This window comes from Diaphorobacter aerolatus (assembly GCF_014489535.1).
In the GTDB taxonomy this organism is placed as follows: Bacteria; Pseudomonadota; Gammaproteobacteria; order Burkholderiales; family Burkholderiaceae_C; genus Diaphorobacter_A; species Diaphorobacter_A aerolatus.
In genome coordinates, this window is sequence record NZ_CP060783.1 from 865,072 (window position 1) to 979,868 (window position 114,797).

Annotated in this window: 97 protein-coding genes, 9 tRNA genes, 1 other RNA gene and 21 pseudogenes (2 of these 128 only partly in view); 59 read left to right on the plus strand and 69 right to left on the minus strand. The window is 61.9% G+C overall.

Annotation, left to right across the window (positions count from 1 at the left end; translation table 11 throughout):
- From H9K75_RS03980 to H9K75_RS03990, 5 genes are all read left to right on the plus strand, one after another.
- On the plus strand, nt 1–106 hold the final stretch of the coding sequence (locus tag H9K75_RS03980) for a DEAD/DEAH box helicase (protein ID WP_187725898.1). Its footprint begins 1,661 nt before the window's first position; the window shows 106 of its 1,767 coding nt (coding positions 1,662–1,767); its start codon lies beyond the left edge, outside the window; the stop codon is at nt 104–106.
- Nucleotides 107–458: 352 nt separating this feature from the next.
- Nucleotides 459–2,048 carry an ATP-binding protein gene (locus H9K75_RS03985; RefSeq protein WP_226858512.1) on the plus strand — a complete coding sequence of 530 codons (1,590 nt, stop codon included), beginning with the start codon at nt 459–461 and terminating at the stop codon, nt 2,046–2,048.
- A 4-nt stretch (nt 2,049–2,052) separates the two neighbouring features.
- A complete protein-coding gene (locus tag H9K75_RS23450; protein WP_226858513.1) occupies nt 2,053–2,346 on the plus strand; it encodes an ATP-dependent endonuclease in 294 nt (97 codons plus the stop codon).
- The gene (locus H9K75_RS23455) at nt 2,346–2,795 is read left to right on the plus strand and encodes a hypothetical protein (protein ID WP_226858514.1); all 450 of its coding nucleotides are present in this window, start codon (nt 2,346–2,348) and stop codon (nt 2,793–2,795) included. Before H9K75_RS23450 ends, H9K75_RS23455 begins: the two co-directional genes overlap by 1 nt.
- Entirely contained in the window at nt 2,792–4,708 is a 1,917-nt protein-coding gene (locus H9K75_RS03990) for a UvrD-helicase domain-containing protein (protein WP_187724852.1), read from the plus strand. The genes H9K75_RS23455 and H9K75_RS03990 overlap by 4 nt, the downstream gene beginning before the upstream one ends.
- A gap of 326 nt (nt 4,709–5,034) precedes the next feature.
- On the opposite strand, the gene H9K75_RS03995 is transcribed toward H9K75_RS03990, so the two are convergent.
- The 5 genes and pseudogenes from H9K75_RS03995 to ompA form a co-directional block, all read right to left on the minus strand.
- A complete protein-coding gene (locus H9K75_RS03995) occupies nt 5,035–5,946 on the minus strand; it encodes a tyrosine-type recombinase/integrase (RefSeq protein WP_404826406.1) in 912 nt (303 codons plus the stop codon).
- 79 nt (nt 5,947–6,025) lie between these two features.
- Nucleotides 6,026–6,404: a transfer-messenger RNA gene (gene ssrA / locus H9K75_RS04000) on the minus strand.
- Between the two features lie 18 nt (nt 6,405–6,422).
- Nucleotides 6,423–7,090 (minus strand): annotated as a pseudogene (locus H9K75_RS04005) (HAD family hydrolase).
- Between the two features lie 9 nt (nt 7,091–7,099).
- Nucleotides 7,100–7,814, minus strand: a pseudogene (gene ubiG, locus H9K75_RS04010) (bifunctional 2-polyprenyl-6-hydroxyphenol methylase/3-demethylubiquinol 3-O-methyltransferase UbiG).
- Between the two features lie 111 nt (nt 7,815–7,925).
- A complete protein-coding gene (ompA, locus tag H9K75_RS04015) occupies nt 7,926–8,597 on the minus strand; it encodes an outer membrane protein OmpA (protein ID WP_187724853.1) in 672 nt (223 codons plus the stop codon).
- 225 nt (nt 8,598–8,822) lie between these two features.
- On the opposite strand from ompA, the gene gyrA reads away from it, so the two are divergent.
- From gyrA to mnhG, 16 genes and pseudogenes are all read left to right on the plus strand, one after another.
- Nucleotides 8,823–11,522, plus strand: a complete 2,700-nt coding sequence (gene gyrA, locus H9K75_RS04020; protein ID WP_187724854.1) for a DNA gyrase subunit A — start codon at nt 8,823–8,825, stop codon at nt 11,520–11,522.
- Between the two features lie 105 nt (nt 11,523–11,627).
- On the plus strand, nt 11,628–12,737 hold the full coding sequence (gene serC / locus H9K75_RS04025; protein ID WP_187724855.1) for a 3-phosphoserine/phosphohydroxythreonine transaminase: 1,110 nt from the start codon (nt 11,628–11,630) through the stop codon (nt 12,735–12,737).
- 102 nt (nt 12,738–12,839) lie between these two features.
- The gene (pheA, locus tag H9K75_RS04030; protein ID WP_187724856.1) at nt 12,840–13,940 is read left to right on the plus strand and encodes a prephenate dehydratase; all 1,101 of its coding nucleotides are present in this window, start codon (nt 12,840–12,842) and stop codon (nt 13,938–13,940) included.
- Nucleotides 13,941–13,951: 11 nt separating this feature from the next.
- Nucleotides 13,952–14,839 carry a prephenate dehydrogenase gene (locus H9K75_RS04035; protein WP_187724857.1) on the plus strand — a complete coding sequence of 296 codons (888 nt, stop codon included), beginning with the start codon at nt 13,952–13,954 and terminating at the stop codon, nt 14,837–14,839.
- Nucleotides 14,840–14,848: 9 nt separating this feature from the next.
- Complete coding sequence (locus H9K75_RS04040) at nt 14,849–16,870, plus strand: bifunctional 3-phosphoshikimate 1-carboxyvinyltransferase/cytidylate kinase (protein ID WP_187724858.1); 2,022 nt, start codon at nt 14,849–14,851, stop codon at nt 16,868–16,870.
- A 190-nt stretch (nt 16,871–17,060) separates the two neighbouring features.
- On the plus strand, nt 17,061–18,746 hold the full coding sequence (gene rpsA / locus H9K75_RS04045; protein ID WP_187724859.1) for a 30S ribosomal protein S1: 1,686 nt from the start codon (nt 17,061–17,063) through the stop codon (nt 18,744–18,746).
- A gap of 147 nt (nt 18,747–18,893) precedes the next feature.
- Nucleotides 18,894–19,208 (plus strand): integration host factor subunit beta, encoded by a 315-nt coding sequence (locus H9K75_RS04050; RefSeq protein ID WP_187724860.1) that lies wholly within the window; start codon nt 18,894–18,896, stop codon nt 19,206–19,208.
- 92 nt (nt 19,209–19,300) lie between these two features.
- Nucleotides 19,301–19,462 (plus strand): annotated as a pseudogene (locus H9K75_RS23460) (DUF1049 domain-containing protein); the annotation flags it as partial.
- Between the two features lie 147 nt (nt 19,463–19,609).
- Nucleotides 19,610–20,764, plus strand: coding sequence for a lipopolysaccharide assembly protein LapB (lapB, locus tag H9K75_RS04055; protein WP_226858677.1), 1,155 nt, complete (start codon nt 19,610–19,612; stop codon nt 20,762–20,764).
- A gap of 84 nt (nt 20,765–20,848) precedes the next feature.
- Nucleotides 20,849–21,211: a ComEA family DNA-binding protein gene (locus H9K75_RS04060; protein ID WP_226858516.1), complete on the plus strand. Its 363-nt coding sequence runs from the start codon at nt 20,849–20,851 to the stop codon at nt 21,209–21,211.
- A gap of 317 nt (nt 21,212–21,528) precedes the next feature.
- Complete coding sequence (locus H9K75_RS04065; RefSeq protein WP_187724862.1) at nt 21,529–24,528, plus strand: monovalent cation/H+ antiporter subunit A; 3,000 nt, start codon at nt 21,529–21,531, stop codon at nt 24,526–24,528.
- Nucleotides 24,528–24,893 carry a Na+/H+ antiporter subunit C gene (locus H9K75_RS04070; protein ID WP_187724863.1) on the plus strand — a complete coding sequence of 122 codons (366 nt, stop codon included), beginning with the start codon at nt 24,528–24,530 and terminating at the stop codon, nt 24,891–24,893. Before H9K75_RS04065 ends, H9K75_RS04070 begins: the two co-directional genes overlap by 1 nt.
- Nucleotides 24,890–26,578: pseudogene (locus H9K75_RS04075) on the plus strand (monovalent cation/H+ antiporter subunit D); the annotation flags it as partial. The gene H9K75_RS04070 and the pseudogene H9K75_RS04075, both read left to right, overlap by 4 nt.
- A gap of 46 nt (nt 26,579–26,624) precedes the next feature.
- Complete coding sequence (locus H9K75_RS04080; RefSeq protein WP_187725900.1) at nt 26,625–27,116, plus strand: Na+/H+ antiporter subunit E; 492 nt, start codon at nt 26,625–26,627, stop codon at nt 27,114–27,116.
- Nucleotides 27,113–27,394 (plus strand): K+/H+ antiporter subunit F, encoded by a 282-nt coding sequence (locus H9K75_RS04085; protein ID WP_187724864.1) that lies wholly within the window; start codon nt 27,113–27,115, stop codon nt 27,392–27,394. The genes H9K75_RS04080 and H9K75_RS04085 overlap by 4 nt, the downstream gene beginning before the upstream one ends.
- Nucleotides 27,391–27,789 (plus strand): monovalent cation/H(+) antiporter subunit G, encoded by a 399-nt coding sequence (gene mnhG, locus H9K75_RS04090; RefSeq protein ID WP_187724865.1) that lies wholly within the window; start codon nt 27,391–27,393, stop codon nt 27,787–27,789. The genes H9K75_RS04085 and mnhG overlap by 4 nt, the downstream gene beginning before the upstream one ends.
- 6 nt (nt 27,790–27,795) lie before the next feature.
- Here mnhG and H9K75_RS04095 read toward each other — a convergent pair whose 3' ends face one another.
- Nucleotides 27,796–31,434: a hydantoinase B/oxoprolinase family protein gene (locus H9K75_RS04095; RefSeq protein ID WP_187724866.1), complete on the minus strand. Its 3,639-nt coding sequence runs from the start codon at nt 31,432–31,434 to the stop codon at nt 27,796–27,798.
- A gap of 196 nt (nt 31,435–31,630) precedes the next feature.
- On the opposite strand from H9K75_RS04095, the gene H9K75_RS04100 reads away from it, so the two are divergent.
- From H9K75_RS04100 to H9K75_RS04120, 5 genes and pseudogenes are all read left to right on the plus strand, one after another.
- Nucleotides 31,631–32,608 carry a TRAP transporter substrate-binding protein gene (locus H9K75_RS04100; protein WP_187724867.1) on the plus strand — a complete coding sequence of 326 codons (978 nt, stop codon included), beginning with the start codon at nt 31,631–31,633 and terminating at the stop codon, nt 32,606–32,608.
- Nucleotides 32,609–32,653: 45 nt separating this feature from the next.
- Nucleotides 32,654–33,163 (plus strand): TRAP transporter small permease, encoded by a 510-nt coding sequence (locus H9K75_RS04105; RefSeq protein ID WP_187724868.1) that lies wholly within the window; start codon nt 32,654–32,656, stop codon nt 33,161–33,163.
- A 65-nt stretch (nt 33,164–33,228) separates the two neighbouring features.
- Nucleotides 33,229–34,535: pseudogene (locus H9K75_RS04110) on the plus strand (TRAP transporter large permease).
- A gap of 64 nt (nt 34,536–34,599) precedes the next feature.
- Nucleotides 34,600–34,989 carry a fluoride efflux transporter CrcB gene (gene crcB / locus H9K75_RS04115; RefSeq protein ID WP_187724869.1) on the plus strand — a complete coding sequence of 130 codons (390 nt, stop codon included), beginning with the start codon at nt 34,600–34,602 and terminating at the stop codon, nt 34,987–34,989.
- 124 nt (nt 34,990–35,113) lie between these two features.
- A complete protein-coding gene (locus H9K75_RS04120) occupies nt 35,114–35,977 on the plus strand; it encodes an LOG family protein (RefSeq protein ID WP_187724870.1) in 864 nt (287 codons plus the stop codon).
- Nucleotides 35,978–36,014: 37 nt separating this feature from the next.
- Here H9K75_RS04120 and H9K75_RS04125 read toward each other — a convergent pair whose 3' ends face one another.
- The 6 genes from H9K75_RS04125 to H9K75_RS04150 form a co-directional block, all read right to left on the minus strand.
- Nucleotides 36,015–37,205 (minus strand): MFS transporter, encoded by a 1,191-nt coding sequence (locus H9K75_RS04125; RefSeq protein WP_187724871.1) that lies wholly within the window; start codon nt 37,203–37,205, stop codon nt 36,015–36,017.
- A 1-nt stretch (nt 37,206) separates the two neighbouring features.
- Nucleotides 37,207–38,610 (minus strand): DNA recombination protein RmuC, encoded by a 1,404-nt coding sequence (locus H9K75_RS04130; protein ID WP_187724872.1) that lies wholly within the window; start codon nt 38,608–38,610, stop codon nt 37,207–37,209.
- Between the two features lie 37 nt (nt 38,611–38,647).
- Nucleotides 38,648–39,655 carry a 2-hydroxyacid dehydrogenase gene (locus H9K75_RS04135; RefSeq protein WP_187724873.1) on the minus strand — a complete coding sequence of 336 codons (1,008 nt, stop codon included), beginning with the start codon at nt 39,653–39,655 and terminating at the stop codon, nt 38,648–38,650.
- Between the two features lie 42 nt (nt 39,656–39,697).
- Nucleotides 39,698–41,116, minus strand: coding sequence for a sodium:proton antiporter (locus H9K75_RS04140; protein WP_187724874.1), 1,419 nt, complete (start codon nt 41,114–41,116; stop codon nt 39,698–39,700).
- Between the two features lie 83 nt (nt 41,117–41,199).
- Nucleotides 41,200–42,423 carry a nicotinate phosphoribosyltransferase gene (pncB, locus tag H9K75_RS04145; RefSeq protein WP_187724875.1) on the minus strand — a complete coding sequence of 408 codons (1,224 nt, stop codon included), beginning with the start codon at nt 42,421–42,423 and terminating at the stop codon, nt 41,200–41,202.
- Between the two features lie 159 nt (nt 42,424–42,582).
- A complete protein-coding gene (locus H9K75_RS04150) occupies nt 42,583–43,038 on the minus strand; it encodes an acyl-CoA thioesterase (protein ID WP_226858517.1) in 456 nt (151 codons plus the stop codon).
- A gap of 238 nt (nt 43,039–43,276) precedes the next feature.
- Between H9K75_RS04150 and H9K75_RS04155 the strand changes: the two genes are divergently transcribed.
- Nucleotides 43,277–43,843: a phasin family protein gene (locus H9K75_RS04155; RefSeq protein WP_187724877.1), complete on the plus strand. Its 567-nt coding sequence runs from the start codon at nt 43,277–43,279 to the stop codon at nt 43,841–43,843.
- 399 nt (nt 43,844–44,242) lie between these two features.
- Nucleotides 44,243–45,145: a virulence RhuM family protein gene (locus H9K75_RS04160; protein WP_226858518.1), complete on the plus strand. Its 903-nt coding sequence runs from the start codon at nt 44,243–44,245 to the stop codon at nt 45,143–45,145.
- 297 nt (nt 45,146–45,442) lie between these two features.
- On the opposite strand, the gene H9K75_RS04165 is transcribed toward H9K75_RS04160, so the two are convergent.
- The gene (locus tag H9K75_RS04165) at nt 45,443–46,006 is read right to left on the minus strand and encodes a dihydrofolate reductase family protein (protein WP_187724878.1); all 564 of its coding nucleotides are present in this window, start codon (nt 46,004–46,006) and stop codon (nt 45,443–45,445) included.
- A gap of 246 nt (nt 46,007–46,252) precedes the next feature.
- Here H9K75_RS04165 and H9K75_RS04170 point away from each other — a divergent pair, with 246 nt between their 5' ends.
- Complete coding sequence (locus tag H9K75_RS04170) at nt 46,253–47,011, plus strand: 3-hydroxyacyl-CoA dehydrogenase (protein WP_187724879.1); 759 nt, start codon at nt 46,253–46,255, stop codon at nt 47,009–47,011.
- A gap of 15 nt (nt 47,012–47,026) precedes the next feature.
- Here the strand turns inward: H9K75_RS04170 and H9K75_RS04175 are convergent, their stop codons facing one another.
- Nucleotides 47,027–47,197: a hypothetical protein gene (locus H9K75_RS04175; RefSeq protein ID WP_226858519.1), complete on the minus strand. Its 171-nt coding sequence runs from the start codon at nt 47,195–47,197 to the stop codon at nt 47,027–47,029.
- A gap of 360 nt (nt 47,198–47,557) precedes the next feature.
- Between H9K75_RS04175 and H9K75_RS04180 the strand changes: the two genes are divergently transcribed.
- The gene (locus tag H9K75_RS04180; protein WP_187724880.1) at nt 47,558–48,607 is read left to right on the plus strand and encodes a Fic family protein; all 1,050 of its coding nucleotides are present in this window, start codon (nt 47,558–47,560) and stop codon (nt 48,605–48,607) included.
- Here H9K75_RS04180 and H9K75_RS25400 read toward each other — a convergent pair.
- From H9K75_RS25400 to folC, 16 genes and pseudogenes are all read right to left on the minus strand, one after another.
- Entirely contained in the window at nt 48,560–48,766 is a 207-nt protein-coding gene (locus H9K75_RS25400) for a hypothetical protein (RefSeq protein ID WP_404826407.1), read from the minus strand. The two genes, H9K75_RS04180 and H9K75_RS25400, sit on opposite strands and share 48 nt — an antisense overlap.
- 195 nt (nt 48,767–48,961) lie before the next feature.
- Nucleotides 48,962–49,038 (minus strand) — tRNA-Asp (locus H9K75_RS04185).
- Nucleotides 49,039–49,087: 49 nt separating this feature from the next.
- Nucleotides 49,088–49,163 (minus strand) — tRNA-Glu (locus H9K75_RS04190).
- Nucleotides 49,164–49,181: 18 nt separating this feature from the next.
- Nucleotides 49,182–49,257, minus strand: a tRNA-Ala gene (locus H9K75_RS04195).
- Nucleotides 49,258–49,352: 95 nt separating this feature from the next.
- Nucleotides 49,353–49,429 (minus strand) — tRNA-Asp (locus H9K75_RS04200).
- 51 nt (nt 49,430–49,480) lie between these two features.
- Nucleotides 49,481–49,556 (minus strand) — tRNA-Glu (locus H9K75_RS04205).
- A 20-nt stretch (nt 49,557–49,576) separates the two neighbouring features.
- A tRNA-Asp gene (locus tag H9K75_RS04210) sits at nt 49,577–49,653 on the minus strand.
- Between the two features lie 49 nt (nt 49,654–49,702).
- A tRNA-Glu gene (locus H9K75_RS04215) sits at nt 49,703–49,778 on the minus strand.
- Nucleotides 49,779–49,792: 14 nt separating this feature from the next.
- Nucleotides 49,793–49,868: transfer RNA gene (locus tag H9K75_RS04220), tRNA-Ala, on the minus strand.
- 75 nt (nt 49,869–49,943) lie between these two features.
- Complete coding sequence (gene gltX, locus H9K75_RS04225) at nt 49,944–51,353, minus strand: glutamate--tRNA ligase (RefSeq protein WP_187724881.1); 1,410 nt, start codon at nt 51,351–51,353, stop codon at nt 49,944–49,946.
- Nucleotides 51,350–52,563: pseudogene (locus tag H9K75_RS04230) on the minus strand (O-succinylhomoserine sulfhydrylase). The gene gltX and the pseudogene H9K75_RS04230 overlap by 4 nt, the downstream one beginning before the upstream one ends.
- 121 nt (nt 52,564–52,684) lie before the next feature.
- Nucleotides 52,685–53,986, minus strand: a pseudogene (gene purF, locus H9K75_RS04235) (amidophosphoribosyltransferase); the annotation flags it as partial.
- Nucleotides 53,893–54,105, minus strand: a complete 213-nt coding sequence (locus tag H9K75_RS24610; RefSeq protein ID WP_264293969.1) for a hypothetical protein — start codon at nt 54,103–54,105, stop codon at nt 53,893–53,895. The gene H9K75_RS24610 and the pseudogene purF, both read right to left, overlap by 94 nt.
- A 158-nt stretch (nt 54,106–54,263) precedes the next feature.
- Nucleotides 54,264–54,751: pseudogene (locus H9K75_RS04240) on the minus strand (CvpA family protein).
- 26 nt (nt 54,752–54,777) lie between these two features.
- Nucleotides 54,778–55,772 (minus strand): annotated as a pseudogene (locus H9K75_RS04245) (SPOR domain-containing protein).
- Nucleotides 55,773–55,786: 14 nt separating this feature from the next.
- Nucleotides 55,787–57,112, minus strand: coding sequence for a bifunctional tetrahydrofolate synthase/dihydrofolate synthase (folC, locus tag H9K75_RS04250; protein ID WP_187724882.1), 1,326 nt, complete (start codon nt 57,110–57,112; stop codon nt 55,787–55,789).
- Between the two features lie 47 nt (nt 57,113–57,159).
- On the opposite strand from folC, the gene H9K75_RS04255 reads away from it, so the two are divergent.
- From H9K75_RS04255 to H9K75_RS04280, 6 genes are all read left to right on the plus strand, one after another.
- Nucleotides 57,160–57,534, plus strand: a complete 375-nt coding sequence (locus H9K75_RS04255; RefSeq protein ID WP_187724883.1) for an arsenate reductase — start codon at nt 57,160–57,162, stop codon at nt 57,532–57,534.
- Nucleotides 57,535–57,669: 135 nt separating this feature from the next.
- Nucleotides 57,670–58,569, plus strand: coding sequence for a glycine zipper 2TM domain-containing protein (locus tag H9K75_RS25405; RefSeq protein WP_404826408.1), 900 nt, complete (start codon nt 57,670–57,672; stop codon nt 58,567–58,569).
- Between the two features lie 50 nt (nt 58,570–58,619).
- Complete coding sequence (ppnP, locus tag H9K75_RS04265; protein WP_187724884.1) at nt 58,620–58,937, plus strand: pyrimidine/purine nucleoside phosphorylase; 318 nt, start codon at nt 58,620–58,622, stop codon at nt 58,935–58,937.
- Between the two features lie 79 nt (nt 58,938–59,016).
- A complete protein-coding gene (argG, locus tag H9K75_RS04270) occupies nt 59,017–60,357 on the plus strand; it encodes an argininosuccinate synthase (protein ID WP_187724885.1) in 1,341 nt (446 codons plus the stop codon).
- A gap of 263 nt (nt 60,358–60,620) precedes the next feature.
- Nucleotides 60,621–61,595, plus strand: a complete 975-nt coding sequence (locus tag H9K75_RS04275; protein WP_187724886.1) for a Bug family tripartite tricarboxylate transporter substrate binding protein — start codon at nt 60,621–60,623, stop codon at nt 61,593–61,595.
- Nucleotides 61,596–61,774: 179 nt separating this feature from the next.
- Entirely contained in the window at nt 61,775–62,257 is a 483-nt protein-coding gene (locus H9K75_RS04280) for a hypothetical protein (protein ID WP_187724887.1), read from the plus strand.
- On the opposite strand, the gene murB is transcribed toward H9K75_RS04280, so the two are convergent.
- Complete coding sequence (murB, locus tag H9K75_RS04285) at nt 62,258–63,331, minus strand: UDP-N-acetylmuramate dehydrogenase (protein WP_187724888.1); 1,074 nt, start codon at nt 63,329–63,331, stop codon at nt 62,258–62,260. It lies immediately after the preceding gene.
- 66 nt (nt 63,332–63,397) lie between these two features.
- Here murB and H9K75_RS04290 point away from each other — a divergent pair, with 66 nt between their 5' ends.
- The 3 genes from H9K75_RS04290 (at nt 63,398) to H9K75_RS04300 (ending at nt 65,687) form a co-directional block, all read left to right on the plus strand.
- Nucleotides 63,398–63,883, plus strand: coding sequence for a YajQ family cyclic di-GMP-binding protein (locus tag H9K75_RS04290; protein WP_187724889.1), 486 nt, complete (start codon nt 63,398–63,400; stop codon nt 63,881–63,883).
- A 21-nt stretch (nt 63,884–63,904) separates the two neighbouring features.
- Complete coding sequence (locus H9K75_RS04295) at nt 63,905–64,558, plus strand: retropepsin-like aspartic protease family protein (protein WP_187724890.1); 654 nt, start codon at nt 63,905–63,907, stop codon at nt 64,556–64,558.
- A 124-nt stretch (nt 64,559–64,682) separates the two neighbouring features.
- On the plus strand, nt 64,683–65,687 hold the full coding sequence (locus H9K75_RS04300) for an HD-GYP domain-containing protein (protein ID WP_187724891.1): 1,005 nt from the start codon (nt 64,683–64,685) through the stop codon (nt 65,685–65,687).
- Between the two features lie 23 nt (nt 65,688–65,710).
- Here H9K75_RS04300 and plsY read toward each other — a convergent pair whose 3' ends face one another.
- Both plsY and ybaK read right to left on the minus strand, forming a co-directional pair.
- The gene (gene plsY, locus H9K75_RS04305) at nt 65,711–66,349 is read right to left on the minus strand and encodes a glycerol-3-phosphate 1-O-acyltransferase PlsY (RefSeq protein ID WP_187724892.1); all 639 of its coding nucleotides are present in this window, start codon (nt 66,347–66,349) and stop codon (nt 65,711–65,713) included.
- Between the two features lie 48 nt (nt 66,350–66,397).
- A pseudogene (ybaK, locus tag H9K75_RS04310) lies at nt 66,398–66,897 on the minus strand (Cys-tRNA(Pro) deacylase).
- 207 nt (nt 66,898–67,104) lie between these two features.
- Here ybaK and H9K75_RS04315 point away from each other — a divergent pair.
- From H9K75_RS04315 to H9K75_RS04345, 7 genes and pseudogenes are all read left to right on the plus strand, one after another.
- Nucleotides 67,105–68,030, plus strand: a pseudogene (locus H9K75_RS04315) (alpha/beta fold hydrolase).
- Nucleotides 68,031–68,166: 136 nt separating this feature from the next.
- Nucleotides 68,167–69,270 (plus strand): annotated as a pseudogene (gene prfB / locus H9K75_RS04320) (peptide chain release factor 2).
- Nucleotides 69,271–69,492: 222 nt separating this feature from the next.
- Nucleotides 69,493–70,469, plus strand: a pseudogene (locus tag H9K75_RS04325) (YiiG family protein).
- A gap of 384 nt (nt 70,470–70,853) precedes the next feature.
- Nucleotides 70,854–73,576, plus strand: a pseudogene (gene pepN / locus H9K75_RS04330) (aminopeptidase N).
- A gap of 58 nt (nt 73,577–73,634) precedes the next feature.
- Nucleotides 73,635–74,641: pseudogene (locus tag H9K75_RS04335) on the plus strand (class 1 fructose-bisphosphatase).
- 34 nt (nt 74,642–74,675) lie between these two features.
- Nucleotides 74,676–74,751: transfer RNA gene (locus tag H9K75_RS04340), tRNA-Thr, on the plus strand.
- A 526-nt stretch (nt 74,752–75,277) separates the two neighbouring features.
- Nucleotides 75,278–76,111, plus strand: coding sequence for an aminoglycoside phosphotransferase family protein (locus tag H9K75_RS04345; protein ID WP_187724893.1), 834 nt, complete (start codon nt 75,278–75,280; stop codon nt 76,109–76,111).
- Nucleotides 76,112–76,242: 131 nt separating this feature from the next.
- Here the strand turns inward: H9K75_RS04345 and H9K75_RS04350 are convergent, their stop codons facing one another.
- A complete protein-coding gene (locus H9K75_RS04350; RefSeq protein ID WP_187724894.1) occupies nt 76,243–77,088 on the minus strand; it encodes a hypothetical protein in 846 nt (281 codons plus the stop codon).
- Nucleotides 77,089–77,182: 94 nt separating this feature from the next.
- Here H9K75_RS04350 and H9K75_RS04355 point away from each other — a divergent pair, with 94 nt between their 5' ends.
- Nucleotides 77,183–77,395: a hypothetical protein gene (locus tag H9K75_RS04355; RefSeq protein ID WP_187724895.1), complete on the plus strand. Its 213-nt coding sequence runs from the start codon at nt 77,183–77,185 to the stop codon at nt 77,393–77,395.
- Here H9K75_RS04355 and H9K75_RS04360 read toward each other — a convergent pair.
- From H9K75_RS04360 to H9K75_RS04390, 7 genes and pseudogenes are all read right to left on the minus strand, one after another.
- Entirely contained in the window at nt 77,370–78,200 is an 831-nt protein-coding gene (locus H9K75_RS04360; RefSeq protein WP_187724896.1) for a DUF4369 domain-containing protein, read from the minus strand. The two genes, H9K75_RS04355 and H9K75_RS04360, sit on opposite strands and share 26 nt — an antisense overlap.
- Before the next feature lie 100 nt (nt 78,201–78,300).
- Complete coding sequence (locus H9K75_RS04365; RefSeq protein WP_187724897.1) at nt 78,301–79,086, minus strand: SDR family oxidoreductase; 786 nt, start codon at nt 79,084–79,086, stop codon at nt 78,301–78,303.
- Between the two features lies 1 nt (nt 79,087).
- The gene (locus H9K75_RS04370; protein ID WP_187724898.1) at nt 79,088–80,119 is read right to left on the minus strand and encodes an ABC transporter substrate-binding protein; all 1,032 of its coding nucleotides are present in this window, start codon (nt 80,117–80,119) and stop codon (nt 79,088–79,090) included.
- Nucleotides 80,120–80,124: 5 nt separating this feature from the next.
- Nucleotides 80,125–80,912, minus strand: a pseudogene (locus H9K75_RS04375) (ABC transporter permease).
- On the minus strand, nt 80,909–81,655 hold the full coding sequence (locus tag H9K75_RS04380; RefSeq protein ID WP_187724899.1) for an ABC transporter ATP-binding protein: 747 nt from the start codon (nt 81,653–81,655) through the stop codon (nt 80,909–80,911). Before H9K75_RS04380 ends, H9K75_RS04375 begins: the two are co-directional and overlap by 4 nt.
- A gap of 1 nt (nt 81,656) precedes the next feature.
- The gene (locus H9K75_RS04385) at nt 81,657–83,126 is read right to left on the minus strand and encodes an acyl-CoA reductase (protein ID WP_187724900.1); all 1,470 of its coding nucleotides are present in this window, start codon (nt 83,124–83,126) and stop codon (nt 81,657–81,659) included.
- Nucleotides 83,123–84,217 (minus strand): LuxE/PaaK family acyltransferase, encoded by a 1,095-nt coding sequence (locus tag H9K75_RS04390; RefSeq protein WP_187724901.1) that lies wholly within the window; start codon nt 84,215–84,217, stop codon nt 83,123–83,125. The genes H9K75_RS04385 and H9K75_RS04390 overlap by 4 nt, the downstream gene beginning before the upstream one ends.
- Before the next feature lie 620 nt (nt 84,218–84,837).
- Between H9K75_RS04390 and H9K75_RS04395 the strand changes: the two genes are divergently transcribed.
- From H9K75_RS04395 to H9K75_RS04420, 6 genes are read left to right on the plus strand one after another with little or no spacing between them, the layout of a single operon-like run.
- Complete coding sequence (locus H9K75_RS04395) at nt 84,838–85,311, plus strand: hypothetical protein (RefSeq protein ID WP_187724902.1); 474 nt, start codon at nt 84,838–84,840, stop codon at nt 85,309–85,311.
- Between the two features lie 34 nt (nt 85,312–85,345).
- Entirely contained in the window at nt 85,346–85,927 is a 582-nt protein-coding gene (locus tag H9K75_RS04400) for a GTP-binding protein (RefSeq protein WP_187724903.1), read from the plus strand.
- A gap of 7 nt (nt 85,928–85,934) precedes the next feature.
- Complete coding sequence (locus H9K75_RS04405) at nt 85,935–86,435, plus strand: ATP-binding cassette domain-containing protein (protein WP_187724904.1); 501 nt, start codon at nt 85,935–85,937, stop codon at nt 86,433–86,435.
- Nucleotides 86,422–86,826: an ATP-binding cassette domain-containing protein gene (locus tag H9K75_RS04410; RefSeq protein WP_187724905.1), complete on the plus strand. Its 405-nt coding sequence runs from the start codon at nt 86,422–86,424 to the stop codon at nt 86,824–86,826. The genes H9K75_RS04405 and H9K75_RS04410 overlap by 14 nt, the downstream gene beginning before the upstream one ends.
- 26 nt (nt 86,827–86,852) lie before the next feature.
- Nucleotides 86,853–87,398, plus strand: coding sequence for a phosphatase domain-containing putative toxin (locus tag H9K75_RS04415; RefSeq protein WP_187724906.1), 546 nt, complete (start codon nt 86,853–86,855; stop codon nt 87,396–87,398).
- A 14-nt stretch (nt 87,399–87,412) separates the two neighbouring features.
- The gene (locus H9K75_RS04420; RefSeq protein WP_187724907.1) at nt 87,413–87,817 is read left to right on the plus strand and encodes a hypothetical protein; all 405 of its coding nucleotides are present in this window, start codon (nt 87,413–87,415) and stop codon (nt 87,815–87,817) included.
- Nucleotides 87,818–87,900: 83 nt separating this feature from the next.
- Here H9K75_RS04420 and H9K75_RS23465 read toward each other — a convergent pair whose 3' ends face one another.
- A complete protein-coding gene (locus H9K75_RS23465) occupies nt 87,901–88,050 on the minus strand; it encodes a hypothetical protein (protein ID WP_226858520.1) in 150 nt (49 codons plus the stop codon).
- Nucleotides 88,051–88,071: 21 nt separating this feature from the next.
- Here H9K75_RS23465 and H9K75_RS23470 point away from each other — a divergent pair, with 21 nt between their 5' ends.
- From H9K75_RS23470 to H9K75_RS04440, 4 genes are all read left to right on the plus strand, one after another.
- Nucleotides 88,072–88,368 carry a roadblock/LC7 domain-containing protein gene (locus tag H9K75_RS23470; protein ID WP_226858521.1) on the plus strand — a complete coding sequence of 99 codons (297 nt, stop codon included), beginning with the start codon at nt 88,072–88,074 and terminating at the stop codon, nt 88,366–88,368.
- Entirely contained in the window at nt 88,352–89,473 is a 1,122-nt protein-coding gene (locus H9K75_RS04430; protein WP_187724908.1) for a 2Fe-2S iron-sulfur cluster-binding protein, read from the plus strand. Before H9K75_RS23470 ends, H9K75_RS04430 begins: the two co-directional genes overlap by 17 nt.
- A 296-nt stretch (nt 89,474–89,769) precedes the next feature.
- On the plus strand, nt 89,770–90,051 hold the full coding sequence (locus tag H9K75_RS04435) for a hypothetical protein (RefSeq protein WP_187724909.1): 282 nt from the start codon (nt 89,770–89,772) through the stop codon (nt 90,049–90,051).
- A 99-nt stretch (nt 90,052–90,150) separates the two neighbouring features.
- Entirely contained in the window at nt 90,151–90,462 is a 312-nt protein-coding gene (locus H9K75_RS04440) for a hypothetical protein (RefSeq protein WP_187724910.1), read from the plus strand.
- Between the two features lie 74 nt (nt 90,463–90,536).
- On the opposite strand, the gene H9K75_RS04445 is transcribed toward H9K75_RS04440, so the two are convergent.
- The 23 genes and pseudogenes from H9K75_RS04445 to H9K75_RS04545 all read right to left on the minus strand — a co-directional run bounded on the left by H9K75_RS04445 (nt 90,537) and on the right by H9K75_RS04545 (nt 109,606).
- The gene (locus tag H9K75_RS04445; RefSeq protein ID WP_187724911.1) at nt 90,537–91,220 is read right to left on the minus strand and encodes a 4'-phosphopantetheinyl transferase family protein; all 684 of its coding nucleotides are present in this window, start codon (nt 91,218–91,220) and stop codon (nt 90,537–90,539) included.
- Nucleotides 91,221–91,291: 71 nt separating this feature from the next.
- Nucleotides 91,292–91,732, minus strand: coding sequence for an excinuclease ATPase subunit (locus tag H9K75_RS04450; RefSeq protein WP_187724912.1), 441 nt, complete (start codon nt 91,730–91,732; stop codon nt 91,292–91,294).
- Nucleotides 91,733–91,821: 89 nt separating this feature from the next.
- Nucleotides 91,822–93,103: pseudogene (locus H9K75_RS04455) on the minus strand (beta-ketoacyl-ACP synthase).
- On the minus strand, nt 93,100–93,846 hold the full coding sequence (locus H9K75_RS04460) for a 3-ketoacyl-ACP reductase FabG2 (protein ID WP_187724913.1): 747 nt from the start codon (nt 93,844–93,846) through the stop codon (nt 93,100–93,102). The pseudogene H9K75_RS04455 and the gene H9K75_RS04460 overlap by 4 nt, the downstream one beginning before the upstream one ends.
- Nucleotides 93,847–94,311: an ApeP family dehydratase gene (locus H9K75_RS04465; protein WP_187724914.1), complete on the minus strand. Its 465-nt coding sequence runs from the start codon at nt 94,309–94,311 to the stop codon at nt 93,847–93,849.
- Nucleotides 94,308–95,531, minus strand: a complete 1,224-nt coding sequence (locus H9K75_RS04470; RefSeq protein WP_187724915.1) for a beta-ketoacyl-ACP synthase — start codon at nt 95,529–95,531, stop codon at nt 94,308–94,310. Before H9K75_RS04470 ends, H9K75_RS04465 begins: the two co-directional genes overlap by 4 nt.
- 2 nt (nt 95,532–95,533) lie before the next feature.
- Nucleotides 95,534–96,148 carry a DUF3261 domain-containing protein gene (locus H9K75_RS04475; RefSeq protein WP_187724916.1) on the minus strand — a complete coding sequence of 205 codons (615 nt, stop codon included), beginning with the start codon at nt 96,146–96,148 and terminating at the stop codon, nt 95,534–95,536.
- Nucleotides 96,145–97,397 (minus strand): annotated as a pseudogene (locus H9K75_RS04480) (NAD(P)/FAD-dependent oxidoreductase). The gene H9K75_RS04475 and the pseudogene H9K75_RS04480 overlap by 4 nt, the downstream one beginning before the upstream one ends.
- A 6-nt stretch (nt 97,398–97,403) precedes the next feature.
- Entirely contained in the window at nt 97,404–98,990 is a 1,587-nt protein-coding gene (locus H9K75_RS04485; protein WP_226858522.1) for an MMPL family transporter, read from the minus strand.
- 442 nt (nt 98,991–99,432) lie between these two features.
- A complete protein-coding gene (locus H9K75_RS23475) occupies nt 99,433–99,840 on the minus strand; it encodes a hypothetical protein (protein ID WP_226858523.1) in 408 nt (135 codons plus the stop codon).
- A 15-nt stretch (nt 99,841–99,855) separates the two neighbouring features.
- Entirely contained in the window at nt 99,856–100,500 is a 645-nt protein-coding gene (locus tag H9K75_RS04490; protein WP_187724917.1) for a LolA family protein, read from the minus strand.
- A 7-nt stretch (nt 100,501–100,507) separates the two neighbouring features.
- Nucleotides 100,508–100,936 (minus strand): annotated as a pseudogene (locus H9K75_RS04495) (acyl-CoA thioesterase); the annotation flags it as partial.
- A pseudogene (locus H9K75_RS04500) lies at nt 100,926–102,482 on the minus strand (HAL/PAL/TAL family ammonia-lyase). The pseudogenes H9K75_RS04500 and H9K75_RS04495, both read right to left, overlap by 11 nt.
- Nucleotides 102,479–103,501, minus strand: coding sequence for an LpxL/LpxP family acyltransferase (locus H9K75_RS04505; protein WP_187724919.1), 1,023 nt, complete (start codon nt 103,499–103,501; stop codon nt 102,479–102,481). Before H9K75_RS04505 ends, H9K75_RS04500 begins: the two are co-directional and overlap by 4 nt.
- On the minus strand, nt 103,498–104,262 hold the full coding sequence (locus H9K75_RS04510; RefSeq protein ID WP_187724920.1) for a glycosyltransferase family 2 protein: 765 nt from the start codon (nt 104,260–104,262) through the stop codon (nt 103,498–103,500). Before H9K75_RS04510 ends, H9K75_RS04505 begins: the two co-directional genes overlap by 4 nt.
- A gap of 3 nt (nt 104,263–104,265) precedes the next feature.
- A complete protein-coding gene (locus H9K75_RS04515) occupies nt 104,266–105,759 on the minus strand; it encodes an AMP-binding protein (RefSeq protein WP_226858524.1) in 1,494 nt (497 codons plus the stop codon).
- The gene (locus H9K75_RS23480; protein ID WP_226858525.1) at nt 105,672–105,995 is read right to left on the minus strand and encodes a hypothetical protein; all 324 of its coding nucleotides are present in this window, start codon (nt 105,993–105,995) and stop codon (nt 105,672–105,674) included. The genes H9K75_RS04515 and H9K75_RS23480 overlap by 88 nt, the downstream gene beginning before the upstream one ends.
- Nucleotides 105,996–106,035: 40 nt before the next feature.
- Nucleotides 106,036–106,587, minus strand: coding sequence for a COG4648 family protein (locus H9K75_RS04520; RefSeq protein ID WP_187724921.1), 552 nt, complete (start codon nt 106,585–106,587; stop codon nt 106,036–106,038).
- A gap of 42 nt (nt 106,588–106,629) precedes the next feature.
- Complete coding sequence (locus H9K75_RS04525) at nt 106,630–106,890, minus strand: acyl carrier protein (protein ID WP_187724922.1); 261 nt, start codon at nt 106,888–106,890, stop codon at nt 106,630–106,632.
- A gap of 30 nt (nt 106,891–106,920) precedes the next feature.
- A complete protein-coding gene (locus H9K75_RS04530) occupies nt 106,921–107,181 on the minus strand; it encodes a phosphopantetheine-binding protein (RefSeq protein ID WP_187724923.1) in 261 nt (86 codons plus the stop codon).
- Nucleotides 107,168–107,944, minus strand: a complete 777-nt coding sequence (locus H9K75_RS04535) for a lysophospholipid acyltransferase family protein (RefSeq protein ID WP_187724924.1) — start codon at nt 107,942–107,944, stop codon at nt 107,168–107,170. Before H9K75_RS04535 ends, H9K75_RS04530 begins: the two co-directional genes overlap by 14 nt.
- Nucleotides 107,937–108,701: a beta-ketoacyl synthase chain length factor gene (locus H9K75_RS04540; protein WP_319016875.1), complete on the minus strand. Its 765-nt coding sequence runs from the start codon at nt 108,699–108,701 to the stop codon at nt 107,937–107,939. The genes H9K75_RS04535 and H9K75_RS04540 overlap by 8 nt, the downstream gene beginning before the upstream one ends.
- Before the next feature lie 491 nt (nt 108,702–109,192).
- Nucleotides 109,193–109,606 (minus strand): VOC family protein, encoded by a 414-nt coding sequence (locus tag H9K75_RS04545; RefSeq protein WP_187724926.1) that lies wholly within the window; start codon nt 109,604–109,606, stop codon nt 109,193–109,195.
- Between the two features lie 181 nt (nt 109,607–109,787).
- On the opposite strand from H9K75_RS04545, the gene H9K75_RS04550 reads away from it, so the two are divergent.
- Nucleotides 109,788–110,258: a GntR family transcriptional regulator gene (locus H9K75_RS04550; RefSeq protein WP_226858526.1), complete on the plus strand. Its 471-nt coding sequence runs from the start codon at nt 109,788–109,790 to the stop codon at nt 110,256–110,258.
- Nucleotides 110,207–110,449, plus strand: a complete 243-nt coding sequence (locus H9K75_RS23485) for an FCD domain-containing protein (protein ID WP_226858527.1) — start codon at nt 110,207–110,209, stop codon at nt 110,447–110,449. The genes H9K75_RS04550 and H9K75_RS23485 overlap by 52 nt, the downstream gene beginning before the upstream one ends.
- A gap of 49 nt (nt 110,450–110,498) precedes the next feature.
- Here the strand turns inward: H9K75_RS23485 and H9K75_RS04555 are convergent, their stop codons facing one another.
- From H9K75_RS04555 to H9K75_RS25410, 4 genes and pseudogenes are all read right to left on the minus strand, one after another.
- Entirely contained in the window at nt 110,499–111,956 is a 1,458-nt protein-coding gene (locus tag H9K75_RS04555; RefSeq protein WP_187724927.1) for a short-chain fatty acid transporter, read from the minus strand.
- A gap of 53 nt (nt 111,957–112,009) precedes the next feature.
- A complete protein-coding gene (locus tag H9K75_RS24620) occupies nt 112,010–112,162 on the minus strand; it encodes a 2Fe-2S iron-sulfur cluster-binding protein (protein WP_319016876.1) in 153 nt (50 codons plus the stop codon).
- The gene (locus H9K75_RS23495) at nt 112,117–114,120 is read right to left on the minus strand and encodes a molybdopterin dinucleotide binding domain-containing protein (RefSeq protein WP_226858528.1); all 2,004 of its coding nucleotides are present in this window, start codon (nt 114,118–114,120) and stop codon (nt 112,117–112,119) included. The genes H9K75_RS24620 and H9K75_RS23495 overlap by 46 nt, the downstream gene beginning before the upstream one ends.
- Before the next feature lie 113 nt (nt 114,121–114,233).
- Nucleotides 114,234–114,797 (minus strand): annotated as a pseudogene (locus H9K75_RS25410) (molybdopterin-dependent oxidoreductase); its annotated part runs 557 nt beyond the window's last position; the annotation flags it as partial.

The following is a 114,797-nucleotide window of genomic DNA, read 5'->3' on the forward strand; positions in this document are numbered from 1 at the left end:
GGCCAAGCTGTTCTATGTGGCGGCTACACGGGCGACCCAGAAGCTGGTGCTTACGGTCGCGGGTACAGGGGCCTTTGCGAGCGCTCTAGACGCAGCACCTGAATAGGACGGACAGTATTTGAATCCCAGGAATGTGCATTTGGACTTGCTACTTTGTCGGAAAAAGGCTGATAGCGGTAGTTCTCCACCGACCGCTTTGCGGCCCCTCGTTGTCCGACAGTGAATTCAACGCCAGATCATCACAGAGCGCATTGTTGGTGAATGCGACAACCCGCGCACAGATTGGGTGCCAATGTCGTGGACATTGAATCTAATACAGGCCTGACGTGCTGCAACCTTTTTTGGGAACACGCCAACTATGAGGTGCTCAGTTCGAGCCCGAGCCATTGCCTCCAGTTTGCTGTAATCTCGTGCTTCAGTTATCGTTACAAAAAGTACATGCAATTGATGAGGGAGACATGCACATCGAATTTGTTGAGATCGCGAATTTCAGGAAACTATTGTCCGCGCGCGTGGATCTATCGCCGAAGACGACGCTGTTCGTAGGCGCGAACAACAGCGGAAAGACCTCAGCCATGCTGACACTGCGGCGCTTCCTAACGCCGCGTCGCTGCCCATTCGAGATCCATGACTTCACGTTGTGTCACTTGAAGGCACTTGTAGACATCGGCGAAGCATGGGTTCAAGCGCATCAAGCGAATGCCGTGGCGGACATTACCTTGACTCCCTGGGTTCACGTACTTCCTACTCTGGATCTATGGCTGCAGGTCAAGGAAGACGAGGTTCACCGGGTTCGGGATTTGATCCCTCTCATGGAATGGACTGGCGGACGGCTGGGAGTCCGGCTGCGCTACGAGCCCAAAGACCTCAATGCACTTTATAAGGAATTCATCATTGCGGTCACCGAGGCCAACGCCATGCGCGCGGCAGCTGCGGCGGCGGCCGCTGTAAAGGGCACTGAAGCCAAGTTGACCGTATGGCCTGAAACGCTAGTCGACTTCCTCACCAAGCGGTTGAGTTCGATGTTCACGATTCGAGCATATCCGTTGGATCCCGCACTACTAGCATCTCCTGAGAAGCTACGGGCGTTGCCGCAGGCGCTCCCTGCCTCGGCGTTGCCGATTGACGGCGATCCGCTCAGCGACCTCATCAAGGTGCATGACATTCCTGCTCAGCGTGGCTTTGGCGAGAGTCCGAGCAACGTTGAAAACGATGAGTTGCAGGTCGCTGCCAGTGGAGCACGGCTATCGGAACAACTCAGAAGCTACTATGCCAAGCATCTGGATCCAGCCAAGGGACCGGACCCCATGGACCTGGAGGCTCTCCAGGCCATGGAGGCTGCAGAAGGCGCATTTGACCTGAAGCTGACGGAGAGTTTCAGTGAATGCTTCAACGAAGTCGCTGGCCTCGGATACCCGGGAGTCAGCGATCCGCGGCCACGTGTATCCACGCGCCTGCGTGCGATTGATGGACTTAACCACAGCGCGGCGGTCAATTTCGAGGTAGATGTGGTTTCGGATGCGGGCGCGGTCATGCCCCTCTTGTTGCTACCGGAGGGTAGCAATGGACTGGGCTACCAGAATCTCATCTCGATGATTTTTCGGCTGATGAGCTTTCGCGATGCCTGGATGCGTGTCGGCAAAGCGTCCAAAGGCGCCGAGGCTGCGAGCATTGAACCGCTTCATCTGGTGCTTGTGGAGGAGCCTGAAGCCCACTTGCATGCGCAGGTGCAACAAGTATTCATCAAAAAGGCATACGAGGTACTGCGCAGACACCCAGAGCTGGGGGAAAGCGACACACCGCGCACGCAGTTGATCGTTAGCACGCACTCGAGCCACGTTGTGCACGAGACGCCTTTCGCAAGCCTGCGATATTTCCGGAGGTTGCCCGCCGGTATGGTTGCCAAAGTGCCGGTGTCCACGGTGGTCAACCTGTCGCAGGTTTTCGGGAGGGCACAGAGACCGAACGCTTCGTCACCCGTTACTTGCGTGCGCAGCACGCCGACCTATTCTTCGCAGACGCAGCAATCCTCGTCGAGGGCCAGCTGAGCGAATGCTCATCCCCAACTTCATCCGGACGCACTACCAGGTGCTGCATCAGAGCTATGTCACGTTGCTGGAGATTGGCGGTAGCCACGCCCATCGTCTGCGTCCGTTGATTGATCATCTTGGTCTGTTGACGCTGATTGTCACCGACCTGGATAGCCTGACAGGGACGGGTGGCTCATCAGTTCAACCCGCTTTGGGCGCAGGCCAGAAAACCAACAACGCTACCCTTAAAACCTGGGTGCCAGCCCTGGACAATGTAGATGACCTCGTGGCCGCGCCCCTGCTGCCAAGACGTTGATGGATACCAGCGACACGCTGTTCGCGGTGCGCGCGGTGTACCAGATACCCGTTGAGGTCACGATGCCAGGTGCCGCCGCCAAGGAAACCGCCTATCCCTATACGTTTGAGGACGCACTCGTGTTCGAAAACGTGGACTTCTTCGCAGCGTTTGCAGGACCGGGATTGAGCGCCAAGTTTCGGAAGGCCATCGCTAAGGGTGGCGGTGTGACCGCAATTGGTGCCAGCATGTACACCGCGCTCAACAACGGCAAGAAGGCGGAGTTCGCACTTGACGTCTTGATGGCAGACAACTTCAACGATTTGAAGGTGCCACGGTACATTGCAGAGGGTCTGGAGTGGCTGTTGGAACAGATGAAGAAGAAGCAGGTAGAAATCTTGGCGACAGCTCCGGCTACAGCTGTTTCAGGAACCACCGTAGCAGGCACAGAGTCGGAGGACACGCCATGACGGACGTCGACGATCAATTTGATGCCGAGGCCGATGCAACGATCATTGAATGCCTTAACTTGGCCGAGCCGAGAAGCTTCTTCCTCTACGCAGGTGCTGGCTCCGGAAAGACACGGTCGTTGGTCAATGCAGTTCGAAAGACGATCGATAACGAGCACGGCCGGCTACTGACTCTGACCGGAAAAAAAATTGGCGTCATCACCTACACCAACGCTGCTTGCGACGAAATCAAGCAACGTCTCGAGTTCGACCCTCGAGTCGAGGTCATGACGATCCACGCCTTCTCATGGTCGCTGATCGAGGGATTCAACGCAGACATTCGTCAGTGGGTGGCGAAGAACCTTGAAGAGGAGATCATTGAGCTCGAGGAGCAGCATAGGAAGGGGCGCTCCAACACGAAAGCGGGCATTGAGCGGCTTCGATCCATGGAGAGTAAACGTCGCCGCTTGGCACGTCTGAATTCCATTGTCAAGTTCATCTACAGTCCGACCAGCGACAACCGTACGCGTGACTCTCTGAACCACTCGGAGGTCATTGCCATGACTGCCACTTTCCTGACCAGCAAGCCTGGACTGAGGCGGATATTGGTCAGCCGGTGTCCGGTGCTGCTCATTGATGAGAGCCAGGACACGAACAAGTCGCTCATGGATGCGTTCCTGCATTTAGAGGAAGAGTTTCATGGCAGGTTCAGCTTGGGACTTTTTGGCGACATGATGCAACGGATCTACTCTGACGGGAAAGAGCAACTGGACAAGGCCATCCCGGCCAGGTGGGCCATGCCTCGCAAACGGATGAACCACCGGTGCCCGTCTCGCGTCGTCGAGGTCATCAACAACATCCGCCACGATGTCGATGGCGAGAAACAAGTGCCCCGCAGCGACGCTGAAAAGGGCGTGGTTCGGGTCTTCATCGCACCCCAGGCAGGCGTCGATCCCTTCGCCATCGAAGCAGCGGTGCGCCAGCGCATGGCGACGATTGCCGACGATCCTGCTTGGGAGAACTCTGACGCGGTAAAGACACTCGCCCTCGAACATCTAATGTCTGCGCGGCGATTTGGCTTCGTGGGTTTTTTCGAGCCACTTTGGGGCATCGAAAACCTCAGGACGAGTCTGCTCCAGGGCACCGGTGCAGGTCTTGGATTCTTCATCCGGGATGTGTTGCCGCTGGTCAAGGCGCTTCGTGCAAACGACCGGTTCGGGGCCACTGCTATCATCAAGGCGTCATCGCCGCTCCTAGATCGTGCCGCGCTTCAAGAAGCTGGATCGAATCAGGTCGCGCAACTCGGCAGAGCCAAGGCAGCGTGCGACGGACTTCTGGCTCTGATCCAGAAACAGCCGGAGGTTAGTGCGCTAGCGGTGCTTGAGTTTGTTGCGCATACGGGGCTGTTCACCATCCCAGACACGTTGGCTCCGTTCGTTCCTGGTGGCGTGGAAGCAGCGACCCAAGACAATGCAGCACAGGACGACCTAGAAGATCAGACAGAGGGCCGAGAAGCCGAAGACACTAGCCCTCAGTTGAGCGCATGGAGCAAGGCGCTTGAAGCCCCACTTAGTCAGATCGAACTTTACGACGTATACGTGCGAGGACAGTCGCAGTTCGGGACGCACCAGGGTGTCAAGGGGCTGGAATTCTCTCGCGTGCTGGTCGTGATCAATGACGATGAGGCTCGAGGCTTCCTTTTTGCATATGACAAGTTCTTCGGTGCCAAGGAAAAGTCAAAAGCGGATCATGAAAACGAGGCCGCTGGTCGAGATAGCAGTTCGGACCGTACACGCCGTTTGTTCTATGTGACCTGCAGCCGAGCAGAGCAAAGCTTGGCCATTGTCTACTACTCGCCGAATCCCGAGTTGGCCCGCAATGCCATCCTCCAGTATGGTTGGTTCGAACAAGGCGAGGTTGAGCTGATCAATTGAAACGACGCATGTCTAGTTGTGCGTCCATTGCACGGCTGATGCTGTCGCACTCTGAGAGTTCCCTGGGTCCAACTTGGAGGCGTGAATCTCTGCACGGATCAGCGGTGTGGCGTGAGCTCATGCGTGGATTTGGATCATGCGACTTTGAGGCCTACTGTTCGGCCTTGAGGGTGCAGATCAACTCGCAGTCCTTGAGCAGCGCCTAGATGTAAACAGGAACATGATCGTATGGGTGCCAACACCTATGTCGGAGGTTGACGTCAGCTTTCGGGCACCGGGTTCAATTAAGAGAAAGGCAGCACCCGCTGCAAAGCAGCCCACCAAGGCTATCCCTTTGCAGCCTCACCCAAACGCAGTTGATCCAAGTAATCAGCCCACTGCTGAACCATTTCAAAGCGCTTCGCCAAGTATTTCGTACGGTTGTAGCTACGACCGTTGGAGTCCTTCACCATGTGCGCCAGATTTGCCTCAATTGCCAAAGGATCCAGATCCAGCTGATCAACAAGCATGGTGCGCGCACTTGCGCGGAATCCGTGCCAGCTCTGCTCAGTCCCAAATCCCAGACCATACAACGCGCTTCGCACGGAGTTATCTGACATTGGGCGCTCATGGTCACGCTGTCCTGGAAAGACGTAAAGACTACGCCCTGTCAGCTTCTGCAAGTCTCGCAGTAACTCCACGGCTTGTGTTGGCATAGGCACTACATGCGGCTCACCGTTGGCCTTTTCCTCCACCGTTCGCTTCATTTTCGCGCTCGGAATCGTCCATGTGGCAGCATCCAAGTCGAGCTCCGTCCACTCCATCATGCGCAAGTTTCCGGGGCGCTGATAGAGCATTGGCGCCAGCAACAGCGCTGTACGGACAATCGGGCCACCCTTGTAGGCATACATAGCCCGAAGTAATTCACCAAAACGCTGCGGCTCAACAATTGCAGGGAAGTTCTTGCCACGATAAGGTAGCAATCGACTTCTCAAGCCTTCGGTGATATCCCGTTGATCATTTCCAGCGGTTGGAAGCCAGTAACGCCATATTTGACGAACAAGCATCAGACCTCGATCCGCCGTTTCGATAGCACCCCGCTCTTCCACTTTTTTAAGAACGGACAGGAGTTCCATTGGCTCAATGCTTTCCATTTGTCGATCACCGATCCATGGAAATAAATCTCGTTCAAGCTGGCGTTTGGTACGTTCAGCGTGGCTGGGACTCCATGTCCCACTTGCTTGGCGTGCCATTCCCATCCCACAACTTTGCAACTAGCGTTTAGGCAAAAAGAAAAGGCGCTCACCGAACTTCAGTGAACGCCTTTAAACGTTATAGTGGTGGAGCTGGCGGGAATTGAACCCGCGTCCGCAAGCCTTCTTCGGGCAGATCTACATGCTTAGTGGTCTGATTTGAATCTCGCCTCCAGAGTCGCGCAGGCACACGCTACCGAGGAAACCAGCTCCCTTGGATCTCGCCGCGCATCAAGGAGCCCGATGCGCAGCCAGCTGATGTGAATTCCTTTGCAGCCGGGAGGTATTGCTACCCCCTTGCCCAGCCCATCAGCGTGCTGTTGCAAAGCTCACCGGTATTTAAGCGGCGAGTGCGAAACGTTCGTCGTTTGCAGTTAGTTTTTTGAATGGAGATTTACGAGCGTCACTCAAGCTCGACATGCACCACGCCGATTCCGAACCCACGTCGAAACCAGGGCAGCCCCAAGCGTCATATTTTAGTCTCAATTGAGCAATTTCAAGACCTCGAATGGAGATTCGATCAAGAAATCTGCATTCCAGTCCCGAGGATTTGCTCCGTCCCGAGGTATCCATAGGCTGCGGCGACGGTGAGCATGCCGGCGGCCTTGCCGGCGACGATGTCTCTTTCGTCGTCGCCGACGTAGATGCACTGCGCCGGGTCGATATTCAAGCGGCGCGCAGCCTCAAGCAATGGCTCCGGGTGTGGCTTGGAGTGTGGTGTGGTGTCGCCGCTCACGATGGCCCCGGCCGTTGCGAACAACGGCATGCGTTGCACGATGAGTGAGGTGAATCGAGTGGCCTTGTTCGTGACCACGCCCCAAGACATATCGCGGGCGACCAGCGCATCTATGAGTTGCTGCACGCCGTCGAACTGGAATGTGCTTTCGTGGATGCGTGCCTCGTAGTTGCTGAAAAACTCTTCGCGCAGCGCCGGGAATTCCGGATGTTCCGGTGTCATGTCGAAGCCGACCTTGAGCATGCCGCGCGCGCCCGCGCCGGCCATGGGGCGGTAGGCATCGATGGGCAGCGATGGCATTCCGCGCGCAACGCGCAACAAATCGGCTGCGGCACCAAGATCCGGGGCGCTGTCTATCAGCGTGCCGTCCAGATCGAACAGAACGGCACGGACGTTTTTCGTCAGTTCACTCATGTCAGGAGATCATTTCTGCAGCGGACGACGGGTGGCGAACATGTAGTTCACACTGGTGTCATCGTTGAGCCAATAGCGATTGTTCAGAGGATTGAACTGCAGACCGCGTGTCTGGAGCACGTCCAGACCGGCGGACCGGCACGCCATGGCGAGTTCGCTCGGGCGAATCATCTTGGCGTACTCGTGCGTCCCTTGGGCAGCATCTTGAGCAGATATTCCGCAGCAACGATGGCAAGCATGAAGGCCTTGGGGTTGCGGTTGATCGTCGAGAAAAACACCCAGCCGCCGGGCTTGACCAGCTTGGCGCAGGCTGCAACGACGGAGCCCGGATCGGGAACGTGTTCCAGCATTTCCATGCAGGTCACCGTGTCGAATGCGCCCGGCTGTTCTTCGGCAAGTGCTTCGACGCTGACTTCGCGGTACTGGATATCGGGCGTCTCGGCTTCGAGCGCGTGCAATTGCGCGACGCGCAGCGCCTTGGTCGCCAGATCGATGCCCAGCACGTTGGCACCGCGCCGCGCCATGGAGTCGGCCAGAATACCGCCGCCGCAGCCCACGTCCAGCACGCGCTGGCCGCGCAGGGGGAAATCTGGTCGATCCAGTCCAGGCGCAAGGGATTGATCTGGTGCAGAGGGCGAAACTCGCTCTCGGCGTCCCACCAGCGATGGGCCAATTCGGAAAACTTGGCCAATTCGGCCGGATCGGCATTCACGGATTCAGTCATTCGATGATTTTCTCCGATTCACAAGCTTCGTTGCGCATCAACATGCTTCTTCGCGGGCCAAGGGCATAAAAAAAGCCCCTCGAGAGGGGCTTTTCGGTGCAATCGTGAAGATTACTTGGCGGCTTGCGTGCCCACCACTTCGATTTCCACGCGACGGTTCTTGGCGCGGCCAGCAGCAGTCTTGTTGTCTGCCACGGGTTGCTTCTCGCCCTTGCCTTCGGTGTAAACGCGGTTCTTTTCGATGCCCTTGGACACCAGATACGCCTTCACAGCTTCAGCGCGGCGAACCGACAGCTTCTGGTTGTATGCATCGGTACCGATGGAGTCGGTGTGACCCACAGCGATGATGACTTCCAGGTTGATGTTCTTGACCTTGGAGACCAGATCATCCAGCTTAGCCTTGCCTTCTGGCTTCAGCACCGACTTGTCAAAGTCGAAGAATGCGTCAGCTGCATAGGTAACCTTCGAGGAGCTAGCCGATGGGCCAGGTGCCGGAGCAGGAGCTGGAGTCGCGCCAGGAGCGGGAGCCACATCAGGAGCAGGAGCGGGAGCTACAGCAGCCTTTTGCAGAGCGCCGTCGCAGCCTTCGGCAGCAGTAGCGGGAGTCCAGTTGGCATCGCGCCAGCACAGTTCATTGGTACCGTTTTTCCAGACCAACTCACCGGTGCCGTTTTGCCAGTTATCGACGACGTTACCGCCATCAGCTGCCTTGATTTGAGCGCCAGCAGATGTAGCGAGCACGGCAGAGGCCAACAACATCGCCACTTTGTTCAGTTTCTTCATGGTTCTCCTCTTGGGGAAAAAGCCGCAGCCGCGCTGCGAATCATGGACGTCGTCAGTGACCATCACTAAGAACGTTGGAAACGATTGTGCCATACGTAACATCGTCTGGTCTGCACCTGAGGGTCATGAACGGTAGGACAAAAGCGCAATACCCGAATATATGTTGCCAGCGCGCAACACGGGGTTGGACCTAAAATGGGTGCTTCCGCAGTCATTCCAGTAGTCATGACCCAGTTTGCCAAAGAAACTTTGCCCATCAGTCTCGAAGAGGAGATGCGCCGCAGTTATCTCGATTATGCGATGAGCGTGATCGTGGGCCGCGCCCTCCCCGACGCACGCGATGGCCTGAAGCCCGTTCATAGGCGAGTTCTGTTCGCCATGCACGAACTCAACAATGACTGGAACCGCCCATATAAGAAGTCGGCCCGCATCGTCGGCGACGTGATCGGCAAATATCACCCGCATGGCGATAGCGCCGTCTACGACACCATTGTGCGCATGGCCCAGGATTTTTCCCTGCGTCACATGCTGGTGGATGGACAGGGTAATTTTGGCTCCGTGGACGGCGACAGCGCCGCCGCGATGCGATATACCGAAATCCGCCTGTCGAAAATCGCGCATGAAATGCTCGCGGATATAGACAAGGAGACTGTCGATTTCGGCCCCAATTACGACGGCAGCGAACAAGAGCCCTTGGTCCTGCCGGCACGGATTCCCAATTTATTGGTCAATGGCTCGGCAGGTATTGCCGTGGGCATGGCCACAAATATTCCACCGCATAACCTCAATGAGGTGGTCGATGGCTGTCTGCATTTGCTGCGCAATCCCGAGGCGAGCCTCGAGGAGCTGATGGAGATTATCCCGGCGCCGGACTTCCCCACCGCAGGCATCATCTACGGCATCAACGGGGTGAAGGAAGGCTATCGCACCGGACGCGGCCGCGTGGTGATGCGCGCCAAGTGCCATTTCGAGGACATCGACAAGGGCCAGCGCCAGTCGATCATCGTCGATGAGCTTCCCTACCAGGTCAACAAGAAGACGCTACAGGAGCGCATGGCCGAGCTGGTGCACGAGAAGAAGATCGAAGGCATCAGCCATATCCAGGACGAGTCCGACAAATCGGGCATGCGGCTGGTCATCGAGCTCAAGCGCGGCGAAGTGCCCGAAGTGGTGCTCAACAACCTGTACAAGCAGACCCAGTTGCAGGACACCTTCGGCATGAACATGGTGGCGCTGGTCGATGGCCAGCCCCGGCTGTGCAATCTGCGCGAACTGATTCAGGTATTCCTGCAGCACCGCCGCGAAGTGGTCACGCGCCGCACCGTGTTCGAACTGCGCAAGGCGCGCGACCGTGGCCATGTGCTCGAAGGCCTGGCCGTTGCGCTCGCCAACATCGACGAATTCATCCGCATCATCCGCGAATCGCCCACGCCGCCGGTCGCCAAGTCCGAGCTGATGGCGCGTTCGTGGGATAGCTCGCTGGTGCGCGAGATGCTTACTCGCACACGCGAAGACGGCGGCATCATCAATGCCGACGATTACCGCCCCGAAGGTCTGGAGCGCGAGTTCGGCATGCAGGCCGACGGCCTCTATCGCCTCTCCGAGACCCAGGCCCAGGAAATCCTGCAGATGCGCCTGCAACGCCTGACGGGCCTGGAGCAGGACAAGATCGTTGCCGAGTACAAGGACGTCATGTCGGTCATCGAAGACCTGCTCGACATTCTCGCAAAGCCTGGACGCGTCTCGATCATCATTGGCGACGAACTAACCGCCGTGAAGACCGAGTTCGGTCAGACCAAGCTCGGCGCGCGCCGCACCGAAGTGGAGCACAGTGCGCAGGATCTCTCGACCGAAGACCTGATCACGCCGACCGACATGGTGGTGACGCTCTCGCACTCGGGCTACATCAAGAGCCAGCCGCTGTCCGAGTACCGCTCGCAAAAGCGCGGCGGTCGCGGCAAGCAGGCGACGGCGACCAAGGAAGACGACTGGATCGACCAGCTCTTCATCGCCAACACGCACGACTACCTGCTGTGCTTCTCCAACAAGGGCCGCCTGTACTGGCTCAAGGTCTGGGAAGTGCCGTCCGGATCGCGCGGATCGCGTGGCCGCCCGATCGTCAACATGTTCCCGCTGCAGGACGGCGAGAAGATCAACGTGGTGCTGCCGCTCACCGGCGAATACCGCAGCTTCCCCGCCGATCACTATGTGTTCATGGCCACCAGCATGGGAACCGTGAAGAAGACCGCGCTCGACGAATTCAGCAACCCGCGCAAGGCCGGCATCATCGCCGTGGGCCTCGATGAGGGCGACTTCCTGATTGGCGCGGCACTCACCGACGGCAAGCACGACGTGATGCTGTTCAGCGACGGCGGCAAGGCGGTTCGCTTCGACGAAAACGATGTGCGTCCGATGGGCCGCAACGCACGCGGCGTGCGCGGCATGAACATCGACGAGACGCAAAGCGTGATCGCCATGCTCGTGGCCGATGCGGAATCCACGGCCGACGCCATCGAAGGTGGCGAAGCCAACACCAGCGCGCAAAGCGTGCTGACGGCCACCGAGAACGGCTACGGAAAGCGCACGCATATCAGCGAATACACCCGCCACGGTCGCGGCACCAAGGGCATGATTGCCATCCAGCAATCCGAGCGCAATGGCAAGGTGGTTGCCGCCACGCTCGTGAACACCGACGATCAGATCATGCTGATCACCGACACCGGTGTGCTGGTGCGCACGCGCGTCGGCGAGATTCGCGAAATGGGCCGCGCGACCCAGGGCGTGACGCTGATTTCGCTCGATGATGGTGCCAAGTTGGGCGGCCTGCAGCGCATTGTCGAAAATGATGCCAACGCGGTGATCGAAGGTGGTGACGCGGACGCGGTTGCCGATGATACCGAAGAAGGCAGCGCTGGCGACGCATGACGTCGTCTCTGCATTCGCCCGCGCTGCTCAAACAGCCGGGTGGGTGCAGGCTAATCGGCAGACTTGCAGCGATCACGCTGCTTTTTTCTTTTTTCAGGTTGGATGATGAATCGCCCTTACAACTTTTCTGCCGGACCCGCCGCAATTCCCGAAGAAGTATTGAAAACGGCGGCCTCCGAGATGCTGGACTGGCACGGAAGCGGAATGAGCGTGATGGAGATGAGCCATCGCGGCAAGGAATTCATCTCGATCTGTGAGAAGGCCGAATCCGATTTTCGCGAACTCATGGCCGTGCCCAAGGAGTTCCACATTTTGTTCATGCAGGGCGGCGGACTGGCCGAGAACGCCATCGTTCCATTGAACCTTTCGCGCGGCGCAACGGTTGATTTCGTGGTGTCGGGCTCCTGGAGCAAGAAGTCGCGCAAGGAAGCCGGTAAATATGCGGCCGAAGTGCACACCGCCGCGTCGGGCGAGGACAGCCAATTCACCACCCTGCCCGATCCCGCCAGCTGGCAACTGAGCCGCGGCGCGAGCTATCTGCACATCTGCAGCAACGAGACCATCGACGGCGTCGAGTTCCAGCAACTGCCTGACCTCAAGGCGCTCGGCAGTGACGCGCCCTTGGTGATTGATTTCTCGTCGCACGTCGCTTCGCGCTCCGTGGATTGGTCGAAGGTGGGTCTGGCATTCGGCGGCGCGCAGAAGAATCTGGGGCCTGCGGGTCTCACGCTGGTCGTCGTGCGCGATGACCTGCTCGGCCATGCACTGCCCGCGTGCCCAAGCGCGTTTGACTACAAGGTGGTCGCAGACAACGCATCGATGTTCAACACCCCACCGACGTGGGGCATCTATGTCGCGGGCCTGACGTTCGAGTGGCTCAAGAACCAGCGCGAAGGCGATGCGGTCGGCATTGCAGCCATGGAACGTCGAAACGTCGCCAAGGCCCAATCGCTCTACGATTTCATCGACGCTTCCGGCTTCTACGTGAATAAGGTCGCGGCCAATTGCCGCTCGCGCATGAACATTCCGTTCTTCCTGAAAGACGAGTCCCGCAACGACGATTTCCTCGCCGGTGCCAAGGCGCATCAGCTTTTGCAGCTCAAGGGACACAAGTCCGTCGGCGGGATGCGCGCCAGCCTCTACAACGCCATGCCGATGGCGGGAGTCGATGCCTTGATCGCATACATGCGAGAATTTGAAAAAAAGCATAGCTGATCAAGACGACTGTTTGCGCGCTCCACTGATAGCCGCACAGGCGCAGTTTGCGCACCGCGCGCTGTTCCTGCGAATCCATATTCGAATATCCAACCCGCACCAATGACCACTCCTCAAGCCTCTCCAGATCTCGCAAGCCTGCGTGTGCAGATCGACAACATCGATCAGCAACTGCTCGCCCTGCTCAACCAGCGCGCGCTCGTGGCCGAACGTGTGGGCGAGGTCAAGAAGCGCGAGGGCTCCGCGTACTTTCGCCCCGACCGCGTGGCCCAGGTCATCGAGAAGATCAAGGGCGCGAACCCCGGCCCGCTCAAGCCCACGCATGTGGCGGCAATCTGGCGCGAGATCATGTCGGCCTGTCTCGCGCTCGAATCGCCGCAGCGCGTTGCGGTGCTCGGCCCGGCGGGCACCTTCTGTGAGGAAGCGGCCATTCAGTATTTCGGCGGCGCGGCCGATCTGCTGTATTGCAACAGTTTTGAAGAAGTCTTTCATGCGACGGCGGCTGGCAGCGCGCAGTACGGCGTGGTCGGCATCGAAAACTCCACCGAGGGCGTGGTCACGCGTTCGCTGGACATGCTGCTGCACACGCCCTGCCACGTGGTCGGCGAAGTGAGTCTGCTGATTCGCCACAACCTGCTGCGCACCACCAATTCCGCCGAAAATATCGACGTCGTGGTCGCGCATCCGCAGGCACTGGCGCAATGCCAGGCGTGGTTGTCCAAGCATCTGCCGCATGCCGAGCGCCGTCCGGTGGAAAGCAATGCCGAAGGCGCGCGCCTGGCCGCACTCCATCCCAACTGGGCCGGAATCGCGAGCGAGCGCGCCGCGCAGCAGTTTGGCCTGCACGTGGTCGCGCACGCGATCCAGGACGAAGCCTACAACCGCACGCGCTTTGCCGTGATCTGCCTGCCCGGCACGCTCACGACGCCCGAGCCGTCCGGCCACGACAGCACCAGCCTGATCATCTCGGTTCCGAATCGTCCGGGCGCGGTATACGACCTGCTCGCGCCGCTCAAGAAGCACGGCGTGTCGATGACGCGCTTTGAATCACGCCCGGCCCGCACTGGCAAGTGGGAGTACTACTTCTACGTGGACATCGAGGGCCATCCCGCCCAACCGAACGTGGCGCAGGCGCTGGCGGAACTGCAGCAACTCAGCGCGTTCTACAAGCTGCTCGGCACCTATCCGACAGCCGCATCCTGAGGTCTACCAGCATGTTTGAACAACTAGGCCTGATTGGCTGCGGTCTGATGGGTGGCTCGTTCGCCAAGGCAATGAAGCGCGCCGGACTCGTCAAACGCGTGGTCGGCTACAGCAAGTCTCCATCGACCACCGAGCGCGCGCGCCAGCTTGGCGTGATCGACGTCGAGGCGCCCTCCGCGCTGCTCGCGGTCGCGGGTGCGGACATCGTCCTGCTCGCCATTCCGGTGGCCGCCACGGAAGCCACGCTCAAGGCCATCAAGCATCTCGTGACCCCGCAGATGCTGATCATGGACGTCGGCTCGACCAAAACGGACGTGGTCCAGGCCGTGCGTGCCTCGTTGCGCGACCAGATGGGCTCGTTCGTTCCCGCCCATCCGATTGCCGGTCGTGAAGTGGCCGGCGTCGAGCACGCGGACGCCGATCTCTACACCGGTCGCCAGGTCATCCTGACGCCGACCGAACATACCCTGACGGCGCAGCTCAAGCGCGCCGAGGAAGTCTGGTCCGCTCTGGGCTGCCGCGTATCGCATATGTCGCCCGAATCGCATGACGCGGCGTTTGCCGCGGTCAGCCATCTGCCGCATCTGCTCGCATTCGCGATCATGAACAGCCTCACCAATCAGGTGCATTCGGATCAGTTGCTCTCGCTTGCCGGTCCCGGCTTTCGCGATTTCACGCGGATTGCCGCAAGCGATCCCAAAATGTGGCGCGACGTGCTGCGCGCCAACCGCGAGGAAGTGCTCGCCCAGTCGCGCCTGTTCCAGCAGGCACTTGGCGAGCTGGAAAAGACGATGCTGGAAAACGACGATCAGAAGCTCGAAGACCTGATCACTCTGGCAAGTCTCACCCGCTCCAACTGGCGCATGGGCGCGCAGCGCGGGCGCAAGGACGATCAGTAAAGACACCCGATGTTCACCACCGAGTACCTCGACCTGCCGCCGCTCACGTCTGCGGGCGGCAGCGTGCAACTTCCCGGCTCCAAGAGCATCTCCAACCGCGTGCTGCTGCTGTCGGCGCTGAGCGAGGGCACGACCGAAGTGCGCGACCTGCTCGCCTCGGACGACACCCGCGTGATGCTGGATGCGTTGCGCCAGATCGGCTGCGAGGTGCGCGAAGATGCCGACGCGGTCCGCATCACCGGCCTCGGCGCCAAGGCGCCCAACTCGCCCGCACGACTCTTTCTGGGCAATGCCGGAACCGCCATGCGCCCGCTCACCGCTGCGCTGGCGCTGCTCAGTGGCGACTTTGAACTCTCGGGCGTTGCGCGCATGCACGAGCGCCCGATCGGCGACTTGATCGATGCGCTGCGCCAGCTTGGCTGCAAGATCGACTATCTGGGCAACGAGGGTTTTCCGCCCTTGCACATTCGCCACGGCGATGGCCTGCCGTCGCTCGCGCTGTCCGCACCGATACGCGTGCGTGGCGACGTATCAAGCCAGTTTCTGACCGCGTTGCTCATGGCATTGCCGCTGGTTGCGAAATCGCAGGACATCGTCATCGACGTGGTGGGCGAGCTGATCTCCAGGCCCTACATCCACATCACGCTCGAGTTGCTCGCGCGCTTTGGCATCGTGGTGCAGCGCGACGACAACTGGCAGCGCTTCACCATCGCGGCGGGCAGCCGCTACGTGTCACCGGGCGTGGTGCACGTGGAGGCCGATGCGTCGTCCGCAAGCTACTTCATCGCCCTGGGTGCGATTGCGCCCGCCAGCGACGGGCACGAAGGCATCAGGGTGCTCGGTGTCGGGCAGGACTCGATTCAGGGCGACATCCGCTTCGTCGAAGCCGCTCGCGCCATGGGCGCTGAGATCTCAAGCGGCCCCAACTGGTTGCAGATCCGCCGGGGCGCATGGCCGCTCAAGGCCATCGACATGGACTGCAATCACATACCGGACGCGGCGATGACGCTCGCCGTGATGGCGCTCTATGCCGACGGCACGACCACGCTGCGCAACATCGCGAGCTGGCGCGTGAAGGAAACCGACCGCATCGCCGCCATGGCCACCGAAGGTCGCAAGCTCGGCGCACTCATCGAGGAAGGCCCCGACTACCTGAAAATAACGCCGCCGCCGTCGCCTGCCGACTGGAAGGCCGCCAGCATCCACACCTATGACGACCACCGCGTCGCCATGTGCTTCTCGCTCGCCGCATTCAACCCGGCGGGCCTGCCGGTGCGCATCGAGGACCCCAGGTGCGTCGCCAAGACCTTCCCCGACTATTTCGAGGCACTGTTCGGCGTGACGACGGCGCGCGCGGGGCAGATTCCGGTGATCTGCATCGACGGCCCGACCGCGTCGGGCAAGGGCACGGTCGCGGCCGAGGTGGCCAGGCGGCTCGGCTACCGTTTCCTCGACTCCGGCGCGATGTACCGCATCACCGCGTACGCGGCAACCCAGGCCGGGCTCATCATCGATGCGACCCACGAAGCCCGCATCGCCGAGCTGGCCCGCGCCCTGCCTGTGCATTTCGACGAAGGCAAGATCTGGCTTCACAAGCAGGAAGTGACGAACGCGATCCGCACGGAAGAGGCTGGCATGAACGCCTCCAAGGTCTCCGCCCTGCCCCTCGTGCGACTGGCGCTGGTCGATCTGCAGCACAGCTTTCAGCGCCTGCCGGGGCTCGTGGCCGATGGCCGCGACATGGGTACGGTGATCTTTCCGAATGCCCCGCTCAAAGTCTTTCTCACGGCTTCCGCCGAATGTCGCGCGGAACGCCGCTATAAGCAGTTGATTTCTAAAGGAATTTCGGCTAATATATCCGACCTTCGCGCTGATCTTGAAGCGCGCGACGCCCGCGATGCGAATCGCAGCGTTGCGCCCATGAAGCCAGCGCAGGATGCCTTGGTGCTGGACAATTCCCGTCTTTCCGTCGATGAGGCGGTCGATCAGGTGATTGGCTGGTGGCGGGCACGCCAGCCGTTCGGCGCTTGATTTTTCAGGCACGGGCGTTCGCTGGCACCCTTGGTCCTCACGGTTTCCGTCGCGCTCTGCTGGCGCATTGGCCGTGCGGTTTTTTGCAACTCTAACCCCCGCGATCATCTGGATCGCAACCCTCCGCAGGCAGTCTTAAAAACATCTGGCAATGGTGCCGGTGGAAACCTGTTTGTGGACAAGGAAATACATGTCTGAATCTTTTGCCGCCCTATTTGAAGAATCGTTGACACGCACGGAAATGCGTCCAGGCGAAGTCATCACTGCCGAAGTGGTGCGCGTTGAGCACAACTTCGTGGTTGTGAACGCTGGCCTGAAGTCCGAAGCCTACGTGCCAATCGACGAATTCAAGAACGATCAGGGCGAAATCGAAGTCCAAGTGGGCGACTTCGTGTCCGTGGCAATCGGCTCCATCGAAAACGGTTACGGCGACACCATCTTGTCGCGCGACACCGCCAAGCGTCTGGCCTCGTGGCTGTCGCTCGAGAAGGCTCTGGAATCCGGCGAATTCGTTACCGGTACCACATCCGGCAAGGTCAAGGGCGGTCTGACCGTTCTGGTCAACGGCATCCGCGCATTCCTGCCCGGTTCGCTGATCGACACACGTCCGATCAAGGACCTGACACCCTACGAGAACAAGACCCTGGAATTCAAGGTCATCAAGCTCGACCGCAAGCGCAACAACGTGGTGCTGAGCCGCCGCGCCGTGGTGGAAGCATCGATGGGCGAAGAGCGCGCCAAGCTGATGGAGACGCTCAAGGAAGGCGCCATCGTCAACGGCGTGGTCAAGAACATCACCGAATACGGTGCGTTCGTGGACCTCGGCGGCATCGACGGCCTGCTGCACATCACCGACATGGCATGGCGTCGTGTGCGTCACCCTTCGGAAGTGGTGCAAGCCGGCCAGGAAATCACCGCCAAGATCCTCAAGTTCGACACCGAGAAGAACCGCGTGTCCCTGGGTCTCAAGCAAATGGGCGACGACCCATGGATGGGCGTTGCTCGCCGTTATCCTTCGGGCACCCGTCTGTTCGGCAAGGTCACCAACATTGCCGACTACGGCGCGTTCGTGGAACTCGAGCCGGGCATCGAAGGCCTGGTGCACGTCTCCGAAATGGACTGGACCAACAAGAACGTTGCTCCTTCCAAGCTCGTGTCGCTGGGTGACGAAGTCGAAGTCATGGTCCTCGAGATCGACGAAGACAAGCGCCGCATCAGCCTGGGCATGAAGCAGTGCAAGGCCAACCCATGGCAAGAATTCGCACAGGACACCAAGCGCGGCGACCGCGTCAAGGGTCCGATCAAGTCGATCACCGACTTCGGCGTGTTCGTGGGCCTGGCTGCCGGTATCGACGGCCTGGTGCACCTGTCCGACCTGTCGTGGAACGAAGCTGGCGAAGCCGCCGTGCGCAACTACAAGAAGGGCCAGGAAGTCGAAGCGATCGTGCTGGCCGTGGACGTGGACCGCGAACGCATCTCGCTCGGTATCAAGCAGCTCGACGGCGACCCGTTCACCACGTTCGTGACCGTGAACGACAAGGGCCAGATCGTGTCCGGCAAGGTCAAGACGGTGGACGCTCGTGGCGCTGAAATCGACCTCGGCGAAGACATCATCGGCTACCTGCGCGCTTCCGAAATCTCCCGCGACCGCGTGGAAGATGCTCGCAACGTGCTCAAGGAAGGCGACGAAATCACAGCTGTGGTGGTGAACGTGGATCGCAAGACCCGCAACATCCAGCTGTCGATCAAGGCCAAGGACCAGGCCGACCAGCAAGAAGCCATGGCTTCCCTGACCGCACAGTCCGCCAAGGAAAACGCTGGCACGACCAGCCTCGGCGCCCTGCTGCGTGCCAAGCTGGACAACTCCGACAAGTAAGCAAATCCTTGTTGCTGTCGGTTGCCTCGCAGGCACTGCAATGAACGACTGCCCGGGTGGCCCGTGCCATCCGGCGGTTGTTCAGGACAGCGGGCGCTTCATGCGTCCGCTTTTTTTTGGTTTCACCAAAGTTTTGCGATCACTTTCATGACCCGATCTGACCTTGTTGAGGAGCTGGCCGCCCGCTTCACCCAATTGACGCAGCGCGACGCCGAAATCGCCGTCAAAACCATTCTGGATGCTGTCGGCGATGCCCTGGTGCGCGGTCATCGCATCGAGATTCGCGGCTTCGGCAGCTTTTCCGTCACGCGCCGTCCGCCCCGCATGGGCCGCAATCCGCGCAGCGGCGAAGCCGTAGCGATTCCCGAAAAGCGCGTGCCGCATTTCAAGCCGGGCAAGGCCCTGCGCGAAGCCGTCGACGAACGCAAGTTGCCCGCCGCACCGCTCAAGGACGCATCCTGATCCTTGAAGCTCCCTGTCACGCGTGCAGGGACTTCGCCCGACGCGCACGGGACTGACCGTAGAATCTCCCGCAGTCCCGGAGAGATTCATCCATGAAATATTTCCTGTGGCTGCTCAAGGCAGCCATATTTTTCACGTTGTTCGCCTTTGCGCTGAACAACCAGCAGGACGCCATCGTCCACTTCTTCTTTGGCACGCAGTGGCGCGCGCCGCTGGTGCTGATCGTGCTGGCCGCGTTCGCACTCGGAGTGATCGTCGGCGTGCTCGGCATGGTGCCGCGCTGGTGGAAGCACCGCTCTGCCGCGCAGCGCGCCACCGTGCCGGAGACCAACGCCGCAACCGCCGCATCGCCGCAGGTTCCAGCCCCGTCAACGACCCGATATTGCCGCAGCCTCCGATCCATGGAATTTGACCTCAGCTGGATTCTGCTGGGCCTGCCCGTTGCGTTCGTGCTCGGATGGCTTGCCTCGCGCTTCGACCTGCGCCAGTTGCGCGACGAAAATCGCCGTGCGCCCAAGGCCTACTTCAAGGGTTTGAATTTTCTGCTCAACGAGCAGCAGGATCAGGCCATCGATGCCTTCATCGAAGCCGTTCAGAACGACCCCGACACGACCGAGCTGCACTTTGCGCTTGGCAACCTGTTTCGCCGCCGCGGCGAGTACAACCGCGCCGTGCGTGTGCATGAGCATCTGCTGTCGCGCGGCGATCTGAGCCGCGTCGATCGCGACCGTGCGCAGCATGCGCTCGCGCTCGACTTTCTCAAGGCCGGCCTGCTCGACCGCGCGGAAGATGCGCTGCGCCGGCTTGAAGGCACGCCCTTCGAGGCGCAGGCCCGCGTCGCGCTGCTTGCCATCTACGAGCGCTCCCGTGACTGGCCGCAGGCCATGACCATCACGCAGAAGATGCAGGAGGCGCACCAGGGCGACTTCAGTGCGCGCCAGGCGCATTTCCTGTGCGAGCAGGCGCAGGCGAAATCCGCGCACGGCGACACCGAGGGTGCCGAGGCCCTGCTCCAACAGGCCGTGCGGACCGCGCCTCAGACCGCGCGTGCACGCATCGAGCTCGCCCGTCTCAAGCAACGCGCCGGCCAATCGCGAGAGGCGCTCGCCATGTTGATGGATCTGGCCGAGGTCGCGCCCGTGTGGCTGCCACTGGCCGTGCCGCTGATGGTCGAATTGAGTCTTGCGACCGGTGAAGGCGCCAGGGTGTTCGACCTGCTGCGCCAGCGCTACGAGGTCATGCCGTCGCTCGACCTGCTCGAGGGCATCGTCGCGCTCGACAAGGTGCTCGGCAATGCGGAGACCGCTCGCGAATGGTATGTGCGCCATCTCGAACACGAACCGTCCCTAGTCGCCGCAGCCAAATGGCTCCATGACGAAAAGCTCGAACACGAGCAATTTCACCCTCTCGTACAACGCTCTCTTGATCAGGCTGCAAAACCGCTCACGCGCTACCGCTGCGCCGCCTGCGGCTTTGAGGCGCGTCAGCATTTCTGGCAGTGCCCCGGCTGCCAGACATGGGATAGTTATCCCGCGCGCAGGGTCGAGGAGCTTTAGGCACGCTTGAGCCTCCCCTCTGGGCGTGTTCTCAACACGGCATCCACGACAAAAACGGGTGCCACCTCAGAGGGAGAAATCATCGTGAAAATCCAACGCTGGCTCATCAGCCTGGCCGCCATGCTGAGCACCACGCTCGCGCTTGCGGCCGTGGACATCAACAAGGCCACCGAGGCCGAACTCGACGGCATCAAGGGCATCGGACCGGCCACGACCCGGTTGATCGTGGACGAGCGCAAGACCGCGCCGTTCGCCGACTGGACCGATCTGACCCGCCGCGTCAAGGGCATTGGTGCCAAACGCGCCGCCAAGCTCTCGGCCGAGGGCCTGATGGTCAATGGGCAGTCCTACGAAGTGACCGCGCAGGCTGCCCCCAAATCTGGCAAGGCAGCAGCGGCCAAATCCGCCAAGGCAGACGCGCCAGCAGCGAAGGCGCAGAAGCCGTGAAGACGCGGTATTGAACCGCTTGGCGCGCCCCACCGGGCCGCCAACGAAATACAAAGGCGATGGAATTCGGTTTCCATCGCCTTTTTTGCCTGGGCCCCCACGCGGGTTTGCGCAGTGTTGCGATGGGCCATGCGAACAGGCCCGGACCGCGTCGGACATGCGCGGAGTCGCGCAAAATGGCACTTCCCGCGCCCAATTTTCAAGAAACAACCCCTTATTTCGTCAGAGTTTTACAAGAAAACCTTATATTCGACCTGAGGAGCGTGCTTATAAATCCATAGCACCCAATCCGTCCCGACCCCTTCACCGGTCACGCCATGTCCCTATTCCTGTTGATCATCCTTCCGTTGATCGGCAGCGTCATTGCCGCCATATTGCCCGCCAACGCACGCAATACGGAATCGACGCTGGCCGGTGTCATCGCGCTGTTCTGCGCGGTGCAGACGGCGCTGCTGTTTCCGGAAATCGCCAACGGCGGCGTGGTGCGGCAGGAGTTTGCATGGCTTCCCGCGCTGGGTCTGAATTTCGTGATCCGCATGGACGGCTTTGCATGGATGTTCAGCATGCTCATCATGGGCATCGGCAGCCTGGTCGTGCTGTACGCGCGCTACTACATGTCTCCCGCCGATCCGGTGCCGCGCTTCTTCTCGTTCTTTCTCGCCTTCATGGGCGCGATGTCGGGCGTGGTGCTCTCGGGCAACATCATCCAGCTGGTGTTTTTCTGGGAGCTGACCAGCCTGTTCTCGTTTCTGCTGATCGGCTACTGGCACCACCGCGAGGACGCGCGGCGCGGCGCGCGCATGGCCCTCACGGTGACCGGCACGGGCGGGCTGTGCCTGCTGGCCGGGATGCTCGTGATCGGCCACATCGTGGGCAGCTACGACCTGGATCGCGTGCTGAATTCCGCCGAACTGGTGCGCAATCATCCGATGTACCTCACGGCGCTGATTCTGGTGCTGCTCGGCGCCTTCACGAAGAGCGCGCAGTTTCCGTTCCAGTTCTGGCTGCCCAACGCCATGGCCGCGCCCACGCCGGTCTCGGCGTATCTGCACTCGGCCACCATGGTGAAGCTCGGCGTGTTCCTGCTGGCGCGCCTGTGGCCCGTGATGGCGGGCACGGATGAATGGTTCTGGATCGTGGGCGGCACCGGCGTCGCCACGCTGCTCATCGGCGGCTATGCGGCGATGTTCCAGAACGACCTCAAGGGTCTGCTGGCCTACTCGACCATCTCGCACCTCGGCCTGATCACCTTGCTGCTCGGCATGAACAGCCCGCTCGCCGCCGTGGCCGCCGTGTTCCACATCATGAACCATGCGACCTTCAAGGCGTCTCTGTTCATGGCTGCCGGCATCATCGACCACGAGAGCGGCACGCGTGACATTCGCCGCCTTTCGGGACTCAGGCACATGATGCCCGTCACCGCCACGCTCGCCACCGTGGCCGCAGCATCCATGGCCGGCGTGCCGCTGCTCAACGGCTTCCTGTCCAAGGAGATGTTCTTTGCGGAGACCGTGTTCGTCGATGCCTCGCCGTTCGTCGGCGCGGCCATGCCGATTCTGGCGACGATTGCCGGAGTGTTCAGCGTGGCCTATTCCCTGCGCTTCATCGTCGATGTGTTCTGGGGCCCCAAAAGCACCGACCTGCCGCTTGAACCCCACGAACCCCCGCACTGGATGCGGGTGCCGGTCGAGTTGCTGGTGCTGGCGTGTCTCGTGGTGGGCATTTTCCCGAATTGGGCCATCGGCCGCTTTCTTGACGCCGCGGCGCTGCCGGTGATCGGCACGGGCCAGTTGCCCGAATTCAGCCTCGCGATCTGGCACGGCTTCAACACGCCGCTGATGATGAGCATCATCGCGCTTGCGGGCGGCGTTCTTCTGTACTGGCTGCTGCGCACGCAGCGCGAGGCCGGACGCATCGATGCCGCGCCGATCATGCGGATCGTCAGTGGTCGCCGGATCTTCGAGGCGTCCATCACCCTGCTCACCTATGCGGGGCGGCGCGGCAAGCGCTTGCTGTCCACGCACCGGCTGCAGTGGCAGATGCTGTGGCTGGCGCTCGGCACCGTGATCGCCGCCGTGATTCCGCTGGTCGCGCGTGGCATCGAATTCGGCAACCGGGGCACGCTGCCGCTCTCGCCCGCCTTCGTCGTGCTATGGTCGGTCGGTTCGGCCTGCGCGATTGCTGCGGCCTGGCAGGCCAAGTACCACCGCCTTGCGGCCCTGACGCTGATGGGCGGCTCGGGCCTGTGCACCGTGCTGACCTTTCTGTGGTTTTCCGCGCCCGATCTGGCGCTCACGCAACTGGTGGTGGAAATCGTCACCACGATTCTGATCCTGCTCGGCCTGCGCTGGCTGCCCAAGCGCGATCAGGCGATCTCGCTGGCCGATTCGCGCACCATGCGCACCCGCGCGCGCCGCATCCGCGACTTCGTGATCGCGCTGAGCGCCGGTTCCGGCATGGCATGGCTGGCCTACGCGATGATGAGCCGTCCGTTCCCCGAAAGCACCTCGACCTTCTTCCTTGAGCGCGCGCTCACCGAAGGCGGTGGTGCCAACGTCGTGAACGTGATGCTGGTCGATTTCCGGGGCTTTGACACCTTCGGCGAAATCGTCGTGCTGGGCATCGTCGCGCTCACCATCTACGCGCTGCTCAGGCGCTTTCGCCCCGCGCCCGAAGCCATGGATCTGCCCGAGCAGCAACGCTGGCTCGCGCCCGATCTGCAAACCGACCTGCTCAATCCGCGCAACGCCAAGGACTCGGCGGTGGGTTACCTGATGGTGCCTGCGGTGCTGGTACGCCTGCTGCTGCCGTTCGCGGCACTGGTGTCGTTCTACCTGTTCCTGCGTGGACACAACGAACCAGGCGGCGGCTTCGTCGCGGGTCTGGTGCTCTCGGTCGGTCTGCTGCTGCAATACATCATCTCGGGCACGGAATGGGTCGAGGAACATCTGACGCTCTATCCGCGCAAATGGATTGCATTCGGCATGCTGTTCGCCCTGGGCACGGGCCTTGGCTCCATCGCCTTCGGTTATCCGTTCCTCACCAGCCACACGGCGCACTTCACGCTGCCCGTGATCGGCGAGATTCACATTGCCAGCGCGCTGTTCTTCGACATCGGCGTTTACCTGCTCGTGGTGGGATCGACGCTGCTGATCCTCGTCGCCATCGCCCACCAGTCCGTGCGCGGGCACCGCTATCACCAGCGTCTGCTCGAAGAGCAAAAAGACGCTCACACCGTGGAAAAACCCGAGGAGCCAGCGCGCCTGGCATCCGACGACGACACCACCCCCGACATTGAACCCCAGGGAGCCCGTTGATGGAAATCGTACTTGCCATCGCCATCGGCGTGCTGACCGGCTCCGGCGTCTGGCTGCTGCTGCGCCCGCGTACCTTCCAGGTCATCATGGGCCTGTCGCTGCTTGCCTACGCGGTCAATCTGTTCATGTTCAGCATGGGCCGCATCGGCCTTGCCATCGACAAGGAACCGGTGCTTGCCGCCGGTGTTCCGCAGGACCTGCACCACTACGCCGATCCGATGCCGCAGGCACTGGTGCTCACGGCCATCGTGATCGGTTTTGCGATGACGGCGCTGTTTCTCGTCGTGCTGCTCGCATTGCGCGGCATGAGCGGCACCGACCATGTGGACGGCGTTGACGCGCGCAACTCGCAGGAGATGCCATGAGCCTCGGCGAGATCACCGATGCGCTGATGCCGCACCTGATCCTGGCACCCATCACGCTGCCGATGTTCACGGCCGCCATCATGCTGCTGCTCGGCGAGAAGAACCAGCGCGCCAAGCTCGTCATCAACCTGCTTTCGACTCTCGTCGGCCTGATCGTCGCCGTGCAGTTGCTGCGCTGGAGCAAGATGACCGGCAGCACCGCATCCATGGGCGTATACCTGCCGGGCAACTGGCCCGCACCGTTCGGCATCGTGCTGGTGCTCGACCGGCTCTCGGCGATGATGCTGGTGCTCACCAGCTTCATCGCGCTGTGCTCGATCATCTTTGCCGCATCGCGCTGGCATCGCGCTGGCGTGCACTACCACCCGCTGTTCCAGTTGCAGCTCATGGGTCTGGCCGGTGCCTTTCTTACCGCCGACCTGTTCAATCTGTTCGTGTTCTTCGAGATCATGCTGGCCGCCTCCTACGGCCTGTTGCTGCATGGATCGGGCCGCATGCGCGTGCAGGCCGGACTGCACTACATCGCGATCAACCTGGCCGCTTCGTCGCTGTTCCTGATCGGCGCGTCCATGCTCTACGGCATCACCGGCACGCTGAACATGGCCGATCTGGCGCAGGCGATTCCCAAGGTCGCCGATGCCGACCGCGGCCTGCTGCATGCCGCGGCAGCGATTCTTGCCATGGCGTTTCTCATCAAGTCCGCCGTCTGGCCGCTGAACTTCTGGCTCGTGCCCGCGTACAGCGCGGCGACTCCGCCCGTCGGCGCCCTGTTCGCGCTGATGACCAAGGTCGGCATCTACACCATCGTGCGTTTGTGGACGCTGATGTTCAGCAGCGAAGCCGGGGCGTCCGCGCTGTTTGGCAGCATGTGGCTGATTGGCGGTGGCGTGTTGACCATGGCCTTTGGTGCCATCGGCATGCTGGGCTCGCAGCGCTTTGCCAATCTCGCCGGTTACGCCGCGATCCTGTCTTCGGGAACGCTGCTGGCCGCCGTCGGCTTCGGCCAGAACGAACTGACCGCTGGGCTGCTCTATTACCTGCCCAGCTCGACGCTGGCGATTTGCACGCTGTTCCTGCTCTCCGATCTGGTCGAACGCTGGCGCAATGACGGCTCCAGCTTCACGCCCTACGATGAAGATGAGGCCGCGCCGTTCCTGTCGCCCGAACTCGTGCCGCAGGCCGGTACGAACTTCGACGAAGACGAGGAAGTGCTGGTCGGTCGCGTGATTCCTGCGGCAGCCGCGTTTCTCGGCATCGCCTACATGATGTGCACGCTGGTCATCGCGGGCCTGCCGCCGCTGTCGGGCTTCATCGGCAAGTTCGCGATGCTCACCGCGCTGATGAACCCGCTGGGTCTTGGCTCGTCCGCCGGCACCCAGCCCGGCACTCCGGGATGGACGCTGGTCATCCTCATGATCGTCACCGGCCTGATTGCGCTGATCGCGCTCACGCGTTCCGGCATCCGCGTGTTCTGGGCGAGCCATGCACGCACGCCGCCCAAGCTGCGGCTCGTGGAGGCGCTGCCGGTCGCGCTGCTGCTGTGCGCAAGCATCGTCTTCACGCTGCGCGCCGACAACGTGATGCGCTACATGCAGGCCACGGCCAACATGCTGCACTCGCCCGGCACCTACATCAGCTCCGTGATGTCCGCGCGGCCCAGGCCCGGGCCGCTGTCGCCCGATACCGGGCCCTGCCGATTGCGCCGTCGATCCGTGGAGGGCTGCAACCATGATGATGAAGAAAATCTTCCCGGCGCCGCTGTTGTCCGTGGCGCTGTTCGTGATCTGGCTGTTGCTCAACCAGTCGCTGAGCGCCGGGCACCTGCTGCTCGCGCTGATTCTGGCGCTGCTGCTGCCGGTGCTGTTCCGTGGCCTGCGACCGCGCCACGTGCGCGTGCGCAACCTCGGCGCGATCCTGCGTCTGTGCACCGCCGTCGTCGTGGACACCACGGTATCCAACTTTGCCGTGATGCGATTTCTCGTGCGCCCGTCGGCACGCCGCCATCCGTCCCGCTTCGTGCAGATTCCGCTGGAGCTGCGCGATCCCAACGGTCTCGCGGTGCTCGCTATGATCGTCTGCCTCACGCCCGGAACCGCCTGGGCGGAGCTGTCGCTGGACCGCTCGGTGCTGATGCTGCATGTGCTCGAGGTCGGTGACCCGCAGGAGGTGATCGATCACGTCAAGGCCAAGTTCGAGCGTCCTCTCATGGAGATTTTCGAATGATCAATCCCGTGCTTTCCTGGGCCCTGCCCATTGCCATGTTCCTGCTGTCGCTGGCGATGTTCTGCTGCCTGGTGCGCATCGTGCGCGGCCCGGCGGCGCAGGACCGTGTGCTGGCGCTGGACTGCATGTATCTCAACGGCATGCTGTTCATGCTGGTGCTCGGCATCTACTACAGCAGCAGCGCCTACTTCGAGGCCGCGCTGCTGATCGCGCTGCTCGGCTTTGCGAGTTCCACCGCCATGGCCAAGTTCCTGCTGCGCGGCGAGGTGATCGAATGACCGAACACACACTGCCGCTCTGGCTCGACATCTTCATCTCGGCCATCGTGGTGCTGGGCGCGCTGACCGCGCTGATCGGCTCCTCGGGGCTGCTGCGCCTCAAGAGCTATTTCGAGCGCGTGCATGCGCCATCGATCATCGCCACGCTCGCCACCTGGTGCATCATGCATGCGACGCTGATCTACTTCTCGGTGCAGGAACACAAGCTGGCCATCCACGCGATCCTGATCGCCATCTTCATCGCCATCACCGTGCCCGTGACCACCATCTTCCTGATGCGCGCCGCGCTGTTTCGCGCCCGCCGCTCCGGCGAAGTGGTGCCGCCCAGCCTGAGCGACAACACCGAGAGCCGCACGCGCGCCGCCGCCCTGCTGTCCGGCGAGGAACCGGACTGAGTGAGGTCAACGCTCCCCGAAGCCGCCGCCGCCGGGCGTATGGATTTCAAAGATGTCGCCCGCATTCATCTGCGCCTGACCGATGTGCGCAAGCGGCTCCACGCTGCCATCCGCACGCAGCACGCGGTTGATGCCAGCCTTGCCTGGAGCGCCACCGGCCATGCCGAACGAGCCACGCACGCGGCCATTCGAGAGAATGCCGGCCGTCATCGGCTCGAGAAACCGCATGCGCCGCACGCCGCCGTTGCCGCCGCTCCACTTTCCGGCGCCGCCTGAATCGGCGCGGATCGCGTAGCTTTCGAGGCGCACCGGAAAGCGGAACTCGAGCACCTCCGGGTCGGTCATGCGCGAATTGGTCATATGGGTCTGCACGACGCTGGTTCCGTCGAATCCGTCCAGCAGCCGACCCGCGTCATCGAACACGCCACCCGCACCGCTACCGCCCGAAATGGTCTCGTAGTACTGGTAGCGCTCGTTGCCGAAGGTGAAATTGTTCATCGTGCACTGGCTCGCCGCAGACACGCCGAGCGCTCCGAGCAGCGCATTGGTGATGCAGGTCGAGGTCTCGACATTGCCCGCAACCACGGAAGCCGGTGGCAGCGGATTGAGCATGCAGCCTTCGGGGATGTGCACCTTGAGCGGCTTGAGGCAACCGGCGTTCAGGGGAATGTCGTCATCGACCAGCGTGCGGAACACGTACAGCACCGCCGCCATGCAGACCGCCGTGGGCGCGTTGAAATTGTTGGCCTGTTGCGGCGAGGTGCCGCTGAAATCGATCTCCGCGCTGCGCGTCGCCGCATCGATGCGGATCGCCACCTGGATCTGCGCGCCGTTGTCGAGCGGCAGCGTGAACGCGCCGTCGCCCATGCGCGCTGACAGGCGCGTGATCGCGCGGCGTACCGACTCCTCGGCGTTGTCCTGCACGTGCCGCATGTATGCCTGTACTACCGCAAGGCCGAACTGCCCGACCATGCGGTGCAGCTCCTGCACGCCTTTTTCGTTGGCGGCGATCTGCGCCTTCAGATCGGCAAGATTTTGCGCGGGATTGCGCGCCGGGTACTCACCGCTTGCGAGCAGCGCCAGCATCTGCGCCTCTTGCAGCGTACCGGCATCGACCAGCTTCACGTTGTCGAGCTGCACGCCCTCTTCCTCGATGCGTGTCGAGAACGGCGGCATCGAACCGGGCGTCACGCCGCCCACGTCCGCGTGGTGTCCGCGACTGCCCACATAGAAGGTGGGCTCGGCAGCGCCGTCGATGTAGACCGGCGTGATCACGGTGATGTCCGGCAGATGTGTGCCGCCGTGGTAGGGATCGTTGAGCACGAAGACGTCGCCGCGCTGCATGCTGCCCCGATTGCGCGCGATGACGGTCTTGATGCTCTCGCCCATCGAGCCCAGATGCACCGGCATGTGCGGAGCGTTGGCGATGAGCTGGCCCTCGCCGTCAAACAGTGCGCAACTGAAGTCGAGTCGCTCCTTGATGTTCACCGAGTACGCGGTGTTCTGAAGCTGTAGCCCCATCTGCTCCGCGATGTTCATGAACAGATTGTTGAAGACCTCGAGCAGCACCGGATCGACCTGCGTGCCCGCCGCGAGGCGTTGCGCGCGCGGCATGTGGCGCGAGAGCAGCAGGTGGTCAAGCCCCGTGAGCCGCGCCTGCCAGCCGGGCTCAACCACCGTCGTGGCATTTTTCTCCGCGATGATCGCCGGGCCCTGCACAAGGTCGCCGGGACGCATGTCCTCGCGCACCACGAGCGGCGCGTCATGCCATGCGGGTTCGCCATTGGTGCCGACGGTGAACACGCGCACGCTTGCGCGCTGGGGCACGGCACGTTCCGGGTGCTCGGCCTGCCGTGCCTCGGTCGCATCTTCACCGGCAACCACCAGCTCCACCGAGACCGCTTCGACGACCAGCGCGCGGCCCTGCATCAGAAAGGAAAACCGCTGGCGATACGCGCGCTCGAAAGCAGCACTCATCTGCGCGAGCGTGCCAAACGGAATGACCAGCGCAGAATCCGCGCCCTCATAGCGCACGTGCGCGCGGCGCAGCACCTGCGGCGCAGCTTCGCTCAGGCCGCGCTCCGTCAGCTCGGCACGCGCGGCGGTTTCGAGTTCGGACAGCGTGGACTCGATCCGCGCAAAATTCGGTTCGGTGAGCGGGACCTCGAGCGCCCGCTCGCGCATCACGTTCTGGTCGGCCAGCCCCATGCCGTAGGCCGACAGCACCCCGGCGAGCGGATGGATCAGCACCCGCTCCATGCCCAGCGCGTCCGCCACCAGACACGCATGCTGACCGCCCGCGCCCCCGAAGCATTGCAGCGTGTAGCGCGTGACGTCGTAGCCGCGCGCCACCGAGATCTTCTTGATCGCGTTCGCCATCTGCTGCACCGCGATTTCGATATAGCCATGGGCGACGGATTCGGGCGTTCGATCAAGGCCCTGTGACAGTTCAAGAAATTTTTCGTTGACGACCCCGGCGTCGAGACTCTGGTCGGCACCATGCCCGAAGACGCGCGGAAAATAATCGGGTTGCAGCTTGCCCACCATGACGTTGGCATCGGTCACCGCAAGCGGGCCGCCGCGACGGTAGCTCGCCGGGCCGGGATTCGCACCAGCGCTCTGCGGCCCGACGCGAAAGCGCGCGCCGTCGAACGCGAGAATCGATCCACCGCCCGACGCCACGGTGTGAATGCTCATCATCGGCGCGCGCATGCGCACACCCGCGACCTGGGTTTCAAACTCGCGCTCGAACTCGCCCGCAAAGTGGCTCACGTCGGTGGAGGTGCCACCCATGTCGAAGCCGATCACGCGCTCCTGTCCCGCGATCTGCGCGGTGCGCGCCATGCCGACGATGCCGCCCGCAGGCCCGGAGAGGATCGCGTCCTTGCCCTGAAAGCGCTGCGCGTGCGCGAGCCCGCCCGACGACTGCATGAAATACAGCGGCACGCCCGGCAGCTCTGCCTGCACCTGCTCGACATAGCGCCTGAGAATCGGCGAGAGATACGCATCGACCACGGTGGTGTCACCCCGGCTCACGAACTTCATGAGCGGGCTCGTGCCGTGCGAGGTACTGATCTGCGTGAAGCCCGCCTCGCTCGCGAGCTGCGCCGCCAGCGTCTCGTGTTCGGTGTAGCGCCAGCCATGCATGAACACGATGGCGACGCTGCACAGACCCGCGTCATGCGCGGCCCACAGGCGCTCGCGCAGATGCTCCCGGTCGAGCGCCTCGATCACCGCGCCATCGGCGGACATGCGCTCCTGCGCCTCGATCACGCGGCTGTACAGCAGCTCGGGCAGCCCGATGCGGCGATCGAACAGCCGCGGGCGATTCTGGTAGGCAATGCGCAGCGCGTCGCGAAAACCGCGCGTGGTGATGAGCAAGGTGGGCTCGCCCTTGCGTTCGAGCAACGCGTTCGTGGCCACCGTCGTGCCCATCTTCACGCACTCCACGCGTTCGGCGGTAATGGCATCGCGCGCGTTCACGCCAAGCAGGTGGCGGATGCCCGCCACCGCCGCGTCGCGGTATTGCTCGGGATTCTCCGACAACAGCTTGTGGGTGACGATGCCGCCATCCGGTCTGCGCCCGACCACGTCGGTAAATGTGCCTCCACGATCCACCCAGAACTGCCAGCGTCGGTTGCTCATCTCACTACTCTCTCTGCTCTCTGATTCATGCGCGACGTGCGCGGTGTGTCCGGCGAACATTGTCCTTGATGTTGCGCATGCGCAAAACGCCATCAAGGTATGTACCTATTAGCTATCAAAATGTGATCAGTTACATTCATCGATTGTTCTGATGCCGCAAGCGTCCCCTTGTTTCAACTCGTCCGGAGTCAATGCAATGAAGCGTAGATTTTTTTCCGTTGCCGCGCTGGCTGTCTGTGGCGCGGTGAGTTTCACTGCCGCACAGGCGCAGACCAAATGGGACTTCGCCACGGCCTATCCGGTCACCAATTTCCACACGGAAAACATCACGCAATTTGCCAAGGACGTCGAGGCCGCATCGGGCGGCAAGCTCAAGATCACCGTGCATGCCAACGCGGCATTGTTCAAGGCGCCGGAAATCAAGCGCGCCGTCCAGGGCGCACAGGCCCAGTTGGGAGAGATCCTGCTCGTGAATTATCAGAACGAGTGGCAGATCTTCGGCGCGGACGGCATCCCGTTTCTCGCGGACAGCTATGACTCGTCGATGAAGCTCTACCAGGCGCAAAAGCCGTTTCTCGAAAAGAAGCTCGGCGAGCAAGGCATGATGCTGCTGTACTCGGTGGCCTGGCCCACGCAGGGCATCTACACCAAGAAGGCGATCAACAGCGCGGCCGACCTCAAGGGCATCAAGTGGCGCGCGTACAGCCCCGCCACCGCACGCATCGCCGAGCTGGTGGGCGCGCAACCCGTGACGGTGCAGCAGGCAGAACTCTCGCAGGCGCTTGCGACCGGCGTGGTCGATTCGATGATGACCTCGGGCGCGACGGGCGTAGACAGCAAGCTCTACGAACACCTCAAGTACTACTACGACACGCAGGCCTGGTTGCCCAAGAACGCGGTGCTCATGAACAAGAAGGCATTCGACGCGCTCGACAAGCCCACGCAGGAAGCCGTGCTCAAGGCCGCTGCGGCCGCCGAGACGCGTGGCTGGGCCGCGAGCCGCAAGGTCAACGACGATACGCTGGTCAAGCTCAAGGCCGAAGGCATGCAGGTTCTGCCGCCGAGCGCCACGTTGAAGTCCGACATGAACAAGGTCGGCGACACCATGCTCAAGGAATGGCTGGACAAGGCCGGTCCGGAAGGCAAGGCGCTGGTTGACGCGTATCGCAAGTGATCGACAAGTCATCCGCAAGCAATTATTTCCCAGCAAACCGCCGACATGCGACGCTTCCTGAATTTCCTCTACGACGGCAGCGCCGTGCTCGCGGCCACCTGCATGGTGGCGCTGCTGGTGGCGGTGCTGCTGTCGATTGCGAGTCGGCAGTTGCACTTTCTCATCTCCGGCATCGATGCCTACGCGGGCTATCTGATGGCCGGTGCTGGCTTTCTGGCGCTGGCGCACACGCTCAAGCGCGGTGAGCACATCCGCGTGACGTTGATCGCCAATGCGCTCAAGGGCCGCTCGAAAAAATCGCTCGAAGTCCTGGCCCTGTTCGTCGGCACCCTGCTGGCCGCGCTGTTTGCCTACTACAGCATCCGCCTTGCGTGGCAATCGCACGAATTCCACGACATCTCGACCAGCAACGACGCGACTCCGCTGTGGATTCCGCAGCTCACGATGGCGGTCGGCTCACTCGTCATGGCGATTGCGTGCGCCGATGAACTGGTGCTCGAAATCCTCGGCAAGCGCACCGTTCCCGTGAGCGGCGAAGCGCTGCGCAACGAATAGATCACCACTCACCCTTCCCGCATGGCGCTTGCGCGCCAGGTTTCCAACTCCATGAAAGTCACACCATGAGTGACCTCGCCATCACCGGACTGCTGATCGGCGCGTTGTTCCTGATTCTCGCCAGCGGCGTATGGATCGGGCTCACGCTCTCGGGGTTGCATGGATCGCCATGCAGCTTTTTTCGTCACGCCCCGCCGGGGATGCGATGGCCGTGACCATCTGGGGCTCGGCATCGAGCTGGACGCTCACGGCGCTGCCGCTGTTCGTCTGGATGGGCGAAATTCTTTTCCGCACGCGGCTGTCGCAGGACATGTTCAAGGGCCTGGCGCCGTGGGTACAGAACCTGCCGGGTCGCCTGCTGCACACCAACGTCGTGGGCTGCACCATCTTTGCTGCGGTGTCGGGATCGAGCGCCGCGACCTGCGCCACCATCGGCAAGATGACGCTGCCCGAGCTCACGCGCCGTGGCTATCCCGAGAAGATGGTCATCGGCACACTGGCGGGCGCGAGCACGCTGGGCCTGCTGATTCCGCCATCGATCATCATGATCGTCTACGGCGTGACCGCCGAGGTGTCGATCTCCAAGCTCTTCATCGCCGGCGTGCTGCCGGGCGTGCTGCTGGCCGCGCTGTTTTCCGGCTACATCATGCTCTGGGCGTTGCGCAATCCCGATCAGGTGCCGCGCGCCGACGCGCGAATGACCTTCGGCGAGAAGCTGCATGAATCGCGCGCGCTGATTCCCGTCGTGCTGCTGATCGCCGCCGTGCTCGGCTCGATCTACACCGGCATCGCGACCGCGACCGAAGCGGCTGGTGTGGGCGTGCTCGGCTCGCTGATTCTCTCTGCCGTGCAGGGCTCGCTGAACTGGCAGAGCTTCAAGGACGCCCTGTTCGGTGCCACGCGGCTTTACTGCATGATCGCGCTGATCCTGGCGGGCGCGGCGTTTCTCACGCTTGCCATGGGCTACATCGGCCTGCCACGCCATCTCGCGGAATGGATTGCCTCGCTGGGCCTTTCGCAAGCGCAGTTGGTGGTTGCCCTCGCGATCTTCTACATCATCCTCGGGTGTTTTCTCGATGGCATCTCGATGGTCGTGCTGACCATGGGCGTGCTCATGCCCACGGTGAACGCCGCGGGCATCGATCCCATCTGGTTCGGCATCTTCATCGTGCTGGTGGTCGAGCTTGCACAGATCACCCCGCCCGTCGGTTTCAATCTGTTCGTGCTGCAGGGCATGACCGGCAAGGAACTCACATGGATCGCACGCGTGGCGGCGCCGATGTTCCTGCTGATGTGCGTGGCGGTCGCCATCATCTACATGTTCCCTGGAATCGTGACCTGGCTGCCGCAGCAGATGTCGGTGCGCGCCTGAACGCTTCGCAAACGCGGTGCCGTGAGCCCCGGTTGTGCTGCCGGGCTCGCCCTACAATCGCCGCATGCTGTTTCAAGTTTTCGCGATCTGTCTCGGTGCCAGCCTCGGGGCGCTCGCGCGCTGGGGTCTGGGACTGTGGCTCAGCGCGGGTGCCGCCCTGCCCTGGGGAACGCTCGCCGCCAACATCATCGGCGGCTACCTGATCGGCATCTGCGTGGCGAGCTTTCAGGTCATTCCGCAACTCGACCCCGCATGGCGATTGGCGCTCGTGACCGGCTTTCTGGGCGCGCTCACCACGTTTTCGAGCTTCTCCGCCGAGGTCATCACGCTGCTCCAGGAGCAGCGCCTCGCCCCGGCCCTTGCATGGTGCGCCGTGCATCTGCTGGGCTCGCTCGCGATGACCTGGCTCGGTCTGCAAACCGTCGCCCTGATTCTCCATACCCCGCGCACGTGATTACGAATGTCAATAACGTTTTGCGCGGCATAGTAACCTCTCGGTTTCGCACGAATGCCGTCCATTCCGGTCTATCCTGATCGCCAACGGGCCATTCCCCGAGACACAAACAACAACGGTTCCCATGGACGCAAATACCAACCTGAATGACCGCCGCCTCGCCGACGCCTGGGCTGAACTGCACAATTTCGCCGTGGAAGGCAATCCGCTCGAGCGCGACTCCTACCGCCTCGCCTTCGCCGATCCCGAATTCATGCTGCGCCGCGAGACGCGCGGCATCCGCTTTCAACTCGAGCTGCTCAAGCCCGATCTGGAAATGGCCGAGCAAGGGGTCGAAAGCACCGTCGTGGTCTACGGCAGCGCCCGCATGCTCGCGCCCGAAGACGCGCAAAAACAGCTCGACGAGGCCATCGCCAGCGGCGACGAGGAACGCATCCGCCGCGGCGAACTCGCGGTGAAGAACTCCTACTACTACGATCAGGCGCGGCTGTTCGCACGCATCGTGGCCGAGTTCAGCCAGCCGCGCGCGCAGAAGGACCGCATCTATATCTGCACCGGCGGCGGTCCCGGCATCATGGAGGCGGCCAACCGTGGCGCACATGAAGTGGGCGCGCTCAATGTCGGCCTGAACATCACGCTGCCGCACGAGCAAAGCGGCAACAAGTACATCTCGCCGTCGCTGTGCTTCAAGTTCCATTACTTTGCGCTGCGCAAGATGCATTTCTTGATGCGCGCAAAGGCACTGGTCGCGTTTCCGGGCGGCTTCGGCACGCTCGATGAACTGTTCGAGGTGCTCACACTCGTGCAGACCGGCAAGGCCAAGGCCCTGCCCATCATCCTGTTTGGCAGCGAGTTCTGGAAAAAGCTCATCAACTTCGACGCGCTGGTCGAACAGGGCACGATTTCAGCCAACGATCTGAAGCTGTTCACCTACGTGGACGATCCTGCCGAAGCCTGGAAGCAGATCAAGGACTTCTACAAGCTCTGAACCTGCGGCGGGCGGCGCGACATTGCCGTCGTCATCATCAATGCGGATGCTGCTCCGGCAGCGCCATGCGGCGCATCTTCCAGGCGATGCGCGAGCCCCCGCCGACCGCCCCGCCGACAATCCAGAACAGCCCCGCAACGCCGACCAAAGCGCCCGCATAGCCGAAGATCACCGGCATCACCACGCTCGACGCATTGATCGCCATGAGCCGCAGGCCGAGTGCCTCGCCATGGCGTTCAGGAGGCGTGATCTGGTGCAGCATGCTCATGATCATCGGCTGCACGGAGCCCAGCGCCAGGCCGAGCAGCACCGAACATATACCCAGCAAAATGGCGGTCGGCATGAGCGGGTAGACGGCAAACAGCAGCGCCGTGGTCGCCATCGCAACCATCAGCACCGTGGCCTCGCGCAGACGTTCGGCGACAAAGGGCATGAGCACGCGGATGGCTGCGGCGGCGAGCGCGAAGCCGCCCAGGATCGTGCCGATCACCGAAGCCGACAGCCCGCGCTCATGACCGATCAGCGGCACGACGAAGGTGTGCACATCCCAGCATGACGACAGCAGCCAGTTGAGAATCAGCAGCCGCCTGAAATTAGTGTCTTGCAGCAGATCCCAGGCCTTGTTCCGCCGGGCGTTGCCCGCTGCTGCAATCACCGGCGGCAACTCCTCGGTTTGCCGCACCCACAGCCACGAGAGCAGCGCCATGCCCATGGTCATCGCGAACGCCGCGCGGTAACCCGTCGTGCTGCCGGGTTCGCTGCCCGCATGATCGATCAGCAGACCCGCAAAAAACGGCCCGATGAAATTGGAAATCGCCGGGCCGATGGCCAGCCAGCTGAACACCTGCCGCAGTGCCGTCGCATCCTGCGCGGCGCGCCCCACATGGCGCTGTAGCGCGATGATGGCAATGCCACTGGCCGCGCCGGTGCACAGCGCGGCAAGGCACAGCACCGGATAGACCGGAAACACCACCGCAGCGGCCGTGCCAAACGTGGCGACCATCACCGCATATTTGACCGGCCGCTTGAGCCCGTGCCGATCCGCGTAGCGCCCGGCAGGCAAGGCCAGGAATACCTGCGTGAGTGCAAACAGCGCGAGCAACATGCCGACCGCCACGGCGCTGTAACCCTCGCGCAGCGCCAGCAGCGGCGCGGCCAGGCGCATGCCGGTCATGCTGGCGTGAATGCAGACCTGTCCGGCGATGAGCCGCGCGAGTGCCCAGTTCAAGTCACTCTCCTTCGTCCCTCAGCAGCAGATCGCCGGACGGCGGCGGCTCCTGCCGCTCACCCTGCTCCACCGCTGCGCCGTCATCGGGCGCGGGCAGCTCCTGCACGTCGCGCAGCTTGCGCTGAATGGCGCGCGTGCGCACGTCCACCTGATCGAACTTGCGCGCCGCCGCCTCGATGGATTTGCGTGTCGCATCGACCACCGAGCCAAAGTTCTGAAACTCCGTCTTGACCTGTCCGAGCACGGCCCAGACCTCCGATGAACGCTTTTCAATCGCCAGCGTCTTGAAGCCCATCTGCAGGCTGTTGAGCATGGCGGCCAGATTGGCGGGGCCGGTGATCATCACGCGGCAGTCGTTCTGGATGGCCTCGACAAGACCGGGCCGGCGCATCACCTCGGCAAACAGTCCTTCGGTCGGCAGATACAGCACGGCAAAATCGGTGGTGTACGGCGGCGATACGTACTTGCCGAAAATCTTTCTCGCCTCCAGCCGGATCGAGGCCTCGAACGCATTGCCGGCCGCGACCATCGCGGGCTTGTCGGCGGCATCGGAGGCATCGATCAGGCGCTGGTAGTGCTCCACCGGATACTTCGAATCGATGGGCAGCCAGACCGGTGTCTCGTCGCTTTTGCCCGGCAGGCGAATCGCGAATTCGACCAGTTCGTCGCTGCCGGGAACGGTCTTCACGTTCCGCGCGTATTGATCGGGCGAGAGCACGTTGTCGATGATCGCGCCGAGCTGCATTTCTCCCCAGGTGCCGCGTGACTTCACGTTCGTCATCACGCGCTTGAGATCGCCGACGCTGCCCGCGAGCGTCTGCATTTCACCGAGCCCCTTGTGCACCTGTTCGAGCCGGTCGCTGACCAGCTTGAAGGATTCGCCGAGCCGGTGCTCGAGCGTCGCATGCAGCTTTTCATCGACCGTGCGGCGCATCTCTTCGAGCTTGGCCGAGTTGTCGGTCTGAATCGCGGTGAGGCGTTCGTTGAGCGTGCTGCGCATCGAATGCGACAGCGCATCAAAGCGCTGCGCAAACGCCGAGTCGAGCATGGCAAGGCGCTGGTCGAGTTTGGACTCGAACGCACCCAGCGAGGTCTGCAATTCACTGCGGCTGATGCGCGCCTCGTTCACGGCGAGCGCAAGGCGCTCCTCGACGGCGTCGCGCACACCGTCGAGCGCGTCCTGCGAGGTTTGCGAGAAGGCCCGCAGATGCAGCGCCATGCCGTTCATCGCGCCATCGTTTCGGGCCACCGCAAGCTGCGTGGCCTGTGCCGTGGCCTCAAGCGCCAGCAATCGCTGCAAAATCTCGGCGGGCAACTCCACGCGCGGGCGACGAAAGAGCAGCACCGCAAGCAGCAGAACCACCAGAACCAACAAAGCCAGAATGGCGATCGTTTCAACAGTCATCAAAATCCAGACCGGATGAATTCAGGGCCGCGCTCGTTCAAGACCGCGCCGCGCTCCCGGGGTCATTGCGCGCAACGGCTGGGTTCACGGGCGTGATCGGCTCGCGCCCCTCAAGATAGGCGATCAGATTGTCCGCCGCGAGATGGGCCATCTTCAGGCGCGTCTTGACCGTGGCGCTCGCGATATGCGGCGTGAGCACCACGTTCGGCACCTGCAACAGACCCGGTTGGACCTTGGGTTCGCCCTCGAACACGTCAAGACCCGCACCGGCGATGCGCCGGTCCATGAGCGCCTCGGCCAGCGCCGCATCATCCACGATGCCGCCGCGCGCGATGTTGATCAGCGTGGCGGTCGGCTTCATGCGTGCGATCTCCGCAGAGCCGATGGCATGGTGCGATTCGGGCGTGTACGGCAGCACGAGCACGAGGTGATCGGCCTCTGCCAGCAACTCGTCCCGGCTCACATAGCTGGCCTTGCATTCGGCCTCGAGTTCGGGCGTGAGCCGGGAGCGGTTGTGGTAGATGACCTTCATGCCGAAACCATGCGCGCCGCGTTTGGCAATGCCCTGGCCAATGCGGCCCATGCCCAGAATGCCGAGCGTGCTGCCATGCACTTCGGCACCTGCGAACATGTCGTAGCTCCAGCGCGTCCACTTGCCCGCACGCAGATAGTGCTCGCTTTCGGTCACCCGGCGCGCGGTTGCCATCAGCAGCGCAAAGCCGAAATCCGCCGTGGTCTCGGTCAGCACATCGGGCGTGTTGGTGCCCAGCACGCCCGCAGCGGTCATCGCGGCCACATCGAAATTGTTGTAGCCGACCGTCATGTTGGAGACGATGCGCAGCTTGGCGCAGGCCGCGAGCAGCGCCGCGTTGATCGCTTGCGTGCCGGTGGTGAGCGCACCGTCCTTGTCCCTGAGACGCTCGATCAGCTCGGCGTCGCTCCACAGCACGTCATCCTGATTGGCTTCGACGTCAAAGTGCTGCGACAGGCGCGCAATGACCTCGGGGAATATCTTGCGCGTCACCAGAATGCGTGGCTTGCTCATTGCCATGTCTCCTTGTCGATTGAATCAAAGCGTGGTTCGCGCTCAGCGGAACCAGATGAAGGTCATGATGATGAACAACGGCACCAGCACGCAGACCGACCATGCCATGTAGCCGAAAAAGCTCGGCATCCGCACGCCACGGTCTTCGGCAATGGCCTTGACCATCATGTTCGGAGCGTTGCCGATATAGGTGTTCGCGCCCATGAACACCGAGCCCGCCGAAATCGCGGCGAGCGTAGGGGCCAGCGTGGTCATCAGCACCTGCGCGTCGCCGCCCGCGGTGTTGAAGAACACCAGATAGGTGGGCGCATTGTCGAGGAACGAACTGAGAACGCCCGAAGCCCAGAAATACATGGCCGGATCGGGCGAGCCGTCGGGCCGCGTGACCGCCGAAACAATCGCGCCAAATGGCCCGTTCACGCCTGCCTTGAGCATGGCAATCACCGGAATGATGGTCAGGAAGATGCCTGCAAACAGCTTGGCGACTTCCTGCATCGGCCCCCAACTGAACTGGTTTTTCTCGTGCACCGGCCTGGGCGTGAGCTTCAGCGAGAGCAGGGTCACGACAATCAGCCCGACGTCGCGCACCAGCCCCGGCAGGCCGACGTGCGCACCGGCGATCACCCACTGCACGTCGGACTTCCAGATGCCGCTCATCAGCACCAGCACCACGACTGCCAGCAGCAGCACGAAGTTGCCCTTGCCTTCAAAACCGATACGCTCCTTGCCGACGGTGTCGGGCGTGGGATCTTCGCGGCGCACTTCGCCGCTGCGGCGGAAGTACCAGGAATCGAGAAAATAGAACAGCACCAGCAGCACGCCGACGAGAAACAGCGTCTCGGGCAAGATGTGCGAGACCGTCCAGAAGAACGTCACGCCCTTCAAAAAACCCAGGAACAGCGGCGGATCCCCGAGAGGCGTGAGCGAGCCGCCCGCATTGGACACGATGAAGATGAAGAACACCACCACGTGCGCCATGTGCTTGCGGTTGTCATTGGCGCGAATCAGCGGGCGGATCAGCAGCATCGAAGCCCCCGTCGTCCCCATGAAGCTGGCGAGCACCGCGCCGATGGCGAGAATCGCGGTATTGAGTCCGGGCGAGCCATGCAGGTTGCCGCGAATGTAGATGCCGCCCGCCACGGTGAACAGGGCCGTGAGCAGAATCACGAACGGAATGTATTCCGCCACCAGCGCGTGTACGAAGCTAGCGCCCGCCGCCGTCGGCCCGAACGTGATCGCGAACGGAATCAGGAACGCCAGCGACCATGCCGCTGCCACCTTGCCGAAATGGTGGTGCCAGAAGGCTGGCGCGAACAGCGGCATCAGCGCAATCGACAACAAAATACCGGCAAACGGAACGCCCCACAGCACCGACAGCGCCGCGCCATCGATGTCGGCCGCCTGAGCCATTGCGGGCATCGCCGCCACTGCGATCAACGCCAGCGCGCGAGTCATTTTCATGGTGTTTCCCTGACTTTCAATTCCTGAATACCGGCGCGCATTCGTACTTATGCTGCACGAACGCCGCCTCGCTGCCGCCGCGCTCACCCTTGAGTCTCGGGAATCTCGAAGACCTGCCGCAGATAGGCGAGATACTTCTCGTCATCGCACATGTTCTTGCCCGGCGCATCGGAGAGCTTGGCGACGGGCTGACCATTGCAGCGCGTCATCTTGATCACGATCTGCAGCGGCACATGTTCCGGCGGATCGCCCATGTCGTTGGTGAGATTGGTGCCGATGCCAAACGCCAGTTGGCAGCGTCCGCTGAAGCGGCGATACAGCTCGATGATGCGCGGAATCGTCAACGCGTCGCTGAAGATCAGCACCTTGGTCAGCGGATCGACGCGGTTCGCACGGTAGTGCGCAAGCAGGCGCTCGCCCCATTCGAACGGGTCGCCGCTGTCATGCCGCGCGCCATCGAAGAGTTTGCAGAAATAAAGATCGAAGTCGCGCAGGAACGCGCTCATACCGTAAACATCGGACAGCGCAATGCCAAGGTCGCCGCGATACTCGCGGGCCCACGACTCGAAGCCGAACACCTGGCTGTCGCGCAGCCTCGGCCCGAGCGCCTGGCACGCCTGTAGATACTCATGCGCCATCGTGCCCAAGGGCTTGAGGCCGAGCTTCATCGCAAACAGCACGTTGCTCGTCCCCGCCAACTGGCCCGGCGCGAGCCCCGAACCCGGGCGTCTTTCGCCATCGCCGAGCTTCGCGCACAGCACGCGCAGCACTTCCTCGTGCCAGGCGCGGCTGAAGCGGCGGCGTGTGCCGTAGTCGGCAATCTTGAGTTCGTGCAGTCCTTCGGCATGCATCTGCGCGATCTTGCTGTCGAGCCTGCGGCGGCCCTCCATGAAATTCGGCACCTTCTGCGTGTTGCGGAAATAGACCTCGTTGACGATCGCCAGCACCGAAATCTCGAACAGGATGGTGTGCAGCCACGGCCCCGTGATCGTGATGTCGATCTCGCCGTCTGCAAGCGCGGTCACCGAGATGTATTTCTCGTTGAGCTTGAACAGCCCGAGAAAATCGATGAAGTCACTCTTGATGAAGCGCAGCGAACGTAGATACGCCAGTTCCGCGTCCTGAAAGTGCAGTTGGCACAGCGAGCGAATCTCGTTGCGAATCTCCGAGACGAACGGCGCGAGCTGCACACCCGGATTTCGGCACTTGAACCTGTACTCGACCTGAGCGCCCGGAAACTGGTGCAGCACCACCTGCATCATCGTGAATTTGTAGAGATCGGTGTCGAGCAGGCTGGTGATGATCATGAAGCTGGTGGGTATCCAACGTGTCCCGGGCTTGGGAAGCGCATGGTTGTCTCCCGGCGCGAGAATGTGAATGCCATTGTGTCACCAACCCGCAGGGCTCGCAGCCAACACCCGGCAATACCGGCCATGCGCCGGTGCGGGCACGCATCGGGCAGGCGCTTATACGCGCAGCGTCTCAAGCGCACGGCGCAGCGCGTCGGGCAGCGGACACGGACGGCGGGTCTGCCGATCCACGTAGACATGCACGAAATGGCCGACAGCAGCGCAAGCGGGCTCGCCCTTGGCGAACAGACCGATCTCGTAGCGCACGCTCGAACTGCCGAGCCGCGCCACCCGCAATCCCGCCTCCACCGTCTGCGGAAAAGCCAGCGGCGAAAAATAGTTGCACTGCGTCTCCACCACCAGGCCGATGGTTTCACCGTGGTGAATGTCGAGCGCGCCCTGCTCGATCAAATAGCCGTTCACCGCCGTGTCGAACCAACTGTAATAGACAACGTTGTTGACGTGCCCATACAGGTCGTTGTCGGCCCAGCGGGTGCCAATCGTGCGAAAAACCGGGAACTGGTCACGCTGCTGCGGAGCCGGACGTGCGGCAGGGGTATGGGTCTCTGTCATGGTCATTTCATCTGAACCGCCTATTTTGCCAGTGCCGTCACGTGTGCCTGGCGAGCGTGGAATGTGCAGGAAAGCGGAATTGGGGTATGGGCTCTAAAAATGTTGCACCGCAACAAAAAAGACTTGTAATTTAAATCAAGGCCCCTACAATTCATTCCATGCTGCACTGCAACATGACACGCGGATCAGGTCACGTCAGAGCAGATATCTCATCTAAACCTTAAATTGGAGAATGACCATGTCCCTGACACCCGAACAAGTGATCGCAGCTCAAAAAGCCAACCTGGAAACTTTCTTTGGCCTGACCAACAAGGCTTTCGAAGGCTTCGAGAAGCTGGTTGAACTGAACGTGACCGCTTCGCGTGCCGCTCTGGCAGACGTTGCAACCCACACCCAGGCCGTGATGGCCGCCAAGGACCCGCAAGAGCTGCTGGCCCTGCAAGCTGGCCTGCTGCAACCCATGGCTGAAAAGTCGGTTGCTTACAGCCGTCACCTGTATGACATCGCTTCCGGCGCTGGCACAGAAATCACCAAGACGCTCGAAACCCAAGCCGTCGAAGCTCAGCGCAACTTCAACTCCCTGGTTGACAGCGCCGCCAAGAACGCACCTGCCGGTTCGGAAACTTCCGTCGCCGTGTTCAAGAGCGCCGTGAGCGCCGCCAACAACGCTTTTGAATCCGTTCAAAAGGCTGTGAAGCAAGCCAGCGACGTCGCTGAAGCCAACTTCAACGCAGTTGCCAACTCGGCCACCAACGCCGCCAAGTCCGCAACCGCCACTGCTACCGCAGCAGCTCGCAAGCGTTAATTAATTGCAACGGGCGATTGAAACATAAAGGGTTAACCCTTAAAATCGCCTGATTGGTTCAAAACGGTTCATTTGAAACGGATTGAATCCAACCCGTTGTCTCCTTGGATCCTCTCGAAACCCCGGTTTCAGGGATCCCTTGATAGCCCAGTCTTTATCGACTGGGCTTTTTTTCGTTTGCGCCAGCCGCTGCCCGTACTACATACAGTAACATGACCTATGCATGACAGTCCGCTCTGGAGTACGACTTTTCCACGGCATTCAAAGTCGCGGTGCTGCATAGGCCAGCGATGCCAATCTACAGCAACCCGCCACTGGCCGTTCCCGGCGTATTCTGAAAGACTTCATCACCAAGTTCCAGTTTGACCTACCAGATAGTTTGGCGGCGGCGCCCGCAACATGAACGACCTGATTCTCTACACCACCGAAGATGGCCGCAGCCAGCTCAAGCTGCGGTTGAAAGACCAAACGGTTTGGTTGACGCAACGTGAAATGGCCCAGCTTTTTGATGTGAGCACGGATAACGTCGGGCTGCACCTCAAGAACATTTTCGAGGACGGCGAACTGAGCCGGGAGGCAACTACCGAGGAATCCTCGGTAGTTCAAACTGAAGGGGAACGGAAGGTACAGCGCCCCGTCACGCTCTACAACCTCGACTCCATCCTCGCCATCGGCTACCGCGTGCGTTCGCCGCGCGGCGTGCAGTTCCGTCGTTGGGCTTCAACCATCCTGAAGGAGTATCTGACCAAGGGTTTCGTAATGGACGACGAGCGATTGAAGAATCCGGACGGCCGCCCGGATTACTTCGACGAGATGCTCGCGCGCATCCGGGACATCCGGGCTTCCGAAAAGCGCTTCTATCAGAAGGTGCGCGACCTTTTTTCGCTATGCAGCGACTACGACAAGACGGACGGAGCCACGCAGGTTTTCTTTGCCACCGTGCAGAACCTGTTGATCTTTGCCGTGACACAGAAGACCGCGGCCGAACTCATCTCGGCCCGGGCCAATCCGATAGATCCGAATTTCGGCCTGCTCGCCTGGAAGGGAGACAAGGTGCGCAAGGCGGACATTGTGATCGCCAAGAACTACCTGACCGAAGACGAAATCGACACGTTGAACCGGTTGGTGGTCATCTTTCTGGAAACAGCCGAACTGCGTGCCAAGGGCAAGAAGGAGACGCGCATGGTCTTCTGGAGGCAGAACATCGATCAGATCATCACTTCCAATGGCTTTGCGCTGCTCGCCCATGCTGGCGCCATCAGCCATGAGCAGATGGAGGCGCGTACGGGGAGCTTTATCTGAAATTCGATCAGGAACGCAAACGGCAGGAAGCCATTCAAGCTGATCAGCAAGATGAAGCTGAGCTCACGGCGCTGGAAATCAAAATCAAACGACGCCCTAAGAAATAATCGAAACCAACCAAAAACAACTGGGCTTTTCACCCAACGCACGGGATCGCGTTGCGCAGTCTTGGGATGGGATGCAGGGCGCATGCTCGAAGCAAGGTAGGTACCTTGCGAGAGCCTGCAACGCCGCAGATCGCCCAAGACTGCACAACCCTCCGGGCTTGCGCGACCCCGTGGGTTGTGTGAACAGGCCCTAGCCTCCCGCACGCCGGTAATGCACTGCGACCACACCGTTACTGAGCGGCCTGGCCGAGACCAGTTCAAGCCGTCGCGTGTCGGACAGCCCGCTTTGGTAGAGGGTCGGGCCATGGCCTGCGATTCTGGGGTGAATCAGGAATTGGTACTCGTCGATCAAACCCAGCCGATCCAGCTCGGTTGCGAGTTTGCCGCTACCGAGGACTACACCGGCCGGGGTTGCGTCCTTGAGCTGCTGCACGCCCGAGCGCAAATCGCCGGCCAGGTGGTGGCTGTGGGTCCACGGATAATCCGTTCGCGTCGAGGAGACGACGTACTTCGGCATGTTTTCCAGCTTGACCGCCCATTCGCGCATCTTTGGCGGGGTCGCCTGCGGATCGCCACGCGCGACCGCTGGCCAGTAGTTTTCCATCATTTCGTAAGTGACGCGGCCCCACAGCATCGCCCCGCACTCGTCCATGAGGCGGGTGAAGAAAGCGTGAGTCTCGTCGTCAGCGATTCCCTCCTGATGGTCGATGCAGCCGTCCAGGGTGAGATTGAGGCTGAAGGTTAGAAGTCCCATGGTGATTTATGGAGTTTGGCAATCCATTCGATGGTCTGTCGCTTGTTGACGGGGGCCTGTTCTCGCAATGCGATCCCCGACGGGCGGGATGAACGCGACGGCCAACGTATCATAAGTGCCGTGTCGCCTTCCGCACGCTCAGGAGCATTGCTTGTCCGCACATGATTCAAACTCCTGCATCCGCGTGAATCGTTCATAATTGACGTTTACGTCAACGTCAACGTCATATCTTCAAAGGAGACATCCATGGAAATCAAGGGCAAGGTATTCATCGTGACCGGCGGCGCGTCCGGCCTCGGTGAAGGCACGGCGCGCATGCTGGCGCGCCGGGGTGCGCATGTGGTCATTGCCGACATGCAGATTGAAAAAGGCGAAGCGGTTGCCAAGGAGATCAACGGCAGTTTCGTCAAATGCGACGTGACCAGCGAAGACGACGGCAAGGCCGTGGTTGCCAAGGCCGTGGCCGCGGGCAAGCTGATGGGTCTGGTCAATTGCGCCGGCATCGCGCCTGCGGAAAAAACCGTGGGCAAGAACGGCGCGCATTCGCTCACCTTGTTCAGCAAGGTCATCCAGGTCAATCTGATCGGCAGCTTCAACATGATCCGCCTCGCTGCGGAAGCCATGGCGAAGAACGATTCCGAATCGACCGGTGAGCGTGGCGTGATGATTTCCACGGCCAGCGTGGCCGCGTATGACGGGCAGATCGGCCAGGCGGCGTATTCCGCGTCGAAGGGCGGCATCGTCGGCATGACCCTGCCGATCGCCCGTGACCTTGCGCGCAGCGGTATCCGCAACATGACCATCGCTCCCGGTATCTTCGGCACGCCGATGCTGTTCGGCATGCCACAGGAAGTGCAGGATGCGCTCGCCGCCGGTGTGCCTTTCCCGAGCCGCCTGGGCACGCCCGACGACTACGCAAAACTCGCGTGTCATATCGTCGAGAACGACATGCTCAACGGCGAAGTGATTCGTCTCGACGGCGCGATTCGCATGGCACCGAAGTAAGCAAGCCCAGCTTGCTCACCCCGCAAACTCTTCGAGAACCTTGAGCACGCTGCTCACGGCGGGGTCGAGCACCGGCAGATTGCGATATGCCACGGCCATCGGACGCATGAGTCGCGGATGCAGCGGACGTATCTGCACGTCGCGCGCGTGCTGCAGATCCTCCACTTCTTCCAGCGGCAGAATCACCGCGCTTTGGCTTGCTTCCGCGTGCCGCCCAATGGAGGATGAAACCAGGCACCAGAACCAAAAAAACGATGCAAGTCGTCGAACTTGCTGCAAGTGAGCCACCACTGTAGCGCAGGATTCGAGTCCTGTATGGCTTTCATATCCGCGACCGCACGGCTCAAAAATGGGTGTAAATGGGCTGCTTATTAGGCTAACTCAGTAAATCAAGGTACTGCCCAGTTGAATCGAATAATGGGTGTAAATGGGCGTTATTTTGGTCACACGCAGAACAGAAAGCACCCGACCACCCTATGAGTTTCAGCATTTGCTGTGAATGCATCACGCCGAATAAATGGGTGCAAATGGGTGTAATATTGGTTTATGCTGCACATAGAGTCCCTGCAAATCACTCCGGAAGTCTTAAGGCTGATCGCCCAAATCGACGAGTTCAAAGGAGCCTGGCGCGCCCTCGGCACCCTCGCGCCTGACCGACTGTCGGCCCTGCGGCGTGTAGCGACCATCGAAAGCATTGGCTCATCTACGCGGATTGAGGGCAGCAAACTCTCCGACCGTGAGGTGGAAAAGTTGCTCTCCAATCTGGAGATCAAATCCTTCGAGACACGCGACGAGCAGGAAGTGGCAGGCTATGCCGAGTTGATGGATCTGGTGTTCAGCTCGTGGCGTGACATCCCCTTCAACGAAAACCACATAAAGCAGTTGCACCAGACCCTGCTGCGATATAGCGAAAAAGATGAGCGGCACAGAGGTCAGTACAAGACCAACTCCAATAGCGTTGCAGCTTTCGACGAGAACGGCATCCAGATCGGCATCGTTTTCGAGACCGCTACGCCCTTTGATACGCCCCGCCTCATGGCCGAATTGGTGGAGTGGATTGGACAGGAACGAGACAAGGCGAGGTTCCACCCCCTCCTCCTGATCTCAATCTTTGTTGTCGTCTTTCTAGAAATTCACCCATTCCAGGACGGCAACGGTCGCCTCAGCCGAGTGTTAACGACCTTGCTGCTTATCCAGGCGGGTTACGCCTATGTGCCGTACAGCTCGCTGGAAAGCGTGATTGAGGTTAACAAGGAGGCCTACTACCTGGCGCTACGCCAGACCCAGGGAACGATTCGTAGTGACCTACCCAATTGGCAACCATGGCTGGTGTTCTTCCTTCGGTCACTTGCAGAGCAAGTTCGAAGGCTGGAGAAAAAAGTTGAACGCGAAAGGATCGTGCTTGCCGCCATGCCGGAGCTGTCCTTGCAGATCATGGAATTCGCACGCGAACATGGTCGAATTACGATGGCGGATGCGATCAGACTAACTGGTGCGAGTCGGAATACGCTCAAGCAGCATTTCCGCAACCTCAATGAGCGCGGCAGCCTAAACCAACGTGGCGCCGGGCGAGGGGCTTGGTATGAATTGCAATAAGGTCCGCCCGCTTACCGCACAAGCGGTAAGCTGGTGTCGATGCGGTTTGGCGGTCATATCCATCAAAGCGTAATCGAAATGCCTGTGCGCGGCGATGGCAAGATCGCGTGCTTTGGCAAGTGCCACGCGCTGGTCGCGCGTGCGAAGCGAGATTTTCAATTCTCTGCCACTCCGCCAGCGGCGCTGGAGTGGAGATGGAATACAAATCCGAAAAAACTAAATCCCGTGTCGGAAAAGCCGCAGATAGGCCGGAATTCGCACGGCTGCGCTCCAAAAAGGGCTCACTTCGGTGGCTCACACCTGTTGGGGACTCAGCAAGACAAAAGGCCCGCGTTTGCGGGCCTTTTGAAAGTTTGGCGGAGTGGACGGGACTCGAACCCGCGACCCCCGGCGTGACAGGCCGGTATTCTAACCAACTGAACTACCACTCCTGGTAGAAAGCGTTCCGGGCTCCTGGCAGAGCTTCAAGTGCTTCAAACTTGGCGACCCTACGGGGATTCGAACCCCGGTACTCACCGTGAAAGGGTGATGTCCTAGGCCTCTAGACGATAGGGTCAGTCAAAACCTGGATTCTTGGTGGAGGTAAACGGGATCGAACCGATGACCTCTTGCATGCCATGCAAGCGCTCTCCCAGCTGAGCTATACCCCCAAGGGACCTGACCCGGCTTCGCCTTGTTTTGCTTTTACAAAAACAAAAACGGGCCTCCTTCTGGGACGACCCGTTACTGGTCAAATCGAACAATCTGGCGGAGTGGACGGGACTCGAACCCGCGACCCCCGGCGTGACAGGCCGGTATTCTAACCAACTGAACTACCACTCCTGGCAGGAAGCTTTACAGGCTCTTGTGACGGAGCTTCAAGCGCTTCAAACTTGGCGACCCTACGGGGATTCGAACCCCGGTACTCACCGTGAAAGGGTGATGTCCTAGGCCTCTAGACGATAGGGTCAAAACCTGAACGAAAGAAATTGGCGGAGTGGACGGGACTCGAACCCGCGACCCCCGGCGTGACAGGCCGGTATTCTAACCAACTGAACTACCACTCCTGGTAGAAAGCGTTGCGGGCTCCTGGCGGAGCTTCAAGTGCCTCAAACTTGGCGACCCTACGGGGATTCGAACCCCGGTACTCACCGTGAAAGGGTGATGTCCTAGGCCTCTAGACGATAGGGTCAAAACCTAGATTCTTGGTGGAGGTAAACGGGATCGAACCGATGACCTCTTGCATGCCATGCAAGCGCTCTCCCAGCTGAGCTATACCCCCAAAAAACTCCACAAATGGCGCCGTTTTCTTATGTAACCGCCGTCATTTGCTGAGCTTTGAATTATATACAGGTTTTCAGGTGCTTTTCAAACTCTTCAAAACTTTTTCGCGCCCCAGCAGCTCAAGCACCGCGTCCACCGAAGGCGTGTGCGCAGTGCCCAGCGTCAGCACGCGAACCGGCATGGCGAGTTGCGGCATCTTGACGCCCTGCTCCTTGAGGACCTGCTTGATGGCGGCGCCGATGGCGTCCTTGTTCCATTCCACCGTTTCCATGGCGGTTGCGAAGGCGGCCAGCAATGGCGTGGCGGCATCGGTCACGTGCTTGGCATAGTCTTCGGCGTTGCGCTCGATACCGTCCATGTAGAACAGTTTTGCCCAGCCCGCGAGATCGACGAGCGTGTCGCAGCGATCCTTGAACAGACCGGCGATGCGCTTTAGACGGTCATCCGCATCGATACGGCTTTCATCGACACCCGCCGCGACGACAAATGGCTTGATCAACGCGGCCAGTTCGGCGTCATCCATCATCTTCATGTGCTGGGCATTCACCCAGCGCAGCTTGGCTTCGTCGAACTGTCCGGCGCTGCGGCCCAGATGGTCGAGGTTGAACCAGTCGATGAATTGCTGGCGCGAGAAGATTTCATCGTCGCCGTGGCTCCAGCCCAGACGTGCGAGGTAGTTCACCATCGCGTCGGGCAGATAGCCTTCGTCGCGATACTGCGTGACCGCCTTGGCGCCGTTGCGTTTGCTCATCTTCTCGCCCTGCTCGTTGAGCACGGTCGGCAGGTGCGCGAATACCGGCACCTTGGCACCCAGCGCTTCGAAGATATGGATCTGGCGCGGCGTGTTGTTCACGTGATCATCGCCGCGGATCACGTGGGTGATGCGCATGTCCATGTCGTCCACGCAAACGCAGAAGTTGTAGGTCGGCGTGCCATCGGGACGCGCGATCACCAGATCGTCGAGTTCGGAGTTCTGGAACTCGATAGGGCCCTTGCACTTGTCGTCCCAGCCAACGACGCCGGTCAGAGGCGTCTTGAAGCGCAGCACGGGCTTCACACCCTCGGGCACGGGCGGCAGGACCTTGCCTGCTTCCGGGCGCCATGTGCCGTCGTAGCGTGGCTTTTCCTTGGCGGCCATCTGCTTTTCGCGCAGCGCGTCCAGTTCCTCCATGCTCATGTAGCAAGGATAGACGGCACCCTTGGCCTGAAGCTGCGCCAGCACTTCCTTGTAGCGGTCCATGCGCTGCATCTGGAAGAACGGGCCTTCGTCATGATCGAGCCTGAGCCACTCCATGCCTTCGATGATCACATCGACCGACGCCTGCGTGGAGCGCTCGAGATCGGTGTCCTCGATGCGCAGAATGAAGTCGCCCCGATTGGCGCGCGCAAAGGCCCATGGATAGAGCGCCGAGCGGATGTTGCCCAGATGAATGAAGCCCGTCGGCGACGGAGCGAATCGGGTGCGTACTTTTTCTTGGGTCATTTCAATGTATCCAGTCCACGCGAGAGATCGGCCTTGAGATCGCCCAGATGCTCAAGCCCCACGGAAACGCGAATCAGGCCCTGCCCCACGCCTGCGGCCTGACGCTGATCTTCGGTGAGACGACCATGCGAGGTGCTGGCCGGATGCGTGATGGTGGTCTTCACATCGCCCAGGTTGGCGGTGATGCTGCAAACGCGCGTGCTGTCCACGACATGGAAGGCGTTGGCGCGCAACTGCTCGGCCCCCTCGCCCACCACGTTGAATGCGATCACCGCGCCGCCCATGCCGTTTTGCTGGCGCATCGCGAGTTCATGCTGCGGATGGCTCTTCAACCCGGGGTAGTGCACGCGCGCGACCTTGGGATGTGCCTCAAGCCAGGTCGCGAGTTCCAGCGCGGCAATGCTCTGCGCCTTCACGCGGATCGACAGGGTTTCAAGACCCTTCATCACGACCCAGGCGTTGAACGGCGCAACGTTCAAGCCGCCGCTGCGCAAAAACGTGCCCATGACCTTGTCGACCAGCGCCACCGTGCCGCACACGGCCCCGGCCATCACGCGGCCCTGGCCGTCAAGGAACTTGGTGCCGGAATGCACGACCAGATCCGCGCCGAACCGGACAGGTTGCTGTAGCACGGGCGATGCAAAGCTGTTGTCGACCGCGAGCAGCGCCCGTTGGCATGCGCCACCTCGGCCAACGCGGCAATGTCGCACAGGTCGGTGAGCGGGTTGGTGGGCGTTTCGGCAAACAGCAGTCTGGTATGGGGGCGCACCGCGTCTTTCCAGGCCTGCACGTCGGTCTGCGACACGAAGGTGGTCTCCACGCCGAAGCGGGCCATCTCGGTGCCAAGCAGCTTGATGGTCGAGCCGAACATCGACTGCGAGCAGATCACGTGATCTCCCGTTTTCAGAGCGGTCATCGCCACCAGCAGAATCGCCGACATGCCGGTGGAGGTGGCGACCGCGCATTCGGTGCCTTCCATCGCCGCCAGACGTTTTTCAAAGCTGGTGACCGTCGGATTGCTGGTGCGACTGTAGGTATAGCCCTCTTCCTGCGCGGCGAAACGGCGCGCCGCCGTTTCGCAGTCCGGTTGCACGAAGCTGCTGGTCAGATACAGCGCTTCGCTGTGCTCACCCCACTGGCTGCGGTCGATCGCTTCGCGTACGGCGAGCGTGTCCGGGTGCAGGCCTTGCGGCAATGTTCTGTCGGTCACGATAAATCCTTCGGTATTTTCATTCGGGCCATCGAAGTCCGCGATGGGCGGTGGGCGGCAGTGCGCGAGCCAGTCATCCCGCGCGCGACCCGTCCAATGACGGACGGCGCGGGCGGACACATCAGGCGAGCTGGGCGTCCTCGTCGTCTTCCATGGCCTCGTTGCGGCCTGCGTTGATCGCGTTGATCTCGCCGTCAGAGATGTCGCCCGTGATGTACTCGCCATCGAAGCACGATGCCTCGAAGCCCTGCACCTTCGGGTTGATCTTGCCAACGGCGATCTTCATCGCGTCCACATCCTGATAGATCAACGCATCGCAACCGATGACCTGGCGGATTTCCTCCACCGTGCGGTCGTGCGCGACGAGTTCGGTCTTGGTCGGCATGTCGATGCCATACACGTTCGGATAACGCACGGGTGGCGCGGCCGAGGCCAGATAGACCTTCACGGCGCCCGCATCGCGCGCCATCTGCACAATCTCCTTGGAGGTGGTGCCGCGCACGATGGAATCATCGACCAGCAGCACGCTACGGCCCTTGAACTCGCTGCCGATGGCATTGAGCTTCTGGCGCACCGATTTCTTGCGCGTGGATTGTCCGGGCATGATGAAGGTGCGACCCACGTAGCGGTTCTTCACAAAGCCTTCGCGATACGGAATGCCGAGCAGTTGCGCCAGTTGCATGGCGCTGGGTCGGCTGGATTCCGGGATCGGGATGATCGCGTCGATATGGTTCGGCGGCACGGTGGAGATCACGCGCTTGGCCAGCGTCTCGCCCATGTTCAGGCGCGCCTGATAGACCGAGATGCCGTCCATCACCGAGTCGGGGCGTGCCAGATAGACGTACTCGAACACGCAGGGATGCAGCATGGTCGATTCGGCGCATTGCTCGGCCTCCATGCGGCCATCCTCATGAATGAACACCGCCTCGCCCGGCGCAACGTCGCGCTCGAGCTGGTGCAGCGTGCCCTCCAGCGCGACCGACTCGCTCGCCAGCATGATGGTGCCGTCGGCGCCCTTGCCGATGCACAGCGGGCGAATGCCATAGGGATCGCGAAACGCCAGCAGACCGTAGCCCGCGATCAGCGCAATCACCGAGTATGAACCCTTGAGGCGCTTGTGCACCGCGCGAACGGCCTTGAACACGTCTTCACTCTTGAGCGCCGCGCCGCTCGTGGCGCGCGCCAGCTCGTGCGCCAGCACGTTGACCAGCACTTCGGAATCGCTGTCGGTGTTGGTGTGGCGATGGTCGGTGCTGACCAGTTCCTCGCGCAGTTGCTTGGCGTTCGTGAGGTTGCCGTTGTGCACCATGTAGATGCCGAACGGCGCATTCACGTAGAACGGCTGGGCTTCTTCCTCGCTGGCGGCATTTCCGGCGGTCGGGTAGCGGCACTGCCCAGACCCACGGTGCCCGGAAGCGCGCGCATGTTGCGGGTGCGAAAAACGTCCTTGACCATGCCCTTGGCCTTGTGCATGAAGAACTTGCGCCCTTCCTGCGTGACGATGCCTGCCGCGTCCTGGCCGCGATGCTGCAAGAGCAGCAAGGAGTCATAGATCAGTTGATTGACAGGGGTCGAACTGACTACACCGACGATTCCACACATATTCGGTTTCCATTCTCTGGCGGGGAAAGATCCACCAAACACTCACAATAATTTCCAACGTCCCGGCGGGACCTCAATTGTCGCCGCGAATTGCCCGTTCACGCGGGTAGCCGTACGGCCATGTCGGACGGAAGCAGGGGTTTTGCCGCAGCGAGCGCAGCTTCCAATATGGAGGCGGACTGCGCGTTTTTCCACCACTGCGCCTCATGCATCGGCGTGAGCTGGGCGACCACCGCCACCACCAGCAGCACCAGCACCCGCGAAGCAGCCCGAAAATGCCGCCCAGCGCGCGATCCGCAGGACGAAGCCCGATGGCATCAATCAACTTCTTCATGAGCCAGGCCAGGAAACTGCAGGCAAAGATCGCTACCACGAATACCAGCACGAAGCCGACCGCGTGCTGAATGGTGGCGTCATAGTCCTTCATCGGCAGCAAGGCCGCCGCGTCCGCCGCAAACCATTGCGCCAGAAAGAAGGCGACGATCCAGCTGGCCAGCGAAAGCAGCTCGAATACCAGTCCGCGCCAAGCACCCAGGACCAGCGAGCCGACCAGCACGATGATGCACAACCAATCCAGCGCAGCCATGCGCGACTCCGATCAGTGCGTCAGATTCACAGCGGGATCACCGAAGCCGGAAGACCCAGCCCTTGACCTTGCCCGCGGCCTTGTCCGCCTCGACACGGCCGGTGAACGGACCGACGCGAACGCGTGTGCGCTTGCCGTCCTTGGTGTCCACCGTCTGCGTGAACGCCTTGAGACCGGAACTCGCGAGCTTGCCGCGCACTTCCTGCGCCTTGTCGGCATCGGCAAACGCGCCGACCTGCACGATGAAGCGGCCCTCCGCCTTGGCAGCGGCTGTTGCCGTACTGCTGGAAGAAGGCGGAGAAGACGACGAGCCATCCTTGCCTTCAAGCAAGGCACGAGCGCGTGCCGAATCATCGGCGCGCTGCCTGGGTTCCGGCTTGGGCTCGGGTTTGGACTCCGGTTTCGCTTCGGGCTTGGGTTCAGGCTTCGCCTCCGGCTTGCGCTCGGGCTTTGGCTCAGGCTTCGGTTCTGGCTTCACCTCGGGCTTCACCTCCGGCTTGCGCTCGGGCTTTGCTTCGGGCTTGGTTTCAGGCTTGGAAGCGTCGCGACGTTCCGTGAATGCCGGGGTTGCAGCAGGTCTTGAAGCCGTCGAGGCCGGTGGGACCGTCGCCGAAGCCGCCGGGCGATGCGCGGGAGCGGTGACGATTTCCTCGCCATCCGACAAACCGGAATCGGGCAGCGACGAGCCCGAGCCAGCACGCGCCACGGTCGTCGAACCGGAAGAAGATGCAGCGCCGCTCGCACCAGGCACCACGAGCGGTGCCACCGTGTTGCGATCAGGCACGTCAACAGGCAGGTTGACGGCGACAGGTCGCGGTTTGGTATCGAACAGCAGTGTGAAAGCCGCCACGCCGGCCACCACGAGCACGGCGGCGCCGATCAGGCGGTGGCGCGCACGGCGACGCATGACCTCGACACTCTCGGCCTGCGCAGCAACGCGCGAGCGCCGCGACGTCTTGCCGCCAGGAGTGTCTTGTTGTTGTTCTTTCTTACCGGACCAGGGAAACTTGATAAAGGCCATGCGCTATGGATTCGTTATGCACCCAGATGCTTGGCTTGCAGACGAGGCGTGCCGTGCTGGAGCACACCGCCCACTGTATAGAACGAGCCAAAAACCACGATTCTATCAGCCGGGTCGGCCGCTGCGATTGCGGCTTGCAAAGCGGCCTCGGGGTTGGAATACAGCGATGTCTTCACATCGCGTTTGGCACCAGCCACCATCTGCAGCGCGTTCCACTTCTGCTGCAAATGCGCCGCGGTGTCGGCGCGCGGTGTCGGCAGATCGGTGAAGTACCAACGGTCAATGAGCGGGCCGATCTTGGCAAGCATCGGCGTCAGGTCCTTGTCCGCCATGGCGCCGAACACCGCGTGGGTGACCGGGAAATAGCCCATCGCGTCCAGATTGGCGGTCAGCGCCGCGACCGAATGCGGGTTGTGCGCCACGTCGAGCACCATGGTCGGCTGGCCCGGAATGATCTGGAAGCGACCCGGCAGCTCCACCATCGCAAGCCCGGTGCGCACGGCCTGCGCCGTGACGGGCAGCCGGTCGCGAAGCGCCTCGAACGCCGCGAGCACGCCCGAGGCGTTCACCAACTGGTTGGCCCCGCGCAGCGCCGGATAACCGAGACCGGCATAACGCCGGCCGCGACCCGCCCAGGCCCATTGCTGCTTGTCGCCGGTGAAGTTGAAATCGATGCCGAAGCGCCAGAGATCCGCGCCGATGTCGTTGGCGTGGTCGATCACGCTTTGCGGTGCCATCGGATCGCTCACCACGGCGGGTTTGCCCGGGCGCATGATGCCGGCCTTCTCGCGCCCGATGGTTTCGCGATCCGGGCCGAGGAATTCCATGTGATCGAGATCGATGCTGGTGATGATCGCGCAGTCAGTATCGACGATATTGGTGGCGTCGAGGCGTCCGCCCATGCCGACTTCGAGGATCACCACGTCGAGCCTGGCCAGACTCAGCAAGCGCAGAATCGCGAGCGTCGTGAACTCGAAATAAGTCAGTGCAATCTCGTTGCCGCCCTGCACTCGCGCCGCCTCGACCGCCGCGAATTGCTCCACGAGCTGGGCCGCCGTGACGATCTCGCCGTAAACGCGGCAACGCTCCTCGAAATGCACCAGATGCGGCGAGGTGAACACGCCCGTCCGGTAGCCCGACTGCAGCGCCACGGCTTCGAGCATCGCGCAGGTGGAGCCCTTGCCATTGGTACCGGCCACGGTGATCACGGGGCAATCGAAATGCAGGTTCAGCCGCTTGGCCACCTCGCCCACGCGTTCGAGGCCCATTTCGATGTTGCGGGGATGCAGGCTTTCGCAATAGCTCAGCCAGCCGTCCAGAGTGTCAGGAAGATTGTGCATACAGCCCGGCATTGTCGCGCACGGCGGCATGAGCGATGATCGGCTCCATGAGTACCCCCACAATCATCATCTACGGAATCCCGAACTGCGACACCGTGAAAAAGGCGCGAAGCTGGCTCACGGATCAGGGCGTGAACTACGAGTTTCACGACTTCAAAAAGCAAGGCGTTCCGGCAGACCGGCTGCCGCTTTGGCTCAAGGCCGTGGGCCGCGACAAGCTGCTCAACACCAAGGGCACGACCTGGCGCAAGCTCGATCCTGCCGTTCAGGCCCAAGCCAGCGACGATGCGGGCGCAATCGAGGTCATGAAGGAACACGCGTCCGTCATCAAGCGCCCGGTCGTCGAATGGCAGGGCCAGGCGAGCGGCCCTGTCACCGTCGGTTTCGACGTTCAGAAGTGGAACGAATTGATCGGCAACTGACTCAGAAAAGCGAGAAAGTGCTATGAAACCAGGTGTTTACGTAGCTTTACGCTCCCGCACACAACTTTTGACGCTCGGCGCCTAAACTTTTTGTAAGGCTGGCGCGTTATGCGAGCAGCAAGGAGTTTCCACCTCATGATGAACAAGTTTGTTGCCCTCACCGTGATCACCGCATCGGCCAGCGCCGCGGTGCCTGCGTTCGCCCAGCAGGAGCAGGGACGTGTGCTGGCGGCCACGCCGGTGATCCAGCAGGTCGCGATTCCGCAGCAGGTCTGCGGCAGCGACTACGTCTATTCGCGTCGCCAGCCCACGGGCGGCGGCGCGCTGCTCGGTGCCATCGTCGGCGGCCTGGCGGGTAGCGCCATCGGTGGCGGCTCGGGCCGCGCCGCAGCCACCGCCATTGGCGCAATGGGCGGCTCCATCGTCGGCAATCAGGTCGAGGCCGGCCCTCCGGGCTACTACCCGGTTCAGCGCTGCGGCACGCAGACCTACTACGAAAATCGCACGGTCGGCTATGACGTGACCTACGAATATGCGGGCCGCCGCTACACCACGCGCACGGACTACGCCCCGGTCAATGGATTCCGCTGTCGGTCCAACCGGCCTCTCAGGGCGGATACGGTGCCTATGACCCTTATGGTCGCCCCTACGCGCAGCAGCCCTACGACCAGTACCCGCAGCAACCGCAGCAACCGCAGCAGCCCCAAGGCTACTACGGAGACAACCGCTATGACGAGCCACAGGGCGCTGCCTACGACAATCGCTACTACGACAACGGTGGATACCAGAACAACGGCTACCAGGGCGGCAGCAGCTATCCGCAGCCCGGCACCGTGGTCTCGAGCCCGAGCGGCACCTACAGCGCGCCCGTCACCGATGGAAATATCGAATACCGCAACTCGCGCAACGAGCCCTATCGTCCCTGACGCCACCCTCCTCGTTCTACACGGCAAAGGAGCTCCAGCAGCTCCTTTTTCTTTGCCTCCGTGCTTTGGCACATGCCGCGCGAACCCGGAGCCTCGTCGAGGAGCCTAGAATCGAGGGCTTGACCGATTCCCTCCTCCAACGAATTTCAGCGCACCTCCATGACCACCCAAAAGATTGACGGCGTTTCCATTACGACCAAGGCCAATGTGTACTTCGACGGCAAATGCGTGAGCCACGGTTTCACCTACCCCGACGGTACGAAGAAGTCCGTGGGCGTCGTGCTGCCGGCCGAACTCACCTTCGGCACGGCCGCCGCAGAAATCATGGAATGCGTGGGCGGCTCGTGCGAATACCGCCTCGACGGCACGGACCAGTGGCTGAAGTCCGGCCCCGGCGAGAAGTTCAGCGTGCCGGCCAACTCCAGCTTCGACATCCGGGTGACCGAGGCATACCACTACATCTGCCACTACGCCTGATCGCCGCCAAAGCTGCCAAAGCTGCCAGACACTGCAATCGCGAGCGTCGTCGCCCAACCTCCTACGGATCATTCTCTCCATGGCAAACATTCTGCAAAACCTTCCCGTCGGCCAAAAGGTCGGCATCGCTTTCTCCGGCGGCTTGGACACGTCCGCCGCGTTGCGCTGGATGAAGAACAAGGGCGCCGTGCCCTATGCCTACACCGCCAACCTGGGCCAGCCCGATGAAGCCGACTACGACGCGATCCCGCGCAAGGCGATGGAATACGGTGCCGAGAAAGCGCGCCTGATCGACTGCCGCACGCAACTCGCTAACGAAGGCATCGCCGCCATCCAGGCCGGCGCGTTCCACATCTCCACCGGCGGCGTCACCTATTTCAACACCACGCCGCTGGGCCGCGCCGTGACCGGCACCATGCTGGTGGCCGCGATGAAGCAGGACGACGTCAACATCTGGGGTGACGGCTCGACCTTCAAGGGCAACGACATCGAGCGCTTCTATCGCTACGGCCTGCTCACCAATCCGTCGCTCAAGATCTACAAGCCCTGGCTGGATCAACAGTTCATCGACGAGCTTGGCGGTCGCGCCGAAATGTCGGCCTTCATGACCAAGGAAGGTTTCGGCTACAAGATGTCGGCGGAAAAGGCCTATTCGACCGATTCCAACATGCTCGGCGCCACCCACGAGGCCAAGGATCTGGAGTTCCTGAACAGCGGCATCCGCATCGTCAACCCGATCATGGGCGTGGCTTTCTGGAAGCCCGAGGTCGAAGTCAAGGCCGAAGAGGTTTCTGTCACCTTTGAAGAAGGGCGTCCGGTCGCGCTCAACGGTAAGCGCATCGAAGACCCGGTCGCGCTGTTTCTGGAAGCCAACACCATCGGTGGCCGCCACGGCCTCGGCATGAGTGACCAGATCGAAAACCGCATCATCGAAGCCAAGAGCCGCGGCATCTACGAAGCGCCCGGCATGGCGCTGCTGCACGCGGCCTATGAGCGCCTCGTGACCGGCATCCACAATGAAGACACAATCGAGCAGTACCGCATCAACGGACTGAAGCTCGGTCGCCTGCTGTACCAGGGCCGCTGGTTTGACCCGCAGGCCATCATGCTGCGCGAATCCGCACAGCGCTGGATCGCGCGTGCCGTCACCGGCACCGTGACGCTCGAACTGCGCCGTGGCAATGACTATTCGCTGCTCAACACCGAGTCGCCCAACCTGACCTACGCGCCGGAGCGCCTGTCGATGGAAAAGGTGGAAGATGCGCCGTTCAGCCAGGCAGACCGCATTGGCCAACTCACCATGCGCAACCTCGACATCGTGGACACGCGCGACAAGCTGCGCGTGTATGCCGAGGCCGGTCTGCTGTCGCTTGGCGGCGGCGCGGCACTCGCGGAACTCAACGACGGCAGCAAGAAGTAATTCCAGGGCCTGTTTCAAGCTACATTTTTTGAATCAGGCCCTGGTTCCGGCAACGCTTTTAGCCCTTCGCCACGTATTGACATACCTAAGCCCAGGATTGTCGCCCTCACGCACAATTCACGGGTTGCAGAGTCACCAATCGAAAAATCGGTTTCATTGATTCGACCTTCGTGGGCCCTTGACGCGATCCGCTCAACGGCCCGTTGTTTTGCTACCGGCCCACGCACACTCCGCACGCGTGAGCCAAGTCACCAAGGACCTTCATGCTTCGCAGAAATGCTTTGCTCGCCACCGCAGCCGTCTCCATTGCCATGGGTGCTCCCATCCTGGCGCAAGCCAAGGACGCCTGGCCCGTCAAGACGATCACTCTGGTGCAGCCCTACTCTCCCGGCGGCACCAGCGACATGCTGGCGCGCATCATCGCTGTGGAACTGGAAAAGCGCATCGACGCCAACGTCATCGTGGACAGCAAGGCCGGCGCCAATGGCAACATTGCTACGGCCTTCGTGAGCCGTGCCAAGCCCGATGGCGGCACCTTCCTCGTGGGATCGAGCAGCCCGGTGGTGATTTCGCCCACGCTGTACAAGAGCGTTCCCTACGATCCGCGCAAGGATCTGACGCCCATCACCACGCTCGCCAAGGCACCGTTCCTGCTGGTGACCAGCGCCAAGTCGGGTATCAACTCGATGGACGACCTGATGAAGGAAATCAAGGCCGACAAGGTGAATTTCGGCTCCGCCGGTGCAGGCTCGCCGCAGCACATGATCGTGGAAATGTTCCAGATGCAGGCCAAGGTGAAGTCGCCGCACATCCCCTACAAGGGCTCGGCTCCGCTGGTCCTGGCGGTGATGTCCAACGAGGTGCAGTACGCCATCGACAATCCGGTGCCGCTCAAGCCGCAGATCGATGCCGGCAAGATCAGGGCATTGGCCATCACCAGCAAGAATCCTTCGCCCAAGTTTCCGGGCGTCAAGAGCCTGCATGAACTCGGCTTCACCAACTTCGACGTGGAACCCTGGTACGGCATGATCGGCTCCAAGGGCATGCCCAAGGAACTGGCCGAGCGCATGAACGGCTATGTGCAGGAAATCCTCAAGCAGGACAACGTCAAGCAGAAGATTTCCGAACTGGGCGCAGAAGCCTACGGCATGAGCACGGCGGACTTCGCCAAGCTCATCGACTCCGACATCAAGAAGTGGGGCGAGGCCGTCAAGGCTTCCGGCGCAACCGCCGACTGAACGCCGATCACTCCGGCAACCCCATTTGCCACTCAAATGTGACCAAAGGCCCGCGCCACCCTTGGCGGCGGGTCTTTTGGTTTCCAGATTCATGGCGGTTGCAACCGCGTCCAAGACCATACCGTGAGCGCGGGGCGCTACAGTAGCGGCACTCTCATTCAGAAATGTCAGGAATATTCGTGAAGCATCGCATCCCTACCGTTCTCGCTGCAGCACTTCTGGCCGCCAGCGCCGCCTCCAGCGTTTTCGCGGCAGATGACAGCAGCAGCGCCAACAAGCCCGCAGCCGCAGCCGCAACCGCCGCGCCATCCGGCCCGAGCGAAGCCGTGCAAAAGGCGCTCGACAAGCGCGCCAAGGCCATCGTCGATGCATTCGAAGGCGTGGGCTCGGCGCTGACCGCCGACATGTTCTCGGCCGAATTCAACAAGCAGGCCACGCCCGAGCAGGTCCAGCAAGCCATGAAGCAACTGCGCACCGCCGTCGGTTCATGCAAGCTCGCAGGCCGCATCAACAGCCCGGCTCCCGACGGCTCGGCCTATCTGCTCGACTGCCAGAAGGCCTTCGTGCCGATTGAAATCGGTGTCGAGGAAAAGGCTCCGAACAAGATCCAGAGCCTGCTGTTCCGCGCATCGTTCTGGCGTCTCGGCGCTGCCGCGCAGTAATCAGACGACGACCGGCTCCGGCTCCAGCCGGATGCCAAAGCGCTCGTATACGCTGGTCTGTATCGCCCGGGCCAGCGTCATCACCTCGCCGCCCGTCACGCTGTCCTCGCCATGGCCGCGATTGACCAGCACCAGCGCCTGTTTCTCGTAGACCCCGGCCTTCCCAATGGTCTTGCCCTTCCAGCCGCAGGCATCGATCAGCCAGCCCGCAGCGAGCTTGATCGTGCCGTCGGGCATGGGGTAATGAACGATGCGGGGTTCGCGCGCGATGATGTCGGTGCACTGGTACTCGGTGACCGTCGGATTCTTGAAGAAGCTCCCCGCGTTGCCGATCACGGCCGGATCGGGCAACTTGGCGCTACGGATTTCGCAGACCCAGTCAAAGATCTGCTGCGCCGTCGGTTCGGTGACGCCGGTCTCGGCAATCTTGCGCTCGATGTCCGCGTAGCCGAGATCGGGCGTCCACAGCTTGGGCAGGCGAAAGCGCACATGCGTGATCACCGCCCGGCCTGCGAGGCCCATGCCGCGCGGCAGGTCGCTGTATTCGCCCGCTGCCGAGGGCGCATGCTTGAAGATCGAATCGCGGTAGCTGAACGCGCACTGGGCCGCATTCAGCGAAAAGGGCTTGTCGGTCGCCAGATCGACCGCATCAAGCGAATCAAACCGGTCTTGCAGCTCGACCCCGTAGGCGCCGATGTTCTGCACGGGCGCAGCGCCGACCGTGCCGGGGATCAGCGCCAGGTTTTCCAAGCCGGGATAGCCCTGCGCGATGGTCCAGGCCACGGCTTCGTGCCAGACCTCGCCTGCGCCGGCCTCGACGATCCAGGCCCTGTCGGTCTCCTCGACCAGCCTGAGCCCCTTGATTTCCATTTTGAGCACCACCGGCTTCACGTCGCCGGTGATCACGATATTGCTGCCCCCGCCCAGCACGAACACCGGTTGCCCGGCCAGCGCCGGATCGGCGAGCAGGTCGTGCACATCCTGAACCGAGCGCACGCGCACGAGCGTATGCGCCTTGGCGACAATGCCAAAGGTGTTGTATTGCTGGAGAGGAACGTTGTTCTCGACTAACATCGACCCAATTGTCGCACCCGGGCGAAAACGTCATCGGGTTTGTATGTAGATTCCGAGAGTAAAGCCATGCCTTCTTTTGATACCGTCCTCGAAGCCAATTTCGTCGAAGTGAAAAACGCCATCGAAAACACCGCCAAGGAAATCGGCACGCGTTTCGATTTCAAGGGCACATCCGCCGGAGTCGAACTCAAGGACATGGAAATCACCATGTTCGGTGATGCCGAATTCCAGCTCCAGCAGGTCGAGGACATCCTGCGCAACAAGCTCACCAAGCGCAACGTGGACGTGCGCTTTCTCGATGTCGGCAAGGCGCAGAAGATCGGCGGCGACAAGCTCAAGCAGGTCGTCAAGGTGCGCAACGGCATCGACGCCGAGAACGCCAAGAAGATCCAGAAGGCCCTCAAGGAAAGCAAGCTCAAGCTGCAGGCCGCGATTCAGGAAGAAAAGGTGCGCGTGACCGGTGCCAAGCGCGATGACCTGCAGGCCGCGATGGCGCTGATCCGCAAGGACATCGCCGATCTGCCGCTGTCGTTTGACAACTTCCGCGACTGATTTCCCCACCTCCGCCCGCTCATGCGCCTGACCACACTCGCCCGCGCCGCGATCCCCGCCCTGCTGCTGGCGCTGGCGTGCGCACACGCGCAGGCGCAACAGGCGGCGCTGGTCGGAATTCTGGGCAACAAGGCGCTGCTCGTGATCGACGGAAGATCGCCGCGCACGCTTGGCACGGGTGAATCCGTGTCTGGCATCAAGGTGGTATCGGTCGGCGGCGACAACGCGGTCGTCGAGTCCGAAGGCACGCGCCACACGCTGCGCCTTGGAGATACGCCCGTGCATGTCAGCGCTCAGGGCGCAGGTGGTCGGCAGCGCCTCGTTCTGCGAGCCGACGCGCGCGGCCATTTCGTGAACGCGGGCTTCATCAACGGCAAGACCGTGCAGTACATGATCGATACCGGAGCGACGCTGGTCGCGCTCAGTCAATCGGACGCCCAGCGCATCGGCCTGAGCATGAAGGACGCGCAGCCCGTGATGATCGGCACCGGCAATGGCAACGTCCAGGCGCAGCGGGTACGCCTGGAGAGCGTGCGCGCCGGTGATATCGAATTGCGCAATGTGGACGCCGTCGTGCTGCCACAGCCCATGCCCTACATCCTGCTGGGTAACAGTTTTCTGAACGCATTCCAGATGACGCGCACCCACGACGAGATGGTGCTGGAGAAGCGGTAGTCTCCAAAACTTGGTAGCACTGCTTATATCGCGCTCGCCGAAGCGATGCGAGAATGGATCGAATTCACCGCCCGGTCCTGCCGGGACGCTGAGCCGGGGTTTGATCACAAAAAAGAAGCGTCGAATGAGTGCAACTGCCGCAAACAATGGGGATTCGGCGTCGGCCAACGAGTACGAAGCCCTGCTGGCTCAATGGGGAGACATGCAGGCGGCACTGGCATTCCTGCTGCACCATCCCGAGAAGACGGCGGATTTTCCCGCCAAGGTGCGCCAATGCGATCAGTGGCTACAGGAGCTGGTGGCGCAGGATCTCGACGCGTCGCTGTATCTGGTCTTTCAGCTCGCATCGTCCAACGGCACCAGCTACAGCGCCTCGCATGCGCTGGTCTGCGCGGCGCTGTGCCACATTCTTTCGCGGGAGTTCGCCCTTCCCCGCAACGAACGCGACAGCCTGGTGCGCGCCGCCTTCACCATGAACATCGCCATGACCCAGCTCCAGGACGAGCTGGCCGAGCGCTCCGAACCCATCACCGCCCAGCATCAGGAAGCGATCAATCGCCACGCCGAGCGCGGCATGGAGCTGCTCGAACATGCGGGTGTGGAAGACGGTCTCTGGCTGGGCTCGGTGGCCCAGCACCACACGCCCAGGCGTGATCGCGCGAAGGAGCCGCTCAAGAACCTCACTCCCGAGGAGCGCCTGACCCATCTGCTGGCATCGGTGGATCGTTTCACGGCCTTCATCAGCCCGCGCAAGTCGCGCGCTGGGAGAACGCCGACCGAGTCGATGCGCGCGCTGCTCGGCAAGAACGTGTCGCGAAGCGATGAGGCGGGATTTGTCCTCGTGCGCACCATCGGCCTGTGCCCGCCCGGAACCTACGTGAAGCTCGACAACGGCGATACCGCCATCGTGCTGCGGCGTGGCGAATCCACGAGCTTCCCGGTCGTCGCAAGCCTGCTCGATCCGGCGGGCGAATCGTATCCGGAGCCCGAACTGCACTACACGATTCACGGCAAGCGCCGCGTGATCACCGCCCTGCCCTTCAGCGCCGTCAACATGGGGACCAACCACTACACCATGGTACGAATGGGCCTGATGGCAGCGGGAAAGCACCTGCGTCCCTCGCGCTGAGGCCATGCGCAGCGAAGAAACGCTCAGGAGCCCTTTTTGCTTGCGCCGATCTTCGACTCCTTGCCCGCCAGCAGGCGGCCAATGTTTTCGCGGTGGCGGTAGATGAGCAGGCCCGACATGATCGCGATGGCCACACCGATGCGCGCATCCATCACCCACGCCTGACCGCCGCCCAGCACGTAGAAGAACGGCGCGAACACCGCCGCCACCAGGGATGCCAGCGAAGAGTAGCGAAAGAACACCGCGATGATCAGCCAGGTGGCGAGCGTTGCAAGCCCAAGCCAGCCGCTGATGCCAAGCAGCACGCCAGCGGCCGTTGCCACGCCCTTGCCGCCCTTGAACTTGAAGAACACCGGCCAGAGATGCCCGAGAAAAGCCGCCAGCGCAACGGCCGCAACCGTGCCCTCTTCGAGTCCGTATTGCGGGCCGAACCAGCGCACCAGCACCACCGGCAACCAGCCCTTGACGGCATCGAGCAGCAGCGTCAGCACCGCCGCAGGCTTGCTGCCCGAGCGCAGCACGTTGGTCGCGCCGGGGTTCTTGCTGCCATAGGTGCGAGGATCGTTGAGCCCCATCACGCGGCTGACGATGACCGCAAACGACAGCGAGCCGACGAGATAGGCCGCGATGGTGACGATGATGGAAAGTACGGTGGCGCTCACGGGGTCCTGTCGGCTGAAGTTGGAATGAGTTCTGAATTGACCAGACCGCTATTCTGCCAGCGCGCACCGCACCGTCCGCGCATTCAGCAGCTCGACGCAGACCCCGGGATCGAGTTGCACGAGAAAACCGCGCCGTCCCCGTTGATGGCGATGCGTGGCAGGGCCAGAATGCTTTCCTCGATGTACACCGGCATGGTTTTCTTCGTGCCGAACGGCGAGGTGCCGCCCACGAGATAGCCACTGTGCCGGTTGGCCACCTCGGGTTTGCAGGGCTCGATGCTCTTGGCCCCAATCTGTCTGGCCAGATTCTTGGTGGACACCTTGCGGTCGCCGTGCATCAGCACGATCAGCGGCCTGGCGTCCTGGTCCTGCATCACCAGCGTCTTGACGACGTGATGTTCGTCGATGCCAAGGCACCTGGCACTCTGCTCGGTGCCGCCATGCTCGACGTACTCGTAGGGATGCTCGGTGAATTCCACGCGGTGGGCGCGCAGCAATTGCGTGGCCGGAGTCTCGCTGACGTGTGCAGTCTTGTCTTTCTTGCTCATGGCTGTTTCTATTTCAGGCCTTCACGAATCCACGGCCTTGCGCATGGTGGATCTACGCCCTTGCTTGCCATGGGCGTGACCTTCAAAGCGCTTTGCGCGACGGGAATCAGATGCATGGGTTGCACTGTTTTTTTTGCGGCTGTCTTTGCGCGGAAATCATAGACGACGAAATCTCGGCGAGACCCGTGCCTGCTCATAATGCGCAGCATGTACACCGAACAACGCCCTGCCCGCCAGCTCTCGATGTCCGTGCGCAACATGCGCTACCAGCTCCGCGTCTGGGGCGACCCGCAAGCGCGCGAGCCCGCTCTGCCGCCGCTTTTCCTCGTGCATGGCTGGATGGACGTGGGAGCGTCCTACCAATTCGTGGTCGATGCGTTCAGCAGCGCCTTTGCCGAAGGGCGTTTGATCATCGCTCCCGACTGGCGCGGTTTCGGGCATTCGATGCCCGCGTTCGCGCAGGATCACTACGTGTTCGCCGACTATCTGGCCGACCTCGATCACCTCATCGACGATTTCTCGCCGAACGCGCCGGTCGATCTCGTCGGTCACAGCATGGGCGGCAACGTGAGCATGATGTACGCGGGCGCAAGGCCTGAACGCATTCGCCGACTCGTCAATCTGGAAGGCTTTGGCCTTGCCCGAGTCGCCCCGAACAGGCACCCGCACGCTACGCCAAATGGATGGACGAACTGCGCGAATACGAGCGCGGCGCCATGGACCTCAAGTCCTACGAAAGCCGGGATGCCGTGGCGCAGCGCCTCATGAAGACCAACCCGCGCATCAGCGCCGACAAGGCACGGTGGCTTGCGCAGCACTGGGCCGCGCCGGATGCCGATGGCCGTTGGCACGTTCTTGGCGCGGCGGCGCACAAGATCGTCACCCCAATGCTGTTCAGGGCCGACGAAATGCTGGCGCTGTATGAGGCCATCACCGCGCCGGTGCTATCGATCGAGGCCGAGGAAAATCACATCGAAAAATGGTCGGGCGGCAAATACTCGCTTGCCCAATTCCACGAGCGTCTTGGCCATGTGCGCAACGCCCGATCCGCGCAGGTGATAAATGCCGGACACATGCTGCACCATGATCAGCCCGAAGCCGTCGCGCAGTTGATCGAGGAATTTCTTCGCTGAAGAGCGCAGCTCCATTCCGCCCCGGCCTGCATTGCCGGTCGCGCCGCAGGTCCTAAACCTGCGCGGCGAAGCACGGTTTCCATCCATGAGAAAATGCCGGGTTGACCACAAAGTACAGAACACAAGGAATACGAAAATGGACGCAGAACGCATCAACCTGATTGGCACCACCCTCGAAGACCTGTCCGTGCGGACGCAAGAGCTTCGGAGGTATCTTTGACTACGATGCAAAATTTGAACGCCTGCGCACGGTAAACGCATCGCTCGAAGACCCCAACGTCTGGAACGATCCCAAGAAGGCTCAGGAACTCGGCAAGGAAAAGAAGTCGCTCGACTCCGTCGTGCTGACGCTGGAAAAGCTCACCGGCGAACTGGCCGACAACACCGAGCTGTACGAGATGAGCAAGGACGAAGGCGACGAGGCCGGCCTTGAGACCATCGAGGGCGAGGCCGCCAAGCTCCAGCCGCTTATCGAGGAACTCGAATTCCGCCGCATGTTCAGCCAGGAAGCCGATCCGCTGAACTGCTTTGTCGACATCCAGGCGGGCGCAGGCGGCACCGAGGCCTGCGACTGGGCGAGCATGCTGTTGCGCCAATACCTCAAATATGCGGAACGCAAGGGTTTCAAGGCGAGCATCGAAGAAGAAACACCGGGCGACGTCGCGGGCATCAAGAGCGCCACGATCAAGATCGAGGGCGAATACGCCTATGGCCTGCTGCGCACCGAAACCGGCGTGCACCGCCTCGTGCGCAAGTCGCCGTTCGATTCCTCGGGGGCCGCCATACCTCGTTCGCGTCGCTGTTCGTCTACCCCGAAATTGACGACTCCATCGAGATCAACATCAATCCGGCCGACGTGCGCACGGACACTTACCGCGCGTCCGGCGCGGGTGGTCAGCACATCAACAAGACCGACTCGGCGGTTCGCCTGACGCACATCCCGACGGGCATCGTCGTGCAATGTCAGGACGGCCGCAGCCAGCACAGCAACCGCGACGTGGCCTGGCAACGTCTGCGCTCGCGACTGTACGACTACGAAATGCGCAAGCGCATGGAAGAGCAGCAAAAGCTCGAAGACACCAAGACCGACGTCGGTTGGGGTCATCAGATTCGCTCCTACGTGCTCGACAACAGCCGCATCAAGGACCTGCGCACCAACGTCGAAGTCTCGGCCACGCAAAAGGTGCTCGATGGCGATCTCGACGTGTTCATCGAGGCCTCGCTCAAGCAAGGCGTCTGATCCGCGCAGGATCTCTGTCGCCCGGGCCGCTAGCTCTCGCTGCCTGGAAATGAAGCCAGTCCCACCCGCGTGGACTGGCTTTCTTTTTGCCGGACCTTCGGCGTGAAACCGGGACACGGCAAATAGGTATGATCCTCTTTTCCAAATGGGAGTGAGGATTCACCAATGCGATTCGACAGTATTTTTTCCGCACGCATCATCGGCCTGTGCAGCGCGGCCACCATGGCTCTGGCGCTGGCCGCCTGTGGTGACAAGGAGCCGACGGCTCCTGCCCCTGCCCCCGCGCCCGCCCCGGCAGCGCCTGCGCCGAGCGCCCAGACCGCTGCGCCCGCATCCGCGCCAGCCACAGCGCCAGTGCCCACTCCGGACGATTCAGCCGCCAAGGCCTCGGCCAAGCTCAACGCCTACATCAATTGCTACAACGGCAGCTACGCGCGCGCCCATCAGGCCATGAACCGCTACCAACAGTGGGTCAAGGACATGAACACCGGCCCACCGGCAAGGAACGCATCATCTACGGCACCTACACGGTGAGCAACAAGGCGATCGAGGATTGCCGCGAACCCGTGCTCAGCGCCGCTGATGCGCAGCCCGCCATGCCCGAACTCGATCAGGCGGCGAAGAATTACTCCGCCGCGCTCGACGCATGGGGCAAGACGCTGGTGGAGGCCAACACCTACTACGAACGCGAGAACTTCAAGGACGACGCCATGGCCAAGGGAAAGGCCATGCACGGCGACATCGTGAAGCACTATGCGGCCTTCGACAGCGCCAATCAGCAGTTCAGCAACGCGCTTGAGACCGAGAACGACAAGCGTCAGCTCAAGCAACTCGCCGAGATCGAGAAGACCGAGGGTCGCAAATACACCTACTGGCAGGGCATGACGATGTTCACCGCCAAGAAGGCCGTGAACTCGCTCAGCGAGGACAAGGTGGATCTGGCCAAGGCCGAAGCCGACGTCAAGGCGTTCGAAGAGACGGCCGATGCGCTCAACGCCTATGCCAAGACGCCCGACGCCAAGATGCCGATGATGTACAGCATGATGGAGAGCGACATTGAGCGCTACCGCGTGGCGGCCAAGAAGCGCCTGCGCGCCGCGCGCGACAATTCGCAAGGCGATTCGCCACAGGGCGAAGGTTCGCGTCCGTATCTGGTCGAGCGCTACAACGCGCTGGTACAGACCAGCAATCGCCAGTGAAGCCTTGAGCTGGTCCCCTGAGAGCCCATCACCCGGCTCTCAGGGCTGGCCGATACCGTTCAAGCATCTGCGGACAGCGGTTGAAAGACACTGGCTCCATCCGCGCGGGCCGACGATTCGCGTCGGCTCACCCCCTCCCAAACACCCTGCTTGCCGTTGCGTGCCCTTCAAAGAGGCACAATGCAGGTTTGTGCCTGTGAAACCTGCTGCTCCTGAACCCCGCTTTTTGCCGCTGGTTCGATTGCCGAAGGGCAGCAAGTCCTGTGCACTTGGATCGGTCAGTCAGTCAATCAATCACGAATTTGGCATGCATTGCGTAGCTGCGTCGAACGAGCAGACGCCGTGCGCGAGGCGTGCCCCAATCAATACGGAGTAACTCCAATGATGTCAGACATCAGCGATGCCCGCCCAACGGCCGCAGCAATCCGCCGAGAGGACTACGCCGCCCGGCGTTCTGGATCGACACCGTGGATCTCAGCTTCGATCTCGACCCGGCCAAGACGCGCGTGCTCAACAAGATGCGCATTCGCCGCAACATGGACGTGCCAGCCGGGCCGCTGCGTCTTGACGGCGCAGACCTGAACCTCGCCCGCGTGATGGTCAACGGCGGCGGCACCTCGTTCAAGATGGAAGGCTCGCAACTCGTGCTGGAGAACCTGCCCGAAGGCGACGCGCCCATCGATCTGGAAATCTTCACCACCTGCTGCCCCGCCAAGAACACGCAGCTCTCGGGCCTGTACGTGAGTAACGACACGTTCTTCACGCAGTGCGAGGCCGAGGGCTTTCGCCGCATCACCTATTTCCTCGACCGTCCCGACGTGATGGCGATGTACACCGTCACGCTGCGCGCAAGCAAGTCGCAGTATCCGGTGCTGCTGTCCAACGGCAACCTGGTCGACAGCGGTGACCTCGAAGATGGCCGCCACTTTGCGAAGTGGGTCGATCCGCACAGGAAGCCCAGCTACCTGTTCGCACTCGTCGCGGGCAAGCTCGTCGCGCGCGAGCAGCAGATCAGGAGCCGCGCGGGCAACAACCACCTGCTTCAGGTCTACGTGCGTCCCGGCGACCTCGAAAAGACCGAACATGCGATGAACTCGCTGATGGCGTCCATCGCCTGGGACGAGGCCCGCTTCGGTCTCTCGCTCGATCTCGACCGCTTCATGATCGTCGCCACCAGCGACTTCAACATGGGTGCGATGGAGAACAAGGGCCTGAACATCTTCAACACCAAATACGTGCTGGCGAGCCAGGCCACGGCCACCGACGTGGACTACGCGAACATCGAATCGGTGGTCGGCCACGAGTATTTCCACAACTGGACCGGCGACCGCGTCACCTGCCGCGACTGGTTCCAGCTCTCGCTCAAGGAAGGTCTGACCGTCTTCCGCGACCAGGAATTCAGCATGGACATGGCGGGCGCTGCATCGGCGCGGGCCGTCAAGCGCATCGAAGACGTGCGCGTGCTGCGCACCGTGCAGTTCCCCGAAGATGCAGGCCCGATGGCCCACCCGGTGCGGCCCGACAGCTATGTGGAAATCAACAATTTCTACACCGTCACCATCTACGAAAAAGGCTCGGAGGTCGTGCGCATGCAGCACAACCTGGTGGGCCGCGACGGTTTCGCCGAAGGCATGAAGCTGTACTTCGAGCGCCACGACGGCCACGCCGTGACCTGCGACGATTTCGTGCAGGCAATTGCCGATGCGAATCCGCAAAGCCCGCTCGCGCAGAATCTCGATCAGTTCAAGCGCTGGTACAGCCAGGCCGGCACACCGCGCGTGCACGCATCGGGCGTCTATGACGCCGACGCGCGCACCTACACGCTGACGCTCTCGCAGAGCTGCCCCGCCACGCCGGGCCAGCCGGTCAAGCAAGCTTTCGTCATCCCCGTGACGCTCGGTCTGCTCGGTGCCGATGGAAGCGCCCTCGCGCTGCAACAGCAAGGCGACGCCGAAGCCAGCGGCAACGAAGGCACCGTCGTGCTCACCGAGCCGAGCATGACGATCACCTTCGTGAACGTGCCATCGCAGCCCGTGCCGTCGCTGCTGCGCGGCTTCAGCGCCCCGGTGATTCTCGAATGCGAGTTCAGCGATGCCGATCTGCTGAACCTGCTGGCACACGACACCGACGCATTCAATCGCTGGGAGGCCGGTCAACGCCTTGGCATGCGCATTGCGCTCGCGGCCATCGCCAATCCTTCGCTCACCACCAACGCAGACGGCGAGATCGAGCAAGCCATCCTGCCCGAAAACTTCGTGCAGGCCATGCGCGAGGTGCTGCGCAATCCATCGCTCGATGCGGCCTTCAAGGACCTGGTGCTCACGCTGCCGTCCGAGAGCTACATCGCCGAACACCTCGACGACGTCGATCCGCAGCGCATCCACGCCGTGCGCGAGGCCATGCGCGCTGAGCTCGCGAGCAGCCTGCACGCCGACTGGATCTGGGCCTATGAGGAGCACCAGACACCCGGCGCCTACAGCCCCGACGCCCTGTCCGCAGGCCGCCGTTCGCTGGCCGGTCACGCGCTCAACATGCTCTGCCTTGCCGCGCGCAAATCCGCAGACACGCTCTGGCCCGGCAAGACCTATCAGCGTTTCAAGGATGCGGGCAACATGACCGACCGCTTCAACGCCCTCGCGGCCCTGGTCAACAGCGGCCACGAACTCGCCAAGCCCGCGCTCGAGAGGTTCCACGCACTCTTCAAGGACGAGGACCTGGTCGTAGACAAGTGGTTTGCCCTGCAGGCCGGCACCAGCGACCGCAACGGCGACATCCTGCCCGCAGTGCATGCACTGATGAAGCAGCCCGATTTCCAGATCAAGAACCCCAACCGCGCGCGCAGCGTCATCTTCAGCTACTGCAATGCCAACCCGGGCGCGTTCCATCGTGCCGACGGCGCGGGCTACGCCTACTGGGCCGACCGCGTGCTTGAACTCGACGCATTCAACGCCCAGGTCGCCTCGCGCCTGGCGCGTGCCATGGACCGCTGGCGCAAGCTCGCCGAACCCTACCGCTCGCAGGCACGGGCAGCCATCGAACGCGTGGCCGCCAAGCCGGACCTGAGCAGCGACGTGCGCGAAGTCATCACGCGCGCATTGGCCGATTGAGCACACGGCAGCACGCACGTCGGTCGCCCACGATTTTGTATTCAGGAGAATTCAGCACATGACACAACGCACCAGCCTCACGCGCTATCTGGTCGAACAGCAGCGCGTTGACGGCCTCATTCCGCCACAACTGCGCCTGCTGCTCGAAGTGGTCGCCCGCGCTTGCAAACGCATCAGCTTCGCCGTCAACAAGGGCGAACTCGGCGACGTGATGGGCACCGCAGGCACGGAAAACGTGCAGGGCGAGGTCCAGAAGAAACTCGACATCATCGCCAACGAAACCCTCATCGAAGCCAACGAATGGGCGGCCACCTCGCGGCCATGGCGTCGGAAGAAATGGAAGGCATCTACGTGGTGCCCAACCGCTATCCCCAGGGCGAATACCTGCTGCTGTTCGACCCGCTCGACGGCTCTTCCAACATCGACGTGAACGTCAGCATCGGCACCATCTTCAGCGTCCTGAAAAAGCCCGATGGCCACCCCGGCGTGCACGACAACGATTTTCTGCAACCCGGCACGCAACAGGTCGCAGCCGGCTACTGCATCTACGGCCCACAGACCACGCTGGTGCTGACTGTGGGCGACGGCGTCGCCATGTTCACGCTCGACCGCGAACAAGGCTCCTTCGTACTGGTGCGCGACAACATCCGCATCCCCGACGACACCAGGGAATTCGCGATCAACATGAGCAACATGCGCCACTGGGACACCCCGGTCAAGCGCTACATCGACGAATGCCTGGCCGGCAAGGACGGCCCGCGCGGCAAGGATTTCAACATGCGCTGGATCGCCAGCATGGTCGCCGACGTGCACCGCATCCTCATGCGCGGCGGCATCTTCATGTACCCCTGGGACAAGCGCGAACCCCACAAACCCGGCAAGCTGCGCCTGATGTACGAAGCCAACCCCATGGGCTGGCTCGTCGAACAGGCAGGCGGCCTCGCCACCAACGGCAAGGAACGCATTCTGGACATCCAGCCCACACAACTGCACGAACGCGTCAGCGTGATCCTCGGCTCCAGAAACGAGGTCGAACGCGTGACCAGCTACCACACGGAAAAATAAGCACCCAGGTTTCCGGTATATAATCTTGGTCTTCGCCGGTGTAGCTCAGTCGGTAGAGCAGCTCATTCGTAATGAGAAGGTCGCGTGTTCGATTCATGTCTCCGGCACCAAATTAGCCTGTATTCATGCGGGTCTCAGAGAAAAGTGGGGAGAAATTGCTGGGGCAATTTCTCCCTTTTTCATTTTTCAGTTCGCGCTTCGAATATCTCAACCGTCGCGAGTTTGAGCAACGCCGACGCCTCGTTGATCGTACTCGCAGCCACTGATCGACGTCTTCCAGCTCGATTGGAAGGAGCCAACCAGATTGGCAATCCTGAAGCAGTTAGGACCTAGATGGGAGAGCAGGCCCGAATGGATCTAGCTTGAATTCCTGATGCTTCACGACCAGCAAGATGATATGAAGTACCCAGCACACTTTGAGGCCGCGCCCGAAGGTGGCTACACCGTGACGGTCCGTCCGGGATATTCCTGAAACCATTGCACCAAGCGACACCATCGAGGAGGCGTGCCAGATGGCGGCGGATGGCGCTGGCCGGAAAAAACGGCCCATCTATCGACTGTAGTCCGTTGGCGTCGGTCATGATTGGGCGCCAGGATTGCCTTTTATGCACATGAACTTCCATGGAAATCAGGTGGATGTCCGACCTCAACCTATTCAATGTCTACCTCCAGCGCTGGGGCGCAAAGGCCGCTGGTAAGCCATTTGCCACTCCTACCAGCGATCTTCTGCCTGTGAGCCTCACCGGGAATTTGGAAGGCCTCCCGGCGATGATCAAAATTACACGAGACCTTGATGAACGCATCGGCGGGCAGGTGTTGCAATGGTGGGGTGGCAATGGTGCGGCGCGCGTATATGCATACGACCCAGATTCAGGAGCGCTACTGATGGAGCGTGCAACGGGCTCCAAGCATCTGCTGCGCATGGCTTTAGAAGGGGAGGATGATGCAGCGACCACCTGTATCTGCCGCACCCTCCACCGACTGCATTCAAACAGATCCTCGGACCCACCTAAAGAGTTGCTGCCTCTGAAGGATTTTTTTAGATCGCTAGCACCTATGGCCCAGCGGGAAGGCGGCCTTATGGCCGAATGCGCAATGGTGGCAAATGAGCTACTGCTTGATCAGCGCGAGCGGGTCGTCCTGCACGGAGATGCGCACCATAGCAATATCCTCGATTTCGATCAGCGTGGATGGCTCGTAATAGATCCCAAACGCGTCACTGGTGAGCGTTACTACGACTACGTTAATTTGCTGTGCAATCCTGACTTGAAAACTTGCACCGATCCAGTGCGCTTTGCTCGGCAGTTGGCGGTAGTTATCGATGTTGCAGGGCTAGAGCGTAAGCGTTTGCTCAGATGGGTTATGGCCCATGCGGCCTTGTCTGCCGCTTGGTTTTTGGAGGACGGATTGCGCACCCACGCAAACAGGGAATTGGCCGTTGCGCATCTCGCTCGACAGGCATTAGCTTGAGGAGTTGCTCAATTGAGCCGCAAGAGATATTCGTGGAAGTGAACTGCCCTTGGTCAGGTAGACGAACTCAGCCTATGCTGCTCGACCTAAAATTCCGCCATCATAAAAATCAAAAGCCGCGCTTTCTGTATCTAGTCTTTTTTTCGATCCAAAAGACACCGCCCGGCCTGTATATCATCCGCCGTCTGAGGAACGCAGAACCCAAAAACAGCGAAGCTGTCAGACATATCCAGTTTCTCATCCGGGATTGCAAAAAGATTTTGTTTGAATTTCATGCTCAACACTCCCTTCTCATCGACCTCCATATCTTCAGCCTTATAGTATTTATATGCTGAAGTCGTGTTTGGCCCGCATGACTGAAAACCCATGGAAGTAAATTTTGATCCCTTTGGTTTCAAATTGCCGGTGTACTCGCACCAGGATTTTTCATCTCCGTTTTTCATATAAAATCGATCACCATCGACCTTCATCTGAAATTCCATTGATTCAGAAAAATCGACAGCGTTTTTCAGATTGAACGCGGTAATTTTGAAATTATTATTCAATCTACTGCGATGATCGTCGTAAACATATTTTGTGATGGCCTGAGGATCTTCGCCGGGAAGGTATACAACACCAGAAACATCAGTATCAAAGTCGATCCTGATTCTCCCAACAATTTTGTCTAATTGCCCCGTCCGTTGTTTCCCACCCAAAACAGTTCCACCTTTATACTCATTGAGATTGGTTTCCAGTGTTTTACCGTCCATGACTTTTCCGGAGCCAAGATAAAAGTTCGAAGTCCCGTCAGCGCGGTATCCGTAGTACGAAATCACCATCACATCGCCATTTTGTCGTTCGATCTGAAGACCCCGCCCCGGCTCGCCAGGTTTTTCGCCAGAAAAGCTCCATAGACCTGATTGGGGCACTGCCGCCATTGACGGCAGGGAAACCTGACATATGGAAGCAGCAATTGCGATTCGGAGAATATTTTTCATAGATAGGCCTGACCGATGCATATGAGGAAAATAGCTGTGGTGGTATCGGAATACGATCTTGACTATACGACAGCCACGAGCCGGCCAATGCTCCATGACGGGCGGCGACGACTGCTACGAGAGCGTGCTGGCCGGGTCGCCGCTGGAAAATGAAAACGCCCGATGCGGTGCACCGGGCGTCTGTGTTGGCTGTTTCCTCGCGAACAGGTTCGCGCGTGAAATTTTTATTCAACGTTCGAAAACGACTCTCTTTCCACTGCCGAAGACATTGGCGCTGATACTCAATTCAATCGTGTCGGGCAACTGACCGTCGGTGCCGGACTCGTCATGATCAAGTCTCCAATTTCACTGTTGGTTTTGGCCGGGCGGTCGGCCATCCAGCACAGGCGATTTGCCTCGGGAAGCCAATACACCCACTGCGTTTTCGCTCCGTTAAGGGCCGTGGTATTGAAGCGATAGATGGGCACGCCTTGATACGTGAATGAGGTCCACAAGGTATTCGTCCAACTCAAGGGCTCGCCCACTACAGCGCCCTCGCCACTGCAATTGCCATTGTCGTAAACGCGTACTCCGTCGTACTGCACCATGGTGTTGCCATTCACCACATAGCGCCTATTGGCTTGTCCTGTCCCTTGTCCGTTGGGACCAGGATTGCAGGTTCCTCTGACCACCCAGTTGCCCGCAAATTTTGCCAACCCGTCGGCGGGCACGGGGCCCGGGCCGGGATCAGGATTCGGGGTCACGGATGTCACACACTGGACCTGAATATTGGTCACATCGGCGCTGGCAGTGCCTTCGCCATTGACGGTTTTGCAAGTTTGACCTTCAGGCTGCTTGGACACCGTCACGACGTATTTTGCGCCGCGATCCACGACCTTGTTAAAGGCGAATTTTCCATTTTCCTGTGCCCTGAGATCGTCGCTACCATTGTTTTGAAGAACGACGGCCTTGCCCACGCTCAGTCCCGTAACCGTTCCGCCAATGACGAATCCCAAGCTCGGGTCCGGTGGATTTGGATTGCCGTCGTCGTCATCATCATCTCCACCACACGCTACGAGTGATGCCGCAACAAGACTCATGCAAGCAATTTTTATATATCTCGAATCCAACATGACACTTCCCAGAAAGTTAGTGCTGGAAATCTAGGGCACGAGTGCCAACGTGGATACCCTCCGTCAGTGGGGTAGTTGCTAGCACTTGTAAGCAACGCGCTTACCGCATCACCAATCCCCCATCCACCAACAGCACCTGCCCGGTCATGAACCCGCTGAGGTCCGAGGCGAGGAACAGCACCGGCCCGGCGACGTCTTCGGGTTGCGCCAGGCGTCTGAGGGGCGTGGCGGCCATCAGGGATTCGCGAAAGGATTCTTTGGTGGCTTGCGTGCCCTGAGTCGGATAGACCAACCCGGGCGCAACGCAGTTCACGCGGATGCCGACGGGGCCGAGTTCGGTGGCCAGGTTGCGGCTGAACGTCACCAGTGCGCCTTTGGACGTGGTGTAGTCGTGATACGGCACGACGGGGTTCTCCACGAGATTGGTGACGATGTTGACGATGCTGCCTTTGGCGCGTTGGCGCATCTGCGGAAGCACCGCGCGGCAGACGTTGAAGGCGGCGCCGACGGCGCCGTCAAACTGGGACTGATAGTCGCTCCACTCCAAATCGTCAAAACGGCGGCGCTGCTCGGGAATGAACGCATAAGGTTTGAATGCGTTGTTGACCACGATGTCGATTGCGCCTGCCTCGCGCACGACACCCTGAACCATTTCCTGCACGGCCACGTGCGAACCCACGTCGGCCTTGATCGCCCATGCGTCGCCACCGGCCGCCATGCATGCGGCCACGGTTCGCGCGGCGGCTGCGTCGTTGCTCAGGTGGTTGATCACGACGGTAGCACCTTCGCGTGCGAAGGCCGCGGCAATGGCCGCGCCTATTCCACGGCTCGCCCCGGTGACAAGTACCACCTTGCCGCGCAAATTCAACGAAGTAAACGCCTGCATGTCAGGCTCCGGGCAGCAGGCTGGTGTCGACCACGTCGGTCACCTGGATGGCGCGCTGAATCATGCCCAATGCGCGGTAGGTGTCCGCGCCCTTTTGGAGTGCCGCGAGATCGAAGTTGCCAAGCCGCGCCACGCCGCCTGCCGTAGGCAGCGAGGCCGCGTTGCGCAGCTTGATGATTTCGAGATTGACGTCGCGCTGCGTACCGTCAATGGCACGTTTGCCCGCGAGCGTGGCTGCCTCGTCGGGATGGGCAATCATCCATGCTGCGCTGTCGCGGTAGCCTTTGAGGAAGGCCTTGAGCACGTCCCGCTTTTGATGCCGCCATTCCTCGCGCACCACGAACATGTCGCTCGAGATGTTCAGATGGTCGCGGACCTGTATCACGTGGATGTCCCCCATGCCCTTGCGCAGCCCCACGGCCAAACCGGTGTCGGTTGCGGCCGTGGCGTCGACCTGTCCCTGCATCAGCGGCGCAAAGTTGAGCAGGCCGGTGACGACAATCGTCACGTCCGATTCCTTGAGTCCGGCCTGATGCAGCATGACCAGCAGGTTCTGTCGCGTGCCGCTCGCGAGGCTGTAGACGCCGATCTTCTTGCCCTTGAGGTCGGCAGGCTTGCGAATGCCAGCCGACTGGAGCGATACGACGTTGAACACGTTCTGTGGGTAGATGTCGTAGATCGCGACCAGCTTTTCGCCCTTGTCGAGCGCCATGAAGAACGATCCCGGATCGGTGAAAGCCACGTCGGCCTGACCGCTGAGCAGATTGCGGATGGCGTCGCCGCCGCCCGCACCGGGAAGGTAGGTGAGCGCGATGCCATGCGCCTGAAAGAAACCCTTGTCTGGCTCCGCGAGGATGTTGGTGATCTCGCTGATGGGCTTGCTCCATCCCGCAAGCCGAATCTTGTTCTGCGTGGGCGACGCCGCACCTGTGCCTGCGACTGTGAGGCTGGCAATACCCGCGCATGCGCCCAGCAGATGCCGACGCGAGACGAGGAACGAAGATGAGGACGAGGATGAAGTGATGTGGGCCATGGCAATCAAGGGTTGTCGCGCAAGCGTGTACTGGGAAAAGCGTGCGAGCGCAGCAACCGGCGCTCCAGCAGTTGGCAGAGTTGATACAGCAAGATCCCATCAGCGCGATGAGCACCAGTGCGGCAAACATGAGCGTGGTGTCCATCATTCCCTGAGCCGCGATCACCACGGCACCAAGTCCCTGGCTTGCGCCCATGAACTCGGCCACCACCGCACCCACCAGCGCCAAGACCACGGCTACACGCAATCCGGCAAGAATGGCCGGAAGACCCGTGGGCAGCTTCAGGCGAACCAGCGTCTGAAGGCGCGTAGCACCCAGCATGCGAAACAATTGCAGTCGCTGCGCGTCAACCTGCCGCAGACCTGTCAGCGTGTTTTCCATCAGCGGAAAAAAGCAGATCAGCGCCGTGATCAATACCGTTGGCAACAATCCAAAGCCGAACCACAGCACGAAAAGCGGCGCGAGTGCGAGCTTGGGTACCACCTGGCTGACGACCACATAAGGTTTGAGCACACGCTCCAGCAGCGGGCACTCGGCCAGCGCCATGCCCGCAAGCAAACCCACGGCAGCGCCCATGATCAAGCCCAAAGAGACGGCTTGCAGTGTCGCCCAGATGTGGGGCCAGAAATAACCCGAAGCCAGGCCTGACCACAGCGAGGTGATCACGGCAGACGGCGCAGGCAGCACCAGCGCCGACAGGCCCGATTGCCGCACCACGATTTCCCATAGGCCGAGCAGGGCAACGAGCAGAACCGCAGACAGGCCACGCGCGGCAAAAGGCGAAATGCTCATGCGTTGGTCCCGTCCATCGATGCACGCACGCGTGCGCAGTAGTCGTTGAACACCGCGCCATCGCGCATGGCCTGCGTGCGCGGCCTGGGCAGCGCGATGGCAATGTCGTCCACGATGCGGCCCGCGTGCATGAGCGCAATGCGGTCGCCTACGTAGACGGCTTCGTTGATGTCGTGCGTGACGAAAAGCACCGTGGTGCCGCGTTCCCGGCAGGCACGCAGCAGATCGTCCTGTAGCTCCGCGCGCGTGATGGCGTCAAGCGCGGCAAAGGGCTCGTCGAGCAGCAATAGGGGCGGCTCCAGAACCAGGGCGCGCGCCAGCGCCACCCGGCTTTGCTGCCCACCCGAAAGCTCACGCGGATAACGTTCGGCACACTCTACCAACCCCAGTTGATCCAGCAGTTGCAGCGCACGTTGCTCGTCGCGCGCCACAGGTTTGTGCTGCAACGACACCGGCAGCAGCACGTTGCTCAATGCGCTGTGCCAATCCAGCAGCGTGGGCGACTGGAACATGAAACCGACTTGTGGACCGGGCGCGGCCAGCTCGCCTCCCCGCAATACGATGCGACCCGACTGCGGCGTCAACAAGCCCGCCGCCAGCTTGAGCAGCGTGGTCTTGCCGCAGCCACTGCGCCCCAAGAGACAATGAATTTCGCCCTCCTGCATGCGCCAGTCCACGCCATCGACCACCGGTGGGCGCTGCGGGTAGTGGAAGGTGACACGATCAACGTGCAGAAACGTCATGTCAGTCCGCATAACGCGCGAAGGGCTGCGCAGCCAGTTCGGCGGATTGTTCGATCTCGGTGATGCGCACCAGATCGAGCAGATTGAAACGGCCATCATGATGCCAACCGGGCTCGGGCATGCTCATGGAACCGATGGCACTGATGCGCGTGACGCCCGCTGCACCCAGCAGATCGGCCAATCGGTAGAGGTCTTCAGGCCCTGCCGCCACGCCGGCGGTCTGCAGAAAATCGCGCTGCCCGGCAACCGCGCTCACGACCTCCTCCAGACGTTCAACCGTGACCACGGCAATGCTACGTTGCGATGCCGTGGGCATGAGCGGCTGCAGCGTTTCACTGAATGCCACGCTCCAGGGCGCATCATTCGGGCCGATCAGCAGGTCGCCACCCTCGGCAGCGGACATCGCGCGCCATTCGATGCCCTGCTGCCATTTGGCGACGGCCGCGCCCTCCTCCAGATCGAGCGAGCGGCGGGCAAAGCGGCGCTGCAGGTTGGCAAGCTCGGCCGCCAGATAGTCGGCAAACGCGCGTGCAGACACCGGCGCGCCGCGCTCCACGTAGAACACATGCGGCGAATAACAGCCCTGCTGGTCGTAACGCATCACGTCCCACGCCGCCAATCGCGCAATCGATGGGGCCTTGAGCGTGTCGAGCGCCGAGGCCGCGATCACGCCAAAGCCCAGCTTGTGTCCATGCGGGAGAAATCGCGTAGTCACCGGCAAGCGACGGCGCAGCGCGTCGAGCGTGGCATTGCCGCCGTAGGCGAGCACCGTGTCGGCGCGTGCATAGAGTGCGTCCGCATCCTCTCCGCCCGCGCCGCGCCACCAGACCACCGCCAGGCAATCGGCCAGCGGCGGATGCACGTCGGCCAGCAGGCGTGCAAACCAGCCCGCGAACAGCGGTTCGGCGCTCGCCAGTTTGCCGATGCCTGGCGCCTTCACGAGCAGTCCGCAAATCATGCTCCACAGCGAGAGCGCGGGCACGTTACCGGCCCAACTGTGCACCAGCAGATCGGGGCCGAAGGCACGCGCCGCGCCGCCCTTTGCCACCGGCTGAAAGCCGTCGAGCACGGCGGGGTTGGCGAAATCCTCCACCACGAAGCGCCGTAGTTGCAGCGCGCGAAAGGTCTTGAAAAATCCAGTCAACCCAAGGCGCACCATGTCGGCGTCGTAGCCGCTCACCACGGGCAGCCAGGTGTCGGCCTGCTGGCGCATGGGATCGTTGCCATCGAGCAGACGCGCCATCGCACGGTCGATCACATCGATGATCTCCGCCACCGTCATCGAGCGCAGATGACGCGCCGCGGCATCGCGAACACGGTCTGCCAACGCCAGCATCTGCTGAGCGGTCAGCATGGGCACCGACACTTCGAGCCGCTGCGCATCACGCTCGAAGACAAGCACTTGCCACTGCACCTCATCGTCGCGCAAGCCCGGCAGCCAACCCGCCTTGATCCGCTCGATTGGCGTCATATGGCGCTGGCCTTCACGAATTCCTCGACGGCCAACGAGCAGCCCTTGGCCGCTGCGCCCTGCGCGCGCCCGAGTAACTGAAAGCCGCCCTCGGCCCACTGGCCCACGTCCTCGGTGAGGATGGTGGTGACCGAGTTGTAATTGGCAAGATCGCAATGCACGAGAATGCCGCGCTCGCCCGAAGGCACATCGCTGCCCGTGACCGGATCGACGAGGCGCGAACGAATCCAGTGCGGGCCCGACTTCACCGAAGGCAGCACGGCATTGCCGTCGTCGTAGAACTGGGTACTCAGTTCCGTCATGCCATACATGTTGATGCAGTACGCGCGCGGCACGCCCAGCAATTGCGACAGCTCGGCGTAGAACTCCGCGAGCGGCAACTCGCGCGACTGGCCCTTGTAGCCGCCGGTATCCAGGATGCGGCTGCCCGTTGGCAGGCAAAAGCTACGGCGCGCAGCGCGCAGCGCATCCATCACGTGCACCAGACTGAAGCTCGCACCGAGCAGCGCATAGGGGGTGCCGCTCGATTCAGCCGATTCGAGCGCCGCACACAGACCGTCCACGTCGACGCCTTCGGGCGACAGGAAATAGCGACTCTCGCCCGTGCCAAATTCCGACTTCGCGAGCGCCAGATAGTGCGCAAGCGACGAATGGGGCATGGCCTGCTCGTCGGGAAAAAGAATGCCCATCGGCATGCGCTCCACGCCGCGCATGAAACGTTGCGCGAAGTTGCGCGTCATCGACAAATCGTAGACATCGAGCCGCGGATGAAAATGCCGCCCGCGCGCCGCGCGCCTCGTGGTGCCGCTGGTCATGAACACGCGCTCGCCATCGCTCGCCGGCTGACTGCGCAACTCCGTGGCCTTGAACGCGTCGATAGGCACCGCCGGAATGTCACGCCACGACTTCACGTTGCGCGGCGTGGCCCCACGCCGCTGGCAGAAACTGCGAAACGGCAGGTTCGATGCATGTTGATGGGCAAACAATCGCATTGCGAGTTGATCGAACAAGTCGTCGATGGAGGGCTCGGCGGCATCCATGCGGATGAATGCGAGCAGATCGGATACCAGCGCGGCGGGCGTGTCGTCCATGTAGTCATTCCTTCGGGCAGCAAATACGCATTGCTCCGAAGGCTCCCGCACATGCCGGTTCTGGAGTGGCATCGTGTGGGGCAAGAGCCTCGCTACACGCAGAGGATCCCTGGCTCTTCTTCCGCCGGAATGACCCGGTTCAAGTTCTCGGGTGTGGATCTCAGCACTGGCGTGCACCCCGGAGCGAAGGCCATCTTACCGCATGGGGGCTTTGAGGGCCGTTTGCAGAGTTTGCTTGATATAGGCGGTTTTTTTATCTATCGCATTTTTTCGAATTGTCAAGTTACTCAAAAGCTTCCTACGGAGGATAAATGCGTATTGCGGCTTCCTAGTTCGAGCACGACAGTGCTAATACCAAAATCAAAGACCGTTACATGATCTGTATCAAACAAGTATGAAAAATAGGCTCACCGCCTTCCGAATGTGCCCGGATGCCTGAAAATTCATTGTTTTCATTTATTGATACATATGTATCGATAAATGACAATTAATGAACATACTTAACAATTACGATGCTGATGCCATAGTCTTTGCGATTAACATTGGCTATCAAAATGTTTACATATTGTTTTGTTTGTTGCGGCTAGATAGTCGCATTCGCAGCCATTAATGCGCTGAATATGGACGAAATCAGCGGCGATCCGTTCGATTTGTTCCAGTTATTCGTAGAAGCGGGGTGTATGACAACTGTATGGATTTCCGGGAGCAACGACGATTTCTTGCAGTCGCGCAAGGACGCTCTTCGATACGGGGTGCTCAAACTGATTGCCTGGCCTGATCTCGCCCGAGTACCGGAAGAGCGCCAGGCGCTGGTTGCGCGTATCTGCGCGCTCCTGAGCCGCAAGCCGTCGGCCAGCAAACTTATTCCACTGATTCTGTCGACTCCCGAAGATGAAGTCTTCGAAAGCATTGCACCGCTCATGCGCATGGGTTGCGTGACGGTTGCCACCTCGTTTTTGTCGGAGCCGGGCACTGTCGCAGCACAGCACGCGCCAGCGGTGGAGGCCATCTCGTCGCAGGCGCAAACGGCAAATGCCACGCAGTACGCACGCCGCTCTCTCGTGTCCAAACTCTGGGCACGGCTCACGGCCTGACCCGACTCTCGCAACGGCAACAAAGGTAGTTTCCATGGAATGGAGTGTCATGTTCATGGGCCCGGTGGGCTCAGGCAAAACCACGGCAGTGCGGACGATTTCGGATATCGAGGTGGTCTCCACGGATGCACGCGCGACCGATGACGTGCTCACGATGAAATCGCACACCACGGTCGCGATGGACGTGGGCGTTCTGGCGCTCGGCGACAAGGATAAGCTGCGCATTTACGGCACGCCCGGACAGGATCGTTTCGATTTCATGTGGGACATCCTGCTGAATCAGTCCAAGGGCGTGTTGCTGGTGGTGAACCATGCGGCCGATGATGCGGTGGCGCAGCTCGATCACTACTACCGCGATCTGGCGGCACGCCAGGGCGAACGCAACCTTCCCATAGTGGTCTGCGTCTCGCATATGGATGCGAAGCCTGATGTACCGCTGGACATCTATCACCGCTACTTCCGCGAGACCGTAGGTCTCGATGCGGAGAACGTGCCACCGATTCTGTCGATGGACGCACGCGACAAGTCTCAGGTGCGCGCGGCGCTCGTGGCCATGACGGCCTTGCTGGAGATGGTCGAACGCTTTCCGAAACCCATGCCGATCAAGCGCGCGTAATCACAAAATGACAAGCGTCGCATCGGCTCATCAACTGTCTTTGTCGATTGGCGACAAACACATCTTCAGGGATCTGTCGCTGCGGATTCCCAAGTCCGGCTGCACTGTGTTGATGGGCCCCTCAGGCACCGGAAAATCGACACTGCTCAGAATGCTCTGCGGTCAGATGCAGCGGCATCCGCTGCTCAGGACTTCGGGCAGCTTGGACGCGGCGGGGCTCCACTCCGTCGGCTCTGCGTTGGGTGTGCCGCCAAGCCTGGTTTCGCAGAAGGCCGAGCTTTTGATGTCCAGCGTTTGGGAATCCCTAGTGGGGGAGTGGCCCAGACGCGGTCAGCTTTCGCAACTTCAACAACGCCAGGAACTGGCCGAACTGCTGACCGCGTGGGGTCAGCAAGACCTGATCGAGCGCTACGGAGACACCGTAGTATCGGTCTCGAGCTCGCAAAAAAAAACGCGTGGCAATTGTGCGCAAGGCGTTGAGCGGTGCGCCGCTGTTGCTGATCGATGAGCCAACCTCCGGCATGCCGGAGGCCACCGCGCAGGAGATCATCGATCTGATCCGGACACTGTCCGGGACGGTACCTGTGCTGGTGGTGACGCATAACCAGCGACACGCGCGCGCCATGGCGAAAGAGGTGATTCTTTTGGCGAGTGGCATGGTGCAGGAACAGACTCCTGCCGCCCGTTTTTTTGAAGCGCCGCAAAGTGAATCGGGCAGGCAGTTTCTGCTGACCGGCTCATGTCCCGAAGTGCCGCTGTGGCCAACGCGCATGTGGTGGAGGACATCGATTTCCCGACTGCACCGCAAGCGGCAGAACCGGGCTCCGTACCGGTGGCGGAAAATCTGCCGACGCCGCTGGCGTCACCCTCTCACGCAGCACTCATTTTTGGAGCGGTAATGCCGCCGCGTCGGCCCACTCGCTCATTGACCAGTGCGCGCGCACGCGGCCCAAGGGGCTTCACCTGGATCGACGATGATCGCCTCGCCGGAACACCCTACCCCGGAATTCTCGCCGACGTAAGCCACGACCTGATGGCGCTGCGCGATGCAGGAATCACGCATTTGATTTCGCTGACCGAACAGCCTTTTCCCGCCACGGTGGCCGCGTCATTTGGCATCGGCTGCTCCGCCCTGCCGATGGCAGACATGGGCGTGCCGAGCCTGAGCGCTGGTGTTGCACTGTGCAGTCACATGGATGCGTTGCTGGCAGCCGAAAACGTGATTGCCGTGCATTGCCGCGCAGGACTCGGACGCACTGGCACCGTGCTTGCGATGTACCTGATTTGGCAACAGCTTGGACGTCAAGCCGCGCCGCGCGTCATCGCTTCAATTCGTTCACGCAACACGGGAATGATCCAGTCGATCGTTCAGGAGCGCTTTCTGGAAGATTTCCTCGCGCATTGCCGTGAAAACGCGTTGTTTGATAAGCCTCTCCCTGATTCTCACTCACCCATCCACCCCACCAACTGAAAAAGGAAACCACCATGAACATCGATGCAGTCGTCCAGAAGGCCGTCACTTCCGTCCCCGAATGCGTTGCCGCTGGCTTCGTCGATCTGTCCTCCGGCATGGTCTTGAGCATCAAGACCGTCGACTCGCATCCCCAGGAAGTGTTCGAACTGCTCGCTGCCGCGACTGCCGATCTGTTCCAGGGCCCGAATGTGCAGTCCATCGAGAACGTGTTCCGCAAGGCGCGAGGCTTGCCCGAGAACTCTGATCACCACTATTTCCAGGAAATCATCGTGAACAGCGACAACCTGATTCACGTATTCCTGCGCAGCAAGCGACAGATGCAGGTGGCCTGCTTCGTGTGCCGCAAGGGCGCGAATCTGGGCATGGTGCTCACGCGCGCCCGCATGGCGCTGCCCGAGATCGAAGCCGCGCTGTAAGCGAGCGTTCCCCGTAGGCCCGCCGTCCAAGTGACGGTCGGGCTGCCGATCCAGACCAACCAGACACCACCCATGCCGACAGCCTATAGCACCTCATCTTCATTTTCCTCGCGCGAGCCCGCCGAAGGCGGTGGTGATGTCGCGCGTGGCGCGCGGCGTCTGTTGCGCGCCTTTGCGGCGTCCTCGCCGCACATCGAAGCTTGCGCGGCGATCTCGACCGACGGATTCATCATCGCCTCGGTGCTGACCCAGAAATGGATGAAGACCGCTTCGGTGCCATGTGCGCATCGCTGCTGGCCCTGTCCGCACGCGCTGCAAGCGAGGCACAACGGGGCGATTTGCGCCAGATCATTCTCGACGGCACGCTAGGTCCGATGCTGCTCACGCGCGCGGGCGGGTTGGGCGCGCTCGCGGTCGCGACGAGTCCGCAGGCCAACCTTGGCAAGGTGATGCTGGACACGCGCCGCACCGCACACGATCTGTCGCAACTGGTTGCGGCCCCACGAATCCAACCGGCAACTGAGGGATCGGCGCATGTCCTACACGATTGAATACGAAGGCCACGTCGTTGAATCTCGCGATGACGAAACCGTGCTCGACACCCTGCTCAGATCGGGCGTGGATATCGCTTTTTCCTGCAAGGGCGGCTCCTGCCATACGTGTCTGATGCAGTGCCAAACGGGCTCGACAACCGAGCCATCGCGCAGGTCGTTGCCCGAGTATCTGCAGCGTCTTCGCTACTTTCTGCCGTGCCGCTGCATACCGCAAAGCGCGATGAAACTGCGCCGCCCGCAGCCCGGCGATCTGGTCACCAACTGCATGCTGTGCGAATCTATCCTGCTAGACGATGGCCGCGTAAGCCTGCTGATCGAGCCGATGCGCACGCTCAACTACCGCCAAGGCCAGCGACTTCAGATCGTCACGGGGCAAGCGCAGGAGCCCGCGGCCCAGATCACATCCAACTCTGATCGTGACGTCATCATGGCCGTCGTGCTCGCTGCCGCCGAAGCAGCGAAACTTCCGGAAAGTTTGCAACCCGGCGCTGAATTCGGCATCGAGCTTCAGGTGCGTGGGCCGTTCGATGAACGCCCGCCCGAAGAACTGCCTTACCCCGAACCCGACCCCGGACTCTGGGAGTTGCTCGACGGCGGTGTGACGGCACGCCGCGTGCTCGAAGCCTTCTACGTCAAGGTTTACGCCGATCCCGTGCTGGCCCCGTTCTTCCAGGGCGTGACCAAGAGTCGCGCCATCGACAAGCAGTTTTCGTTCATGAAGCAGTGCATTACGGGCGAGAAGATCTACATGGGTGATCGCCCTCGCAATGCTCACCACTGGATGATCATCACGCACGAGGTGTTCGACCGGCGTCAGGCGCTCATGCAGGAAACCTGGCGTGAGCATGGCGTGGCAGATGAGGTCATCGCGCGCTGGGTGTCCATCGAGGAGTATTTCCGCCCCGACATAGTCAAGACCTACGGCTGGCCGCGTCAGGTCGGCGACCAGTTGATCCACAACGACGGCTTCTCTCGCGAGATGCTTGGCGAGTCGACGCTATGCGACCACTGTCAACAGGAGGTACTCGCGGGTGAGACGGTGCTGATGCATCGGCGTCTGGGCACAATCAGTTGTAAGCATTGCGCAAGCAGCGCAGCGTAGGCGCTCAACGTTCTACGAGCAGACACCATGAACACGCACACCGCATCCGCTGCCACAGCGCCCTTGCACGCTTTGTGTGTCCGACGCCCGCAGGCATATTTCGCTGGCTTGGCGATCACGCGCCATCGTACGAGCGACGACTGTTCGAGCTGCTAGTAACCAATGGACGCAAAAGCGAACTACGCATCGGAGAGTTCGCCGCACGTCTCGGCGAACCCACGCGCGCACTCGCAAGCGCACTGTTTGCCTTGCAGCGCAGTGCTAGCATCGTGGTAACCGAAGGCGTTTCCGGCAGCATGTCCGCCAATGACTGGGGCGGCGATGGCATGGCGGGACTTACCGACATACTGGTGAGCGCCATGCACCCGGGCCAGCGCATGCTGCTGTCCACCAGCGATGGCTTTGCGCTTGCATTTGCGGGCTGCGGCGCATACGAAGCGGAAGTATGGGCCGTGCGTCAAGCACTTGCCCTGCCTGATCGGTCGGCGCATGAAGCTGCCGCAGCGCCGAGGGATCCCGCGACTGCGCCACTTTGCATGGGCGGCGCCAGTTTCGTACTGAGCAGCTCACAGCCCTGAATCATGCGAATAAGGCCTGGCTTGCGCTTGCATGCCGCGTGCTCAACGCGTACCACCTGCCAACAAGATCAACGAACGCTCAACCAGGATAGGAACATCATGCAAACGCCCATAGCGATTTCCGAGGTCTTGGATCTGTACCAATGCAACTGCGCCGGTTTGTACGGCGCGGTGGTTGCAACGCAGGACGGATTGGTTCTCGGTGCTACCACGAGCTTCGGCGGCGACACGCCTGCAGCGACCGCAGCGAGCCTCTGGCTGCATCTGCAGGAAGACCTGTCGATGATCCAGACCGTCGCGGTGTCGGAGGCACTTTTGTGGGTCGATCATGGAGTCTGGTATCTGGGTCGGCTCGAAAACCGGCATCTGCTTTTGGCCTACACGAAGTCCCCGACAGGGCTGGCGCATTGAGAATCGCCGGACAGGTCGCGGCGCAGCAACTGGCGCGCATCGTCTCCGCGATCTGAAGGCGTGGCGCGCACTCGTCACGCCATCGCGTAGCCGAAGGAACCCGCGCAGAGCCACCGCAGTTGCGCATCGTCCTGCAACTCGCAGCGCATGTCCGGAATCTGCGAGCAGACCGAGAGCAGCGCCGCATGTCCCTCGGGCGTTCTGGTGGTCCAGCACCGGGCATGCTCCGCGAGTGCACGGGGAAGCGGAATCGCATCGCCCTGCACGCAGGCCAATCGCGGCAGCAGTGCAAGGTCCACGCCGGTTTGTGCGCGTTTGAACCAGGCCTCCTTCAGGCTCCACCATTGCATGAAACGCCGATGACGTTGCTCGTCATCGGCGATGGTGCTCAACTCGGCGCGTTCATGGTCGGTGCACGCAAGCGCCGCGCGTTCATGCCACGTGCTGCGCGGCTGGCGCGCGAGTATCTCGATATCGATACCCACCGGTTGCGACGACACCGCGCAGGCGATGTAGCCGTTGCTATGGGACAGCGAAAGATGCAGAAGGTGCGAAAGCGGATGACGCGTATCGAGGCGGGGGCCGCGCCCGTGCGGCGCCTCGAGCGGAAATTGACCGATCTGCCGAACGTCGCGAGCCAGCAGCCAGCGTAGCGCATAACGGCACGCGATGAACTCCTCGCGCCGCGCTGGCACGCTCAATTGTGCCAGGCGCTGGTTTTCCGACGCGGTCAACCAGCGCTCGAACGAAGCGCTCATGGCGGCGCTCCACATGGCCGACCGCGTCGCCACCAACAGCCGCACGACTGTGGGCGGCGCGGCCTCTCCGATCACTTGGTCTTGGCGTAAGTGCCCTTGAGTGCAACGCCCGCCATGATGTTGCCGGCATGGCATTCGAAATTGACCGGGTCCTTCACGGCATTGCGCTTGTAGAAGCTGTGCAGGTCGATCACCGCGTTGGCGCCCTTCTGCTTGGCCGATTCCTGGAAGGCCATCAGCGCGGAAAGTGCCGCCCATTTGCAGGCAGTCGGATCGTCCTTGCCGACACCGCTGGTCTTCTTATTGGAGATGTCTTCACCGAGCTTTGCGCTCACCGCCGGTGTATTGGCGCCGGACATGTAGAACTTCACGCTGCCGTCGAGCTTGCCGTCGGCCATGCCCATCTGGATGGCGTCCTCGATCGGCACCATGAGCGCATCGTCGCGTGCGTGAACGGCAGTCACAGTGCCCAGCGCCAGCAGCGCGACGATTGCAGTCTTCTTGAGGATCATTGGTTTTCTCCTGAGTTTTGGGTCTCCGACCCGTGGGTGAACGAACGAACGTTGGCAAGCGGATTGCCAGCCGTTCCCGATTTCCAGCATCAGTCTTTCCAGCGCCTGAAAATCAGCGACGTGTTGATGCCGCCGAACGCAAAATTGTTGCTCATCACCACGTCGGTCTGCAAGGCACGTGGCGCATCGACGATATAGTCGATGGCCGCGCAGCGTTCGTCCACCTGCGTGAGATTGGCGTTCTGCGCGAACATGCCGTCGTGCATCATGGCAAGCGTCATCCAGGCCTCGAGCGCGCCGCAGGCACCGAGCGTATGGCCCATGAATCCCTTAAGCGTACTGACGGGAACGTTGCCGCCGAAGATGTCGTAGGTCGCATGCGATTCGGCGATGTCGCCCTGCTCCGTGGACGTGCCATGCGCATTGACGTAGCCGATTGCGGACGGCGAAATGCCCGCGTCCTCGATGGCGAGCCGCATCGCCTGAGCCATGGTGGCCGAGTTCGGGTGCGTGACGTGCGTGCCGTCGCAATTGGTGCCGAAGCCGATCAACTCCGCAATGATGTGTGCGCCGCGTGCCTTCGCATGCTCCAGCTCTTCGAGCACGAAGGTGCATGCCCCTCGCCAAGCACCAGGCCATCGCGCTCCGCATCGAACGGGCGCGGCGTCAGTTCGGGCGTTTCGTTCTTCACACTGGTGGCAAACAGCGTGTCGAAGACCGCCGCCTGCGTGGCGTCAAGCTCCTCGGCACCGCCTGCGAGCATCGCAATCTGCTTGCCGGTCTGGATGGCTTCGAATGCGTAGCCTATGCCCTGGCTGCCCGAGGTGCACGCACTGGAGGTGGTGATCACGCGCCCGGTGAGGCCGAAGAACACGCCAATGTTGACCGCTGCCGTGTGCGACATCATCTTGATGTAGGTGTTCGCGTTGATGCCTCGGTGGTCTTCTCGGCAATCATGCGGCCAAAGTCGCCAATGGCCGCTGGCGTGCCGGCCGAGGAGCCGAACGCCACGCCCATCGCACCGCTCTTGACGAGCGGATCGCCGAGCAGTCCGGCCTGCTCCAGTGCCAATTCGCTGGCGCGCGTGGCCATCAGCGCCACGCGGCCCATGCTGCGCATCGTCTTGCGGTTGTAGTGGGCCGGAAGATCGAACTCGGGCACGGTGCAACCAAGCTGCGTGTTCAGGCCCTCGATGTCCGCCCATTCCTCCATTCTGCGGATCACGTTGCGGCCACTGTGCAACTGGCGGCGCACCGTCTCCCAATCGTGCCCCAGCGGGCTCAGCGCCCCGATGCCGGTCACCACGACGCGGCGCTTGTGGCTCCGCATATCGGTGTTGATGTGATTGCTGCTGCTGTTCGATGCGCTCATCCCAGCATTCCTCCGTTGACTGAAATGACCTGCCGCGTCACATACGACGCCTCGTGCCCCATGAGAAAGGCCACTACCGAAGCGACCTCGTCCACCGAGCCCATGCGGCGCATCGGAATCATGTCCATCGCGTGCTCCAGCACTTCTTCGCTGACCATCTCGGTATCGATGAGTCCGGGCGCCACGCAGTTGACCGTGATCTCGCGCTTGGCCAGTTCAATGGCGAGGGACTTGGTGGCCGCGATCACGCCCGCCTTGGCGGCACTGTAGTTGGTCTGCCCGCGATTGCCCATGAGCGCCGAGACCGACGCCAGCGTCACGATGCGCCCCGGCTTGCGCCTGCGCACCATCGGCATGACGATGGGGTGCAGCACGTTGTAGAACGCGTCCAGATTGGTATGGATCACGGCGTCCCACTCTTCGCCGCTCATCGCGGGAAAAGCATTATCGCGCGCGATACCGGCGTTGCAGACCACGCCGTAGTAAGCGCCGTGGCGCTCCATGTCGGCGTCGAGCGCGTCCTGGCTCGCTGCGCGATCAGCCACATCAAACTTTAGCACGCGTGCGCTTCGGCCCAGCGCCGCTATCTCGCGCGCCACTTGCTGCGCCTCAGCCACGCCGCTGCGGCAATGCACCACCGGGTCAAAGCCATCGCGCGCCAGACGCAGCGCAATCGCGCGGCCTATGCCCCGGCTGGATCCGGTCACCAGCACGGTGCCCTTGGAATTCGATTCAATCGTCATTCAATTCTCTGTCGTTTGCAGTGCCTGCACGTAGGCACTGCCATCTTCTGGCTCATAGACCGAAATGCGTGCCGTGGCCCGCACGTCGTCGTTGACCCGGATTGTGCAGTCAAACATGCCCAGGCCGTTGTCGCCGAGCAGTTCACACTGAACCTGTACCGTGAGCCGCGTGTCGGGCGCGAGAAAATCCACGGTCGAATCGAACTTTCGCGTGCCCAGCAGGAAGCCCAGTTTCACGGGCTGCCTGGCCTGGAGCGCGCGCCAGCCCGCCCACGCGGCCACGGTCTGCGCCATGTATTCGAGCCCCACCCACGCAGGCATGCCCTGATCCTGCAGAAACAGGCCGTCGCGCGGCACGGTGACCTCGGCCACTGCGCCCTCGTCATCGGCGGACAGCAGCCGGTCAAGCAGCAGCATGGCACCGCGATGCGGAACGTAGTTTTCGATGGGCAGAAATTCAGTCATCCGTTTCGACTTTCCCCAGCGGCAAACAACAGCGCGCAGTTGCTGCCACCGAATGCAAAGGAATTGCTGAGCACCGCCTTGGCAGGTCGCCCAAGACCCGCCTTCGGCGGGGCGATTTGCAGACGCGCGATGGTGTCATCGGTCGCACCATCCCACCAATGCGCAGGCAATTTTCCGTCGGGATTGTCATACAGCACATGCCAGCAGATGGCGGCCTCCAGCGCTCCCGCTGCCGCGAGCGAATGTCCCGTCAGCGGCTTGGTCGAACTGACCGCGCACGCATCGCCAAACAAGGTATTCACAGCGAGACTCTCCATCGCGTCATTGTGCGGCGTGGCCGTGCCGTGCAGGTTGATGTAGTCCACCTGCGCCGCCGTCATGCGCGCGCGATCAAGTGCCTGCTGCATCGCGGAAATCGCACCGCGCCCCGTCGGATCGGGTGCCGACATGTGGTGCGCGTCCTGACTCTCGCCCCAACCGGCAAGACGCACCGGACCGGTCTCCCGCGTCATCACGAAGAACGCAGCGGCCTCACCAAGATTGATGCCGTGCCGATTCGCCGACAACGGATTGCAACGCTCTGAAGACACCGCATCGAGCGCGCTGAAACCCGCGACCGTGAACGCACTCAGCGCATCGACGCCGCCCGCAACCACAGCATCGACCATGCCGCTCGCGAGCATGCGCGCAGCGCTCGCGAGCGCCTTGGCGCCCGACGAACAGGCCGTGGAAATGGAGTGTGCAGGCCCCGCAATGCCGATGCCGCGAGCGAGAAACGCGGCCACGTCACCAAGCTCCTGCATGCGGTAGTCAAAGCCCTCGGGAAATTGCCCGGTGCGTCGATACACGTCGGCGGCATGCGCTCCCTCATCGAGACCGCCGGTGCTCGTGCCCACGATCAGCGCCACTCGATTTTTGCCAAAGCGCGCGATCAGGTCATCGACCTGCGAGCGCAACGGCAGCATTGCGGCCCAGGCCAGCGCGTTGTTGCGCGAGCGATGCACCGGCGCTGCAAAATCCAGCGCGGGCAATACCACGTTCCCGGGCACACAGCCCAGATGCAGCGGACGTCCCGGCGAATATTGATCGGTCACGCGCAGCGTCATCGGATCGACGTCGGCAAACAGCCGGGCGCGCAGGTCGTCGCCCGTTGCGCCAAGCGCGCTTATGGCCGACACCGCATTGAGGAAGACGTGGGGCCTTGCATTCGTCGTCGTCATCGTCACCCTTGTTTCACGGCATTGCTGCACAGATCGGCCCCGCCGGGCGAGTCGATGCGCAGCGACCAGCGGCCCTGTGGATACACGACCTCGAGCGCGTTCACATCGAGCTGGCGTACCTTCACACGTTCGACGCCATCGTAGCGAAGCACACGTTCGCCGCCCGAGACCTGCAAAGACCAACCAGCGGGAAGCGCGCGCACAATCGCCTGCTGCGGCCAGAACGCGAGCTGCACATCACCAAGCACCTGCTCCGGCTTGAGCACGGCGGGCCACCAGCGCGAGAGCTGTGGGTTGATCTGCTGGCCATCCCATTCCAGCGTGCCCACCATCTGGCCCAGATTGAGAATCGCGAGCCGCATGGTGGACGCATCCACTTCGAGCAGCGCATCGAGTTCCCGGCCCTGCTGGCCCGGTGGTTGCACGGTCAGCCGCTGCTGCGCCGCCGCCGCGCAGCCGAGCGCAGAGGGTGCGAGGGCAAGCCATGGTGAGGCCGTCGGTTGTGCGCCCGGTTCTTCAGGCGTGGCGGACGGTGACGCGCAACCGGCCAGCATCGCGACGCACGCGGCCGATGCCAGCAGCCATCCGCGCAGCAGATCAGGCTTGAGCGGCTTCATGCCACCAGGGCCTTTGCGTCACGCTGGCACAACTCACGCAACACGTTCAGGCGACGCTGCGGCTCGGCGACGTAGGGGTTGGCCGTGTCCCATGCGTAGCCCGCGAGAATCGACGAAATCATGCGGCGGATTTCCGGGCTATGCCGCTCGTGGAAGATCACGTCCTGGAAACCGCCCTCATACCAGCCCGACACAAAGGCGCGGAAGGTATTCACGCCCGCCTGCAAAGGCACGGCATAGTCTGCCTGCCAATCGACGGCCTCGCCGTTCCATGCGCGCTCGATGCACTTCGCGGCCAGACTGGACGACTTGAACGCAATCGTCACGCCGCTGGAGAACACCGGATCGAGGAATTCGCCCGCGTTGCCAAGCAGCGCGAAGTTCTTGCCCCAGAGCGAGGTCACGTTGGCCGAATAACCCGTGAGCGTGCGGCCCGGCATGTCCCACACGGCGTTGCGCAGCACCTTTGCGAGCGACGGCGTCTCGGCGATGATCGCGCGCAGGCGCTCGACTTCGGTACCCTGATATTGCGACAGGTACTCGGGCGTGCCGACCACGCCCTGCGAGCAGCGGCCATTGGAGAACGGAATCGTCCAGAACCATACGTCGTTATGTTCGGGATGCACCGTGATGAGGATTTTCTGGCGATCCATCTCACCGTGCGCAATATGGTCCTCGATGTGCGTGAACAGTGCGCCGCGCACCGGAAAATCCGAGGGCCGCTCGAGTTCGAGCAGACGCGGCAGAATGCGTGCAAAGCCGCTGGCGTCCAGCAGGTAACGCGCAGTCACCGTGTATTCCTCGCCATCGTCGGCGCGGACCTTCACAACCGGTTGCTCACCCGTCACGTCCACCGCCGTCACCACGTGGCGATAACGGATCTCCGCGCCGGCCTTCTGCGCGGCATCGGCCAGCACCTTGTCGAAGTTGGCACGCTGCACCTGATACGTCGTGCCCAGCCCTTGGAGAATTTATCGCGGAAATCGAAGTCCGATGTGAGTTCGCCCTTTGCAAACGCTGCGCCGTTCTTGTGCTGGAATCCCGCCTCGACCACGTCCTGCAGCATGCCGGCTTCCTCGATGTACTGCATGCTTTGCGGCAGCAGGCTCTCACCAATGGAAAAGCGCGGAAAGGTTTCCTTCTCGATGACCAGCACCTTGCGCCCCTGCTTGCGCAGCAGCGCGGCAGCGACGGCACCCGAGGGGCCCGCGCCGATGATCAGAATTTCCGTTTGCTCGATCTTGCTCATATACCCTCACACTTTCCTGTTTGAATGGGACGACATGCCCTCTATGGAATCGATGTTCTGTGGTTGCGCGGGCGGCGCGTCTGGCGGGCTGTCCGCCTGCGCCGAGCGAAACAGCGGCGCGAGCAACAGCACGATGGGCAGGCCCAGCATCAGTGTCACGCCAAACGCGCGCAGCGCGGGCGTCTGCGAAAGTCCCAGCAGCCCGAACGACAGCCAGGTGCTGCCCGCTCCGATCACCACCGCGAGCCAGGCCTGCGGATCGTTTTCGTGCTCCTGTAGATAAATGCCGTAGTCGATGCCCACGCCGAGCAGCAGCATCAGCGCAAGCACGTTGAACAACTGCCAGGGCTCACTCATCAGCGACAGGATGACCACGACCGCGAGACTCGCCAGCACCGTCGGCAACCAAGCCCGCCAGGCACTGCGGCCAAAGCGCAGGCACAGCGCCGCGAGCACCAGCAGATGACCCAGGGCCAGCAGCTCGGTCATCGAGACGCGGTAGCGCTTGAGCAGACCGGAAATTTCCGCCGGTTTGTCGACCCATGTCACGCCACCCAAGCCCTCGGCGGCCGCACCCAATGCGGGAAGCGCCGCCTGTCCGCGCACACCGCGCAGCATCACCATGCTGCGAAAAGCGCCGTCGTGCTCGCCCAGCCACAGCGGGCGCGCGGCGGCAGAAATGGGTTGCGCGAACCATGCCTGCACCGTGAGCGAACCTGAGCCGTCGCTCGTTCCATCGGATGCAAATGATTCACCGAGCTGCGCGTTCACGCCATCGAGCACCGCCTTCTTCGCGTGCCGCACCAGCGCTGCATTGCGCTGCTGCATCTGCGGCGAGGGCACCCAGTCGGAGACCGCGCTGTAGCCGGTGATCTCCTTCGTAGCAATCAGCGCGTCGAGCCGATCCTTGAGAGCCTCTTCGCGCTCCAGCACCTGCTCGGCACTCTCGCCCTTGACGAGATAGAACTGCGCCGGACTCGGCAGACCCAGCATCTGGCTGACCTGCAACTGCTGTTTGATCAGCGATGGCGAGCTGTTCTGCAACTGGCGCACATCGTCCATGTGGTTGAGCAGATGTCCCTTGGCGATCCACAGCAGAGCGAGCGCGCACAGTGCCAGCGACCATGGCAGCGCAAGGCGCCAGCGAGGCCACCACGACAGCGTGCTGCCGATGCGCAACGCCGCGCGGCTTTGCGGCACGCGTCCGCGATCAAGCCATGGGAACCAGCAGATCACCGTGAGCATGGCCGCCGCCAGCCCGACGACCGAAAACAACGCCATCTGCCGCAGTCCCGGAAACGCCGCCATGCCAAGCGCGATGTAGGCAATCGCGCTGGTGCCAAGCGCCAGCCACAGCGCTGGCAGCAGGCCGCGCAGGAGTGCATGCGGCTTGCGCGCTGGCGCGCCCTGACGCGAGGCGAAATAGTGAATGCCGTAGTCCTCTGCCACGCCCACCAGGCTTGCGCCGAACACTAGCGTGAGCAGGTGCACTTTGCCAAATACCAGATCGGTGACGCTGAGCGCCACCGCACAACCCACCGCCAGCGACAGTCCACGAGCAGCACCGGCCGCAGCGACCGAAACGCGATCCACGCAAGCACCAGAACACCCGCGAGCGAGCCCCAGCCGATCAGATTGATCTCGCCGTTGGCCTGCACCGCAGCGGCCTCGGCGTGCAGCGGCACGCCCGCCATGATCATCTGCGCATCGGGCGACTGCTTGCGCACCTCGGCAAGCGCATGTTCCATCGCCGAGCCGATCACCGGATTGCCCGACAGGCTGAACGCCGAACCATCAAGAGCGAACTGCAGCACCACCCATTGCCTGTCCTGCGCCGCCACCCACAGCTCGGAATCCCGAGGCCGTGCCTGACTCTGCGCGGCGCGGGCCGACCACCAGCCTGTCCACAGTCCGAGCGGATCGTTCACCCAGTCGGTGAGACGCGCCTGCGTGGCCGGTTGGTACAGGTCCTGTAGCGCGCGTTGCACCAGACCGGCATCGCTGGTTTTTTGCAATTCATCGCGTTGGGCTCGGGTCAGCAGCCCGCGCGCCAAGGCTGGTAGAAATTCAGCGCCGACTGCATCGACGACCCTTGCGCAATCGCCTCTTCTTTCAGACGCGCGGCGGTCTGCGTCTTCAAGGCCGCGCGAAAGGTCTGCGCGGCGGCCCGGGTCTGCTCCCATTGCGATGTGCCCAGCAGCACCACGATCTGGCGTTGCAACTGTTCGGACAATTGCCTGGTGGCAAGCGACACATCGGGCGCCTGCTCGTCCAGTGGCAGCAGCGCGAGCACGTCGGTGTCGATGCGGCCCTGGCTCCAGAAATACCATTGATGCCCGGCCACCGCCAGCACCACGAGCAGCCACACCAGCGCGGCCGCGCGCCACAGCGTGCTTGCGGGCCGGTCCTGATGGGCGTCGTCTGCGGGGGATGATGGCGTCATCGCGTCTTCATGCCTTCAACGGAACTGCGCCGCGTCGGCGTCGCTGAGCCGCGACTCGGCGCGCGCATCCTGAATGCGGATGATGCTGCTGTCGCCGCGAGCCTCCTTGAGCCGCACCTCGCGCACAAACGGCCCGCCCTCCAGATCCACGGAGGCCAGCCACTGCGCGAGCAGGGGATCGCGCGGCACCAGATGCATCTGCCAGCCCGAGGCCTGCGACTTGCCCGAGACCTCGAAGAACTTGCGCAACTGCACCAGATCGGCCGACATCACCGCAAACAGCATGGCGTTCACGGTGCGCAGCACCGGCTCGTCCTCGGCGCGCATCTGCATGCTCACCTCGCCATCACCGCGCCGCGATTGCAGGCTGTCGGGCTTCACGACGAGCGTCGATTCGAACGGCTTGAGCACATGCCAGACGATGCCCTTGTCCTTGGCGACGACGAACTCTCCGGACGAGCGCAGCGGCTGCCTGAAGCCCTTGATGCTCTTTTCCTGCTCGAAGCCGCCACGCACCACGGGTGCGTCCTTCAACTGTTGCCTGACCTTGTCAAGCAGATCCTGCGCGACCTGCTCCTTCGCCCCAGCGGGCGCGGCGTTTTGAGCAAATGCCGTCGGCACCAAGGCCAACAGCGCGGCGCATACAACCCAGGATTTCATGGCTCGACCCCAGACGTTCCCACAGCACCGGCGGGCAGACAAAACGCATCTCGCGCGTCTTCATGTCCACCGCCACCTGGATCGTGTGGGCCGTATTGATTTTCTGACCGGTCCCGGCATCGCTGATCACATAGTCGATGCGCAGACGGTTTTCCCATTCGGTGATGGTCGAGCGAATCCTGAGCTTCTGGCCGAAGGTCGCGGCACGCACATATTTGAGCCGCATGTCCACCACCGGCCAGCCAAAGCCCGAATCGCGCATGCGCGGGTAGTCGTAGTCGAACCTGGCGAGCAGCGCGCTGCGTGCCAATTCGAGGTAGCGCACATAGTTGCCGTGGTAGACGATCTCCATCACGTCAATGTCGTAGAACGCGGGCGTGACTTCGATCTCGCAACTCAGGCGCTCGCGCGAGGCCAGTTCCTTTTCAGTCGGCATACAGGCTCCATGCATGAGCGCGGATGTCCGCCAGCAGATTCTGCAGATCGCGATCGAGCGCCCGATCCTGCTCGACGAGCGCCACGCGGCCGGCGAGATCGGCAATCCAGTCACGCATGGTCTCGCCGATCGGCACGTCTTCCTGGATGCGTTCGCGCAGTGGCACGGCCTGGCGCGCGGCGATCAGCATCGCGGCGATGACCTGCTCGGTCAGTTCCAGCACCCGCAGCGCATCACGCGCGGCAATCGTGCCCATGCTCACCTTGTCCTGGTTGTGGCACTCGGTGGAGCGCGAGAACACCGACGCCGGCATGGTCTGCTTGAGGGCCTCGGCGGTCCACGCCGACGCGCTGATCTGAAGCGCCTTGAGTCCGTGATTGATCGGCCGCGTAACCCCTCGGCTGCCGAGAGATTCGATGGCAGGCCCTGGCTGTAGCGCGTATCGACGAGCAGCGCGAGCTGGCGATCCAGCAGATCGGCGATGTTGGCAATCGCGTTCTTCAGCGTGTCCATCGCGAGCGCAATATGGCCGCCATAAAAATGTCCGCCATGCAGCACGCGTTCCTCGTCGGGCTCGATCAGCGGATTGTCGTTGGCGGAATTGAGTTCGCCCTCGATCAGTTGGCGAAGAAACGGCAGCGCGTCTTCGAGCACACCGATCACATGTGGGGCGCAGCGCAGCGAGTAGCGATCCTGGAGCCGGTGCGAATTGCGTAGCGGCGCCTCGGCCACCAGATCGCCACGAATGCGCGCGGCGGCGCGTTGCTGGCCCGCATGCGGCTTGGCGGCGAACAGGGTTTCGTCGAAATGGTGGGCGTTGCCCGAGATGCCGACGACGTTCGCTGCCGTGATCCGGCACGCGAGGCGCGAGACATAGTCGCCGCGTTGCCATGCCAAACAGGCCAGCGCCGTCATCACCGCCGTACCGTTCATCAACGCCAGCCCTTCCTTGGGGCGCAGGCGCAGCGGCCTGGCACCGGTTTGCTGCAACGCGTCCGCGGCGGCAACGACTTGCCCCCGCCACATCACCTCGCGCTCGCCACACAGCACGGCGGCCACATAGGACAGCGGCGTGAGATCGCCACTCGCGCCCACCGAGCCTTCGGCGGGAATGCGCGGCAGGATGTCGTGGTGAAGCAAATGCTCAAGCTGCCTGAGCAGCCCCAGCTCACGCCGAGAGCCCTTGGCAGAGCGAGGCCAGGCGGCATGCGAGCACGGCGCGGGTCTCCACTTCGGTGAGAAAACGCCCCGCTCCGCAGCCGTGATAAGCGTAGAGGTGATGCGGCAGATCGGCAATCAGCTCGGGCGGAATCTCGACCGTGCACGAGTCCCCGTAGCCAGTCGTCACGCCATAGACCACACCATCCTCGCGCAGCAGCCGGTCGAGAAAATCCGCACCGCGCTGGATACGGCTCGAGAACGCAGGATCGGGCGAAAGCTGAGCCCTGGCGCGCTGCTGTGCAATCGCGGTGATGTGCTCGATCTGTAGCGGGCTGCCGTCGAAAAGAACGAGCGCCGGATTCGCGTTCTGTGTCATGCCTGTCATTGTTGTTGTGCTTGTTGGGGGCGTGCCGGGGCCGCGCCCGCGTCACCTGTCTGCGCCCAGAATGGGAAGAAATTGAACCAGTCCAACGGTGCGCCCGCGAGCCGGTCCTCGATGGCCGCTGCGTAGATGCGCGCGTATTCCGCAATCGCCTGGTCGCGCCGTGCACGCGGCAACTCGACGCGCGCCGCCAGTTCCGCAATCCGCAGCGCGTAACCGTCGCCCGCATGCGTGCAGGTCATGAGAAACAGCGGGCACTTGAGCAGCGCGGCGATCACGTACGGGCCGCTCGGAAACACGGCCTCGTGTCCCAGAAACCGGGCGCTCGTCGTCTTGCTTTTCTGAACCGGCACGCGGTCGCCCGCTATCGCGATGAATTCACCCGCCGCCACGCGCTCGGACAACATCATCGCCGTGGCCGCGCTGAAATCGGTCACCTGCAGGAAACGCACCTTGTTGCCCGGCGAGAGCCGATCAAGCACACGGTTGAACCGTTCGGCATGCCGCGTATGCACCAGCACGTTGAGCCGCAAGCCATCGCGCTTTTCGGCCAGCACCTGACACAGCTCGATGCAGCCCATATGCGCCGTGACCAACACGCCGCCCTGGCCGCGCGCGATCAGCGCAAGAATCGACTGATGCCCGTCGATGTGCACGCGCGAGGCTGGATAACTGCCCGAAAGCGCGAGCATCTTGTCCAGAATGACCTGCGCAAACATGCGAAAGTGGCGCAGGCTCTCGCGCCAGCCCGGCGCCTTGCTCCACACGCCGCGCGATGCGTGCAGGCGTTCCAGATATTCAAGCGACGAGCGGCGCGCAACCGGTCGGGTGAGCCAGTAATACGTCACCACCGGATACAGGCAGGCAAGAAACGGCCAGCGCCCGAGCACCCGGTGCACATGAAACAACAGCCACATGCCGGCCACGAACGTGCTCTCGCCGATCTGCGCCCAGTGCGTGGTGGGAGCCACAGCATCCGCGCGTTGTTCGTCATGATTGCCGTTCACGGACGGGTTGTTCATGCCGCCACTCCGTTTCGCCGACCAAGAATCTTGCGCGCGAGCAGCACCGGGCTGCGCAGCAACATGCCTGCAAACAGACGCGCGTGCATTTTCGAGATCAGCACGTTGTCGCGCAGCACGCGGAAATGCGAGAGCCCGTCCTGCGGATAGGTGACGCGCGTGTATTGCGTGACAAAGGGCACGCCCTGCCAATGCAGGCGCACGACGATCTCGGCATCGAATTCCATGCGCTTGCCGATACTCGCGCCATCCACCACGCGCATCGTCGCCGCCAGCGGATAGACGCGAAAGCCGCACATCGAGTCGGTGATGTCGAGCGACAGCGTGTTGATCCACACCCACACATGCGTCGCATAGCGACCGTAGAGGCGCACCTTGGGCACACTTTCGTCGTAGATCGGCGCACCGCAGATCAGCGCGTCGGGGTGTTTTCGCGAAGCCGCTGCGAACACAGGAATGTCGGCAGTGGCATGCTGGCCGTCGGCGTCGATCTGCACCGCGTGCGTGAAGCCGCGCTGCTGCGCGCGGCGCATGCCGGCCATCATCGCGCCGCCCTTGCCTTCGTTGACCGCGAGCCGCAACAGCTCCACGCGCGGCGCATGGCGCGCTGCCAGTTCGCAGAGCACGCGTGCGCAGTCGGCATCAGACCCGTCATCGACCACGATGCAATCCTGCCCGCTCGCAAGCACGCCGCGCAGCATGTCGTCCATCGTGTCGGGATGGTTGTAGACCGGGATGATGGTGATGATCGAATGGGCCATGATTCACGCGCGCCTGAGCAATTTTCCGCTGGCATGCGGGCCACGGCTCGAAATGAATGCGAACTGGACCACATCCTTGTCGGCAAGCCATTGGAGCCGCACGTCAACGGTGTCGCCCGGCAGAATCGGCTGCTGAAACTTGACGACCTCGGCGCGCGCGTAGACGCCCGGAGCATCGAACGCCTGACGCGCGAGCGTCACCGCCCAATGCAGTTGCGCGACCCCGGGAATCAGATTGGCCTGCGGGAAGTGTCCATCAAGCACTCGCAGCCCGGCCACAACCCGAAGCCGCGCATGCGCCTCGTCGTCCGCGCGGCTCACCCACTCGGGCTGCGGCATCAGCGGATCGAACAGCGCGAGCAGGCTTTGCTGCGTGACCTTGCTCTGCTCGTTCATCGGCATGCGCACGACGTAGCGCCAACTGCGCGGCAACGCCACGCGTTCGACCACGGGCGCAAGCCAGGCACGCAGCGCATTCCCCATGGCGTGCCGGCCTGTCGCGAACAGTTGCTGCCAACCGGCCTCGCTGAGTTCGAGCACCATGCCGACGCGCGTGGGCAGATCGGCGCGCTCGATCAATACCGCCCGTGCGAGCCTGACCGCGTCGTGCGTCTGAAGGCGCGCCTCCATCGCAGTCAGCGAAACGCGCTTTTCCGCAATCTTGACGATGCGATCCGCCCGGCCCCGCAGTACAAAACTGGTACCGCCGTCAAGCGGCTCGGCGCGGTCTGCGGTCTCCCACCAAAGCGTGGCATCGCTCAAATGCCGTGATCGAACGGCCAACAACCCGCCATCGTTCAATCGCGTCTCGACACCCGGCAGGGTCTGCCATACGTCGCCATGCTCGGCCCGGCGACGCCATGCAATGCCGCCCGTCTCCGAACTGCCGAACACCTCCGTCGGCGACTGTCCCAACACGGATTGCGCAAGCGCCGATGCCTGCGGCGCGAGTGGCCCGCCCGAGGAAAACACGGCCTTGAGTCGCGCTCGCGCACCGGCCCACGGCAATTGCACGGGCAGGCGGCTCAGCATCGCGGGACTGGAGATCAGCACGCTGCGTTCGCCGTTGGCAAGCTGCTGCACGAGGTCTTCGGGATAGCGCGCGAACTGCGTTCCGATTTCGCGCCCCGCCGACAACGGCCAGAGCACACGAAACAGCAGCCCATAGATATGCTGGTGCGAGACGCTGGCGATTACCTGCAATCGCCCATCTCCCGGAGCGCCTTTTTCAAGCATCGCGCCGAACTCGGCCTGCAAAGCATGCACTTCCGCGTCAAGCTGCGCGAGCTTTTTGACGATGCGCTCGGGCCTGCCGGTCGATCCCGAAGTGAAAAGCACGAGGCGCGCTTTCTGCATGTCGATGCTCGGCAGTGCCTGATCGATTTGCGCCGCATGCGCAGGGTCGGCCATCACGGCGTCGGGCAGTTGCCCCGCCGTGGCACTGAGCGTGGGCAGCACCAGATCCAGCGTCGCAGGCTGCAAATCGCTGAGCAGCACCGGCGTCTTGCCCGCGTGCCAAGCCCCCACAGCGCGGCGGAAAACGCAAGCGTGTCTTCAAAATAAAAGCCCACCTCGTCGCCCGCCACGCGCGTGAAAGCCGCATGCCAGCCACGCACCATGCGCATCCATGTCGAGCGCGTGATCATCGCGTTCCCATCCACGTTTGCGACGGGCATGCAATCCGCATCTGTCGCGGCACATGCCACATCGGCCAGCGCGAGGCTCTGCTTCAACTTGTCATTCCTTGTCGTTTGAATGGTGTGCCCGCCCGATTCAATGCGCTGCCGCACGGCGCCGCACCTGCTGGCGAACGCACCATTCGACGCCCATCAGGCATCCCATGAGCACATAGGCAATCAGCCCGTTGTACAAGGCCCAGACCGCATCGCTGCCGTAAAGCGCGGTGGCCGCCGCGGCCACGCCATTGAGCACGAAGAACACGCACCAGACCTTGGTCACCTGCCGCGTGTAGGCCACACCCGAGGGCGGCAGATCGGGCTCGCGCAAGCGCGCCAGACGCTCGACCACCGTGGGCGGGTGAATCAGGCTGAAGCCGAAGACCGCGAGCATCACGACGTTGACCCAGACCGGGTAGAGCTTGACCATGAGCGCATCCTGGCTGAGCCACGCGGCCACGCCCAATACAGCCGCGCCGCCCGCTACCAGCCACCAGAACCGTTGACGCACCGCGAGCGCTCGCGCGACGGCGAGCGCCGTGAGCAGCAGCGCGAGCCACTGCGGCGGCACGCGCCCGATGGCGGCGTAGACGACGAGCGGATAAAGCACCGTCAGCACGATCAAGGCCCATTTCACCCAGTTGCGCATGCTTGGCTACCTGCAAAGTCAGTTCCGGTTCGCGCGCCGCCTTCAAGCGGTCTGCTGGTCCTCGTTGACCAGCTTGTGGAGCGCGTCGACCACATCCTGCACGGTGCGCACCGATTTGAAGGCCTCGGCGTTCAGGCGTTTGCCCACCAGCGGCTTGAGTTGCACGATCAGGTCCACCGCATCGATGCTGTCGATGTCGAGATCGTCGTAGAGCCTGGCTTCGGGAGTGACGCGTGCGGCCTCGATGCTGAAGTTCTCGTCCAGGATGCGGACGATGTGCTCAAAGATTTCCTGCTTGTTCATGGCCGTATCCAATGAAGAAAGATTGAGGGATCACTGGGCGCGATGATTCGCGACGAATGACACCAGCGCGTTGACGCTGCTGAAGTGCTGGCGCGTCTGCTCTGAATCGGCCGACATGCTCACGCCGTACTTCTTCTGTAGCGCCAGCCCGAGTTCGAGCGCATCGATGGAGTCGAGCCCCAGACCGTCCACGAACAGCGGCTCGGTCGAGTCGATGTCCTGCGGCGCGATGTCTTCCAGCGCCAGCGACGAAATGATGAGTTCCTTGATTTCCTGTTCAAGCTGAAGCACGTGAAGGTCCTCTGAAAAGATGATCTGACAGGTAGTCCGTGACTTGGCGCGCGGCCAGCGACTCATTGCCGGCAGCCACACAGAATTCGCGAATGTCGATGTCCTCGCGCACCTCGAAGATGAAATGCGGTTTGCGCGCCGGCACCTTCCACCACGCCCGGCCCTTGGGCAGCATCGGCAGGCTGGTGTGAATGTGCACCGGCGTGATGTCCACCTTGCCCTTGACGGCCACGTGTGCCGCACCGCGTTGCAGCTTGACCTCGCCCACCAGCGGGGTGCGCGTGCCCTCGGGAAAGATGATCAGGTTGTTGCCTTCGGCGAGTGAGCGCGTGCAGTCCTCGATCAGTTGCGCACCGCCGCTGTTGCAGATGAAACCCGCCGCATGGATCGGCCCACGCGTGAATGGATTGCGCGAAAGCGACTCCTTGACGATGCAGTCCGCGCGCGGAATGAAGGAGATCAGGAACACCACGTCGATCAGCGACGGATGGTTGGCCAGAATCAGCAGCCCCTTGCGGTCCAGACGCTCGAGATGGCGCACCTCGTACGAGATCACGCCGACGAAATTCATCAGTCCCACAAAGCAGCGAAACCCATGGTGGATCACCGCCTGCGCGGCACTCTTGCGTCGATCCGCATCGGGCGTGAACAACAGCAACAGCGGATAGACGATCAAGCGAATGAACAGGCCGCCGAGCCCGAACATCGCAAAGCAGAACCCCGTGGCGATGATGCGCCAGTAACGGTTGAGCCGCTCACGCATGGCGTAGCCGCTCCCACACCCAGGCTCCGCCCTCAGGACGCGGCTGTATCAGGCCCGCGCGGGCCGCATCGAGCAGAAATTGCAGCACACGCAGGCCGTGAGGCAATGCGGGTGCCTCATCCGCTTCGTCCGCTTCGGTCGCGTCATTGGATGCAGACAAGGCGAACGTCGGCAGGCCCACGGTCTTGGGCATCAAAAGAATCGCCCAGGCAAACTCGGCGGCTGGAGACTCCGAAAGTTGCGCGTACTCATTCTCGAGCGGCTCGTCGTAACACACCAGCATGACCTCGGGCGCGCCGTCACCGAGCAACGCCAGGGCCTCGACCACCCCAGCCTCAGGCGCGCTGCCGGACGACGCCACGCAGATCGCATTGGCCAGCATGCCTCGCAAAATCGAATGCTGCGCGCCCACCCCGTTGTGCACGGAAAGCCCGAATGTAGTGGGAGAAAGCGGCTCACCCGCCGCTTGCGCTCGCAGCAGCGCGAGAGACTTTTCCGAATCGCCGTAGCGCGAGGCCCAGACCACGGGCAGATAGGTGCGTGGCGCAGCGTGCTGCAAAACGTCGTCGGCCACCAGAACGGCCATCTTGGCAAGACGCCCCAGTCGACGGCGGGCCATCGCGGGCACATGAGAAAGATCCAACGCCAACTCGCCGGCAGGAACGCACGGCGCAGCGGCCCAGCGCCGCCACTCTGCAGGCTCACGCAGGCCGCGTGCCACAGCGGAGCTGGCCCGAATGGAAAACTCGACTCTCACCCTGCTCCACCACCATCTATCTGTTAGTTAGATCTTTGATTTGTACGCCCCAGGCACATCCAGCGCGCCCCGACGCTCCATGCTTTCCGGTCAATTTTTGCTCTTCTGCCATGGACGAGGACTACTTGTAACCAAGGCCCGTCAAGCTATCCAAGCGTAATCGCGATTATGCCCGCCTATCGTGAAGAAAAGTGACGGCGCGGAAAGGCTCCCTCTTGGCAGCAAATTGTAATCAGGAAAAGTCGCAGCATCTGCCCGGAAAAATAGCGCGAATCTATTCGCGCTGGAAAATAACTCTGCAATATCAATGACTTGCAGATCCACCCTGCATCCTTCAAACCGGCGCGGCGCCTCTGGCAGACACGCGTCCATCGGCCTCGCCCGGACTCATGAAATTCCGAAGGCTGGACGAATAAGTTCAAAAAAATAGCCCGGAACGAACAACCGCGCCGGTGTTCGCTTCGGGCTGCTGCGCCGACGATTCACTCAACTCAATGCGCGTAGACCTGCTCCCAGCTCATGAATCCCTTGACCTCGATGGGATTGCCGCAAGGATCGCGGAAGAACATCGTCCACTGCTCCCCCGGCTCGCCCTCGAAACGCACCTGCGGCTCCAGCACGAACTGCGTCCCGGCAGCACGCAGCCGTTCCGCCAAAACCAGCCAATCGGGCTTGAGCAACACCAACCCCAGATGCGGCATCGGCACCATGTGATCGCCCACGCGCCCGGTATTCGTAACAGCAAACGGTTCGCCCAGATGCAGCGAAATCTGATGACCAAAGAAGTTGAAATCCACCCAGGTCTCGGTGCTGCGCCCTTCCGCACAACCCAGCACATCGCGGTAAAACCTGCGGGCCGCTTCGAGATCGTTGACGTGGTAGGCCAGATGGAAAATGCTTTGCATGATGGGCGAAAGATAGCATCAAACGCGGCGCGAGCCCGATCTCGCTCCCGTGTGCGGCAAAGGCCTGTGCGACAACTGGCAGCCGACCAGCGCTCCCGCTTTCCCCTGCATCCGCGCGCGTCACGCCGTTGTGCGTCTGCTCCCATAGAATCAAATCTTTTGAATGCTGCGGAACCAAGCGATGGGAAGGAATGTGGAGTCACGTGTCACCAATCTGCGCGAGCGTGTGGTCGAGCGGGTTCGATCGGAGATCGTCTCCGGGAGAACGCCTGCAGGCACCGTGTATTCCGTTCCGGCGCTTGCCAATGAGCTGGGCATGTCAACCACGCCGGTTCGAGAGGGTTTGCTGGAGCTTTGCCGCAATGGTTTGCTCTCGCCGCTGCGCAATCGCGGATTTCGGGTGGAAGGTATGTCGCTGGGTGCACTGGATCAGTTGTTCGAGATGCGCAATCTGATTGAGCGCTCTGCCATGGAGTCGCTTGCGCGCCAAGGCCTTCAGGATCCCGGTTCAGCCCGCGCCATGGCCGACGTCGTGGCAAGGGCCGTGGACGACGGTGACATCCAGGCCTACATCGCGGGGATCGTGCGTTTCACGAGACCATGGTTGCGCAGGTGGGGAATCCGCTGCTCACCAAGCTCGTTCTGCAATTGAGGGACGACATGAGACTCTTCGGCATCGACTCCGACGAAGGCCAGAAACGCCAGCACGCCTCGGTGAAAGAGCACTACGAGATGATCGAGCTGGCCATCCGGCAGGACGTCGAGGCCAGCGGAGAACTCATCAGTCGGCACATCCTGGCGTGGAAACCGCTGTTTCGATCCGCGCTCGCTCAGACCGTCTGACAACGAGGCGCCAGAGGCGAAGCGCGCGCGGTTTCGGAACCTATCGCCGTCAAGGCGTGGGCATTACGGGTGGATGGTAAGTGAACGTCATCATCAGCAATGCGGCGGCCAGGAACACGATCGGTGTGTGGATGATGAACTGCACCGCGGTGTATCCAACGAGATCCTTGGATTTGAGTTTCAGAATGCCCAGCAGCGGCAGCATCCAGAACGGGTTGATGAAGTTGGGCAACGTCTCGGCAATGTTGTAGACCATCACCGTCCAGCCAAGATGCGCCTTCAATTCGTTGGCCGCGGTCATGATGTAGGGCGCTTCGATGATCCACTTTCCGCCAGCCGACGGGATGAAGAAACCCAGCACCGCCGAATAGATCGAGACAAGCAGCGAGAAGACCCCCGAGTCATGCGCCAGACCGACGAAGACATGGGCGATTTCGTCCGAGAGCGTGACACCATGGGCGTCGACCACTTTCGTGAGCATGTAGCCAATGCCGCCATAGAACGGGAATTGCAGCAGGACGCCTCCGACGCTCGGCATGGCCTTCACGAAACTTTCCAGAAAACTGCGTGGACGCCAATGCAGCAGCAGGCCAAGCAGCAGGAATACGAAGTTGTAGGTATTGAGCTGCGACATGGTGATGAGCGGGTTGCCTGAGCGGAACGCATTCCACAACCACCCCAGTGCCAAAACCAGCACGATGATCGTCAGGATCGGGCTGAACTCAAGAAAGTCTCCGGGACGTTGGCGCTTGACCGGCTCGATCTGATCGGCATTCAGATCGACGCCGAGGTCTTCGGCAGTGCGTGTTGCCTTGGCGCTCGGCGCCGACACGTAGCAGATCACGGCTGACACGACGGTCACCAGCACGATCACCACGAGGTTCTGCCACGTCAGGATGGTCTGATCAAAGCCGATCACCCCGGTGATCGGCAGCAGCGACGCGGGAATGCTTGCGGGCGTTGCCTGCAACTGCGCAGCCGACGAACTCATACCCAGTGTGAACCCACAGCCAAGGCCCAGATAGGCGGCGGCTCCGGCGGCGCGATAGTCCAGTCCAAGCGACTTTCGGCGAGCCATCTCGCGCACCAGCAGGCCGCTGAAGATCAGGCTCACGCCCCAGTTCACGAGAGACAACAGGATGCTCAGGACCCCGACGAACACCACGGCTCCTTTGGCGGTCTTCGGAATCTGCGCCACGCGTCGCAGCAGCGCGGCCACCGGCGGAGACATCGCCAGCACATAGCCCGTCACCGCCACCATGGCCATCTGCATGGTGAACGGAATCAGACTCCAGAAACCATCACCGAAGGCCTTGCTCGTCGCCACCGCGTTACCGCTGTGCACAAAGGCACCCAGCCCCACCACCGCGCAGGCGATCACCACAAACACATAGGCGTCCGGAAACCATTTCTCGGCCCACGCGACGATGGTCTGGGAAAAGCGCTCCATCAAGGGCGGACGAGAAGAGCGTTGATCAGGGGCTGATCCACTGTGAAGTTGTGTCATGGCTTGCCTTTTGATGGGTGTTGGGCTTTTTACGAGGTCGCGATCCAAACCTGCTACCGACGCAGGACAACGGGAGTTAACGGAATCGACATGCAAGTGAGACACCGGTCGGGCGGGCCGTCCCACTTGCTCAGGTGGACGACTTTTCCTTCGTCCACGGTCACCATGCAGCTCTCGCATTGACCCACGCGACAGCCGCTCGGCATGGCAATCCCGCGCGCTCTGCGGCGTCGAGCAGCGTGCCCATCGCGGGCGTCCAGTCAAACGACTCGTCCGCACCAGCAATACTGACTTTTTGTGGTTGCAGTGTTTTGGGGATCTGCACTTCGGCGAAGAACGTCTCGTCGAATATGTCGAAGTCGGGGATGCCCTTGCCGCGCAACGTTCCGCGCATCGCACCGAGAAAACCGGGCGCTCCGCAAAGATAGGCAAGTGGCTTGCGGGCCAGCCATTGCGCGTTGACCATGCCGAATTCCGGAGCGTCGGGACCGTGGACGAAGTCCACGCTGACGCTGCCGATGGCGGCGGCCAGCTCATTGATCTCTTTCTCGAACGGGTGCGGCGCGCCGGGTCGCACGGAGAAGATCAATGCGACGGAAGGCGTTACTTCCCCTGCTTCGCGAAGCTGAAGAAGCGCTCTCAGATGCCCCATGAACGGCGTGATTCCGATGCCACCGGCCACCAACATCAGCGGTCGCGCGGTGCGTGTGGGAATGGTGAACACACCCGTCGGTTGCGAGAGCTGAACCACCGAGCCCACGGGCAGGCCGTGCAGATGAGAGGACATGCGCCCATCGGGTTGGTTGCTCGTCCTCGCGAGCCGGACCGCGATGGACAGCATCCCGGGCCGCTGATTGGGGCCGACGAGCGAGTACGCGCGGCGGACATCCATGTCCTGCGTGGACACGATGACGTGCTGCCCCGCAAGAAAGTCCGGCAAAGCTTCCCCATCGACGGCAACGAAATCGAATTGCTCGATATCTTCTGCCGCCCGGTACTTGGCCGCGATACGAAAGCTGCGCACTCCCGACCAGCTTCCCCGATTCGCCTCGGGATCGGCTTCGATGCGACAGATCGTCGCACGCAGCGGGATCGAGCCGCTCACGGGATCGCGATGCCGATCGCTCAGCACGCCGTTGATGTTGAATTGGCTGTCGCTGATCGCGACGCCCTCGGACGTGCGCCCGAGCGGCTCGCAGCCCTGCCACCAGCCGAATTCTGCAACCGCTACATCCGCGTGGAGCGTGTTGGAAACCTGCGCCTTGAGTCGAACCGCGCCTTGGGGCGTGACGAGTTTGACCCAATCGCCGTCATGCACACCAATGCCGTGCGCATGGTCGACGTTGATCTGCACCTGAGGCTGCGGCGACTTGCGCCGCAGCGACGCCACGTGGCGAAGCGAAGAATGGATGAACCAGCCGCTCTTGGCCGTGGTGAGCACGGTGGGAAAGTCGCCGGACGTCCCTGGATTCTCGGCAGGCTCGACGAAACTCGCCAACGCGGGCTGGCCGATATTCAGCAGCGCCTCGGAGTAAATCTCCACGAGCCCCGTGGGCGTGCGGAATCCAGTGACGGTGCCGTCAACCTTGGTATCAGCGTATTTCTGGCGTGAAGTGCGCTGCGGAAAGCGGATACCGTCGGGATGCCGACGCAGGTCATCGACGGTAATGCCGAGTGGCTCGATCTGATGGTTCCAGCCCGCTTCGATATCGCCACCAAAGAATTCGTCTGCCATGCCCATGCGCTTGGCTAGCTCCATGACGATGTCGTAGTCGGCGCGTGTCTCGCCGAGTGGATCGACCATCTTTTGGCGCAGTTGAACGTGTTCCACCGCCTCTTGCGAGATCTCGAATCCACAACGCAGGGCTTCGCGCTCCCACGGCAGGCTCGCCGGCAGCACGATGTCGGCGCTTTGCGCCGTGGGGTTCATGAACATGTCCACGTGCACGTGAAAATCGAGCGCGTGCAGCATGCGCTGATTGCGCTCCGTGTCGGCCTGCGTCACCAGCAGATTGGTTCCGAAACTGAAGAATGTGCGCACCGGATACGGGCGATCCTCGAGCACCGCGCCGCTGAGATCACGAGAGGTGATCCAGCCAAGGCTGGGCGGACCCAGCGGCAATTCGTCAAGCCCGAGGGCCTTGTTTTGCTGCCCCGGCGACAACAGGCTTTTGTAGTCGTTGACCAGCCGATACGGCGGCGCGCTCGTCCACAAATTCCCCCGTCCCGGTCGCAGGCGCCGGTAAGCGCGTAGAGCGTAGCGATGGCTCGCTCGGTCTGCGTGGCATTCGTGTGCTGCCCCACACCCGTCCACGCGTGGTAGGCCAGCTTCGGGGCATGCATGAACAAAGTGTTGAATTCGCTGACCTTCGCAGGCTCCATCCACGTGAGTTCCGCAACACGGTCTACGCTGAACTTGGCGGCCTGCGCCTTCATCAAGGACAGTACGGTGGCGTAGCGACGGCGTTGCCCCGCGTTGTCCGTGAACTCCCCTTCAGCGAATAACTGCCACGCGCCCTCCTGCATCGCGCCAGCGGGCTTGCGCACCACCAATTGGCCATCTGCGTCGAACACCAGAAATTCGCCGGGTGAAGCGGAATCAAATAATTCTTCGGCCCGCAGCAGTCGCTGCGAATCACGATCCACGAGCAGCGGCGCATTGGTCCAGTGCTGGGCGAACTCGTGGTCGAAACTCCCGGTCTCAAGCAAGTGGCGAATGGCACCCAGCGCCAGCGCCGCATCCGCACCGGGTCGCACCGGCATCCAGAGATCCGCCTGCTGCCCCGAACCATCCTGCTTGGGATCCACCACCACTACCTTGGCGCCGCGCTGACGCGCCGC

Coding starts and splice junctions, on each gene's coding strand:
- H9K75_RS03985 (WP_226858512.1), top strand. CDS start 459: ATGCACATCGAATTTGTTGAGATCGCGAATTTCAGGAAACTATTGTCC.
- H9K75_RS23450 (WP_226858513.1), top strand. CDS start 2,053: ATGCTCATCCCCAACTTCATCCGGACGCACTACCAGGTGCTGCATCAG.
- H9K75_RS23455 (WP_226858514.1), top strand. CDS start 2,346: ATGGATACCAGCGACACGCTGTTCGCGGTGCGCGCGGTGTACCAGATA.
- H9K75_RS03990 (WP_187724852.1), top strand. CDS start 2,792: ATGACGGACGTCGACGATCAATTTGATGCCGAGGCCGATGCAACGATC.
- H9K75_RS03995 (WP_404826406.1), bottom strand. CDS start 5,946: ATGGGAATGGCACGCCAAGCAAGTGGGACATGGAGTCCCAGCCACGCT.
- ompA (WP_187724853.1), bottom strand. CDS start 8,597: ATGAAGAAACTGAACAAAGTGGCGATGTTGTTGGCCTCTGCCGTGCTC.
- gyrA (WP_187724854.1), top strand. CDS start 8,823: ATGACCCAGTTTGCCAAAGAAACTTTGCCCATCAGTCTCGAAGAGGAG.
- serC (WP_187724855.1), top strand. CDS start 11,628: ATGAATCGCCCTTACAACTTTTCTGCCGGACCCGCCGCAATTCCCGAA.
- pheA (WP_187724856.1), top strand. CDS start 12,840: ATGACCACTCCTCAAGCCTCTCCAGATCTCGCAAGCCTGCGTGTGCAG.
- H9K75_RS04035 (WP_187724857.1), top strand. CDS start 13,952: ATGTTTGAACAACTAGGCCTGATTGGCTGCGGTCTGATGGGTGGCTCG.
- H9K75_RS04040 (WP_187724858.1), top strand. CDS start 14,849: ATGTTCACCACCGAGTACCTCGACCTGCCGCCGCTCACGTCTGCGGGC.
- rpsA (WP_187724859.1), top strand. CDS start 17,061: ATGTCTGAATCTTTTGCCGCCCTATTTGAAGAATCGTTGACACGCACG.
- H9K75_RS04050 (WP_187724860.1), top strand. CDS start 18,894: ATGACCCGATCTGACCTTGTTGAGGAGCTGGCCGCCCGCTTCACCCAA.
- lapB (WP_226858677.1), top strand. CDS start 19,610: ATGGAATTTGACCTCAGCTGGATTCTGCTGGGCCTGCCCGTTGCGTTC.
- H9K75_RS04065 (WP_187724862.1), top strand. CDS start 21,529: ATGTCCCTATTCCTGTTGATCATCCTTCCGTTGATCGGCAGCGTCATT.
- H9K75_RS04070 (WP_187724863.1), top strand. CDS start 24,528: ATGGAAATCGTACTTGCCATCGCCATCGGCGTGCTGACCGGCTCCGGC.
- H9K75_RS04080 (WP_187725900.1), top strand. CDS start 26,625: ATGATGAAGAAAATCTTCCCGGCGCCGCTGTTGTCCGTGGCGCTGTTC.
- H9K75_RS04085 (WP_187724864.1), top strand. CDS start 27,113: ATGATCAATCCCGTGCTTTCCTGGGCCCTGCCCATTGCCATGTTCCTG.
- mnhG (WP_187724865.1), top strand. CDS start 27,391: ATGACCGAACACACACTGCCGCTCTGGCTCGACATCTTCATCTCGGCC.
- H9K75_RS04095 (WP_187724866.1), bottom strand. CDS start 31,434: ATGAGCAACCGACGCTGGCAGTTCTGGGTGGATCGTGGAGGCACATTT.
- H9K75_RS04100 (WP_187724867.1), top strand. CDS start 31,631: ATGAAGCGTAGATTTTTTTCCGTTGCCGCGCTGGCTGTCTGTGGCGCG.
- H9K75_RS04105 (WP_187724868.1), top strand. CDS start 32,654: ATGCGACGCTTCCTGAATTTCCTCTACGACGGCAGCGCCGTGCTCGCG.
- crcB (WP_187724869.1), top strand. CDS start 34,600: ATGCTGTTTCAAGTTTTCGCGATCTGTCTCGGTGCCAGCCTCGGGGCG.
- H9K75_RS04120 (WP_187724870.1), top strand. CDS start 35,114: ATGGACGCAAATACCAACCTGAATGACCGCCGCCTCGCCGACGCCTGG.
- H9K75_RS04130 (WP_187724872.1), bottom strand. CDS start 38,610: ATGACTGTTGAAACGATCGCCATTCTGGCTTTGTTGGTTCTGGTGGTT.
- H9K75_RS04135 (WP_187724873.1), bottom strand. CDS start 39,655: ATGAGCAAGCCACGCATTCTGGTGACGCGCAAGATATTCCCCGAGGTC.
- H9K75_RS04140 (WP_187724874.1), bottom strand. CDS start 41,116: ATGAAAATGACTCGCGCGCTGGCGTTGATCGCAGTGGCGGCGATGCCC.
- pncB (WP_187724875.1), bottom strand. CDS start 42,423: ATGATCATCACCAGCCTGCTCGACACCGATCTCTACAAATTCACGATG.
- H9K75_RS04150 (WP_226858517.1), bottom strand. CDS start 43,038: ATGACAGAGACCCATACCCCTGCCGCACGTCCGGCTCCGCAGCAGCGT.
- H9K75_RS04155 (WP_187724877.1), top strand. CDS start 43,277: ATGTCCCTGACACCCGAACAAGTGATCGCAGCTCAAAAAGCCAACCTG.
- H9K75_RS04160 (WP_226858518.1), top strand. CDS start 44,243: ATGAACGACCTGATTCTCTACACCACCGAAGATGGCCGCAGCCAGCTC.
- H9K75_RS04165 (WP_187724878.1), bottom strand. CDS start 46,006: ATGGGACTTCTAACCTTCAGCCTCAATCTCACCCTGGACGGCTGCATC.
- H9K75_RS04170 (WP_187724879.1), top strand. CDS start 46,253: ATGGAAATCAAGGGCAAGGTATTCATCGTGACCGGCGGCGCGTCCGGC.
- H9K75_RS04180 (WP_187724880.1), top strand. CDS start 47,558: ATGCTGCACATAGAGTCCCTGCAAATCACTCCGGAAGTCTTAAGGCTG.
- gltX (WP_187724881.1), bottom strand. CDS start 51,353: ATGACCCAAGAAAAAGTACGCACCCGATTCGCTCCGTCGCCGACGGGC.
- folC (WP_187724882.1), bottom strand. CDS start 57,112: ATGCACAATCTTCCTGACACTCTGGACGGCTGGCTGAGCTATTGCGAA.
- H9K75_RS04255 (WP_187724883.1), top strand. CDS start 57,160: ATGAGTACCCCCACAATCATCATCTACGGAATCCCGAACTGCGACACC.
- H9K75_RS25405 (WP_404826408.1), top strand. CDS start 57,670: ATGATGAACAAGTTTGTTGCCCTCACCGTGATCACCGCATCGGCCAGC.
- ppnP (WP_187724884.1), top strand. CDS start 58,620: ATGACCACCCAAAAGATTGACGGCGTTTCCATTACGACCAAGGCCAAT.
- argG (WP_187724885.1), top strand. CDS start 59,017: ATGGCAAACATTCTGCAAAACCTTCCCGTCGGCCAAAAGGTCGGCATC.
- H9K75_RS04275 (WP_187724886.1), top strand. CDS start 60,621: ATGCTTCGCAGAAATGCTTTGCTCGCCACCGCAGCCGTCTCCATTGCC.
- murB (WP_187724888.1), bottom strand. CDS start 63,331: ATGTTAGTCGAGAACAACGTTCCTCTCCAGCAATACAACACCTTTGGC.
- H9K75_RS04290 (WP_187724889.1), top strand. CDS start 63,398: ATGCCTTCTTTTGATACCGTCCTCGAAGCCAATTTCGTCGAAGTGAAA.
- H9K75_RS04295 (WP_187724890.1), top strand. CDS start 63,905: ATGCGCCTGACCACACTCGCCCGCGCCGCGATCCCCGCCCTGCTGCTG.
- H9K75_RS04300 (WP_187724891.1), top strand. CDS start 64,683: ATGAGTGCAACTGCCGCAAACAATGGGGATTCGGCGTCGGCCAACGAG.
- H9K75_RS04345 (WP_187724893.1), top strand. CDS start 75,278: ATGTCCGACCTCAACCTATTCAATGTCTACCTCCAGCGCTGGGGCGCA.
- H9K75_RS04350 (WP_187724894.1), bottom strand. CDS start 77,088: ATGAAAAATATTCTCCGAATCGCAATTGCTGCTTCCATATGTCAGGTT.
- H9K75_RS04355 (WP_187724895.1), top strand. CDS start 77,183: ATGACGGGCGGCGACGACTGCTACGAGAGCGTGCTGGCCGGGTCGCCG.
- H9K75_RS04360 (WP_187724896.1), bottom strand. CDS start 78,200: ATGTTGGATTCGAGATATATAAAAATTGCTTGCATGAGTCTTGTTGCG.
- H9K75_RS04365 (WP_187724897.1), bottom strand. CDS start 79,086: ATGCAGGCGTTTACTTCGTTGAATTTGCGCGGCAAGGTGGTACTTGTC.
- H9K75_RS04370 (WP_187724898.1), bottom strand. CDS start 80,119: ATGGCCCACATCACTTCATCCTCGTCCTCATCTTCGTTCCTCGTCTCG.
- H9K75_RS04380 (WP_187724899.1), bottom strand. CDS start 81,655: ATGACGTTTCTGCACGTTGATCGTGTCACCTTCCACTACCCGCAGCGC.
- H9K75_RS04385 (WP_187724900.1), bottom strand. CDS start 83,126: ATGACGCCAATCGAGCGGATCAAGGCGGGTTGGCTGCCGGGCTTGCGC.
- H9K75_RS04390 (WP_187724901.1), bottom strand. CDS start 84,217: ATGGACGACACGCCCGCCGCGCTGGTATCCGATCTGCTCGCATTCATC.
- H9K75_RS04395 (WP_187724902.1), top strand. CDS start 84,838: ATGGACGAAATCAGCGGCGATCCGTTCGATTTGTTCCAGTTATTCGTA.
- H9K75_RS04400 (WP_187724903.1), top strand. CDS start 85,346: ATGGAATGGAGTGTCATGTTCATGGGCCCGGTGGGCTCAGGCAAAACC.
- H9K75_RS04405 (WP_187724904.1), top strand. CDS start 85,935: ATGACAAGCGTCGCATCGGCTCATCAACTGTCTTTGTCGATTGGCGAC.
- H9K75_RS04420 (WP_187724907.1), top strand. CDS start 87,413: ATGAACATCGATGCAGTCGTCCAGAAGGCCGTCACTTCCGTCCCCGAA.
- H9K75_RS23465 (WP_226858520.1), bottom strand. CDS start 88,050: ATGATGAATCCGTCGGTCGAGATCGCCGCGCAAGCTTCGATGTGCGGC.
- H9K75_RS23470 (WP_226858521.1), top strand. CDS start 88,072: ATGGATGAAGACCGCTTCGGTGCCATGTGCGCATCGCTGCTGGCCCTG.
- H9K75_RS04430 (WP_187724908.1), top strand. CDS start 88,352: ATGTCCTACACGATTGAATACGAAGGCCACGTCGTTGAATCTCGCGAT.
- H9K75_RS04435 (WP_187724909.1), top strand. CDS start 89,770: ATGTCCGCCAATGACTGGGGCGGCGATGGCATGGCGGGACTTACCGAC.
- H9K75_RS04440 (WP_187724910.1), top strand. CDS start 90,151: ATGCAAACGCCCATAGCGATTTCCGAGGTCTTGGATCTGTACCAATGC.
- H9K75_RS04445 (WP_187724911.1), bottom strand. CDS start 91,220: ATGAGCGCTTCGTTCGAGCGCTGGTTGACCGCGTCGGAAAACCAGCGC.
- H9K75_RS04450 (WP_187724912.1), bottom strand. CDS start 91,732: ATGATCCTCAAGAAGACTGCAATCGTCGCGCTGCTGGCGCTGGGCACT.
- H9K75_RS04460 (WP_187724913.1), bottom strand. CDS start 93,846: ATGACGATTGAATCGAATTCCAAGGGCACCGTGCTGGTGACCGGATCC.
- H9K75_RS04465 (WP_187724914.1), bottom strand. CDS start 94,311: ATGACTGAATTTCTGCCCATCGAAAACTACGTTCCGCATCGCGGTGCC.
- H9K75_RS04470 (WP_187724915.1), bottom strand. CDS start 95,531: ATGACGACGACGAATGCAAGGCCCCACGTCTTCCTCAATGCGGTGTCG.
- H9K75_RS04475 (WP_187724916.1), bottom strand. CDS start 96,148: ATGAAGCCGCTCAAGCCTGATCTGCTGCGCGGATGGCTGCTGGCATCG.
- H9K75_RS23475 (WP_226858523.1), bottom strand. CDS start 99,840: ATGACGCCATCATCCCCCGCAGACGACGCCCATCAGGACCGGCCCGCA.
- H9K75_RS04490 (WP_187724917.1), bottom strand. CDS start 100,500: ATGAAATCCTGGGTTGTATGCGCCGCGCTGTTGGCCTTGGTGCCGACG.
- H9K75_RS04505 (WP_187724919.1), bottom strand. CDS start 103,501: ATGAACAACCCGTCCGTGAACGGCAATCATGACGAACAACGCGCGGAT.
- H9K75_RS04510 (WP_187724920.1), bottom strand. CDS start 104,262: ATGGCCCATTCGATCATCACCATCATCCCGGTCTACAACCATCCCGAC.
- H9K75_RS04520 (WP_187724921.1), bottom strand. CDS start 106,587: ATGCGCAACTGGGTGAAATGGGCCTTGATCGTGCTGACGGTGCTTTAT.
- H9K75_RS04525 (WP_187724922.1), bottom strand. CDS start 106,890: ATGAACAAGCAGGAAATCTTTGAGCACATCGTCCGCATCCTGGACGAG.
- H9K75_RS04535 (WP_187724924.1), bottom strand. CDS start 107,944: ATGCGTGAGCGGCTCAACCGTTACTGGCGCATCATCGCCACGGGGTTC.
- H9K75_RS04545 (WP_187724926.1), bottom strand. CDS start 109,606: ATGCAAAGCATTTTCCATCTGGCCTACCACGTCAACGATCTCGAAGCG.
- H9K75_RS04550 (WP_226858526.1), top strand. CDS start 109,788: ATGGGAAGGAATGTGGAGTCACGTGTCACCAATCTGCGCGAGCGTGTG.
- H9K75_RS23485 (WP_226858527.1), top strand. CDS start 110,207: ATGGTTGCGCAGGTGGGGAATCCGCTGCTCACCAAGCTCGTTCTGCAA.
- H9K75_RS04555 (WP_187724927.1), bottom strand. CDS start 111,956: ATGACACAACTTCACAGTGGATCAGCCCCTGATCAACGCTCTTCTCGT.
- H9K75_RS24620 (WP_319016876.1), bottom strand. CDS start 112,162: ATGCCGAGCGGCTGTCGCGTGGGTCAATGCGAGAGCTGCATGGTGACC.